At 43.2% G+C, this 115,343-nt stretch carries 96 protein-coding genes, 2 tRNA genes, 1 other RNA gene and 1 pseudogene (2 of these 100 running past the window's edge); 50 read left to right on the top strand and 50 right to left on the bottom strand.

From position 1 onward, the window contains the following. Positions 1-870 carry the 3' portion of an electron transfer flavoprotein subunit alpha/FixB family protein gene (locus H6550_04775; GenBank protein ID MCB9045437.1) on the top strand. Its footprint begins 108 nt before the window's first position, so only the last 870 of its 978 coding nucleotides appear in the window; its start codon lies off the left edge, out of view; its stop codon occupies positions 868-870. A gap of 88 nt (positions 871-958) precedes the next feature. Here H6550_04775 and H6550_04770 read toward each other — a convergent pair whose 3' ends face one another. The 5 genes from H6550_04770 to H6550_04750 form a co-directional block, all read right to left on the bottom strand. Then, complete coding sequence (locus tag H6550_04770) at positions 959-1,471, bottom strand: GtrA family protein (GenBank protein MCB9045436.1); 513 nt, start codon at positions 1,469-1,471, stop codon at positions 959-961. Between the two features lie 54 nt (positions 1,472-1,525). Beyond that, the gene (locus H6550_04765; protein MCB9045435.1) at positions 1,526-2,530 is read right to left on the bottom strand and encodes a BtrH N-terminal domain-containing protein; all 1,005 of its coding nucleotides are present in this window, start codon (positions 2,528-2,530) and stop codon (positions 1,526-1,528) included. Between the two features lie 20 nt (positions 2,531-2,550). Next, positions 2,551-2,955, bottom strand: a complete 405-nt coding sequence (locus H6550_04760) for a hypothetical protein (GenBank protein MCB9045434.1) — start codon at positions 2,953-2,955, stop codon at positions 2,551-2,553. An 83-nt stretch (positions 2,956-3,038) separates the two neighbouring features. Then, positions 3,039-4,424, bottom strand: coding sequence for a peptidylprolyl isomerase (locus H6550_04755; GenBank protein ID MCB9045433.1), 1,386 nt, complete (start codon positions 4,422-4,424; stop codon positions 3,039-3,041). Positions 4,425-4,517: 93 nt separating this feature from the next. Beyond that, positions 4,518-5,609 (bottom strand): tetratricopeptide repeat protein, encoded by a 1,092-nt coding sequence (locus H6550_04750; GenBank protein MCB9045432.1) that lies wholly within the window; start codon positions 5,607-5,609, stop codon positions 4,518-4,520. A 150-nt stretch (positions 5,610-5,759) separates the two neighbouring features. On the opposite strand from H6550_04750, the gene H6550_04745 reads away from it, so the two are divergent. Together H6550_04745 and H6550_04740 are read left to right on the top strand one after the other, a co-directional pair. Further along, positions 5,760-6,065, top strand: coding sequence for a hypothetical protein (locus H6550_04745; protein MCB9045431.1), 306 nt, complete (start codon positions 5,760-5,762; stop codon positions 6,063-6,065). A gap of 92 nt (positions 6,066-6,157) precedes the next feature. After that, positions 6,158-7,832, top strand: a pseudogene (locus tag H6550_04740) (SulP family inorganic anion transporter). Positions 7,833-7,877: 45 nt separating this feature from the next. On the opposite strand, the gene ubiE reads toward H6550_04740, so the two are convergent. Next, a complete protein-coding gene (gene ubiE, locus H6550_04735; protein MCB9045430.1) occupies positions 7,878-8,630 on the bottom strand; it encodes a bifunctional demethylmenaquinone methyltransferase/2-methoxy-6-polyprenyl-1,4-benzoquinol methylase UbiE in 753 nt (250 codons plus the stop codon). A gap of 27 nt (positions 8,631-8,657) precedes the next feature. On the opposite strand from ubiE, the gene H6550_04730 reads away from it, so the two are divergent. Next, the gene (locus H6550_04730; GenBank protein ID MCB9045429.1) at positions 8,658-9,275 is read left to right on the top strand and encodes a YihA family ribosome biogenesis GTP-binding protein; all 618 of its coding nucleotides are present in this window, start codon (positions 8,658-8,660) and stop codon (positions 9,273-9,275) included. A 3-nt stretch (positions 9,276-9,278) separates the two neighbouring features. On the opposite strand, the gene H6550_04725 is transcribed toward H6550_04730, so the two are convergent. The 4 genes from H6550_04725 to lptB form a co-directional block, all read right to left on the bottom strand. Continuing rightward, positions 9,279-9,653, bottom strand: a complete 375-nt coding sequence (locus H6550_04725) for a hypothetical protein (GenBank protein ID MCB9045428.1) — start codon at positions 9,651-9,653, stop codon at positions 9,279-9,281. Between the two features lie 83 nt (positions 9,654-9,736). Beyond that, positions 9,737-10,474 (bottom strand): sulfite exporter TauE/SafE family protein, encoded by a 738-nt coding sequence (locus H6550_04720; GenBank protein ID MCB9045427.1) that lies wholly within the window; start codon positions 10,472-10,474, stop codon positions 9,737-9,739. Positions 10,475-10,488: 14 nt separating this feature from the next. Continuing rightward, positions 10,489-12,003 carry a GH3 auxin-responsive promoter family protein gene (locus tag H6550_04715; protein ID MCB9045426.1) on the bottom strand — a complete coding sequence of 505 codons (1,515 nt, stop codon included), beginning with the start codon at positions 12,001-12,003 and terminating at the stop codon, positions 10,489-10,491. Positions 12,004-12,086: 83 nt separating this feature from the next. Continuing rightward, on the bottom strand, positions 12,087-12,839 hold the full coding sequence (gene lptB / locus H6550_04710; protein ID MCB9045425.1) for an LPS export ABC transporter ATP-binding protein: 753 nt from the start codon (positions 12,837-12,839) through the stop codon (positions 12,087-12,089). Between the two features lie 126 nt (positions 12,840-12,965). Between lptB and metF the strand changes: the two genes are divergently transcribed. After that, the gene (gene metF / locus H6550_04705) at positions 12,966-13,919 is read left to right on the top strand and encodes a methylenetetrahydrofolate reductase [NAD(P)H] (protein MCB9045424.1); all 954 of its coding nucleotides are present in this window, start codon (positions 12,966-12,968) and stop codon (positions 13,917-13,919) included. A 73-nt stretch (positions 13,920-13,992) separates the two neighbouring features. On the opposite strand, the gene H6550_04700 is transcribed toward metF, so the two are convergent. Further along, entirely contained in the window at positions 13,993-14,871 is an 879-nt protein-coding gene (locus H6550_04700) for a class D beta-lactamase (GenBank protein MCB9045423.1), read from the bottom strand. A 158-nt stretch (positions 14,872-15,029) separates the two neighbouring features. Here H6550_04700 and H6550_04695 point away from each other — a divergent pair, with 158 nt between their 5' ends. From H6550_04695 to H6550_04685, 3 genes are all read left to right on the top strand, one after another. Continuing rightward, entirely contained in the window at positions 15,030-16,742 is a 1,713-nt protein-coding gene (locus H6550_04695; protein MCB9045422.1) for an NAD(P)/FAD-dependent oxidoreductase, read from the top strand. A gap of 57 nt (positions 16,743-16,799) precedes the next feature. Next, the gene (locus H6550_04690) at positions 16,800-17,207 is read left to right on the top strand and encodes a helix-hairpin-helix domain-containing protein (GenBank protein ID MCB9045421.1); all 408 of its coding nucleotides are present in this window, start codon (positions 16,800-16,802) and stop codon (positions 17,205-17,207) included. A 132-nt stretch (positions 17,208-17,339) separates the two neighbouring features. Further along, positions 17,340-18,482 (top strand): acyl-CoA dehydrogenase family protein, encoded by a 1,143-nt coding sequence (locus H6550_04685; GenBank protein MCB9045420.1) that lies wholly within the window; start codon positions 17,340-17,342, stop codon positions 18,480-18,482. A 51-nt stretch (positions 18,483-18,533) separates the two neighbouring features. Here the strand turns inward: H6550_04685 and H6550_04680 are convergent, their stop codons facing one another. The 6 genes from H6550_04680 to atpB all read right to left on the bottom strand — a co-directional run bounded on the left by H6550_04680 (position 18,534) and on the right by atpB (position 26,274). After that, positions 18,534-21,941 carry a M4 family metallopeptidase gene (locus tag H6550_04680; GenBank protein ID MCB9045419.1) on the bottom strand — a complete coding sequence of 1,136 codons (3,408 nt, stop codon included), beginning with the start codon at positions 21,939-21,941 and terminating at the stop codon, positions 18,534-18,536. Between the two features lie 102 nt (positions 21,942-22,043). Further along, entirely contained in the window at positions 22,044-23,627 is a 1,584-nt protein-coding gene (locus H6550_04675; protein ID MCB9045418.1) for a F0F1 ATP synthase subunit alpha, read from the bottom strand. A 44-nt stretch (positions 23,628-23,671) separates the two neighbouring features. Next, positions 23,672-24,235, bottom strand: coding sequence for an ATP synthase F1 subunit delta (gene atpH / locus H6550_04670; GenBank protein MCB9045417.1), 564 nt, complete (start codon positions 24,233-24,235; stop codon positions 23,672-23,674). 4 nt (positions 24,236-24,239) lie between these two features. Then, positions 24,240-24,734 (bottom strand): F0F1 ATP synthase subunit B, encoded by a 495-nt coding sequence (gene atpF, locus H6550_04665; GenBank protein ID MCB9045416.1) that lies wholly within the window; start codon positions 24,732-24,734, stop codon positions 24,240-24,242. Between the two features lie 96 nt (positions 24,735-24,830). Next, positions 24,831-25,106 (bottom strand): ATP synthase F0 subunit C, encoded by a 276-nt coding sequence (gene atpE, locus H6550_04660; GenBank protein MCB9045415.1) that lies wholly within the window; start codon positions 25,104-25,106, stop codon positions 24,831-24,833. A 52-nt stretch (positions 25,107-25,158) separates the two neighbouring features. Continuing rightward, positions 25,159-26,274, bottom strand: a complete 1,116-nt coding sequence (gene atpB, locus H6550_04655) for a F0F1 ATP synthase subunit A (protein MCB9045414.1) — start codon at positions 26,272-26,274, stop codon at positions 25,159-25,161. Positions 26,275-26,645: 371 nt separating this feature from the next. On the opposite strand from atpB, the gene pckA reads away from it, so the two are divergent. Both pckA and H6550_04645 read left to right on the top strand, forming a co-directional pair. Next, positions 26,646-28,259, top strand: coding sequence for a phosphoenolpyruvate carboxykinase (ATP) (gene pckA, locus H6550_04650; protein ID MCB9045413.1), 1,614 nt, complete (start codon positions 26,646-26,648; stop codon positions 28,257-28,259). Positions 28,260-28,388: 129 nt separating this feature from the next. Continuing rightward, positions 28,389-29,279 carry a T9SS type A sorting domain-containing protein gene (locus H6550_04645; GenBank protein ID MCB9045412.1) on the top strand — a complete coding sequence of 297 codons (891 nt, stop codon included), beginning with the start codon at positions 28,389-28,391 and terminating at the stop codon, positions 29,277-29,279. Between the two features lie 423 nt (positions 29,280-29,702). Here H6550_04645 and H6550_04640 read toward each other — a convergent pair whose 3' ends face one another. Continuing rightward, the gene (locus H6550_04640; GenBank protein MCB9045411.1) at positions 29,703-31,943 is read right to left on the bottom strand and encodes a cation:proton antiporter; all 2,241 of its coding nucleotides are present in this window, start codon (positions 31,941-31,943) and stop codon (positions 29,703-29,705) included. A gap of 52 nt (positions 31,944-31,995) precedes the next feature. Continuing rightward, on the bottom strand, positions 31,996-33,681 hold the full coding sequence (locus H6550_04635; GenBank protein MCB9045410.1) for a hypothetical protein: 1,686 nt from the start codon (positions 33,679-33,681) through the stop codon (positions 31,996-31,998). A 73-nt stretch (positions 33,682-33,754) separates the two neighbouring features. Here H6550_04635 and H6550_04630 point away from each other — a divergent pair, with 73 nt between their 5' ends. The 8 genes from H6550_04630 to galE all read left to right on the top strand — a co-directional run bounded on the left by H6550_04630 (position 33,755) and on the right by galE (position 44,302). Beyond that, the gene (locus tag H6550_04630; GenBank protein MCB9045409.1) at positions 33,755-35,086 is read left to right on the top strand and encodes a dihydroorotase; all 1,332 of its coding nucleotides are present in this window, start codon (positions 33,755-33,757) and stop codon (positions 35,084-35,086) included. After that, a complete protein-coding gene (locus H6550_04625; protein MCB9045408.1) occupies positions 35,086-36,414 on the top strand; it encodes a hypothetical protein in 1,329 nt (442 codons plus the stop codon). Before H6550_04630 ends, H6550_04625 begins: the two co-directional genes overlap by 1 nt. 528 nt (positions 36,415-36,942) lie before the next feature. Then, entirely contained in the window at positions 36,943-37,833 is an 891-nt protein-coding gene (locus tag H6550_04620) for a rhomboid family intramembrane serine protease (protein ID MCB9045407.1), read from the top strand. 18 nt (positions 37,834-37,851) lie between these two features. Continuing rightward, the gene (locus H6550_04615) at positions 37,852-38,754 is read left to right on the top strand and encodes a rhomboid family intramembrane serine protease (protein ID MCB9045406.1); all 903 of its coding nucleotides are present in this window, start codon (positions 37,852-37,854) and stop codon (positions 38,752-38,754) included. A gap of 5 nt (positions 38,755-38,759) precedes the next feature. Beyond that, positions 38,760-39,908, top strand: coding sequence for an endonuclease/exonuclease/phosphatase family protein (locus H6550_04610; GenBank protein MCB9045405.1), 1,149 nt, complete (start codon positions 38,760-38,762; stop codon positions 39,906-39,908). A gap of 27 nt (positions 39,909-39,935) precedes the next feature. Then, positions 39,936-41,429, top strand: coding sequence for a cysteine--tRNA ligase (locus H6550_04605; GenBank protein MCB9045404.1), 1,494 nt, complete (start codon positions 39,936-39,938; stop codon positions 41,427-41,429). A gap of 4 nt (positions 41,430-41,433) precedes the next feature. Then, on the top strand, positions 41,434-43,230 hold the full coding sequence (locus H6550_04600) for an ABC transporter ATP-binding protein (protein MCB9045403.1): 1,797 nt from the start codon (positions 41,434-41,436) through the stop codon (positions 43,228-43,230). 31 nt (positions 43,231-43,261) lie between these two features. After that, on the top strand, positions 43,262-44,302 hold the full coding sequence (gene galE / locus H6550_04595) for a UDP-glucose 4-epimerase GalE (protein ID MCB9045402.1): 1,041 nt from the start codon (positions 43,262-43,264) through the stop codon (positions 44,300-44,302). 10 nt (positions 44,303-44,312) lie between these two features. On the opposite strand, the gene H6550_04590 is transcribed toward galE, so the two are convergent. The 11 genes from H6550_04590 to H6550_04540 form a co-directional block, all read right to left on the bottom strand. Continuing rightward, complete coding sequence (locus tag H6550_04590) at positions 44,313-45,314, bottom strand: NTP transferase domain-containing protein (GenBank protein ID MCB9045401.1); 1,002 nt, start codon at positions 45,312-45,314, stop codon at positions 44,313-44,315. A gap of 268 nt (positions 45,315-45,582) precedes the next feature. After that, positions 45,583-45,855 carry a hypothetical protein gene (locus tag H6550_04585; protein ID MCB9045400.1) on the bottom strand — a complete coding sequence of 91 codons (273 nt, stop codon included), beginning with the start codon at positions 45,853-45,855 and terminating at the stop codon, positions 45,583-45,585. A gap of 153 nt (positions 45,856-46,008) precedes the next feature. Next, entirely contained in the window at positions 46,009-46,947 is a 939-nt protein-coding gene (locus tag H6550_04580) for a GNAT family N-acetyltransferase (protein ID MCB9045399.1), read from the bottom strand. A gap of 17 nt (positions 46,948-46,964) precedes the next feature. Continuing rightward, the gene (locus H6550_04575; GenBank protein MCB9045398.1) at positions 46,965-48,191 is read right to left on the bottom strand and encodes an ABC transporter permease; all 1,227 of its coding nucleotides are present in this window, start codon (positions 48,189-48,191) and stop codon (positions 46,965-46,967) included. A 134-nt stretch (positions 48,192-48,325) separates the two neighbouring features. Beyond that, a complete protein-coding gene (locus tag H6550_04570) occupies positions 48,326-51,784 on the bottom strand; it encodes a T9SS type A sorting domain-containing protein (GenBank protein MCB9045397.1) in 3,459 nt (1,152 codons plus the stop codon). Positions 51,785-51,863: 79 nt separating this feature from the next. Beyond that, the gene (locus tag H6550_04565) at positions 51,864-53,387 is read right to left on the bottom strand and encodes an aryl-sulfate sulfotransferase (protein ID MCB9045396.1); all 1,524 of its coding nucleotides are present in this window, start codon (positions 53,385-53,387) and stop codon (positions 51,864-51,866) included. 159 nt (positions 53,388-53,546) lie between these two features. Beyond that, on the bottom strand, positions 53,547-53,798 hold the full coding sequence (gene atpC, locus H6550_04560; GenBank protein MCB9045395.1) for an ATP synthase F1 subunit epsilon: 252 nt from the start codon (positions 53,796-53,798) through the stop codon (positions 53,547-53,549). Between the two features lie 33 nt (positions 53,799-53,831). Continuing rightward, complete coding sequence (locus H6550_04555; GenBank protein MCB9045394.1) at positions 53,832-55,343, bottom strand: F0F1 ATP synthase subunit beta; 1,512 nt, start codon at positions 55,341-55,343, stop codon at positions 53,832-53,834. A gap of 480 nt (positions 55,344-55,823) precedes the next feature. Beyond that, complete coding sequence (locus tag H6550_04550; protein MCB9045393.1) at positions 55,824-57,488, bottom strand: gliding motility-associated C-terminal domain-containing protein; 1,665 nt, start codon at positions 57,486-57,488, stop codon at positions 55,824-55,826. A gap of 94 nt (positions 57,489-57,582) precedes the next feature. Beyond that, positions 57,583-58,260, bottom strand: a complete 678-nt coding sequence (locus tag H6550_04545) for a hypothetical protein (GenBank protein ID MCB9045392.1) — start codon at positions 58,258-58,260, stop codon at positions 57,583-57,585. Between the two features lie 134 nt (positions 58,261-58,394). Continuing rightward, the gene (locus H6550_04540; GenBank protein ID MCB9045391.1) at positions 58,395-59,387 is read right to left on the bottom strand and encodes an HmuY family protein; all 993 of its coding nucleotides are present in this window, start codon (positions 59,385-59,387) and stop codon (positions 58,395-58,397) included. A gap of 159 nt (positions 59,388-59,546) precedes the next feature. Here H6550_04540 and H6550_04535 point away from each other — a divergent pair, with 159 nt between their 5' ends. Further along, on the top strand, positions 59,547-60,677 hold the full coding sequence (locus H6550_04535) for an AhpC/TSA family protein (protein ID MCB9045390.1): 1,131 nt from the start codon (positions 59,547-59,549) through the stop codon (positions 60,675-60,677). Positions 60,678-60,744: 67 nt separating this feature from the next. Here the strand turns inward: H6550_04535 and H6550_04530 are convergent, their stop codons facing one another. Then, positions 60,745-61,515: a hypothetical protein gene (locus H6550_04530; GenBank protein MCB9045389.1), complete on the bottom strand. Its 771-nt coding sequence runs from the start codon at positions 61,513-61,515 to the stop codon at positions 60,745-60,747. A gap of 143 nt (positions 61,516-61,658) precedes the next feature. Here H6550_04530 and lon point away from each other — a divergent pair, with 143 nt between their 5' ends. From lon to H6550_04500, 6 genes are all read left to right on the top strand, one after another. Next, positions 61,659-64,073 carry an endopeptidase La gene (lon, locus tag H6550_04525; protein ID MCB9045388.1) on the top strand — a complete coding sequence of 805 codons (2,415 nt, stop codon included), beginning with the start codon at positions 61,659-61,661 and terminating at the stop codon, positions 64,071-64,073. A 100-nt stretch (positions 64,074-64,173) separates the two neighbouring features. Next, positions 64,174-64,554, top strand: coding sequence for a BlaI/MecI/CopY family transcriptional regulator (locus H6550_04520; GenBank protein MCB9045387.1), 381 nt, complete (start codon positions 64,174-64,176; stop codon positions 64,552-64,554). A 6-nt stretch (positions 64,555-64,560) separates the two neighbouring features. Next, positions 64,561-65,538: a hypothetical protein gene (locus H6550_04515; GenBank protein MCB9045386.1), complete on the top strand. Its 978-nt coding sequence runs from the start codon at positions 64,561-64,563 to the stop codon at positions 65,536-65,538. 2 nt (positions 65,539-65,540) lie between these two features. Continuing rightward, positions 65,541-67,001 (top strand): M56 family metallopeptidase, encoded by a 1,461-nt coding sequence (locus tag H6550_04510; protein ID MCB9045385.1) that lies wholly within the window; start codon positions 65,541-65,543, stop codon positions 66,999-67,001. A gap of 19 nt (positions 67,002-67,020) precedes the next feature. Next, on the top strand, positions 67,021-68,433 hold the full coding sequence (locus H6550_04505) for a M56 family metallopeptidase (protein ID MCB9045384.1): 1,413 nt from the start codon (positions 67,021-67,023) through the stop codon (positions 68,431-68,433). A 44-nt stretch (positions 68,434-68,477) separates the two neighbouring features. Then, on the top strand, positions 68,478-69,185 hold the full coding sequence (locus H6550_04500; GenBank protein ID MCB9045383.1) for a hypothetical protein: 708 nt from the start codon (positions 68,478-68,480) through the stop codon (positions 69,183-69,185). Positions 69,186-69,233: 48 nt separating this feature from the next. Here H6550_04500 and H6550_04495 read toward each other — a convergent pair whose 3' ends face one another. Then, on the bottom strand, positions 69,234-71,288 hold the full coding sequence (locus H6550_04495) for a dihydrofolate reductase (protein MCB9045382.1): 2,055 nt from the start codon (positions 71,286-71,288) through the stop codon (positions 69,234-69,236). Between the two features lie 123 nt (positions 71,289-71,411). On the opposite strand from H6550_04495, the gene H6550_04490 reads away from it, so the two are divergent. Continuing rightward, positions 71,412-71,876 carry a hypothetical protein gene (locus tag H6550_04490; GenBank protein ID MCB9045381.1) on the top strand — a complete coding sequence of 155 codons (465 nt, stop codon included), beginning with the start codon at positions 71,412-71,414 and terminating at the stop codon, positions 71,874-71,876. Between the two features lie 263 nt (positions 71,877-72,139). On the opposite strand, the gene H6550_04485 is transcribed toward H6550_04490, so the two are convergent. From H6550_04485 to H6550_04465, 5 genes are all read right to left on the bottom strand, one after another. Continuing rightward, positions 72,140-72,213: transfer RNA gene (locus tag H6550_04485), tRNA-Pro, on the bottom strand. Positions 72,214-72,354: 141 nt separating this feature from the next. Next, complete coding sequence (locus tag H6550_04480) at positions 72,355-72,597, bottom strand: GIY-YIG nuclease family protein (GenBank protein MCB9045380.1); 243 nt, start codon at positions 72,595-72,597, stop codon at positions 72,355-72,357. Positions 72,598-72,655: 58 nt separating this feature from the next. Next, positions 72,656-72,729: transfer RNA gene (locus H6550_04475), tRNA-Pro, on the bottom strand. A 54-nt stretch (positions 72,730-72,783) separates the two neighbouring features. Continuing rightward, positions 72,784-73,380, bottom strand: a complete 597-nt coding sequence (folE, locus tag H6550_04470; protein ID MCB9045379.1) for a GTP cyclohydrolase I FolE — start codon at positions 73,378-73,380, stop codon at positions 72,784-72,786. A gap of 10 nt (positions 73,381-73,390) precedes the next feature. Continuing rightward, a complete protein-coding gene (locus H6550_04465) occupies positions 73,391-73,801 on the bottom strand; it encodes a 6-carboxytetrahydropterin synthase (GenBank protein ID MCB9045378.1) in 411 nt (136 codons plus the stop codon). A gap of 71 nt (positions 73,802-73,872) precedes the next feature. Here H6550_04465 and mqnB point away from each other — a divergent pair, with 71 nt between their 5' ends. Beyond that, on the top strand, positions 73,873-74,550 hold the full coding sequence (gene mqnB, locus H6550_04460; GenBank protein MCB9045377.1) for a futalosine hydrolase: 678 nt from the start codon (positions 73,873-73,875) through the stop codon (positions 74,548-74,550). 218 nt (positions 74,551-74,768) lie between these two features. Beyond that, a complete protein-coding gene (locus tag H6550_04455; protein MCB9045376.1) occupies positions 74,769-75,263 on the top strand; it encodes a DUF3276 family protein in 495 nt (164 codons plus the stop codon). A gap of 79 nt (positions 75,264-75,342) precedes the next feature. Here H6550_04455 and H6550_04450 read toward each other — a convergent pair whose 3' ends face one another. Next, entirely contained in the window at positions 75,343-75,621 is a 279-nt protein-coding gene (locus tag H6550_04450) for a DUF3098 domain-containing protein (GenBank protein MCB9045375.1), read from the bottom strand. 25 nt (positions 75,622-75,646) lie between these two features. Next, the gene (locus H6550_04445) at positions 75,647-76,504 is read right to left on the bottom strand and encodes a hypothetical protein (GenBank protein ID MCB9045374.1); all 858 of its coding nucleotides are present in this window, start codon (positions 76,502-76,504) and stop codon (positions 75,647-75,649) included. Positions 76,505-76,653: 149 nt separating this feature from the next. On the opposite strand from H6550_04445, the gene H6550_04440 reads away from it, so the two are divergent. The 9 genes from H6550_04440 (at position 76,654) to rseP (ending at position 85,353) form a co-directional block, all read left to right on the top strand. Further along, positions 76,654-77,775, top strand: a complete 1,122-nt coding sequence (locus H6550_04440; protein MCB9045373.1) for an arginase family protein — start codon at positions 76,654-76,656, stop codon at positions 77,773-77,775. Between the two features lie 175 nt (positions 77,776-77,950). Beyond that, positions 77,951-78,799, top strand: a complete 849-nt coding sequence (locus H6550_04435; GenBank protein MCB9045372.1) for a helix-turn-helix transcriptional regulator — start codon at positions 77,951-77,953, stop codon at positions 78,797-78,799. 74 nt (positions 78,800-78,873) lie between these two features. Next, positions 78,874-79,596, top strand: a complete 723-nt coding sequence (locus H6550_04430; GenBank protein MCB9045371.1) for a hypothetical protein — start codon at positions 78,874-78,876, stop codon at positions 79,594-79,596. A 7-nt stretch (positions 79,597-79,603) separates the two neighbouring features. After that, a complete protein-coding gene (locus tag H6550_04425) occupies positions 79,604-79,999 on the top strand; it encodes a hypothetical protein (GenBank protein ID MCB9045370.1) in 396 nt (131 codons plus the stop codon). 2 nt (positions 80,000-80,001) lie between these two features. Beyond that, the gene (locus H6550_04420; GenBank protein MCB9045369.1) at positions 80,002-80,625 is read left to right on the top strand and encodes a hypothetical protein; all 624 of its coding nucleotides are present in this window, start codon (positions 80,002-80,004) and stop codon (positions 80,623-80,625) included. Between the two features lie 76 nt (positions 80,626-80,701). Next, positions 80,702-81,886, top strand: a complete 1,185-nt coding sequence (gene hflX, locus H6550_04415) for a GTPase HflX (GenBank protein MCB9045368.1) — start codon at positions 80,702-80,704, stop codon at positions 81,884-81,886. Positions 81,887-82,330: 444 nt separating this feature from the next. After that, positions 82,331-82,579: a hypothetical protein gene (locus H6550_04410; GenBank protein ID MCB9045367.1), complete on the top strand. Its 249-nt coding sequence runs from the start codon at positions 82,331-82,333 to the stop codon at positions 82,577-82,579. 209 nt (positions 82,580-82,788) lie between these two features. Continuing rightward, positions 82,789-83,955, top strand: a complete 1,167-nt coding sequence (locus tag H6550_04405) for a 1-deoxy-D-xylulose-5-phosphate reductoisomerase (protein ID MCB9045366.1) — start codon at positions 82,789-82,791, stop codon at positions 83,953-83,955. 39 nt (positions 83,956-83,994) lie between these two features. Further along, on the top strand, positions 83,995-85,353 hold the full coding sequence (rseP, locus tag H6550_04400) for an RIP metalloprotease RseP (protein MCB9045365.1): 1,359 nt from the start codon (positions 83,995-83,997) through the stop codon (positions 85,351-85,353). A 9-nt stretch (positions 85,354-85,362) separates the two neighbouring features. On the opposite strand, the gene H6550_04395 is transcribed toward rseP, so the two are convergent. Continuing rightward, complete coding sequence (locus tag H6550_04395) at positions 85,363-86,268, bottom strand: histone deacetylase (GenBank protein ID MCB9045364.1); 906 nt, start codon at positions 86,266-86,268, stop codon at positions 85,363-85,365. Positions 86,269-86,378: 110 nt separating this feature from the next. On the opposite strand from H6550_04395, the gene ssrA reads away from it, so the two are divergent. Beyond that, positions 86,379-86,749: a transfer-messenger RNA gene (gene ssrA, locus H6550_04390) on the top strand. A 109-nt stretch (positions 86,750-86,858) separates the two neighbouring features. Here ssrA and H6550_04385 read toward each other — a convergent pair. Both H6550_04385 and H6550_04380 read right to left on the bottom strand, forming a co-directional pair. Further along, a complete protein-coding gene (locus H6550_04385; protein ID MCB9045363.1) occupies positions 86,859-87,596 on the bottom strand; it encodes a response regulator transcription factor in 738 nt (245 codons plus the stop codon). A gap of 10 nt (positions 87,597-87,606) precedes the next feature. Next, positions 87,607-90,444, bottom strand: coding sequence for a histidine kinase (locus H6550_04380; GenBank protein MCB9045362.1), 2,838 nt, complete (start codon positions 90,442-90,444; stop codon positions 87,607-87,609). Between the two features lie 225 nt (positions 90,445-90,669). Here H6550_04380 and H6550_04375 point away from each other — a divergent pair, with 225 nt between their 5' ends. The 7 genes from H6550_04375 to ychF all read left to right on the top strand — a co-directional run bounded on the left by H6550_04375 (position 90,670) and on the right by ychF (position 97,643). After that, positions 90,670-92,460 (top strand): hypothetical protein, encoded by a 1,791-nt coding sequence (locus H6550_04375; GenBank protein ID MCB9045361.1) that lies wholly within the window; start codon positions 90,670-90,672, stop codon positions 92,458-92,460. A 123-nt stretch (positions 92,461-92,583) separates the two neighbouring features. Continuing rightward, complete coding sequence (locus H6550_04370; GenBank protein ID MCB9045360.1) at positions 92,584-93,498, top strand: prohibitin family protein; 915 nt, start codon at positions 92,584-92,586, stop codon at positions 93,496-93,498. A 17-nt stretch (positions 93,499-93,515) separates the two neighbouring features. Further along, the gene (locus tag H6550_04365) at positions 93,516-94,679 is read left to right on the top strand and encodes a DUF3298 and DUF4163 domain-containing protein (GenBank protein MCB9045359.1); all 1,164 of its coding nucleotides are present in this window, start codon (positions 93,516-93,518) and stop codon (positions 94,677-94,679) included. Between the two features lie 10 nt (positions 94,680-94,689). Then, positions 94,690-95,232 carry a putative metal-dependent hydrolase gene (locus tag H6550_04360; GenBank protein MCB9045358.1) on the top strand — a complete coding sequence of 181 codons (543 nt, stop codon included), beginning with the start codon at positions 94,690-94,692 and terminating at the stop codon, positions 95,230-95,232. 57 nt (positions 95,233-95,289) lie between these two features. Beyond that, positions 95,290-95,751 carry a hypothetical protein gene (locus tag H6550_04355; GenBank protein MCB9045357.1) on the top strand — a complete coding sequence of 154 codons (462 nt, stop codon included), beginning with the start codon at positions 95,290-95,292 and terminating at the stop codon, positions 95,749-95,751. A gap of 2 nt (positions 95,752-95,753) precedes the next feature. Beyond that, positions 95,754-96,491 carry a 1-acyl-sn-glycerol-3-phosphate acyltransferase gene (locus tag H6550_04350; GenBank protein MCB9045356.1) on the top strand — a complete coding sequence of 246 codons (738 nt, stop codon included), beginning with the start codon at positions 95,754-95,756 and terminating at the stop codon, positions 96,489-96,491. A 54-nt stretch (positions 96,492-96,545) separates the two neighbouring features. Then, the gene (gene ychF, locus H6550_04345; GenBank protein ID MCB9045355.1) at positions 96,546-97,643 is read left to right on the top strand and encodes a redox-regulated ATPase YchF; all 1,098 of its coding nucleotides are present in this window, start codon (positions 96,546-96,548) and stop codon (positions 97,641-97,643) included. 66 nt (positions 97,644-97,709) lie between these two features. Here the strand turns inward: ychF and clpP are convergent, their stop codons facing one another. Then, on the bottom strand, positions 97,710-98,429 hold the full coding sequence (gene clpP / locus H6550_04340) for an ATP-dependent Clp endopeptidase proteolytic subunit ClpP (GenBank protein ID MCB9045354.1): 720 nt from the start codon (positions 98,427-98,429) through the stop codon (positions 97,710-97,712). A 292-nt stretch (positions 98,430-98,721) separates the two neighbouring features. Between clpP and H6550_04335 the strand changes: the two genes are divergently transcribed. The 3 genes from H6550_04335 (at position 98,722) to H6550_04325 (ending at position 101,638) form a co-directional block, all read left to right on the top strand. Continuing rightward, entirely contained in the window at positions 98,722-99,456 is a 735-nt protein-coding gene (locus H6550_04335) for a T9SS type A sorting domain-containing protein (GenBank protein MCB9045353.1), read from the top strand. Between the two features lie 632 nt (positions 99,457-100,088). Next, a complete protein-coding gene (locus H6550_04330; GenBank protein ID MCB9045352.1) occupies positions 100,089-100,973 on the top strand; it encodes a MerR family transcriptional regulator in 885 nt (294 codons plus the stop codon). A gap of 167 nt (positions 100,974-101,140) precedes the next feature. Then, positions 101,141-101,638 (top strand): RNA polymerase sigma factor, encoded by a 498-nt coding sequence (locus H6550_04325; protein MCB9045351.1) that lies wholly within the window; start codon positions 101,141-101,143, stop codon positions 101,636-101,638. Positions 101,639-101,649: 11 nt separating this feature from the next. Here H6550_04325 and H6550_04320 read toward each other — a convergent pair whose 3' ends face one another. After that, the gene (locus tag H6550_04320; GenBank protein MCB9045350.1) at positions 101,650-103,107 is read right to left on the bottom strand and encodes a hypothetical protein; all 1,458 of its coding nucleotides are present in this window, start codon (positions 103,105-103,107) and stop codon (positions 101,650-101,652) included. A 128-nt stretch (positions 103,108-103,235) separates the two neighbouring features. On the opposite strand from H6550_04320, the gene H6550_04315 reads away from it, so the two are divergent. Both H6550_04315 and H6550_04310 read left to right on the top strand, forming a co-directional pair. Further along, complete coding sequence (locus H6550_04315; protein MCB9045349.1) at positions 103,236-104,030, top strand: SAM-dependent chlorinase/fluorinase; 795 nt, start codon at positions 103,236-103,238, stop codon at positions 104,028-104,030. Next, positions 104,027-104,323: an antibiotic biosynthesis monooxygenase gene (locus H6550_04310; GenBank protein ID MCB9045348.1), complete on the top strand. Its 297-nt coding sequence runs from the start codon at positions 104,027-104,029 to the stop codon at positions 104,321-104,323. The genes H6550_04315 and H6550_04310 overlap by 4 nt, the downstream gene beginning before the upstream one ends. Before the next feature lie 17 nt (positions 104,324-104,340). Here the strand turns inward: H6550_04310 and H6550_04305 are convergent, their stop codons facing one another. From H6550_04305 to H6550_04280, 6 genes are all read right to left on the bottom strand, one after another. Further along, a complete protein-coding gene (locus H6550_04305) occupies positions 104,341-104,733 on the bottom strand; it encodes an HIT family protein (GenBank protein ID MCB9045347.1) in 393 nt (130 codons plus the stop codon). A 1-nt stretch (position 104,734) separates the two neighbouring features. Continuing rightward, positions 104,735-105,208: a transcription elongation factor GreA gene (gene greA / locus H6550_04300; GenBank protein ID MCB9045346.1), complete on the bottom strand. Its 474-nt coding sequence runs from the start codon at positions 105,206-105,208 to the stop codon at positions 104,735-104,737. An 87-nt stretch (positions 105,209-105,295) separates the two neighbouring features. Beyond that, positions 105,296-106,396 carry a PorV/PorQ family protein gene (locus H6550_04295; protein MCB9045345.1) on the bottom strand — a complete coding sequence of 367 codons (1,101 nt, stop codon included), beginning with the start codon at positions 106,394-106,396 and terminating at the stop codon, positions 105,296-105,298. Between the two features lie 67 nt (positions 106,397-106,463). Continuing rightward, positions 106,464-110,441 (bottom strand): T9SS type A sorting domain-containing protein, encoded by a 3,978-nt coding sequence (locus tag H6550_04290; protein ID MCB9045344.1) that lies wholly within the window; start codon positions 110,439-110,441, stop codon positions 106,464-106,466. Positions 110,442-110,478: 37 nt separating this feature from the next. Further along, entirely contained in the window at positions 110,479-114,303 is a 3,825-nt protein-coding gene (locus H6550_04285; GenBank protein ID MCB9045343.1) for a carboxypeptidase-like regulatory domain-containing protein, read from the bottom strand. A 132-nt stretch (positions 114,304-114,435) separates the two neighbouring features. After that, positions 114,436-115,343, bottom strand: partial view of a hydroxyacid dehydrogenase gene (locus H6550_04280; GenBank protein MCB9045342.1) — the 3' portion only. It continues 28 nt past the right edge of the window; the window shows 908 of its 936 coding nt (coding positions 29-936); its start codon lies off the right edge, out of view — the gene reads right to left on this strand; its stop codon occupies positions 114,436-114,438.

The raw sequence follows: 115,343 nt of genomic DNA, 5'->3' as shown, positions 1-115,343 counted from the left end.
ACTGCTGTAGTATTGGGCGAAGCCCCAGCCGATGCACTGGCACAATTAGGAGTAAGTGGTGCAACCAAAGTGCTGCATGTGGCAGATGCCCGCCTGAATACTCTGAGTGCAAAAGCCTATACAAAAGCACTGGCCGCAGCAGCTGAAAAAGAAGGTGCAAAAGTAATTGTAGCCCTGCACGACGTAACAGGAAAAGCAGTTGCACCCCGCCTGGCAGCAAAACTGAAAGCCGGCCTGGTAGCAGGCGCTATCTCTAACCCTGATACAAGCAATGGTTTTACGATAAAAAAAGCGGTGTTCTCAGGTAAGGCTTTCTCATACATCAATATTACCAGCGATGTAAAAGTGATCACGCTGATGCCGAACACATTCCCTGTAAAGAAAGGCGACGGTAGCGCTGCTGTTGAAGCACTGGACGTAGCTTTTGATGACAAAGACTTTGGTGTTAAGGTAAAAGAAGTAAATAAAGTGACAGGTGAAGTGCCCCTGGCAGAAGCTGAGCTGGTAGTAAGCGGTGGACGCGGCATGAAAGGACCTGAGAACTGGGGACCACTGGAAGAACTGGCACACGAGCTGGGTGCCGGCCTTGCCTGCAGCCGCCCGGTAGCTGATTCTCACTGGAGACCACACCACGAGCACGTTGGACAGACAGGTGGTACGATCCGCCCTAACCTGTATATAGCTGTGGGCATCAGCGGTGCGATACAGCACCTTGCAGGTGTAAATGGTTCTAAAACCATCGTGGTCATCAACAAAGACCCGGAAGCGCCATTCTTTAAAGCTGCTGACTACGGCGTAGTTGGCGACGCAGCTGAAGTATTGCCAAGGCTGATAGACGCCGTGAAGAAATTCAAAGCCAGCCAGAACTAAGCAGTAAGTACAATAACTACATAAGCAAAAGGATAGCATACGCTATCCTTTTGCTGTTATATATCAATATGTTAACATAAAGTAAGGGCTACATTTTCACCACGTCCTTCTTGACCTTGAAAGTAAAGTTGCGCTGTGACACATAGCTGAATAGCGCCACCAGTATAGTTGTAAGTACCTTGGACGGTGTGGGGTACCAGCCAAACTGCTCAACAAACAACTTGAGAAACACATAATTGAGTATGATGCACATAGCTACCAACAATGCGTAACGGAATAACTGTATACGGCCCTTCAGGTTCGACTCCTGGAAAACTACGTACTTGGCTAATGCGAAACCAACCGGGAAACTGAATGTGAACGAAATCATGAACGCAGCAATGTGCGGCGCTATGGTAATACCCAATACATGAACAGGGTTTTTATCCAGGATGAAGTTATAGCTCACAAAGTATATCAGGATATCGAGCACTGTATTACTGCCCCCGCAAGCCAGATAGCGGAAGGTGGTCTGATTGATCCACTTGCTGAAAGGCTTATGGAAAAAATCAATGAACGCCAGTATATAGTCTCGTGTGTTTCTAAGCACTCGTTTCTGAATTGGGAAGCAAAAATAGGTTTAAATATCAGAAATGGCTAACCTTTCGATATTAAATCACCACTTGAGCTTACCCAGCCGGGTAAAAAAGTCCTTTTCTTTAACTGCACAGCTATATAACAAATTACTTAATTCGTCGTATGAAATGAGGTCTGATTTACGGTCTTTCATCAATCGGGCTGCGCTGTAGGCAAAATTCCTCCATTCATCACCGATGGCAGTCAGTTCCAGGGCAAAGGCTTTCAGATCATCACGGCCAAGTATCTCCGAGGCTTCCTGCAAAAAAGCAGCATACAGGAACCTGAATCCTGCCCCACCCGTTCCTATCTCCTCCTGCATGCGGATGATATTGCCCAGGTATAGTTGAGATTTGCGGGGCGTAAGTTTGGCCGGGTATTGTTTTATCTTTTTAGCCAGCAGGAAGATTGCGTTAATACCAAACCAAGGCAGTGGTGGCGACAACATCAGGTAGCAGTTTTTCTTGATACCCTTTTCAATAGCTGTTTTGAAATCGATAGACGAAGGGGTGCTTTTGACATAGTACATGAACCCGCGCGGCTCGGGTGTGCCTTTGGCAAACCTTGCTTTGGCCAGGTCGTCGTAGGCAATGGTAGACACTTCTTCAAGTACAGGATCGCTGATGTTATATATATCACCCGCACGACCATAGGCTATCAGGTTGTGGGCATTGAAGTGAAAACGAAAAGCCTCGGGCAGGTAAGGCAGATAATATACACTGCTGAGCATTCCTACAGGTTTGCCATTGTCCAGTACATCATTCAGTGCCTGCATGGCCTTTTCAGGTGAACGGAAACGCTCCGTATGCACATCTATACCCAAGGTTTTGGTAACACGCTTGAATATACTGCCGGGCAATGAGCGGAAGCTGGTGCCGGGTGCGCCGCTTACCTTAACAAAGGGCATATGCGCAAAGAACAGCCCTGCACCAATACCAAAAGACAGCGGTTCAGATATCTCTATACCCTCGTGCCTGAGCAGGTTGGTAGTAACTCCGCTTTCGCAATGGGCGTGCTGGTAATGCTTGAAATTGGTTGTTGACATCCTATAACTTTAGTATGGGGTTATTTACCGAAGGATAATAGTTCGTCAACGGTAATATTAAAGACAGAGGCGTATTTTTCTATCATCTTTTGGCTCAGCTTATTGAATACAGCAGGTTTCATGTGTCTTTTTACCTGCCATTGCCATTTGCCAACATAGCGTGCCAGTATAGCAGTATCCATCAGGCTCTTCTGCATATAATAAGCTATCGGGCTCAGTTCTCCCGCTTTTACCTGTGCTTCGGCCTCGGCAAGGTTGGCGTCCACGTCGTCCCATACCTGGCGGGTAGCTGTATTTTCAGCCTCCCAGCCGGCAGAGTTGACGCCGGTGTATTTACCGTCTTTATCTACCGCATAGACAAGTTTTTTCACCTTGTCCGCCCCTTTGAAATCTTTGGGGTCCTGCGGTACTTCATTCACTTTCATCTCAACCTTGTTTTTATCAACCGAAGAGCTAAATTATAAAAAAAGCGCCTGACGGCGCTTATATGATCCATTTTGAATGATCTTTATTTCTTCGCAGAGCTTTCTATATATGCCTGCAAGTTGGGGCATTGCTTATATTCAGGATCCAGCTTGATAAAGTAAGTAGGTGCTTTATCCCTTACCCACTCCTGCATACGCTGGCCTTTTTTCTTTTGCAATGCGGCAAACTGTATACGGCTGTAGTCGTCTTTCAGATTGGCCTTATGCGGATCTGAGAGGCTTTTCATATATACAATGCGACAAGAGCGTTCTCCACGCATATTGGTATATACCATTGGTTTAGAGTACATTCCGGGTTTCAGCGTATCCAGCATCAGCGCCAGTGTCGGGTCCAGGTCTTCCACCTCTAATATCGTACCACCCTGCTGGTCGGCTATCATACCTCCTGTACGGTTGGCCATCTCGTCTGTTGAATATTTACCTACTGCCTGCTCAAAAGTAATTTTACCCTCTACCAGTTCTGTACGCACACTATCCAGCTTAGCCAGCGCTTTATTAAAGTCGATACTGGTAAGTTCAGGTTTCACAAGAATATGGCGCACATCGGCCTCGTCACCTTTGCGGCTTACCATCTGTATGATATGGTAACCAAAGCGTGTGCGTATCACAGGAGATATCTCACCATTCTGTAATTTGAAAGCCGCAACCGCAAATTCAGTAACCAGTTGGCCGCCTTTACGGCTGATGCCTTTCATCAGTCCGCCTTCGTTACGGGAACCCGGGTCGTCGCTGTATATACCGGCCTGTGTTTCAAAATCAGCACCTTCTTCTACTATCTTGCGCCTGATGTCTTCTATCTTTTTCCTTGCATAAGTGTCCAACTCCGGACTTACTGGCGGGTCTATGACTATCTGCCCCATTTCAACGGTTGCAGGGAAAAATGGCAGACTATCTTTAGGGATAGTGGCATAGAACTTCTGCACCTCAACAGGAGTTACCTTTACAGCGTCCAGTATGGTACCCTGCATCCTTTCAGACAGCATCATCTCTTTGGTCACTTCGCGGTTCTCATCTTTCAGCTGGTATATCGTTTTGCCGGAAAGCTCTTCCACCTTCTCTTTAGAGCCGTACTGCATGATGAAATAACGTATCCTGTTCTCGAGCGAGGCCTCCACCTCTTCATCACTCACCATGACACTATCCCTTTCAGCCTGCTCTACCAGTATCTTCTGCAGCAACATCTGTTCCATTACATCACACTCCGGCTGATCGCTCAACTCGCCGCCTTGCGTGCGCATCGACTCTACCTGCATGTCAATGTCAGACTTGAGTACGATACGGGTTTTGCCAACTACAGCCACAATTTTATCTAAAGGTTGCGCCAATACCGTACCTGCTGTGCACAATGCCAGCAACAGCAATGATGCCTTTAAAAAGTCAATTCGTATTCCCGGGCTATATCTCGTCATGTGTATTATGAAACAAAAACTATATAATAAGTGGGCAAATGTAGTGTATTTGGGTTGCATGGCAGAACAGGCACCTGATTTTTAACTTTTATATCAGCCTTTTCTCTTCTGAAATATGCCATCTACCACTTTTTGGTTATAGAATTCGCCGCTTACGGGGCGGTATGGGTTGCGAGCGAGCCATGTTTCCAGCCTTTTTATAGCATCGGGGTGAAATTTTGTCCATGCGTCGTATTGGTTCTTATTTTCAACAATGCCCAGCAACCATTGGTTGTATACGTCAAAATAGCCATTTCGTATCATATCATCGTGGCGGGCAAAAAGGGAAAACGGGTATTGCGATGCATATTGCAGGGTCCAGTCCATAATAAAGCGTGTACGCAGCATCATGAGGTTCTCAGTAGTGTAGCCATCACTCATAAGCGGAGAAAGGTGTATGTATGTATTGTACACTGCCTCCTCGAAACTCACCGTTCCAGCATTGCCCGCTGAGCCATATTTGGGTACAGATCCTGTTGACAAAGTGGTGAACAAACGCTTGTAAGCCTCCAGTATCATATTGCGGGTGTCATAGGCACGCTTGGTCTGCTGTTCCATATTCACGAACATCTCACCATATAGTATTGCCCAAACTACCTTATCGGTATTCATATACATGCGGGCGGCATCGTAATAGTTGAGGTGATAACCCGGGTCTTTGTCTATCCCATCGAGCCAGGACTCGAGGGCATATACCAGCTCGTTGTCTTGCTCATATACCAACCCCATCTGGTTGTATAATGGACCGGAACCGGGCATTTGTGTAATTGCATCCCTGAGTAGTTTTTTGGCCTTTTTGGTCTCCTTGACAGCAACCAGGCACTGAGCCATTATCTTATAGGTTTCCGCATCTGCCTTTTGCTGTTTTATTATTGGTTCCAAAGTGGCCATAGCCTCGTCATAACCTTGTGCCAGGTAGTAGGCATAAGCCAGTTCTCTATGCAATAAAACAATTTCGGGTGCTATCTGTATAGCTTGCTGGTAACGTATGATGGCATCGCGCAGTTTGCCCTGCGAATGATATTGGCGGGCCTGATTATACAGCTGTTCCACCTCAGGCGACGGCCAGGATACCTGGGCCTGCGCATGAGCAGCGAAAATAAAAAAAAGTAAAGAAATAAAAATATGACCTATGCGTAATATCATACAGGGCGCAAAAATACCATTAATACGGGCATTAATAAAGCATTCAGCAGGCAGTTTCTGTAAAATGAAACATTTTATTTGTACATGTGTCTGGCATTTAAATCATTTGTTCCTGTAAGGAAACCATCCATATGATGTAAATTGCACCCGATGAAGTTATTTCTTGCATCTGTTTTCCTTTTTATTTTCTCCTTGCAGATATTACCTGTGAAGGAGATTGGGAAAATATTGTTCAAGGGAACCATGACTGAAGAAATACACGAGGCACATGGTGATATAGATGACGAGGATAGCGGACTGCAGAAGCAGAACGACCCCTATACTCCTTGCAGACCTTACACACAGACAGAAAAATTGGCTGTGCTGACCAGGAACGGCCTTAAGACCTCTGCACCACAAAGCGTGTCCAAACAGTTCATACCGGACATTGTCACCCCTCCCCCAAACAAAGGCTAACATCCGCCGGCTTTTGCAGACTGCCGGCGCCATATTATCTCCGTTATTGCACTATAGGCTCCTGCCCTTTATTTACAATTGTATACATAATTATGAAGAACACCGGTTTTTTCAGCAATATCAAAAACGACGCCATTGCGGGCGTTATTGTCTTTCTCATAGCATTACCCCTTTGCCTTGGTATAGCGCAAGCATCCGGGGCACCACTTTTTTCAGGTATTGTAGCAGGTATTGTAGGAGGTATAGTAGTAGGCAGCCTGAGTGGCTCACAGCTAAGCGTTTTCCGGCCCTGCTGCGGGACTCACGGCTATCGTACTCACTGCCATCAGTGAGCTAGGCGCATGGGAAATCTTTCTTTGTGCAGTGATGGTCGCAGGCCTGATTCAGGTTCTACTGGGTTTCCTAAAGGCGGGTGCCATAGCCAATTATTTCCCCAACAGCGTGATACAGGGTATGCTGGCAGGTATAGGTCTTACCATCATCTTCAAACAGATACCAGAAGCTTTGGGCTATGATGGTGCCGGGCATGAAAGAATGGTGGATGCTGATGATGGTTTCAAACTGGAATTCATCACCTCCGCTTTTAACCATATGGAGGTTGGTGCTATGATCATTTCGGCCATAGGTATCGGCCTGCTGTTGTTATGGACACTGAAACCCTTTCAGAAAATTAAATTTCTACCCGCGGGATTGATGGTAGTTATTGCCGGCATACTTGTGAACGAACTTTTTAAAAGTATATACCCTGAGGCTTTCCTGTCTGATATTCACCTGGTACACCTGCCGATCGCAAGCAGCTTTTCCGAGTTTTTCGGGCAGTTCAAAATGCCGGACTTTAGTGGATTCAGCAATCCTGACGTGTGGCAAACTGGTTTTGTCATAGCTATTGTTGCCTCTATTGAAACATTGTTGTGCATAGAAGCTACAGACAAACTTGACCCGCAAAAAAGATATACACCCACCAATCGTGAATTAAAAGCACAGGGGATAGGCAATATGGTGTCGGGACTGATAGGTGGCCTGCCGATAACTTCAGTCATTGTGCGTTCCTCAGCCAACGTGCATGCAGGTGCCAAATCAAAAGCGTCTGCTATTATTCATGGCGTTTTACTGCTTGTGTGCGTGGGCTCCATACCCGTGATACTGAACCTGATACCTAAGGCTTCATTAGCTGCCATACTGATATTTACCGGTTACAAATTATGTAACCCCAAAACATTTAAACATATATGGAAAGAAGGCGGAGCTACACAATTCATACCATTTGTGGCAACAGCCATTGCCGTAGTATCGCTTGACCTGCTGAAAGGTGTAGGACTGGGGCTGGCGATCAGTATTGTGTTCCTATTGTACCGCAACATGAATATTCCTTTCTTCTTTCGCAAGATAAGCCATAGCAAAGGCGACCTGGTAGAATTAAAACTGGCGCAGGAAGTATCATTCCTGAACAAAGCCGGTATTAAAATGGCATTGGATAAATTGCCTGAAAACAGCAAAGTGATCATTGACGCCAGTGATACTGAGTACATCGACTTTGACGTACTGGAACTGATACGTGAGTTTCACAGTACCCAAGCTCCAGATAAAGACATACAAATGTCGCTGGTAGGATTCAAGGACAGTTATAAAGTACCTACTACACAAACTATACATGATATGTATGCTGCATTGAACGATGGACAAGGTACCAATAATGCCAAACACAGCTCAGGCGATTATATGCAGCTCATAAAAGAGTTGAACGAAAAGGGCAATGAAAATAATTGAGTATTGACCCGTCAAATAAAATAAGCCCGCGATTGCGGGCTTATTTTATTTAGTAGCAGTATACAAAGTCGTAATGCCAAATGTCAACGGGCGGTCGTGCGGGTGCTTAAAACCACAAGACGATAATATGTCGCAAAATTTCTTTCCTTCCGGGAACGCCATGACCGATTCGGGCAGGTAGGTATATGCCCTGCTGTGTTTGGACACCAGCTTGCCCAATCCCGGCAAAATGTATTTAAAATAGAACTTATATGCCTGTTTGACCGGGAAACGTTTAGGATGAGAGAACTCGAGTATAGCCAGCCTGCCACCGGGGCGTAATACACGTTGCATCTCCTTCAGTCCTGCCTCCAGGTGCTCGAAGTTGCGCACACCATAGGCACAGGTTATGGCATCAAAACTATTGTCGCCGAAAGGCAGGGATTCGCTATCGCCAAGCTGTAGTGTTATCAGTTCATCCAGGGCCTGTTCTTTCAATTTGGTTCTGCCTACCTCCAGCATACCTGCAGCAATATCCACCCCAATAATTTTTTCCGGGTCCAGCTTTGCCGCTTCTATGGCCAGGTCGCCTGTACCTGTAGCTACATCCAGTATGTTCTTGGGGTCTACAATAGCTATCTGGGCAATAGCCTTGCGACGCCAGCCCTTGTCTATACCTAATGATAAAAAATGATTGAGGAAATCATATTTGCCGGCAATGTTATTAAACATATCGGCAACCTGCTCTTTCTTGCTTAAATTTGACCCCGTATCCGGCAATACTTTCGCCGCCGGGTTATTATCTATATCTGCTAACATCACTACAAAAGTAAGCTAAGACCGTCAATGGAGATAAAAACAGCCCAATATTTGATCAGCAGCCCCCGGGCAGAGCTATGTCCTGCGCCTGACAAACCTGAATATGCCTTTATCGGGCGCTCCAACGTGGGCAAATCATCGCTTATCAATATGCTCACCCGTCAGCCGAAACTGGCCAAAACATCTGCCAGTCCCGGAAAAACGCAGATGATCAACCATTTTGTAGTAAATAAGCAATGGTACCTGGTAGACCTTCCGGGATACGGTTTTGCTAAGGTGTCGCAGAAGCAAAGGGCCTCTTTCAGCAAGATGATAGCCAATTACCTGACCGAAAGGCCCAACCTCGTAACCGTGTTCGTGCTTATAGACAGCAGATTGAAACCCCAACGTATAGACCTGGATTTCCTGGCACAATTGGGCGAATGGGAAGTGCCCTTTAATATTGTCTTCACCAAAGCAGACAAAAGTTCGCAACGGGATGCTGCGAGAAATGTGCGTGCTTTTATTGACGCTATGAGGGAAGAATGGGAGTTCATTCCCCGAAGTTTCCTTACCAGTGCCGTAAAGGCACTGGGACGCAAGGAAATGCTCAGTTATATCGACGAACTGAATGAAATGTATTTAAACAGGGATAAAGAGGTGTAAATATTACATCCACTTTGCTGCATACCTGTAAAATTCGTGCCTCAGATCGTTTATTGTTTTTTCTTCGGCTATATACCTTTCACGCAATGCATCGTGATCATCTAAAACGCCTTGCTCCACATGACCTGCTGACTTCTCTGCCTGTGCAGCAGTGACACCCAGATGTTCGGAGATATCGTGACGCAACGTATCAATATTAGTAGTTTGAATTTTGAACTGGTTTTCAAAGTGTTCAGCACCTTTTGCAGCCTCGTCACCTGTGTTTTTTCCGGCCACTTCAGTAAGACGTTCTTTCAGTATCTGCAATTCGCCTTTATAAAAATCCAGGTTGCGTAGCCAATCACTGTGTTCAACATTAATTTGTGGTATACTTCTCATAGTTATGACATTTTATTTTACAAAGGTAAAGGGTTATGAGAAGCTTAAAACATGACATTGGTCACAAACAGCAATGATCTATATTATTGCGACTGCAAAAGTGCTCTTGTAAGCGAGAATATGCCGATACCGAGTAGTAATAGCAATACGATGGTCTTGAAACGTTCCTGCGATATGCGCTGAAGGGCAAGTTTACCCAGCCATGTACCCACAAAACCCACTACGATCAATGACATCATGTACTTCAGGTGCTCAGCATGCATATATCCATTGAAGAAATAAACAACTGTACGTGAAAAATCAACGGCGAAATCAATTGCGGCAGAGGTAGCCACAAATTGCTCCTTTTCGATATTGAATGCCACCATTGTAATGCCTCTTATGGCGCCACCTGTACCTAACACGCCAGCCAGGAAACCGGAAAGGCTACCACCTATTATGGCATTTTTTTTGTCTGCCAGCAGCACATACATATCAAACCACAGAAAGAACAGGCTGGTGACAATAATGAATATTGCAAATGATACCTGCAACACGGTCTCATCCATGTATTTGCTGAGTATACCACCGGTTATCACCATAATAACGGCGGGCACACCAATGTATACCAACAGAAACCTGTTCAGTCCTTTTTTAAACAACACCATTTTGGAGATATTGCTGGATAAATGAAAGATGGCTGTAATGCCCAGCACCGACTTGAAATCGAGAAACAGGTTGGCCAGCGGAACAAAATATACAGAAGAACCAAACCCTCCTATAGTGCCCAATATCTCTGCGAGTAAGGATAAAAGCAGGAAAAGTATCAGCGTGGCATCCATATTAATAAGAAGGCTTAACCTTTTGTGTAAGGCATTATCTCTTCGAGGTACTTACGTTCGTTACTAAGGCGCGGCACTTTATGCTGACCACCCAGTTTACCTTTGTCTTTCAGCCACCTGTTGAAGCCATGAACCGGCATACGGTGTACTATCGGCATACGCAATGCAATATCCTTATGACGCTTAGCCTCGTAATCAGAGTTGATCTGCTGCAGGGCATTGTCCAGCTTTTCGGTAAATACCTCCAGCGGGCAAGGAAGGTGTTCAAACTCAATGATCCACTCGTGAGCTCCGTTGCTCTCGCCTGTCATATACACAGGGGCGGCAGTATAGTCATTCACTACAGCGCCTGTTTGTGCACAGGCATCCGCAATAGCATTATCGGTATTATCCACAATTACCTCCTCGCCAAATGCATTAATGAAGTGTTTCAGCCTGCCCGTCACTTTAATGCGGAACGGATGTAGAGATGTGAACTGTATTGTATCGCCCACTATGTAGCGCCATAAGCCGCCATTGGTACTAATGACCAGTGCATAATTTTTATTCAGCTGTACCTCTTTCAGCGAGAGTGTTTGCGGATTTTCTTTGCCGTATTCATCCATTGGCATAAACTCGTAATATATGCCGTGATTGAGGAAAAGTAACATATCATCACGAGTAACATCATCCTGGGCAGCAAAAAAACCTTCTGACGCATTGTAGGTCTCAACATAATGCATCAGGTCAGATGGTATATATTCTTCAAACTGTTTGCGGTAGGGCGTAAAGCTCACACCACCATGTACGTATACTTCAAGATTAGGCCATACTTCAGTAATATTCTTTGCACCTGATATCTCAAGTATTCGCTTGATAAGTACGATGGTCCATGTTGGCACACCGGCTATATATGTAACATTCTCATTGATGGTGGTATGTGCGATCTTTTCTATCTTCTCTTCCCACTCCGCCATCAGTGCTATCGACAGGTCGGGTGTTCGCACCATTTGCCCGTATAATGGCAGATTTTGCAGCATTACTGCCGACAGATCGCCATAGAATGAATCTACATTCAGTTGGTTGATCTGGTGGCTACCACCAATAACCAGGCATTTGCCAGACATGAAACCCGACTGCGGGAACTGCCTGAAATACAGGGCAAACACATCTTTACCACCCTTAAAATGGTTGTCACTGAGTGACTCTTTACTGATGGGTATGAATTTGCTTTTATCGCTGGTGGTACCGCTGGATTTTGCGAACCAGTTGATAGGAGAAGGCCAGAGTATATTCTGTTCCCCCTGCAATATGCGTTCAATATATGGTTTCAGGGTATCATAATCGTTTATGGGTACTATCTGCTTAAATTCTGCTATGCTGTTTATATGCTCAAAACCATACTTCTTGCCATACTCCGTAAACTGCGCCGAGCCAACAATATGATTGAATACCTGCTTTTGTGTATCTACAGGATTCAGCATAAAGTTGTCTATCGCGCTGTTGCGCAACTTCATATAACCTTTCAATGCCGGACTTATCAGGCTCATTCCTTTGCTGTGTCTGATGTTAAATTAAACCAAATCTAAATATAAGCATTTCTGCTCACTGCTAAAATAGTATTTACCCGCAATTATGTGGTAGGATATTCCTTGCGTTTCAATTCGAAGTTACGTCCAAGATACACTTTTCTCACCTGTTCGTCTGCTGCCAATTCCTCTGCAGTGCCTGCTTTCAGAATTTTCCCTTCAAACAGCAGGTACGCGCGGTCTGTGATAGATAAAGTTTCCTGTACGTTGTGATCGGTGATAAATATGCCGATATTTTTATATTTCAGGCTGGCAACGATAGCCTGTATATCCTCTACCGCTATTGGGTCGATACCTGCGAAGGGTTCATCCAGTAGTATAAATTTTGGGTCTACTGCCAGTGCACGAGCTATTTCAGTACGTCTGCGTTCGCCACCACTCAATACATCTCCGGGGCTTTTACGCACATGTGTCAGCCTGAACTCTTCCAACAAAGACTCCAGTTTATCTGTCTGCTCCTGCTTACTCAATTTAGTCATCTCTAATACTGACAGGATGTTATCTTCAACAGAAAGTTTACGGAAAATGGATGCTTCCTGTGGAAGATAGCCGATACCCATCTGGGCGCGCTTATACATAGGGAGTTTAGTGATATTCACCTCATCAAGGAAAACTTCACCATCATCCGGCTTCACCAGCCCCACCACCATATAGAATGAGGTAGTTTTACCTGCGCCATTCGGTCCCAGTATACCTACTATCTCTCCCTGGTTCACCTCGAAAGACACATTATTCACCACTGTACGTTTGCCGTAACGTTTCACCAGTCCCTTTGCTATTATTTTCCTTTGTTCGATGCTCAATACCCAGTATTTGCGACAAAAATAACAAACGATGTATAAGTACCCGCAAATTACATTGCCAAATTGGTGCTAATTCTTGTAATAAAAATCAGCCCTAACTTATTTACATTTGCTTTCGATATGAAAGTAACTGATTATTTAGCTAATAACAAAGGGCCTATCATCTCCCTTGAAGTGCTGCCACCCCCTAAAGGCAAAAGCATCGAGTCTATATACAAAACACTGGACCCATTGATGGAGTTCAAGCCTGCATTTATCAATGTTACCTATCACCGTGCTGAACAGGTATATAAGAAACGTCCTGATGGTAGTTTCCAGAGTGTTGAGATACGCAAGCGCCCCGGTACGGTTGGTATATGTGCGGCTATCATGAATAAATACAAGGTGGAGGCTATCCCTCACCTTATATGTGGTGGTTTCAGTAAAGAAGAAACCGAGAATGCGTTGATAGACCTGAACTTCCTGGGTGTGCAGAATGTACTGGCGTTACGTGGCGATGCAGCAGCACATGAAAAGTTTTTTACACCGCACCCCAATGGCCACCGCTATGCAGAAGAGCTTGTTGGCCAGATAATAAAACTGAATAAAGGTGAATACCTTGAGGATGATATTCTTGGCGGGGTCAATACAGATTTTTGCATCGGCGTTGCAGGTTACCCCGAAAAACATTTTGAATCGGCGAATACGGATATTGACCTGTATTACCTAAAGCGCAAAATAGACCTGGGTGCTGATTATGTGACCACACAGATGTTCTTCAACAACAAACATTATTACAACTTTGTAGAAAATTGCAAACACGCAGGTATTAATGTTCCAATCGTACCCGGGCTAAAACCACTATATAACCAACGTCAACTGACCGTGGTACCCAGTATCTTCAATACCGAGATACCAACTGACCTGTATAAGGCTATAAACGAGGCCAAGACGCCGGAAGCCTGCGAGCAGGTGGGCGAAGAATGGCTGTATGAACAATGTAAAGACCTGCTGAAGAACGGCACACAGATATTGCACTTCTATACACTTGGCAAACCTCATGTGGTGCATAATGTGCTCAAAAAGCTATTTTAGATAAACCGATAATTGACATAAAAAAAGCTGCATGATGTATCATGCAGCTTTTTTATGTTTCAGAATATTTATTCTATCCCTCTGTATTTTCCGATGGCATAGCGCCAAAGTCTTTCAGGATGTTTTTCAGGATGCTGATGCGGACCTCAGCCCAGTTCTTGCCATCGTCATTGCGTGGCACTTCGAAATTCAGCGCAAAGAAATAGGGATACATGCGGATGTCACTCTTATTCATTGCGTTCTCATGTTCTTTCACGTGTTCTATCCGTTCTATATAACCAACCACCCACAACATATTCTTTTCATTGGTCTGGAACCAGCCTGTTTTGTATGACAGCTTATAAGCATCGTTCTGCTCCTGAATCATCATACTGCGCACGATGCGTTGTGTACGCTCAGAGAATGGCAATTCGTTAAAATAGAGTCGTTTTACAAACCCTACCTGCTCGTCAGCAGATATTTTCAGGCTATCGTTCAGCCAAAAAACGTCTATGCCGCCACCAATACTTTTATTACCGTAATTCACCGTATCTAAGTAGTGCTGCATATAATCAGGCCCTATGCGACGAGCTAACTCCTGATAATACCCGACATTGCTAAGTTTGAAAGCATCTCGCATGTCCATATCCCTGTTCCACTCAGGATTCCAACGTTCAATGCTATCCCAGGCAATGACAAATTGCTCGTCTGGTACTTTTGGTATCTCTAAAGCTACTAACGAGTTGAATATCTTGAAAGTAGAAGCGGGACTGAAACGCTCCAGGCACCGTTCTTTATTATAGTAATCAATAGCCTCGTGGTTGTTATCGCGCAGAATAAAGCAGGCTTTGGTCTCATCTATACCCTCTTCCCGGAAATATTTACCCCATTCAGCCTTTTCGTGAATACGTGCTTCCCTACAGCTGCCTGCCAACAAAGCCATAAATATTAAAACAACTATACTGTAACGCATGATCTTCAGTTTCGGGTGCAAAGATAGTGCAATGGGCTGGCAATGGGATAATTATCTGCAGTACACTTAGTTTATTCATTCCTAATGTGTCATTTTATAATTCAATTCCTCTTGCTGTTTTCAGCATCACCCAAATTATCCTATCTTGCCACACCCTTATGCAGAAACTTGATATACAGCCATATTACGATATAGTAGTGATAGGTGCGGGTGTAGGCGGGCTTACCGCTGCTGCTTTACTAAGCAAAGCCGGTTTTTCCGTTTGTGTACTGGAAAAAGAGCCACATGCGGGTGGGTACCTGGCAGGTTTCCGACGCAAAGATTTTCGTTTTGACACCGCTATACACTGGCTGAACCAATATGGGCCTAAGGGGTTGGTCACCAAGGTTTTCGACATACTGGGTAATGATTATCCTCATGCCGTGGTGCAACGCAAGATCAAACGTTTCAAGGGTGATAGCTTTGATTATATGCTGACCAACAACCCTGATGAGCTCCGAGACCAACTTATCAGAGAATACCCCAACAGCAAAGAAGGCATCATCCGTTTTTTTAAGGCGGCAAAAAAAATTGGCTACTCATTCAAGAACTTTGGTAACATATTCCGCTCTGAAGAGACCATGGGGCCGCTGGAGCGGATGACCAACAAACTGCGCCTGCTCAGGTTTGCTATGCCTTTTATTCCATTCATCACTTACAGCGGAGATGACGGTATCAGGAAAGGGCTAAACAAATATTTTAAAGACAAAAAGATACATGACATCTTCTCGTCAGAAGGTGAGCTGCTGGGCTGCCTGGTGCCAATAGGATGGGCATATTACAAGGATTTCCAAAGCCCCCCACAAGGTGGCGGGCAGGTAATTCCTGAGTGGCTGCAACATGTGATAGAGCATTATCACAACGACCTGTATTTTAAATGCAACGTACAGGAGATATTGCTGGAAGGTGATACTGCCAATGGTGTACGTTTTGAACATAGAGGTAATGAGTACACTGTAAACAGTAAATACGTACTGGCTGCTTGTGATGTTGAGACACTCTACGAAAAGATGCTGCCTGAACATATCGTTCCGCGAAAGTTGAAACAGAAACTGGGAGATGCGGAATTATATGCATCATCAGTAACCATATCAATCGCGTTGGATTGTCCTACAGAGGAATTAGGCTTTGGTGAAGAAATGGTACACATCGGCAGCGAGAACATACCGCGTGCGGAACACAGCAGCGGCGACCCACACAAGAGTGAACTTATCATACTTGCCCCCTCTTGCCGCGACAAAACGTTGGCCCCTGAAGGCAATGGAACACTGACACTCTTTATGCCAGCGCTTATGCACCAGTATAACGAATGGCATACTGAGAAAGACGAAAAGGGTAACTATGTACGTGGCGAAGCATATAAGAATAATAAAACCGCTATAGCAGAAATAATAATTGACCGGGTAGAAAAAGAACTTGCTCCGGGATTGCGCAGCCATATCCTGTTCTACGATGTGGCCACTCCCGTTACACACTGGCGATACACCGGCAACAAAGGCGGTACTATGATGGGCGCACGCCCCGGCAAAAAGAATATGCAAAGTAAGGTTGCCCATTACCAGACCCCGGTAAAGAACCTGTTGCTAGCAGGGCATTGGGCAGAGCTGGGTGGTGGCGTGCCGATTGCTACCAAAGCTGGGGCTAATGCTGCATTGCTGGTATTCAAAAAAGAGAACAAATCAGCTTTTCAATCGCTGGCGGACTATATGGACGGTAAAATTGAAGTAGATGAGCTACTGAAGAACCCCGTCTTCAAACCATATGATAACTCATGGACACCAGCGCCTACCCCTGCACAGAAAAAAGCAATGCGGGAAAGTGCAAAAGAATAGTGACTGCCCCTTTCCAGCGACCTCATATAACAGGTAATTTGTAGCTTTACCCTACGCATGAAAAACCACTTCCGGTCATACACCAGCTTTACCCGAACAGAACGCATGGGTATTATAGCACTGCTGCTACTGATACTGGTTTTGATAATCGTGAAAGCCACCATGCACTTGTGGGTGCATCCTGATAAAGTGGAACTACAACAAGTAGCCATACCGGATAAAAAAAAGGTAGTAAACCTGAATACACAATACTACCAACAGCCTGTAACATCAAAACTGAATCTGAACACAGCAGACTCTCTTGAACTTATTGCCCTGCCAGGTATAGGTAAGGGTCTCTCGCATCGAATATTAGCGCAAAGACGCAAACTGGGTAAATTTACCAATATGGAACAAGTGTTTGAAGTGTACAGATTCAAACAGGATACCAAAGAGATGTTGTTGCAAAGAACGGTTCTTGAGTAGCACTACGCATAGAAATAACACACATATATAATAACAGAACTGCCTTAGATGACACAACATATTGCACGTAAATATGGACTGTTGGCAAAAAGTTCGTAAAATTGCGGACAGATTTTGGACATATAATATTTTATGGATTTTCAATACACAGATACCCAATTGCAGATCGCTGATATGATCCGCGACTTTGCGAATAAACACATCCGTCCGGACATGATGAAGTGGGACGAAGAACAGATATTTCCTGTTGAGTTGTTCCACAAAATGGGGGAACTGGGCCTGATGGGTGTACTGGTTCCTACAGAATATGGAGGTTCCGGACTTAGCTACTTTGAGTATGTTACTGTTGTGAGCGAGATAGCTAAAGTATGTGGCTCTATCGGTCTTTCGGTAGCTGCACACAACTCATTATGCACAGGACACATCCTGTACTTCGGCAATGAAGAGCAGAAGAAAAAATATCTTCCCAAACTGGCATCGGGCGAATGGATAGGTGCATGGGGACTTACTGAAGCCAATACAGGCAGCGATGCGGGCAATATGCGCTGCACTGCTGTGAAAGATGGTGATGAGTGGGTTTTGAATGGTACTAAAAACTGGATCACCCACGGTAAGAGTGGTAACGTGGCAGTAGTTCTTGCACGTACAGGCGAACCACGTGCCAAAAGCAATGTAACTGCTTTTATCGTAGAGCGTGGTACTCCGGGCTTCTCTGCCGGCAAAAAAGAGAACAAGCTGGGCATGCGTGCTTCAGAGACAACAGAATTAGTATTTGACAACTGCCGCATATCAGACGCACAGCGCATGGGCGAAGTAGGTGACGGTTTCCGACAGGCTATGAAAGTCCTGGATGGCGGACGTATCTCTATCGCATCGCTGGCACTGGGTATAGCACAGGGTGCTTATGAAGCTTCTCTTAAATATTCAAAAGAACGTGAGCAATTTGACCAGCCGATAGCCAATTTCCAGGCGATCGCTTTCAAACTTGCTGACATGTATGCAAAAATATCTGCTGCTGAGGCATTGATATACCAGGCTGCTGACATGAAGAACCGCGGCGTGAGCATGACCAAGGAGTCTGCCATGGCCAAGTATTATGCATCTGAGATAAGTGTTGAGATAGCTACCGACGCGGTGCAGATATTTGGAGGATATGGTTATACCAAAGACTTCCCGGTTGAAAAATACTATCGTGACAGCAAGCTGTGTACCATAGGCGAGGGTACATCAGAAATTCAAAAGCTGGTCATCTCCAGGAACATTCTGAACTCATAATAAATAAAGAAGCCCCTCATGAGGGGCTTCTTTATTTATGGTCTCTTTGTATTATTGTTTCACCATTTTCTGTGTCAGCACTTCGCTGCCTGTTATCACCTGCAATATATAATTACCGGGTACCAGTTGTGTATCTCCTACATTTACCACGAACCTGCTGCTACCGGCTGCCAATTGTTCTTCTTTATCCAGCAGGGTTTTACCTGTAATATCATACAGTTTTACCCGAGCAACAGTATTAGCAGATAATGTATAACTAATGTATATCTTATCTGTAAAAGGATTATTTACCACGCGAATGTTGCCGGTGTTTTTAGATATTCCTTCAACAGATTCCCATGGTAATAAATTGAAAGTATTCTCTGTAATAAAATACCTACCCCAGATACCTTTCCACATACCATTGTTGTTACCTTTAAAACTTCCCTTGAAGGATATATAATTTGGCCCGTTAGTAATAACAGGAACTACAATCTCCGTATTAGCACCGTTCATCATTGCATCTGTAGTAGCATCGGTGCTTACAATGCGCATATTGGCCAGGTTGACACCCGAAAGCTCCGAAGTATCAAAATACAAGGTCATTTCGTAGTTAGGCATTGCAGAGGTCGTGTTGTTCTGTGTTGAAACAGAGAATTCTTTTACAGAACGCTTTACGCCTTTGTAATTATTTCCAACTACAGTATCTAGTCCGTTTCCTTGCGCGGTAATGCCTACTGTAGTACAACCCAGTAAAAGTTGGGGTTTGCTTATGTTCACAATAAGTTTGCCTGATGTGTCGTTGGTAAAATAAACACTTTGGTTAGGGCTCACTTCCCACGGACGGCCCGCTACTTTTATCGTTTCCACCTGTGTAGCAAAAGTAGGCTGCACCAGGCGGATAACCGGCTTGGCGATACTGTAATAATAATTTCCTGAAGAAAATGCAAGTGTACACCCGTCTGTACCTGAGTTGGAATGTGCAATTGAGGTTGCCGGATAGTCCGTCACAATGCCCTCTATAAAGTCATTTTCGGTTCCTGCTGTAAGGTTAGAGAAACATGTTTCTATCGCCAGGTTATCAGTGCCATTCCAAATAAAGGGAGTGCTGAATTGTAGTGTATTCCAACCCGCTTGTGTAGTGAGATTACCATTATAGTAAACCGTAGTAACAGTAGGGTTGCCCGCACTGACATCACTAACAGTAGTGGTCGCCAGTTTCAGATTGAAATTATTAAATGCCTGTGTTGAGTTCTTTTCCGTAACATTAAACTCCAAAGCTGTAATCTGTTCGTTAGGTCGAACGCCTGCCGCCAGCATCTCATCGGCTGTTATAATAAACTGCGAACGGGCCAGCTTGTTCCTGCTGAAGAAAGGCGTAATAGCCTTGCTTTTTACGTTCGCAGTATTCACCCTATGATGAACATTACCATTTGTATCAGGTTCATCTCTTTCACCGGTAATAGTAATAACACAGGTATCATAAGTATATGAAGTTGAAGCGTTGCTACCATTCTTTGTAATTGTAAAGTATAGCTTTAATACTTTGTCTTTGGTGACATCACCGTTATCAATGATACTTACCTGTATATTTTGAGATGCCGAACTGCCGGAATTAAATGTCAGCGGGCTGTTCACAATTTTGAAATCCACACCGTCAATGGCAGTACCGGTTCCTGCTACAGTAACAGATGCATTACCTCCTGTTGGTGCGTTACCTGTGATCCTCAATGGTATTGATATTGTTTTTGATGATGGGCAAATAATACCCGGAACAACTTTGTTTACGGTTGTATCTGCAATAGCAAAACCTATTTGCGGAGCACAAGGGCTGAATGCTGATCCTACACCTACAGCATACCATGCGCGGGTTACAGCTTCTACCTCACGACTGCAACTGCCAAAAAGTGTTGATGCAGCACCAATGGACGTAGAGCGACAGTCAGCATAAGTAGCGGTAGCGCTAAGCGCCTGCTCAGTAAGAAAAACCAGGGACGCTGCACTCTTAACGCCAATACCAGCCACTTCAAAATTATTCGACAGGTCGTTTGTGCCTTTACCGCCTTCAACCAATAGGTAGAACCAATGATTCAGCACACCACTATTGTTATGCACACCGCACTGGTCATTACCATTATTAGGAGAACAACCCACAACATTTGTCCAATATGTACCTGTATAGCAGTCAGGATTTTTAAACAGTTTCGGGCTGCTCATGCTGCGTAAAGCACCTACTCGTATTTCCTCGCCAATGGTCCACATTTGTTTTTCAGGCGCTCCATAATGTTCCACAACCGCTCCCCATATATCACTAAAACCCTCGTTCATGGCACCTGACTCTTTGCTATATACTAATCCTGATGTAGACTGGCAGACGCCATGACCTATTTCATGCGCGCAAACATCAAGACATACTAACGGTTCAAACCCACTGTTGAACATACCGGTGCCATTACCATACAGCATGGCATAACCATTCCAAAATGCGTTATTATAAGCAACATCATAGTTTATAACACTATACAACTCAGAACCTGATCCATCATAGCTATTCCAGCTATGTTCATTCATCCAGTAGTCCCAAACATTAGTAGCGCCCCAGTGTGCATCTACAGCTATACTCTTGCTGAATGTTGTTGAGTTATTGCTGATAAGACTTGCAAAACCAAGGTCTGTACCGCCACCCAGGTCATATGTAGACAGTACACGGTTGGAATCGTACATCTCGTAAACATTCGGACTTGTGTTAGATACAGTAAAATTTACAGAGCCGCTGTAAACAGATGTCCCTGTAGCATTCACATGCTTTATTATCGCATCTTTCAGCAATATATTACCTGTAATCGCATCTACATAAATAAGGTCGCGGCTTACAGGTTGCTTAGCATATATGTCAAACTTATAAGCCAGGTGCAATTGCCTGTCCAACTCATCTGTAGTAAAATCTTCTACCCATACAAGGGTTGCAACAGGCTGTTGAAAAGATGGGTTATTAGCTGTTAATTTCGATTGAGTAGTATGTTCCCACATATACTCCTTCGCATTTATATGCTGCAAAGCCCTGGTCAACGCTTCGCTTTCTGATAGTACCGGAGCAACAGTGTGTATACCCGAAGGCTGAAATATGTTTGCGTTGATAAAAGTGATAGCATTGTCTTTCATCATTACAGATACAGAGCCATGTTCCACTTGTACATTGTTATACCATTGGGAGTACCTTATTATCTCAGTTCCATTCTTCTCCTTATGCGAGAATTTCAGCTTAAGGTCTGCTGGCATATGTAGTCCAGTATATTCAGCTATTACTGAAGCCAACATATCTTTTGAAGGTTGCTGACCATTCTCGAACAGAACAGTTTTTACAGTATTGTCTTTCGGGTTGCGTTCTGTTTTTACAGACTGTGCAAATAATGTTGTCGAATAAAAACAGCATGCTGCAATCACGCTCAAACTCTTCACATTGAGTACAGGTATTTTCATATTTCAATTATTAATTTGATGAAATTACGGAGGTTCAGGAACATAATAAAAAAAAAGCCGGCTTAATAATTTAAGCCGGCTTTGTATAATAAATGTCAAATACTAGTTCTTGAACTGAGGTATCAGGTCTTTGGCCAGTTTTACCATTTTCTCGATACTTGCTTCGTTCAGCTGACCTTTTTTGAATTCTGCCAGAACATCAGGAAGTTTTGAATCCATTTCGCGAAGGAAAGTTTCTTCAAACTCTTTTACGTTCTTAACAGGTACTTGCTGGATCAGGTTGTTGGTACCCAGGTATATGATAGCCACCTGCTTTTCAACTGTGAACGGAGAGTACTGAGCTTGTTTCAGTATTTCCACGTTACGCGCACCTTTGTCCAGTACTGTTTTTGTAGCAGCATCCAGGTCGCCACCGAATTTTGAGAATGCTTCCATCTCGCGATACAGCGCCTGGTCAAGTTTCAGTGTACCGGCAACTTTTTTCATTGATTTGATCTGAGCGCTACCACCCACACGGCTTACAGAGATACCTACGTTAATGGCAGGACGAATACCAGACAGGAACAGGTTAGACTCAAGGAATATCTGTCCGTCAGTGATCGAGATCACGTTTGTAGGGATATACGCAGATACGTCACCAGCCTGTGTTTCGATGATTGGTAATGCAGTCAAAGAACCACCACCTTTCACTTTATCTTTCAGGCTTTCAGGCAGGTCGTTCATGTTCTTAGCTATCTCATCACTGTTGATCACTTTCGCAGCACGCTCCAGCAAACGACTATGCAGGTAGAATACGTCACCCGGATATGCCTCACGGCCCGGCGGACGACGCAGCAGCAGGGAAACCTCACGGTAAGCCACCGCTTGTTTAGAAAGATCATCATATACTACAAGTGCAGGACGTCCTGTATCACGGAAGTACTCACCTATGGCAGCACCCGCAAACGGAGCGTAGAACTGTAGTGGTGCAGGATCAGAAGCCGAAGCCGCAACGATAGTAGTATAAGCCATCGCTCCGTTCTCTTCCAACGTTTTCATAACACCTGCTACGGTAGATGCTTTCTGACCGATTGCTACATATATACAATAAACAGGCTCGCCTGCTTCGTAGAATTCTTTCTGGTTGATGATGGTATCGATACAGATAGCTGTTTTACCGGTCTGACGGTCACCGATCACCAGCTCACGCTGTCCACGTCCGATAGGGATCATCGCATCTATCGCTTTGATACCTGTCTGCAGTGGTTCTTTTACCGGCTCACGGAAGATAACACCCGGTGCTTTACGCTCCAGTGGCATCTCGTACAGGTCGCCTGTAATAGGACCTTTACCGTCTATCGGCTCACCCAATGTGTTTACCACACGGCCAACCATACCCTCACCTACCTTGATAGATGCGATCTGTCCGGTACGACGCACTTGTGCACCTTCTTTAATAGATCCGCTGTCACCCATCAGTACGACACCAACGTTATCTTCTTCCAGGTTCAATGCGATGGCTTTAACACCGTTTTCAACAAATTCAACCAACTCACCCTGGCGAACACCATTCAGGCCATATACACGAGCGATACCATCACCTACCTGTAGTACGGTACCTACTTCTTCCAGGTCGGCAGAAGCGTTGAAGTTTGTAAGCTGTTGGCGAAGAATCGCCGAAATCTCATCCGGTTTAATTTCAACCATGATATTCTATTTTATAATCGTTTATAAAAATTTCAATTTATTAATTATCTCAACTCAGCAACGTAAATATTCTTCCTGAATTGCGCTTTCACATCATTCAGGTCGCGGCGTATACTGGCATCGAACAACTTATCTTCCATTTGCAATACGAAACCTCCTATCAATGACTCGTCTATATGTTCTGACAACTCGATAGTGGCACCGGGCACAGCAGCATTTACCTTGGTCATAATAGCTTGTTTCAGGCTATCGTTAATAGGTGTAGCAGTGATCAATTTTACAGACCTTATATTCTTCATCTCTTTGTACTGCTGAATGAATGCATGTGCAATTTCAGGCAGGTTCTCTTCGCGACCTTTGGACACGAGCAGTTTTACAAAAGACTGGGCCAGAGGCTTCAGGCTATCACCTACTACCGCTGTTATAATATCCAGTTTTTTACCGGCATGTATCACCGGGCTGCGCAGCATATTAGTAAACTCAATTGAGTTGCGGCATATGCTGTCCAGGTATTTTATGTCTGCCAGTGTATCTTCCACGCTGTTCTTTTCTACAGCAAGGTCAATAAGCGATTTGGCATAACGTGATGCAAGACGAGGATTCGGCATTTTCTTAGTTCAGTTTTATTTCTTCTACCAGTGTTTGAGCGTATGTACTCTGGCTGTCAGCACTTGCCAGTTCTTTACGCAAAACTTTTTCAGCTACTTCTACTGCCAGGTTACCTATCTGGTTCTTCACCTCAGTAAGGGCAGCCATCTTTTGCTGGTCTATCTGCTGACGGGCATCTACAAGCATCTTGTCAGCAATAGTTTTGGTATCTTCTTTTGCTTTGTTGATGATACGCTCGCTTTCTATACGTGCCTCTTTCAGCATCTGTGAGCGCTCTTCACGAGCCTGGGCCATAAGGGCTTCATTCTCGTTTTGCATTTGCGCCATTTCCTGCTTCAGACGGTCGGCTGTAGCAATAGACTCCGCAATACCTGATTCTCGTTCGCTCAGGGCTTTCAATATTGGTCCCCATGCAAATTTTTTAAGGATAAAGAACACTGCCAGGAATGCGATCAGCGTCCAGAAAAACAACCCTAATTCAGGAGTTAACAAATCCATAGTTTCTTATTTATATATTCTATTCTTGTTAGTAAAGGTTAATAACTGCACCCCTTGCCCTATGCTCAGGGTGCAGTTAAGTTTTGTACGTTGCGTTTACAGTACCATAGCAAGGAAACCTACGATGATCGCGAACAGAGCAGCACCCTCAACGAAGGCTGCAGTAAGGATCATGTTACTACGGATCTCACCAGCTGCTTCCGGTTGGCGAGCGATAGCTTCTACCGCGCCTTTACCGATTTGGCCGATACCAACACCAGCACCCAGTGCTGCGATACCTGCACCAATAGCACCACCTGCTTTAGCAGTACCTGCTGCGGCTGCAGCTGCAGTAGCTACATCACCTGCTTGCAACATAATTGTGTTTAACACTGACATGTTATTTGGTTTTATTGATTAATAAAAATCTTTATAAATATATTAATTACATTTCGATCTGCCTGTCTCCGCCATGATCATGATGCGGCTCCTCTATTGCCTGGCCAATAAACACTGCTGTCAGGTTGGCAAAGATGAAAGCCTGTATTGCTGCCACCAGTAACTCGAGCGAGAACATGAAAACAGAAAACGCAAGAGAGAACGGCACGAAAACGATACCGGCTACCTGGTTTAGTGCAGCAAATATAAATATCATAGATATAACACTCAAAATTACTATGTGTCCAGCCATCATGTTAGCAAAAAGACGTATACACAACGCCATCGGCTTGATGAACATAGACATTATCTCAATAGGTACCAGGAGCAATTTGATGCCAAAAGGAACACCCGGAGGATTAAGTAAGTGGCTCCAATAATGCTTGTTGCTCTTGGCCATCATTACAGTAAAGGATACAACTGCCAGGCAAGCTGTTACAGCTATATTACCGGTAAAGTTGGCACCGCCCGGCAACAGCCCCAAAAGGTTGTTGATCCATATGAAGAAGAATACGGTCAGTATCAGCGGCATATAGGTCATATACCTGTTGCCGAGGTTAGGTTTCGCTACTTCGTCGCGGATAAAAGTAATAACAGGTTCCAATGCATTCTGAAAACCTGTTGGTGCGGTCATCACTCCGTTCTTTTTATATTTCTTAGCTACGTTCAACATCAGTGTCAGTAGAATTACTACAGACAGGAACATAGACAATACGTTCTTGGTTATAGAGAAATCTTTGATAGCAGCACCATCTTCAGATGCTATCTTTTCCTTCATTTTCACATTATGGTCTATATAATAACCATTATAAGACTCGTGACCGTGGTGGAATTTTGAAGCTGAGAATATTTCCAGTCCTTTTTCGGGGTGGTATATAATAACAGGCAGTGGCAGGCTTACCGGCGTTTCATTAATATCAAACAGGTGCCAGTAGTGAGAATCCCTGATGTGACCGAAGATTACTTCAGATGCATTGAAACCTTTTTCTTCTTTTGCATCGCCGTGGCCATGTTCTGATGCCTCATGATGAGCTTCGCCACCGTGTTGAGCATATACGAAATCAGGGGTTCCGAAAAGGGCCAAAATCAATACCAGTAAGGAAAAAAGACGTTTTACAACCATTACTCTGCCTAAAATTTGCGCAAAGATACTCGTTTTTCGTTCAAAAACTAAGACTGAATGCAATTTTATATACCCTATTTTTCTTTTGCCAGCCAGTGTCATATTTAAGGGCTGGAAATGCTTGTTACAAGCATATGGAATACAGGAGCTTATATAGTTTATCAACAGTCTGCAAACAATTATCAGGAAGCCTGTTTTTAACAAGAATGACCAGCATATTACACAACTACTGCCTGATATATATTCAGGTTAACAAAATACATGACAAATGTCAGCGTTAACGACTGGTAAACGGGGGAAAAATTAATGCCCTCTATTCTTTTTATGTGCTATTTTTGCCGTTCAAAAAATTTTTTACCAAAAAGGATTTTATGCAGGAAAATGGCAAAAAGAACCCAACGGCAAACCTTTCCGACCTGGGTCTTAATGTTGCAGTTGCACATTGGAATCTCTCTCCGACAGAATTGATCAACAAAACAGTTGAACTTGGCCAGGGCCAGATGAACGACACAGGCGCACTTTGCGTAAATACCGGAAAATTCACCGGCCGTTCACCAAAAGACAAATTCACCGTAAAAGACGCATACACAGAAAACAGTGTTGATTGGGGTAATGTGAACATCCCTATGACTCCTGAGGTATTTGATAACCTCTATAATAAGGTATGTGCTTACCTGGATGGTAAAGAGGTGTGGGTACGTGATGCATATGCATGTGCTGACCCTAAATACAGGCTGAACATCCGTGTAATAAATGAAACTCCATGGGCTAACTTGTTCTGTAACGACCTGTTCCTGCGTCCTACGGAAGATGAAATAGCCAACCAGAATCCTGACTGGCTGATACTTCAGGCTCCGGGCTTTGAGGCCAACCCAGCTACTGATGGTACACGCCAGGGCAACTTTACTGCCGTAAACTTTACAAGAAAGATCATACTGATAGGCGGCTCTGCTTATACAGGCGAAATGAAGAAAGGTATCTTCGGTGTACTGAACTTCCTGCTGCCACACGAACATAACGTATTGAGCATGCACTGTTCTGCCAACGAGGGTAAGGGCGGTGATGTTGCTTTGTTCTTCGGTCTGTCAGGTACCGGTAAAACTACTTTAAGTGCTGATGTCAACCGCGCATTGATAGGTGATGATGAGCACGGATGGGCTGATGGTTCAGTTTTCAACTTTGAAGGTGGTTGCTACGCTAAAGTTATCGACCTGAGTGCTGAAAAAGAGCCACAGATATTCAATGCAATCAAGCATGAGGCTATGCTGGAGAACATCGTTTTCAAAGCAGGCACTAACGAAGCTGATTATACAGATGGTAGCATTACTGAAAACACACGTGCTGCATACCCGATACACAATATTCCTAATGCAAAAGAACCTTCATACGGTGGCGATCCGAAGAACATCTTCTTCCTGACCTGCGATGCGTTTGGTATCCTGCCTCCTATCAGCAAGCTGACCACAGCACAGGCTATGTACCACTTCATCAGCGGTTATACCGCTAAAGTGGCTGGTACAGAAGTAGGTGTTACAGAACCACAAACAACTTTCTCTGCATGTTTCGGACGTGTATTCCTGCCACTGCATCCTGCTAAATATGCGGAACTGCTAGGTAAAAAACTGGAACAACATCCTGATGCAAAAGTATGGTTGGTGAATACCGGCTGGAGCGGTGGCGCTTATGGCATTGGCAGCCGTATGAGCCTGAAGTACACACGTGCTATGATCACTGCTGCAATGAATGGTGAACTGGACAATGTAGAGTACAAACCTCACAACGTATTCGGTGTATTGGTTCCGCAAACTTGTCCTAACTCTCCTGATGAGATACTGAATCCTCGCGATACATGGAGCGACAAGGAAGCATACGATAAAAAAGCAAATGAACTGGCTCAACTGTTCATCAAAAACTTTGAACAATTTGCAGATCAGGCTAATGACGAGATACGCAGCGCAGCACCTACCGTGATGCAAAACGTTTAATCGTTAATTAATATAATTATCTTTTGCACCCCCGGAACGAAAAGCCGGGGGTGTTTTTTTGGTATCATAAGAAAAAAATATGATGGCCTAACTTATTATTGATTAGCTTCATAACATAAATACAGCCTTATGAAACCCATGCTCAGTTTTTTTGTAAGGATGATAATTATTATTGTTATTATCCTTTTCACACACACGCACTATTCTATCGCGTGCTTCAAGCCGGAAAACATAAGCGTCAGCAACATAACGCAACATGGTGCAACCGTCAACTGGTCGAATATATCGGCAGCCTACAGCTACGAATTTGTCGTAAGTACTTCCAGCAACCTGCCTACCATAAAAGGCAGCTTTACCACAAATAATAACTATCAGTTACAAAGCCTGTCCGCCAACTCAACCTACTGCTGTTTTGTAAGGGCAATATGCGCACGGGGAGATACGTCTGACTGGAACTACATATGCTTCAATACTCCATGTTCAGGCTTACAGATGTACAATATCATCGTCACAGATATAACAGCAACCACAGCCCGTGTCAGCTGGGCTCCATTCCAGAATGCGGGCAGCTACGAGTTTGTCGTTGACACATCCCCCAACCCTCCTGCTGGAAGTGGCACACCTGTTTCAGGTACCGTTACCATGTTGCAAGGGTTGATACCTGACACACAACAGTGTGTACATGTAAGAGCATATTGTACAGCATCTAACTCTTTCAGCGACTGGAGCATCACATGTTTCGGTACATTACCTGCTCCGCAAAACGTCACTGACATGACAGGTTCTCAAAACATTTCGATTTCGCCCAATCCTGCAACCAACCAGTTGAATATTAAGAACCTTCACGGCAAAAACAATATTTCCATTTCAGATATAACAGGTAGAAACATATACAGTAGTACAACTATGGCTACCAGTGAGTCAATTGACATATCGCACCTGCAAGCCGGTATTTACCTTGTCAATATCATAGCAGAAAATATTCATTTCGTGCAACGTATTGTAAAAACGTCGTGGTAGCGCGACGCACAAACTGGCATTTGAACTATATTGCAATACATGATTACAAGGATCTCATTCTTATTATCGGCATATTTGTTATTGTTAAGTTGTCAGAAACCCAAAAACAATACAACACCTATAATTGAAAACCCCGAACCCGTTTTCAATGGTACATACTTTGTTAATGACAGTATAGTTACGGAATCTCATTTCAATGGTACAGGGAAGACGAATAATACTGTTAATTACAGTTTCAATAAAACGATAAGTATCAGCATAGATTCCTCTAATCACGAGCTGACATATAACGGCATGGTCTTCACAGGTAAGGACACCGGAACACAGTATACTCTGTTATTATCCAATTACAGAACAGTTACCGCAACAAATGACAGTGTAATATATACTCATTTCGAATCGTTACCCAACCACAGCAGCCGGTCAATCATTCTCAGAGGTTACCGACAATAACTCTTCTATCAATACAGAATCACCTACGATCCAAACCTTATCATCTTTTTCAAAAATAGTAGTCGATTCCGGGTTCAGCATACGCCTTCCGCCTCTTTCTATTCCCACTACCAGGCCGTTTGTTTTTTCACGTATGCCGCTTTCGCGAATTGTTTTATTCAACATATAAGACTGACCCGTAACCACGATCTTCTTTAATACTACCTCATGTTGCTCTTCCAGCTCTTTGTGTGTGCTGTCCGGTTGAATAAATTCTTTGAATGCATCTAATTGTTCGTCAGTGCCAATCACAAACATTCTGTCACCCGGATATATGCGTTCATTTCTGCCCGGTGCTATCAAGGTGTGTATATCACCTCTTTTGATCATAGCGATATTTACACCTGTTTGCTCACGAATAGCCAATTCGGCCAACGACCGGCCCATACAGGGCGAACCAACCGGCAAAACATACTGTGCAATGTGTGCATCCCAAGGTGCAAGTTCTTTCCGGTTAGCCTTTGCGTGTACTATCTCACGATGATTGAAGTTAAAAAAGAACCGATCCTCAACTCTCAGGTAGAAGGTATGTATCTTAGGTGCAAAGAACAGTACCAGGCCTACTAATACCACCGTTGCTGCCAATGCCAGCTTAATTGGCAGGAAGGCGATGAACATCACTGCAATAATGCCAATAGCTATACCTGTACGTAATAACCTTAAAACAATAAGCGGGCCATGATAGCGTTTATTGGCCCACAAATTAGCAAATGCAGCAGGCTGCAACTTACGCATCATCAGCACCCATAGGAAAGGAGATATAGTAATAAGACAGAAGAATACAGTAATGGTCTCTGCCCAAATAGTGCGAGCTACTTTACCTAACACAAAATCATAAACAACCTCCTGGTAAAGGATAATGATACCAACAGATATCAGCAGACTGAAAAATGAGATTATAAAAAACGACCTTAGAACCAACGACCAGTCACCTATCGTATTGATGTTCTGTGCACCTGTACTATACCTTACTAAAGTCTTTTTCCATTTTTCAGGCAGTATATGTTCTACTCTGTCATATAGAGCCGGCGCAGATTTTATCATATAGGGCGTAAGGAAAGTAGTAAGAGCAGATACAGCTACTGCTATAGGGTACAAGTAGCTACTGGTTACATTAAGTGTTACGCCGAGTGTCGCAATAATGAACGAGAACTCCCCTATCTGCCCCATGCTCATACCTGCAAGTATTGCTGTTCGTAATGGCTGACCGGATATTACAGCTCCAAGTGTAACATGCAATACTTTGAAAAAGATAAACACAAGTGTTATCAACAAAATAGGACCGGCATATTCAACCAGTATTCTCGGGTCTATCAACATACCCACCGACACGAAGAACACCGCCCCAAACAAATTCTTCACGGGTGTAATAATATGTTCTATCCGTTCTGCCTGTATAGTTTCTGCAAGAATAGAACCCATAATAAAAGCACCCAATGCGGGTGAAAACCCTGCCTTTGATGCGAATATCACCATGAACAGGCATAGGCCGATAGCCAATACCAGTAAGGTCTCATCATTGAGGTGTTTTTGCACCCTGCTCAGGAATGATGGTATAAAAAAGATCCCGGCTATGAACCATAGTACCAGAAAGAAAACCAGCTTAAGAATAGACAGCAGCATATCTATTCCTGCAAACTCTCGACTGACAGATATGGTTGACAGCAACACCATGAGTACCACAGCCACCAGGTCTTCTATGATAAGCACGCCAAATACAAGGTCGGCGAATTTCTTGCCCTTTATGCCAAGCTCATCAAATGCCCGGATAATAATAGTGGTAGACGCTATTGATAGTATTCCTCCGAGGAATATGCTGTCCATCAGTGGCCAGCCCATAATGCGGCCGAGGATAAAACCAACGCCCAGCATAGCGGATATTTCTATCAGCCCTGTTACGGAAGCAGGACCACCAATATTGATGAGCTTTTTGAAACTGAACTCCAGTCCCAGCGTAAACAAAAGGAATATCACGCCTATATCCGCCCATATCCTGATGTTCTCAATTTCTGAAACAGTCGGAAACAAAGTAAGCTGAGGCCCTACTATCAGTCCAGCCAATATATAACCCAACACAACAGGCTGTTTCAGCCACTTGAAAAGCAATGTGGTAAGCCCGGCAACAACCAGTACCAACCCCAGGTCTTGTATAAGATGCGGTAAATGATTCATGCGACAGGTCTAAATTACTACAACTCAGGCAGTAACAGTGTATCTATCGTTCTTAATAGTAGTCATATGTCCGTGGAACTATATTCAGCCGGAGCCCCCCTGTAAAGTATGTGGTAGTCTCTGTTGGGTACACACCTCCATCATAAGCCTTTTTACGATAGGTCACTCCGGCATCTATATACAGGTTTTCAAACAGCTCGTATGTAGCCGTGAAATTAGCGAGTGCACATTGCGACTTGACACCATTTATCAAGGTAACACCATACTGTCCCGGGCGGGTGTCATAGTCTTTGAAGATATTTCCTCCGTAATTGACACCCCCAGTATCTGTACTTTGCTGATAATACATGGCTTTGGCATTAAGGTACAGGTCTTTCATAGGCTGGTACCGGATATTACCCAGGAACTCAAGAAAGCCTGCACCCAATGGGTGAGCCAATGGTTGGTTATAATGCGTATAATTGGCAGTACTGTCGTAGTGCGAATATGTGTAAGGCCTTACCAGGTTGATCTCGCCCTGTAGATCGAGATTCTTAACAGTAAACGCGTCAAAGTATTTACCACCCAACTGCACTGCAAATTTGTTGGCCCAATAGCCATTACCTGCAGTCAGCTCTTTGAAAGTAAATTCATCCAACAAGAACTGGCCATACAACTGGATATGTTTTAATGCCAGCGCTTTGAAGTTCATACCTAATAACACATTGTCAGGGCTACCCATCATACGCTCTGTTTGCCTGTATAAAATAATCGGGTTCAGGTAGCCGAATTCAAATCTGTCTTTCCTGTCGAAGACAACTGCCTCAAATATCCCTATATTCAGCCACTTAAAGGCATTCACACTCAAATGGTGCATGGTAGCATATTTACGCGTGAGCCTGGTATCCGGGCCACGTTGATATTGAGGCTTCAACTCCAGGTAAAGGTTCTGATAGTTGATCTTCCAGATGCGGGTAGTGAGGCGCAAAAAGGTAGCGCCTGCTGAAAAATCGCTCAGGAACAGGCTACGCATACCGTCACCAATAAAATGCTTATCGTAACCAAATGTTACATTGATATGATCCTTCACTGCTGCAAAATCAATATAACTACGTGCTAAGAGGTAATCGTATTTATTGGTACCCGTAACTTTATAATAATCTGCACCCGGTACTGCGTTAAAACTATCCTGCCATTTGCCTACATGCGTTGGTACTGTCTCCTGGTTGTCTGTAAAGTAAGTATAGAAACCTATCTTGTTAACGATGCGCCCTCTCATTTCAATGCCCCTGCTACTGGTAAACAGCATTTTATCAGGGTTGCCCTGCTCTGAAATACCCACAGCACTGATAACAGGATTCACAGACAAGAAGAAGTCGTGGTTATTTACATAGAACAGATCTGGTTGTGTTTTATAGAATGTATTAAGTATGGGGTGTTTTGAGGTAAAAGCGCCTGCAGATTCCTCAGCCCACTCACCACTTACAGATATCATATGCGCGATATTGTACCTGTCAATAGCACTGAGGCCTATATACCTTGCATCCTGCCTGGTGTCCATCAGGAATTTGACAGCTGATTTTCTTGACACCGGCTTTGTTGTGAGGAACAAGTCATCAGATAATTTCCCTGAACGGGTCTCCAATCTGTCAAGTAACTCATAATCAACATGTCCCAATTGCAAATAAGTTGTTTGCGCAGTGGCAACATCAGCAAATACAAAGTAGGAACAGGCTAGTAGCAGTGCTTTTTTGAACATAAAGTGTGATTTCCGGCACGTATGCGTTAATATTGTTACAAAAATAGCGTTATAAATTAGTTTATTCTACTGTATGGAAACGGTTTTAATCAAGAATGCTACGATAGTAAACGAGGGGAAACAACTACAAGGTGATCTGCTGATAAAGGATGGACGAATTGAAAAAATAGGTGGCATCATCAATACCCCACCAAGGGCAAGGGAGATAAATGCTGAGGGGCTGCACCTTTTGCCCGGTGTTATTGACGACCAGGTGCACTTCCGCGATCCGGGATTGAAACATAAGGCTACTATCGAAACCGAATCTATGGCAGCAGTAGCCGGTGGTGTAACATCATTTATGGAGATGCCAAATACACGTCCACCCGCACTTACGCAGGATATTCTCGAAGACAAATACCGTGTTGCCAACTTCACTTCAGCCGCTAATTACTCCTTCTTCATGGGTGTTTCTAACGACAATATCGAGGAAGTACTGAAGACCAACAACAAGAAAAGAGACGTTTGCGGCATCAAAATATTTATGGGTTCCAGTACAGGTAATATGCTGGTGGACAACCTTATGACACTGAATAAGATATTCTCCGAATCGGAACTGCTGATAGCTACCCACTGCGAGGATGAGCGTATCATTGAGGCGAATAAGTTGAAATACAGTGGTGCCGACAATGTATCCTATCACCCGATGATAAGGGACGTGGATGCTTGTTATCAAAGCTCGCTGATGGCAGTACAACTGGCCAATAAACACCGCACACGCCTGCACATACTGCATATCAGTACTGCCAGGGAACTGCAACTATTCACCAACATGTTCCCCCTTTCAGAAAAGAGGATAACGGCTGAGGTTTGTGTACATCACCTGAATTATACATCGGATGATTATGCAAGACTAGGCACACAGATACAATGTAATCCGGCTATCAAATCGCCGGAGAACAGGGATGCCCTTTGGGAAGCACTGCTGGACGACAGGCTGGATATTATTGCTACCGACCACGCTCCCCATACCTGGGAAGAGAAGCAACAACCCTATCCTAAATCTCCATCGGGCGTACCATTGGTACAGCACAGCCTGCTGCTGATGCTGAAATATGTAAAAGAGGGCAAGATATCGTTGGAGAAAGTGGTAGAAAAAATGTCGCATGCACCTGCTACCTGCTTCAATATAGAAGAACGGGGCTTTATCCGCGAAGGCTATTTCGCCGACCTGGTACTGGTAGACCTGGCAGGCAAAACGACCGTGACCAAAGAGAATATCCTGTACAAATGCGGCTGGTCGCCGCTGGAAGGAGAAACCTTACCTGCCGATATACGTTATACATTCGTAAACGGTAAAGCAGCCCTGGACAACGGTAAAATTAACAAAGCCGTTAGAGGGAAAAGGCTTTCTTTTGCCAGGTAATGCTGAATGATGTCATCACATTTAAGGACCTGTCCGTTTTTCCTGCCAATGGTAGTGACGGTATTGCTGGACTGATAGACCGCACACGCACCGCCGCTGGAAAAGAGTACCTGTACAAGCACATCAAACGTCCGCCTGAAAGTTATGAGGCGCTGGTGCAACTACAGGGCAGCATCAGGTATCTTGCTGACAACCCGGACTGCTGGCCTGTGATCATCACCAACGGCACATTAGTGATGCTGGAGAAGTTCTACGAATCTGCAGACCACATATCTACACCGCCTTCAGGTATATCACTCATATTTAACGAGACATTTCAGAAGCTGTTCAATAAAAGTGAATACTTCTTTACCCAGTTCTCCTTATCTCACCTGGCTGATTTCCTGAATGGGTGCAAAAAGCTGGCAGCACTGTCAGGTACAGAAGGGCTACCTGAATTGTTAGAAGCCGAAACCTCGGCAATGAATAAAGAGCTGGACAATGAGCTTTCAACCATACTGATGGGTGTGACCAAAGACACTCCTTATAAAGAGCAGGCCCAACTCAGCTTCAGGGCAAGGCGGGAAATAAAGAACAAAGTGTACCGCCTGATGAGTCACTATGCAAAACTGGATGCATGGCAGTCTATGGCTAAGGCTACCAAAGAACATGGCTGGGTGTTCCCTGATTTACAAGTAGCTACCCCATTATGCTTTGAAGCAAACGGATTAAAGCACCCCTTATTGCAATATGCCCAACCTTATGATATAGCATTCAACGAGCATCAGAACTTCCTGTTACTTACCGGTGCCAACATGTCGGGCAAGACCACCTTTATGCGCTCTATAGGCGTTGCCGCACTGCTGGCACATTTGGGCTGCGGCGTACCCGCCACCCACCTTCGCATCAGTTTCTTCAGTGGCATCATCACCAATATGCATGTGGAAGATGACCTGCTGAAAGGCGAGAGTTACTTTTTTGCAGAGGTGAAACGCATGAAGCTGACGGCCGAAAAACTGCTGGAACAGAAACCGCACCTGGTACTGATGGACGAGCTTTTTAAAGGCACCAATGTACACGATGCCTATGAGTGTACACGGGCAGTGGTAGCAGGACTGCTGAACCGGCCCAATCATCTCAAGATATTATCTACCCATCTATATGAAGTGGCCAAACATTTTGAGGAAAGGCCTGATATTTTATTCTCTTATTTCGTTACAAGGATGACGGATGACGAAAATTACCATTTTGAGTACGAACTAAAAGAAGGCATATCTCATGACCGTATCGGGTACCGCATATTACAGAAAGAAGGAGTTCTGGATATGTTGCGGAAACACGAGAAGTAATTTGTTGTAAAATGTCGTGTTTTATTTCAAATACTTCGCAAATCAACCACCCTGATTGACTAACACCCCTTTGAGATGTTCGCCAATCATGTTTTGTTGCATTTTTCGAGACAATATCTTTCAGTTTCTCAACTTATTGATTATCAATAAGACTATTCACAGGAATGTTGCGTTTTTGTTTCTTTTTGTTTCCTGCAATCCGGAAAATAAAAATGTATTTGAACCTATTCAGTGGCTACATTGTTTTATTGAGATATGTCAAAGAGCTTCATGGTGTATTTTATAATAGCAAATATACATAAATTATTTATAAAAATAAAATACTTCATTCATTATCGCCCAACCATATTTACGAATTAACAGATATGAAATCTGTAAAAAGGGCATTACATTAAAATAAAATAACAATAAAACAAGCCATACAATATTAACATTTGTAATTTGAGGTTGATGCGGCTATTAAATCTTAATTTTGCCCATCATACCCGCAGGATCGCAAAAGACAGAAATAAGACGCAAAAATAAAACATGACAGAATTCAGGCCAGGACGTTTCCAGATATTACCGACTATAGTAAAGAACCTGATCATCATTAATGCTATTATGGTATTTGCCCAATTTGTTTTAGGCAAGTTTGGGATAGACCTTGCTGATTACCTGGGTCTGCACTACTGGCAGTCCGAGTATTTCCATTTCTGGCAGTTCTTTACCCATATGTTCATGCATGGTAGTGTGGGCGACCTTAACGGAACGCTGATGCATATCTTCTCCAATATGTTTGCCTTATGGATGTTTGGCAGCATACTGGAAAATGTATGGGGCCCGAAGCGATTCTTAATATTTTACCTGGTGTGCGGGCTAGGTGCAGCTATATTGCACATGGGCGTAGTGGCCTGGCAGTTTCACAATATGGAACATGCTTTTAATATATTTCAAAGTGACCCTACTATACACAATTTCCGTGCATTTATAGACGATCATATGACCTTGTCAGGGCGCAACCCATTGGCCATACAAGTAATCAACACCTTCAACGAGTGGGTAACCCACCCATCAGCCAATATGTCGCAGGAAGCCATCAGCAGTCTGCAACACTATATACATGGATATAATTATGCAGAACAAAATGTGTACCTGCCCGGTGTATTTGACGAGGCGACTGTAGGTGCGTCAGGTGCCGTATTTGGTATATTGTTCGCCTTCGGGTATTTATTCCCTAATACATTGTTGTACATCTACTTCCTGGTGCCGATAAAAGCAAAATATGTGGTAGGTGCATATGCGCTTTTTGAATTATTTGCCGGGTTCAGGAATTCTGCAGGAGACAACGTAGCGCACTTTGCACATATTGGTGGTATGGTGGTAGCATTCATACTGTTGAAGATATGGAACAAACATAACCGCAGTCATTTTTATTAATCGTGAGCATATATAGTAATGATAAGGACATCCAGAGGCATACCGGCATTTAATGAGAACTCAGTGCTGAAACTGATCATTGCGGCAGGTTCATGCTACGTTATATACAAATTAGCATGGGCTATTTTGCTGGTAGCTGATGCTAATCCTAATATATTCCCCGAATATTTCACAGGCAACATAGCCATGCCTGCGATAGAACGATTCCCGCTGAAAATATGGACGGTGCTGACCTATGGCTGGGTACATGAAGGATTCTGGATGTTGTTCAGTAATATGGTGTGGCTATACACTTTTGGTTCACTGGTGCAGATGCTGGTGGGGCATAAACAGTTGTTCCCGATATTCATATACAGCCTGGTAGTTGGCGGGCTATTCTACCAGCTGGCACAACTATTACCGGGTGCTTACTTTGCCGGCAGGGATATCATGACCGGGGCACAGGCAGGTGTAGTAGGACTGGCGGTGGCGGCTCTTACATTAGCACCGGACTATAAGTTCTCACTATCAGAAAACTTCAGGATACCACTGGTAGTGGTAGCCATCGTATTCTTTGTACTGCAACTGATGAACGCGAACATACAGTACGAAGCGGCACCATTGTTCATGATATCCGGCGGAGCATTAATGGGTTTTGTATATGTACGCCTGCTACGCAGCGGCTACAGACCGGGCGAATGGGTGTATGACATTTTTGATAAAGTGAATAACCGTTTTGAACCTGATGAAAGAGCTTTTGTAAATAAAAGCACTACCCGCCGCAACAAGACCATCAGCATGTATAACCCCAAACCAAAGCAAGGCATTACGCAAAGCAAGATAGACGCTATACTGGATAAGATCAACCACAGCGGATATGACTCACTGAGTAAGGAAGACAGAGAAACACTGATGAAAGCCGCCGGTAATGATAAAAAATAACGCTATTGAAAAAGCTATTAGAATTCATAAGGCGGTTCCTGGGGCGGATAGTACTGTTGCTGAACCTGTGTGCCATAGCATGGCTGGCCATATGTGCCCTTGCTTCGGTAACACACCCTGCTGATATAAAATATATAGCTCTTTTCAGCCTGACCACACCGGTGGCCATTTTCGCCAATATCTCGTTTGCGTTAGCATGGCTGATATTCTCGCGCCGCAAAGCAAGATCATTACTCTCTATTATTGCCCTGGTAGCATGCTATAAGCTGATAGGTGTAGTATTTGGCATGAACTACTTTAAAAGCAGCGACCTGGCCACGCGCAACAATACACTGAAAGTAATGCACTGGAACGTGCATGGTATGGGCTTGTTTGACGAACCCAATGAAAAGGAACACGAGCGTAAGATCATAGAGTTTGTGCAACAGGAACACCCTGACGTGTTGTGCCTGCCGGAGTTCAATACACCTAAAACAAAAATAATGACCCCTGCCGCAGAAAAGATCATCAGGGATAATGATTACAGAGACTATCGTTTCCAGGCGGATAATACGCTGGGGAAAAAGATATTCCTGGGTACCGCCATTTTTTCACGCTACCCTCTTTTCAACTTCAAAGCCAATAAACTGTCTGACTATATCTATATGCTGCAGGCAGATATGCAACTGAAGAACGGAGATACCATCAGGATGCTGTTTGGCCACCTGAATACCTTCGGGCTAAGCGATAACGATAAAGACTATATTGAAGAACTGACACAAACCGCGCAGGGTATTAATACGGATATCAAACATAGCAAACCATATCTATGGAAGTTCAACTACGCATTTTTGCGCAGAGCCAGGGAAACAAAGGTTACCCGCAGTATAATGGCTGCCAGCCCTTACCCTGTTATTTTTTGCGGCGACCTGAATGACCTGCCCGGCTCATATACCTATACCCGTTTCAGCGAAGTATTGAACGACGCCTTTCTTGACTATGGACACGGACTGGGCAGAACCTACAACCGGCTGTCACCAACGTTACGCATAGACTATATCTTTTATGACCCCGAAATACTACGATGTATCGGCTACAAGTCGCCCTATACTTCTCTGTCTGACCACAGCCCTGTTATTGCCAATTTTGAAATAAAACCCGCACTGCAAGGCTAAGCCATTTTTTTACATTTATTTTGCTATATGTCATCATTACATCTATATAATTCTTATACAAGAGAAAAAGAAAAATTTGAACCCATAGTTCCCGGCTACGCCGGATTATATGTGTGCGGCCCTACCGTATCGGGGGAGTCGCACCTGGGCCACGCCCGTCCCTACATCACTTTCGATGTAGTGAATCGCTACCTGACACACTTAGGCTATAAAGTGCGTTATGTACGCAACATAACCGATGCGGGTCACTTTGAAGAAGAAGGCCGGGAAGCAACAGATAAGGTAGCAGAGAAAGCCCACCTGGAAAGAATGGAACCCATGGAGCTTGTGCAGAAATATACCAACCTGTACCATTGGGGCATGCGCCTGTTCAACAACATAGACCCTAACATTGAGCCTACTGCAACCGGGCATGTGATAGAGCAAATAGATATGATACAGGATATCATAACGAAGGGATATGCTTATGAAGTGAATGGCTCTGTATATTTTGATGTAAAGAAATATGCCGATGAATATCCTTACGGAAAATTATCGGGCCGTAAAATAGACGAGTTGCTGGAGACTACACGCGAACTGGACGGACAGGATGAGAAAAGGAACAAGGTTGACTTCGCACTGTGGAAGAAAGCACCACCAGAGCACATCATGCGCTGGAACAGCCCATGGGGAGAAGGGTTCCCCGGCTGGCATATTGAATGCTCGGCCATGAGCAGTAAATACCTGGGTGAGACCTTTGATATACACGGTGGTGGTATGGACCTTCAGTTTCCGCACCACGAAAGCGAGATAGCACAATCTACCATAGCACATGGCTGCGCACCTGTACGCTACTGGATGCACAATAACATGATCACCATAAATGGCAAAAAAATGGGTAAAAGCTATAATAATGTCATTAAATTGACAGAATTATTCAGCGGCGACCATCCATTGCTGGAACAGCCTTATCATCCTATGGTGGTGCGCTTCTATATACTGCAAACACACTACAGGAGTACGCTGGATTTTTCGAACGAGGCACTGCAGGCATCAGAAAAAGCACTGAGGCGCTTGTGGGAGGCTTACGAAGTATTGCAGAAACTAACACCATCGACCAGTGACGCAGCAAAAGATAAAGAGCTGGATGAAAAAGTAACACGCTTCTGCAATGAGTGTGCTGACTTTATGAATGATGACTTCAACACGGCTAAAGTGATAGCTAACCTGTTTGAGCTCACCCCGGTTATCAACAGCATCAAGAGCGGACAGGTAAATAAAGATGCATTAACTGCGGCTACTTATCAACTGCTGTCGGATACATTCAAAACCTACCTGGTGGATGTACTGGGCCTGCAAGGCATGGCTGCACAACAGGATGGTAAAATAGATAAAGTATTGTCGCTGCTGGTAGAGATACGCAACGATGCAAAGAAGAGAAAGGATTACGCCACATCGGACCTGATACGCAATAAACTGGCGGAAACGGGTGTTATGCTGAAAGACGAAAAAGACGGAAGTGTATCCTGGACGATAGAATAAAATTATGAAAAAGATAGCCCCGCTACTGAAGCACCTTAAAGGTTATAAGAACAGGATAGCCCTGTATTTTTTAACCAGCCTGCTCGCAGTAGTATTTTCACTGTTCTCGTTCTCAATGCTGGCACCTGTATTGCAGGTGTTGTTTGATGATAGCAAAGAACCGTCGAGCAACAAGGTGATAGAATTTGCCACCAACCTGGTGCGCACACTGGAAAAAGAAGAAGGACCGTTGACAGCGCTAACCTACTCTATACTGGCAGTGATACTGTTCACTATACTGAAGAACTTTTTCGTATACAGCTCATTGAACATCCTTAACCCGATACGTAATGCCGTAATACGCAAGCTGCGCAACGAGATGTTCCTGAAAGCGTTGTCGCTGCCAATAGGCTTCTTTAACGAAGAACGTAAAGGCGACCTCATATCGAAAATGACCAATGATATCAACGAAGTGGAGATATCCATTATGAACGTACTGGAAACCTTCATCCGTGAGCCACTGACGATCATTATTACATTGTCTGCTATGCTGATCATCAGCCCGCAGCTTACGTTGTTCCTGTTTATTCTGTTACCTGTTTCAGGCCTTATAATAGGGCGTATAGGTAAGTCACTAAAAAAACCATCAGGCGAAGCACAGGAACAGTTAGGTAATGTATTGGGTGTGATAGATGAGACACTGGTAGGTATGCGTGTAGTAAAAGCATTCAACGCAGAGAAACACCAACTGAGTCGTTTTACAAAGATCAACAACCTGATATTCAGGCTGAAGAATAAGATAGCTATGAAACGCGACCTGAGTTCTCCGCTGTCGGAGACCATGGGTATCATCGTTGTGTGTATCATCTTGTGGTATGGTGGCAAGCTTATATTCTCAGGTCAATCATCACTCACAGGCCCATTCTTTATCATGTTCATTGGCTTGTTCTACCAGATCATCAACCCCATAAAGAACCTCTCTACCGCGTTCTATAACGTGCAGAAAGGTTCGGCAGCCGTGGCCAGGATGGAACAGTTCCTGAATACAGAGAACACCATTAAAGAACTTCCTGAAGCGAAAACAATAAGTGGCTTCGATCATTCTATTGAACTCAGGAATGTACACTTTTCTTATGGTAGTAAGAAGATACTGAACGGCATCAACCTGACCATAGAAAAAGGAACTATGGTGGCACTGGTGGGTTCGTCAGGAGCAGGTAAATCTACTCTTGCCGACCTGATACCCCGCTTTCATGATGTAACAGAGGGTGAAGTACTGATAGACGGCATCAATATAAAAGACTACAAACTGTTTGACCTGCGCAAACTGATGGGTATTGTTAACCAGGATCCTATATTGTTCAACGATACCATATTCAACAATATAGCACTGGGTACGGGCAGCGCAACGGCAGAACAGGTAGAAGAAGCAGCTAAGGTAGCCAATGCGCATACGTTCATCATGCAGAAGGCTGATAAGTATGAAACTGGCGTGGGAGACCGCGGCGCAAGGCTGAGTGGCGGCGAGCGTCAACGCGTGACTATTGCCCGCGCGGTGTTGAAAAATCCACCTATCCTGATACTGGATGAAGCTACATCATCGCTAGATACAGAGAGCGAGCGTATAGTGCAGGATGCCATAAATACCCTGATGCAAAACAGGACCAGTATTGTAATAGCACACAGGCTTTCAACCGTTCAGCATGCCGATAAGATCATAGTGCTGGATAAGGGGAACATTGTAGAGCAGGGCACGCATACAGAGCTGATGGCAAAGGGTGGATTGTATAAAAACCTTGTTGATATGCAACAGGTAAAATAGATAAGTTATATTTGTAACGTAAATACTACTGATGAAGAAAATACTGGTTACCGGCGGTTGCGGATATATAGGGGGTCATACTATTGTAGACCTGGTAGAAAATGGATTTGATGTAATATCTATTGATGATCTTTCGCGTGGCAGCATGCGCATGCTGGAAGGTGTACAAAAGATAACCGGCAAACCGATCAAGAACTATAAAGTAGACCTCTGCAACCTGGAAGATACGGAGGCAGTATTTACGGAGAACCCTGATATTGTGGGTATTATTCACTTTGCTGCATACAAATCTGTGCCGGAATCAGTAAATGAGCCACTTAAATATTTCAGGAACAACAACAACTCATTGGTGAACCTGCTGCAATGCGCACAGGAGAATAAAATAAACAACTTCGTTTTTTCATCTTCATGCTCAGTATATGGCAATCCTGACAGGCTGCCTGTTGATGAGAAGTTTGAATTAGCTGAACCGGAATCTCCATACGCCCGTACCAAGCAGATGGGCGAGGCTATATGCCGCGATTTCTGCAGGCCTAACCCAGATTTTAATGTAACCTTGTTGCGTTATTTCAACCCTGTAGGTGCGCACCCTTCTGTATTGATAGGTGAACTGCAGGAAAAACCTGAGAATCTGGTACCTGTTATTACACAGACGGCTATAGGCAAACGCCCCGAGATGCAGGTGTTCGGGACAGATTATGATACCCGCGACGGCTCATGTGTAAGAGATTACATACATGTAAGTGATATTGCTCACGCTCACACCAAGGCACTGCAGTACATGATAGAGGAAAGGAATACAAAACAATGTGATGTCTTCAACCTGGGAACAGGTAATGGTGTAACCGTACTGGAACTGATAAAAGCTTTCGAGAAAGTATCCGGCGAAAAGCTGAACTACAAACTGGGGCCACGTCGCGCCGGTGACGTAGTAGCCGTATATGCTGACAACTATAAAGCACAAGCCCTGCTGGACTGGGACACCAAGTTTGACCTGGACCAGATGATGGACACTGCATGGCGCTGGGAGCAGGCACTGAAAAAAGTTTCAGCTACTGCACAGGCAAAATAACTACACACAATTATTTAAGGTCGATCTCCGTATTGTCACCTATGTTCAGGCTCTGACTGAGGCCGCGTACGTATGCGTCGCTACCAATAATAGAAGAGTGCAGCACCACTTCGTCTAACTCGGCAAAAGAACCAATGATGGTATCTTTTATGATAGACGCTTTGATGTTGGTATGCTCACCAATAGTTACATTTGGTCCAATGATAGAATGACTTATGGTGCATCCTTCGGCAATACTCACCGGCGGAATGATAACGCTGGTATCATACCTGTATGATGTTGTGGTCTCTTTATTTTTTTCGCTTTGTTCTTTCAGCAGTACAGAGTTGGTGTACAGCAGGCTTTCTTTCTTACCACAATCAAACCAGTTATTTACACGAAATGCATTGAAGGTAATCCCCTGCTCTATCATGTATTGCAATGCATTGGTCAGGTGATATTCGCCTTCTTCATCCGCCCTGTCAGTCAGGTTTTGATTCAGAGCTTTGTACATAGCCTCGGTCTCTTTGATGTAATACACACCCACCATAGCCATATTAGATTTGGGTATCAGCGGCTTTTCCACCACCTTCAGCACCTTGTCAGTATCATTCAACTCGGCAACACCAAAACCGCGCGGGTCATCTACTTTTTTTACTCCGATCTGCGATACCTTGCTGGTAATTACTTTCTTAACATCGTAGTCGCAAATAGTATCCCCCAGCACGATCATCACTTCATCGTTCTCCACAGCGTTGCGAGTCAGCCATATAGCGTGACCTGTACCTTTCCTGTCTGTCTGGTTTACGAGGGTATACTTAAGCGAAGGATAGTTTTTCAGCAGGTAGCGTTCAATTTTTTCACCCAGGTAGCCTATCACGAATATGAATTCAGTAACACCAGCCTCCTGCAGTTGGTCAATAATGACGCTCAGGATGGTTTTACCCGCAATGGGTATCAATGCCTTGGGTTGCGTATATGTCAACGGGCGGAGCTTGGTACCCGCGCCAGCAACGGGGATAATTGCTTTCACAATTGTTTGTTTTTCCGGTTAATACTTTTATTCCTCGCTATATGCTTCTATAAACAAACGTGAAATTACTATAAAATGCTGTATTCACTATAGAATACGAGCTATAACAGCATGTATTTACAGCTTTGTCACAACAATGTCACAAAACAAACGAAAAATGAATATGCATTAATATTACAGATTAGAAAAATAAGGCGAAAAGATACCTGCACATGAGCAGTGCTCACATGCCTACTTTAACGGAAAAATGACAGGGTGCAAGCGATGGTTAGATACCCCCCATCCCACCGGTTTTCTCCAGTGTAACATCCACAGTGCCGTTCTTATTAACGGTTGCACCTATCAGGATGAAGCCTCTTCCTACAGAATTACAATAATCAAACACAGGTTTTTCAACCAGGCTTTTTTGTTTGTCATTAGCAGAGGCCGTGCTTGTCTTCACTAAAGCATCGCTCTCTTCTTTAGTATCAGGTGTTAACTGCAATGTAACTAGTACCCTGTTAAGACCTACGAGTGTTTGACTAACGGTATTGGTTTGCATATATAATAATTGAATTTGGTTCCTGAGTTATTCATTATTCATTTGCACCATATCTTCCTTTATTAAATATAGCAATACAATTTTAATATGTCAATATTATTTAAAGCTTTTTTCTAACGTGTTGATAAAAGACGGTTGCCTGTGGAGAGAAGGTCAGGCCAGCTTTTCTTTCAATTTCCAGAGCATGGAGTCGTTCTTGCGGAGTACCAAATAAAGCTGGCGCTTACCGCCAAAATTGCGGAAGAATTTTTCTACTCCCTGGTCCATACTACCCTCAAAATCAAAGCCGGTTTTACCCAGCTCCTTTGCATGCTCAATGGCATGCCAGATAAGAGCAGTCATGGCACGGCTATCATTACCCAAAGGGTTTTTACTACCTACCAGGTAGTATGCCTGTACTTCATCCCATACCTGCCATAGTATCGCTTCTATTTCACCACCTTTCCTGGCTACCCATAAGGCGGTAGTATCATGCTGTTTACAGGCATCGAAAATAGCCTCCAACTGCTGCATGGTAAAATGCATGCGTACTTCTTTTTTCTCTAGTGTAGCCTTCTGGAAATCCCAAAGCTGTGACAAAGCAGATGGTTCATCCGTTACGGTAATTTCTTTCTCAGCTTTGCGCACATTCCGGCGGTAGTCTTCGTGCAGCCTGTTGAAAATGTCATCTACATCACCATGTAGTGGCATAATAAAGGTTTGCCTTACCTGCACGTCAAAACCTTGTGCATTGAACAATCCCACCTGTTTCAACCCCGGGAAAGCGGACAAATGCCAGACCTTCGCTTCGGGCATATCTCCCAACAAAGTACTGATCGTTTCGTGCTGAAAATTATCTCGCTTAGTATGTTTCAGATCAGCAGGATAAAATACGAACGGCCCCATATAAGGTGTCAGCACCTGGTCGCGAATGATAGAAACATTCATTTTATGCTCCGGGCAATACGGCCATACACCACTAATAGCATCACCATTTTTAGCAATAGCAACATCCCAGTTGTCGCAAACAGCATCCAGCCACCAATCTTTCAGGAAAAGCGGAACTGTTTTTTCAACAGCACAAAACCGGCGATATGATTCCTTATTACTCATGAATAAAAATGCAGGCCTTATTTGAATTGCAGCACCTTGGCAGGTTGCACACGACGAATATACAACGTAGGCACCCACATACAAAGTATGCACAACAGCATTGTGCATATACTAACTGCAAAAGGATGCCACCATATGATATGTACAGGAACGAATTGCATAGAGTAGCCTGCTTCTGACAGCTTCAGAAAGCCTGTCTCTTGCTGGATAATACAAAGGCCAATGGCCAGTATATTTCCGGCAATAATGCCCACAAAACCTATGAGAGAAGCATGATACAGGAATATTTTGCGCATATCCCCTTCAGCCATGCCCAGCGCCTTAAGCATGCCCACCATACGCGCCTGGTTGACTATCAATATAAGTAGCGCTGCTATAAGGTTAATGATAGCAACGATACCCATAATCACCAATATTACAACGGCATTGGTATCCAGTAATGACAGCCAGTCGAATATACCGGGAAAAAGCTCAAACATAGTATTTGAGGTAAGACGACTGTCAGCAGGCAGAATATCCTTAAATATCTTGTCTGAAACTGGAGTTGCCTCTTCGGGCTCAGCAAGCATGACCTGGTAGCCATTTACCTCATCAGCACTCCACTTGTTGATGTTCTGCAACAACCTGATATCACATAAAGCATAAAATTTGTCGATATCTTCCATACCAACATGATAGGTACCTGCAACAGTAACTTTGCGTATGCGCGGGTAGGTTGAATTAGCATCAAAGAAATACAACAATAATTCATCGCCCATGTTCAGCTTCATCCGGTCTAAGGTACTTTCAGACAACACAACCTCTTTGGCATAGCTTGTATCAGCAAAATTGATTGGAGTAGCGTTAATGGTTCTAAAATCGTATGAACTATCTACGCCCTTCAACTGAATACTTTCCATCAACTGGTTGGCATTCAGGATAGCAGGACTTATTGCATATGGTGTAATAGCCTTAACACCGGGTAGTGCCTTTATCTGTTGTTCAATGGTAGCATCTCTAACCAATGGCTCGGGCGAAATAAGCGAAGAATAAGACGCGCTATATATATTAACATGTATATGTCCCCAGTAGTTGTAAATATTCTGACTGATCTGTTTTTTGAAACCTACTATTAAAGCAAGAGCGATGATCATGGCGGCAACACTCAACGAGGTAGCTACAATAGCCAGCCTGATAATAAATGCAGAGAAACGCCCTTTTTGACGGAGCATATACCTGCGCGCTATGAAGAATGGTAAGTTCACCTTGGAAGATCAAAAGTAAAAAGGAAAAAAGCAAAAAGACACAGTCTGGTGTTAAAAACTGAATTTAGCTCGAAATAAAAAATGCAGGTATAACTATCACAGCTATACCTGCATCACAAATCTTATTGCCAATATCAATTGGCTACCCGGAAGCGGATATTAGCCTGTTCAGTTCCGGAAGTAATTCTCAGCATGTAGATACCATCGGCCATATTGCCTGGTCTGATATCCTGCTGCAGGTTACCGTCTGCCGAAGAAAATTCATTTTTATAGATCACTTGACCCAGTGCATTCAATACTTCCAGCTGTACCTTCCCTTTATTTACATTTCCTTTCAAAGTAAAGCTACCATTGTTGGGGTTAGGGAAAAGAGACAAGTTTGTATTTCCTGCTGTGTTGGGCACTGAAGTGAGTACCGGAACGGTTACCTGGTTACTCATAGAAGATGATGGTTGTGCACACTCATAATCGCTTATGATCTCACATTCGATGACATCCTTATCATTCAATGATGTAGTACTCCACACATCACTTGTAGCACCATTTATATCCTTACCGTTACGCTTCCACTGGTAATGCGGATTTTTACCTGCATCTGCCGGTGTTGCAGTGAAGGTCACTAATAACCCCTCCCATACAGGAGTAGCAGGGTCCATGACAACATTTACGACCGGAGCTAATACTGGTTTGGCAACGATGTGCATTTCCTGCGTTAATATATCTGCCGGACAAGATATACCTGATCCGGGAGACATTCTCAGCTTAATTATATCGCCATTCATCAACCCTGTACCCGTATACTGCAACGCGTTTTCTCCCGGTATATCCTGTCCGTTTTTCACCCACTGATATGTCGGACCTGTGCCTGTATTAGAAGCAAAAGCGTAGAACCAGATCGTATCACCATCACATATTTTGTTACCCGGAGTTGGATACGCACCTATTGATGGACTTGGTACGATCGTTACATTAACGCTGTCCGGGTTGGAAACACAACCATTCAGCGTTGTTTCCAACTTATAGTATCCGCCCATTTGCAGGTTTACTTTGCTACGAACCGGGTTTTGGGTTGTGCTTGTAAAACCAAGTGGGCCAGTCCAGCTATATGTGGTTCCTGCATTACTTGCAGATGTCAGGTTGATATCATAACCCGAGCAAACCGGAGCATTACTTGAGATTGAAGATATAACAGGCGTGGTTTTTATTACTACCGGTACACTGGCTGTTGCCGTACAACCCGTTGCAGTAATAGTAGCCGTTACCATATAATTACCGGAATTAGCCGTTGTAGGTCCTGATAGTGTGGGGTTCTGTAATGTTGAATTATAGGCTCCGGGGCCGGTCCATCCGTAAGTAACACCCGATGTAGTACTTATAGAAGATAACATCAGGTCGTTGCCTTCGCAGACAGGACTGTTTGATGAACCTGAGATGGTAGGAAGAGGGTTTACTGTAAGGGTCGGTTCATCCGTAGTATCAGGAGGAGTACAGGCACCTGTGATCAGGCAACGATACTGCTGTCCATCCATTGACGGGGTAATGCCCGTAAGCGTCAGTGTCGCTGAAGTTGCACCAGAATACATGCCACCATTAGTGATATTATTCCACGACGTAACAAACTCCTGCCACTGGTAATTTATACCACCACCTGTGGCCGCGCAGGTAAATGTAACCGTTGAGGCAGGACACCCATCAGCATTTACAGGCTGAGTAGTAATAGTCGGGGGTGTATTTACTGTCAGGGTAGCTGCATTAGAGGTAGCAGGTGGCGAACAAGTGCCAGATACGATACAGCGGTATTGATAATTGTCTAATACTGCTGTGACATTTGATACGGTAAGCGTTGACGTTGTAGCTCCACTATAGAAACCTCCGTTATTTATGATACTCCAATTCACACCACTATTAAAGCTAGCCTCCCACTGATAAGTAAGGGTACCAACCCCAGTACCACTACTGCTGAACGAGGTGGATGAACCGCTACATATTGTACTATTTGAAGGATGGGATGAAATTTGTGGCGGGGTATTAACTGTAAGTAATACAGCAGTTCGGTTTGTATTCGTACACGGCGGGGTAACAGATTTTGTATAATAAATAGTACCGGCAAAAGTTCTTGTAGTATACAAACTACTGGAAAATAAGCCGGGAGAACCATAGCCTTCGAATATTTGCATATCACTGTTAGACGCGAACAAAGTAGTACCAGGTGTACCTGAACCATTTGTATAACCCAGCGTACCACCGGTAACATATACATAGAATGCATAAGTCTGGTTTGCAGTAAGGTTCAGGGATAATGTCAGTGGTATTGCAGTAACTACATTTGCCGTTGCATTAAAGCTACTTGAAGTACCTAATAATGTCCATCCGCTGGAAGAGCTTGTATTACCTACCATTGAGCCTGTTCTGTAATAAATACTGGCAGTATAAGATGTAGTAGTTCTTGGAGTGAAGTCGAAACCGGTAACTGTCATGTTCGTTAAAGGCTTGCAATCGAATGTTGCTGCCACCTGACCATTATTGGCCGTGCTTGTAGATATACTACCTGATTGCTGAACACTCGATACATATGGCTCAGCATAATAATTTGTGGTGCTTGTTGCAGAACTGACCGTATATGTATTACCTGTTCCCAACATGGTGCCTCCGGTTGCCTGGTTCCACCAACGCACCGTAACACCTGTAGAACCTGTTGCACCAACCTGTCCGCTTCCATTCAGGCATGCTGAACCTGGTGTAGTACTGGCTATATAAGGCGTTTGATTAACGGTTAATGTTCCTTGTGTACTGCTTGTAGTGCAGGAACTTCCTGAATTGGTGCAATTGCAACGATATTTATATGTATTCATAGATATCGTAGGGCTGGTAATCAGCAAAGTGTTGGTTGTTGTACCACTATATACACTGCCATTTGAAATATTTGACCAGGAAGAACCTCCATTTGTACTTACCTGCCATTGATAAGAATTGGTATTGGTAGCAACAATAGAGAATGTTCCATTCTGACTTGTACATACAGAAGTATCATGAGGTTGGGTGGTTATTGTTACGGGACAAGGAACAGTAATATTAAGATTATAATCCTCAATTTCACCATAATAGATAGGGCCACAACTATTAGGAGAATAATAATACTCTGCCATGAGCCTCATACGCGTCGTACCCAATGCGGCCGTTGTTGGTATGGTAAAACTACTGGTTGCTGTGCTGGACGCCCCTATAGATCCTGTATATACCTGCTCTCCCGCATCAATAAAATCACCATCAGAGTTAAAATCGACATATAGCGCATATGACAATCCATATGACGGGTTATTGCCTATCGTGAAACCAACATTAGTTCCCCTGGCACCAGTATGTGTCATAGTATTGAAAAAAGTATAACTGGTACTTGTATTATTACAACCACTACCCGTATTGCTGATGTTAGTAGACCCACCTGTTGTAACAAATGAGTTGATATATGTGTTATAATAATAACAAGGTGTATAGGAAGATACTGTGCAATATTGCGCTCCACTGTCCTGTGCATAACAAACAATAAAGAGCAAAAATAAAACCGAACGTAGGAAATTATCTTTTTGTTTCATACAAGTATATTAAGACCATGAACGTATTATCCTTATCAAGATAGATAATTTTTCAAATATATCCTTACACCTGTATAAATTATTTATAAATAAATTTATTCAAGTCTTTTTTGGTGATATAACTGGTGCGATATTGACCAAGTAAATGCCAGTTGTTTCCAGGGTCTGATACTTGAGGAATACCGTTCCATAGTACTTTTTTGTCGGGAGTAACGATAAACACTCTGCTGGCGGCACCCATACTAGCCAAAATATCACCATTGTCAAGCATAGTAACACTACCCCCCGCTCCGCCGGCCCACATTGCAAATGTGTCAATGTTGCATGGGAACTCCCATATTTTTTCAATTCCACTGCGTTTTTCAGGATTCTCTTTCAACATCGTTATATATGAAATGCTGGTATTTTCACCATGGTCTTCATCCCTGTTCATATTAAGCACCCTGGAATTGTTGTTGAAAAGATATAACCTGCCGTCTTTAGTTTTCCTGATACAATGTTGTCCATAAAACAAAGTGTCAGGATTATCTTGCTTTTTATCCGAATTTATGCCGTAGCTCTCTATTATCTTACCTGAGGGGTATTCGATCTTCACTATTTGATTGGTATTCTTAAAACTTATATATATGACCTTTTCTTTCTCGTCAAACTCAAATGCATTCATATGCATATCTGTATTGATCTTAGTCATTTTGTTAGCGCCTTGTCTGAAAAAATCTTTGTCCGAGCAATGTTCAGACGACTTCCAATACCATACCACTCTGCCATTTGAATCATATTCGATCAATGTTTCTGCTTTTAAATTAACATAGTAGCATTCTTCATCATCGTGCCACTCCACCCTAGCAGTATTCAACATGGCCGTATCAACGAAACCGGGTACTTTCTTAAGCAGTGGTTCCTGGCCACAAACCATAAAATGACCGTTTGATAGCTTAGTGAACTCATGATGATAGCTTTCATTCTGTGCTCCGCTAACAGTCCCGTCGTTTGCTGCAGTCCATAATATCTTGCCATTGTAATCAAACTCATGTGCACCCTGTCCTGAAACAGCTGTAAAAGTTCCATCGGCAGTTGGTTTCAGGTCTCTCATTTGTATATTTTTATCTGCTACTACAGGAATATTTGGCAGATACCACAGCGGGTTACCGTCCAGGTCATATATCACTGAAATAAAATCCAACACTAGATAGATATCCGGGTCTTTTACTTTGTTTTCCAAAACCTTCAGCCTGTATTTGCTGGTATCAACTGTTTCTGAATAGCCTGTTGAGAAATAATGAAACCCGGATGAACCGATTACCTGGCTATTCTTCAGGTATTTTACCTGCCATTTATAACTTTTGCCAAACTGTGGTACCGTTTCTATTATTCTGTTGCGCTCATATGTTTTCTTCAGTACTAACTTCTCTACATTTCCATCATCCTGCGCCAGGAATTCGTAAACTTCGAGCTGGTAAGCAGTTGCATTTTTGTTTTCGGGCACCTGGAAACCCACCAGGCGATAGTTGAGTGTATCATTATCTTTGGGAAGGACCTGAGAGACGGCATTATTGCCCGATAGAAATATTATACCCGACAATATTATTAAGCGTAGCAGCATATACAATTTTTGAATCTTATGACCATGCCTTTAACAGGCAATATATTATAAAGATAACATTTACATACTGTTATATCCAGCCTCGTAAACATAGAAAAGCCGCTCCGTATATGGAGCGGCTTTTCGTTTTATCTTTACCTGCAGAGAGGCTCAGTGTTCTTACAGTGCCTTAGCACCCTCCAGCAGTACGCTGGTCTTGTTGTTGATCACTTCAACAAAGCCACCTGTGATCTCGAACAACTCGTTGGTGTTTTTGTCTTTGATGATCTTCATCTTGCCCTTGGCCAGTGTAGCGATTATCGGGGCGTGGTTTTCCAGTATCTCGAAAGAACCTTCAAGACCGGGAAGCTGAACGCCGTATACGTTACCACTGTATATATTCTGCTCGGGTGTTAAAATATCTAGTTGCATATGCAAATTCAAAAGTCAAAAATCAAAACCTGATTAGTTAGCAGCTTGTGCCATCAGTTTTTTACCTTTCTCGATAGCGTCATCGATAGTACCTACCAGGTTAAATGCTGCTTCAGGATATTGATCCACTTCTCCATTGAGGATCATGTTAAATCCACGAATGGTTTCGTCAATAGGAACCAAAACACCCGGCATCCCTGTAAATTGCTCCGCAACGTGGAACGGCTGGGAGAGGAAACGCTGGACCCTACGAGCTCTGGATACTACCTTTTTGTCTTCTTCTGACAATTCATCCATACCGAGGATGGCGATGATATCCTGTAATTCGTTGTAACGCTGAAGAATCATCTTTACATCCTCTGCGCAACGGTAGTGTTCTTCGCCAATGATTGCTGCATCAAGGATACGTGAAGTAGAATCCAATGGATCCACAGCAGGGTAAATCCCCAGGGAAGCGATCTTACGACTCAATACCGTTGTGGCATCAAGGTGGGCAAATGTTGTTGCCGGAGCAGGGTCAGTCAAGTCATCCGCAGGTACATAAACCGCCTGTACAGAAGTAATTGACCCCCGCTTGGTTGAAGTAATACGTTCCTGCATGATACCCATTTCCGTGGCGAGGGTAGGCTGGTAACCTACCGCTGAAGGCATACGACCCAACAAAGCTGATACCTCAGAGCCTGCCTGGGTAAAACGGAAAATGTTATCGATGAAGAAGAGGATATCACGGCCGCCATTTGGATCGCTTTGATCACCGTCGCGGTAGTATTCAGCCATTGTCAAACCTGAAAGGGCCACACGGGCACGTGCTCCGGGAGGCTCATTCATCTGTCCGAATACGAAGGTAGCCTGTGATTTTTTCAGTTCTTCCATGTCAACTGCGCTGGTATCCCAACCGCCTTCTTCCATGCTGTGTTTGAACTTATCACCATATTTTACGATACCTGCCTCGATCATCTCACGCATCAGGTCGTTACCCTCACGAGTACGCTCACCTACACCCGCAAATACCGATACACCACTATACGCTTTCGCAATGTTGTTGATCAGCTCCTGGATCAATACGGTTTTACCCACACCGGCACCACCGAACAAACCGATCTTACCACCTTTTGCATATGGCTCGATCAGGTCGATAACTTTGATACCAGTGAACAGGATCTCAGATGCTGTACTCAGATCTTCAAACTTTGGTGGTTTTGCGTGTATCGGGCGACCGTTAGCCTTGCTTGGCTGAGGCAGACCGTCAATAGCATCACCGGTTACATTAAACAAACGGCCATATATCTCTTCACCTACAGGCATTGCTATCGCTTTTCCTGTATCTACTGCTTCCATACCACGAACCAGGCCTTCAGAGCTGTCCATCGCTACGCAACGAACGCTGTCCTCACCCAGGTGCTGCTGCACCTCAAGTACCAGTATATCTCCGTTTTCGCGCTTGATCTCCAATGCGTTATAAATCTCCGGGAGGGCTGCTTCACTACTGAAGTATACGTCTACTACCGGACCAATGATTTGTTTAATCTTACCAACGTTTGGCATATCTGTTAATTAATATTAAAAGAGTGTATTACCGAAATTTTGCGCAAAGGTAAGGCTATGGAATTTAAATTCAAAAGTAAAAATTAAAAAGTGAAAAATACTTATATGGCTGTTATGGCTGCCCATTGGGCAAGGCGCCGGGGCGCGGATTTGACAAACTACACATGCCGGACGGAGCAACTGCTGTTCCGGTATACTGTCCTTTAACAGGCAGTAATTGCCAGAATGCAATAATTGATTGATATTCAAATATTTATCAGAAAAAATGTTAAGTATTGTTAAGTAAAACCATAAAATCTTCGTACTTAACAAATAACAAAAAAGCTCCGCTTTTGGCGGAGCTTTGTATAAATAATATAGTATAGAGTGATTAGGACCTCTCTTCATGGTTAAAGATGTTTAATTACATCAAATATACTCAATATTTACCATTTCAGCAACTAAAATAATCAGATGAACAGGGGTGTGCAGGCAATCACCTTACCTCAACAAAGTAATATCCCCTTTAATGACCTGTGGGTGGCCATCGTCGAGTGTAAAGGAAGCGACATAATAATAAGTGCCCATCTGTACCTCCTTGTTCTTATATTTTCCGTCCCATTTTTGTTGTAGCGAATGAGATGCGAACACTTCCTCGCCCCAGCGGTCGAATATGCGGATGGTGAACAGTCGCAACTGGCAGCGTACACGAATGGTGAACAGGTCGTTGATACCGTCGCTATTCGGGGAAAAGGCTGTAGGAATAAAGATGCAGTTGTTACAAACTTTCTTTTCAAACTCAAGGGTATCTGTCGTACTGTAACAGTCATTTTTGACCGTTAGGATAAACGCTCCTGATGTATCTGCTTTAATGCAGCATACCGTGTCGCCGGTGTTCCAGCTATAAGTTACTTTGCTGCCGTAGGATGTACCAATGGTCAATTCATCGCAAGAGGTAGTATCTGCGCCCAGCGAGAAAGGGTGCAGCGGTATAGCCTTTTCTGAAACATGGAAGGTATCCGTATGCTGAATACAATCTTTTACAGACCTGCACCAATATACTCCTGCAGCTTTTACCGTTTCGGATGCCGACGTGCTACCTGTACTCCATATATAGGAGGCCGCACCGGCTACTGTTGGGTGCAGAGGGATACCGTCTTCATAGATACAAGCTGTTGTGTCGGTTATGGATGCGGTATTGTCCAGGTAGCGGGACAGGTGTATGGTATCTACATGCAGGTCGCAATCAGCCATTGTCTGTCGCCAGTAAACACCTTCCCCCGCGGCCACTTTAATAGTGGCCGTGGCAGCGCCTGTGTTCCATAAATAGTTGGCACCTACTGTTGCAGGTGTTAGCTCTACCTCCGCATTGTTGCAAACAGTAGTATCTGATGAGGTAAATACTGAGTCGCAGTACCGGACAACAGATACATCGTCCAGGAAATAATAAGACTCCCATATGGTGTTAGGATTTGTGGGTTTGATCATAGTATCCTTAAAAGGCCCGTTGGACGGTGCGGTCAGGTTGCCGATAATTATATACTCCTCTCCCCCATGCGCCGTATAGACACCCGTTATCTCTGTCCAGTTAAGCGTATCGTATATGAGGTTGCCGGGTGAATTGCGGATAGAAAAAGGCAGTTTGGGGTTCAGGCCCTGCATCTTGTAGATGAACGTATCAGAGAAATAGGCACCGACGGCATCAACCGCTATTTTATTGGCCGGCGTATAATGCAACGTATAATTCACCCAAAACGACACAGTATATTTTTTCCCTGTCTTCATCGGCGTCAGCAGCCTTGCAATGAGCGCCTCGCTGTAAAAACTATCATCGGGCGGCACCCGTTTTCCCAGCCCATAGGCATAAAAACCCGCATATGCTACTCCGCCATGTGGTTCCTGATAGTCATACATATTCTGCGGCACATTCATACGGTATGGCCAATAGGGCCAGGCTTTGCCGCAGGCATTAAAATAATCAGGGCTTGTGTATTGCATTACGCTGAACCAGTCGGGGATGTAATACTCCAGGTTAGAGTCAGGCATGCTGTACATGTGCGGACACCGTGTATATGATTCGAAGCCCGGGTTAGGCACAAGGTTTTGAGCCCGCAAAGGGCCGTTGATCATCAGTATCGTTATACATAATAAGGTGGCGTATCGCATTACCGGTATTATACCTGCAACACAATATTAGCATTTTCTGACATTTTATTCCATGGGGAATTATTTTGCCACAAATGATAATCGGAGAGAACTATCAGCAACCACTTTCTATAATGAGACGTATGTGTTTTACTTCTGCCAGCTTGCCGTTGTGATAGCGTTCTATTTTCATCATGGCCCAGGGTAAGTCAAAATGAGCCGGCCTTTCTTTATATACCACCGATGCATAATTACCCCCTTCGCTTGGCACAATAACGGAGGTATCCCTGAGCGATAATAGTTGCCTTACGCTTTCCTGTTGCTCTGTAATATCCCTGTGTGGCAGGCGGTAATAATACCCTATGGAGTCCTGTAAATCCAGGGGCCGGGAATAGCCTTCCCAGCTTACCATTGTTTTCTTCCATATGTCGAATGTCGGGTGGCGTCTAAAATCATATTGCTCGCTTACTACCCTGAGTACACTGTAAAATATTTTGAAACTGTCACCTTTGTATTTCGGTACCATTTGCACAAGTATCCGGTCATCGACGGGCATACCGTATTCGTTAATGGTTATGGTATCGCGGGTAATGATCGTTTCGGCAAGACCATTATCATCGTAAGGGTCATCACTGCCATACATACTATTGTGCGTTGGGTAGTCATAAAACACCACATCGAAATGTTTGTACATCACGCGGGTATCACGGTCAGGTTCACTTTTCAGCCTCTGAGCATTCAAAGCCCCATTGCAGGCCAACAGCAGTATCCATAAACATGTCCTGTAACGCATGTTTCTAAAGTTAAGGTAATTACCCTACCCCTTACACATATCAGCTGTTAAATGTGTTTTATTGAGCAATATGTAAACAAAAAAGAGCCGGTGAACCGGCTCCTGTCAACAACTATTATATGAAATCAGCGCTCTTAATATGCGCGTTGAAACTCGAATGACGGACAACCTTTTACACCCTGTTTGTTGTAAAAATCAAGGAAGTGAATTTTCCAGTAATTACCATTGCGGTTCTTAATGACATAGTTCTTTTCAGGGTGCATATCGTAGCTCTTGGTATCGAAATTATATTCTTTCCAGTCGAACCCGATGATATCCCTGTGATCGGAATAGGTCAGTTCTGTTACCTTACTGCCGGTAATATCAGCAAACTTATCCGTACTATCTGCAGCGGAAGTTGTGTTATACGGATTGGTCAGTACGCCACTTACTATGTATTTGAAATTATCCAGGTCGTAGTATATAAAACGATACCTGGTAAATACGATATCCCATGTATCTTTCGGGGGGTCTGGCTGTACTACCTGTCCGCCTTTATCAAAAGAGAAGTAGACATAATTATATTTATCGTCTTTGGGTATAGTGATGGTATGTGTTATGTTCTCATCCAGGTCGGCATATTCGAGCACATATTTTGAACCATCTACCAGTACAATTCTAACTTTTTTCAGGTTGTTGGTTATGTAAGTGCTGTTCAGTTTTACAATGAATATCTCGCTGCCAGTTGCTGTTTTACCTCTCCAGTCGCCAATACCTGTTGAATCACCTAAACCGCATGGACGGTCGAACAACCACTCTTCGCTGAGTACCCCAGGCGCGGTAGTTACTTTGGTAAAATCCGTTTCGTGCGTGTTATATACCAGCACATCGGCACCACCGTTCATGTACACATGAAAACCTCCCACACCTGCATCAAAGGCCAGGTCCCAACTGTTTACCTGGCTGACGTGTACCACACTGTTCGTTTCAAAGTTGAAGAAGAGCTGATCCGTATAATCTTCCCCCATTTCAACCAATGAATACTCTACCTCTCCCTTTTGTGGCAGGGTTACAGGAAGATCATCCTTTTGACAGGATGCAAACAATAAGGATGCAAATAGCAGGTATTTGCCTAATAATCCTTTCATTTTCATTTCGATACAAATATCCAGCAGAAAAGCACATGCAGTGTCAGGGAATTGTCATAAGCCTGCTATTATGAGCAAAATCACCCTTTTGGCTGAATAACTGACAATGGCGTGTAAAAAGCGAATTATTAGTTAGGTTTGTGCGCTAAAAGACAAAACATGTTATTAAGATATTTATCAATACTACTGATCGTAGCAGGTCTATCTTCATGCGGCGGCGGACAGAATAAATTCACCGTAATCGGGGATATAAAAGGTTTGCCTGAAAGTGATGTACTTCTTGAAGATGTAGGGATGAATGGCATAGTAATTATAGACTCTACCCGCCCTGATGCTGCAGGTAAGTTTGAATTGACAGGCACTACTATGGAGCCGCACCTCTTTCGTCTTCGTTTCCAGGGCAACCGGTTCATATTATTATCTGTTGACAAAGGCAACCTGAAGATAAGTGCTGATTGGAACACGCTAGAGAACTATAATGTATCTGGTTCTGCCCCGTCTGAAAGCCTGAAAAAACTGATCATTGTAGTACGTGAACATATGAGCGACCTGAACCAGATGCAGATAGTACTGGACACTTTGCGCGCCAGGGGCGACACCGCAAGACTGGCATCTGCCATGGCTTCAGCCAAAGAGATGAACATGTCGCTGACCCGGCATATTGAATCCTATGCCGACACGACAAAATATGTATCCAACGCCGTATTTGCGGCGCAAATACTGAATCCGCAGGCCGAGGGTGCGTATATGGAAGCATTTATACAAAGCCTGGGGAGCCGTTTCCCGAATTCAAAAACAGCGAAAGAGTTTACTGATAAATACAATGAAATGACTGCTGCCTTCAACAGGCAAGCCGAAGCGAACGAGGCGGGTATGGCAGGCATGGCACCTGAAATATCGCTACCTGCACCGGATGGAGAGATAGTGAATTTATCATCCCTGAGGGGGAAATATGTACTGATAGACTTCTGGGCATCGTGGTGTGGCCCATGCAGGCAGGAAAACCCTAATGTAGTAATGGCTTATAATAAGTTCAAGAACAAGAACTTTACCATACTGGGCGTATCGCTGGATGAGGATAAAGATAAATGGCTGCAAGCCATCAAAAAGGATAATCTGACATGGACACATGTAAGCGACCTGAAAGGATGGCAGTCGATAGCGGCCCGGGACTATAACGTGAATGGCATACCTGCCAACTTCCTGGTAGACCCAGAAGGAAATATCATAGCCAACAACCTGCGCGGACCGGACCTGGAAGCGAAACTTGCCGAGGTGCTGGGACACTAAAATATTCTGAAACACATTAAAAAAGGCTTACCGCAGTGGTAAGCCCTTTTTAAATATTTTTACACTATTACATCATTGTTTCGTGATGTTCTTTGTGTTTGATCTTCATCTTATTGCTGTACCTGATGTCCAGCCCTATGCTGAACATAAGCATAGACACATCGTACCTGCTATAAGGCTTAGCGCCTATTCCGGCACCTAATGTAGCATCCGTCTCTACAAAATCGGGGTTCATAAAGTTGTTGGGGTAGTACTGTACCTTAAAATACACGCCCGGGGCAAAGCTGACACCAACAAAGCCGTAAGGCATATAGGCAGCCGTCCTGTCGCTGAACCACTCGTTCAATTTGTCTTTAGCACCTCTTCTTATGTAACCCTTCTCTTTATAGTTAAGCGGCACGTCTACACCACCACCAATAAAACCGTAGGTCTTCCTTTTGAGGTTGCCCACTTTAATACCAACAGGGAGGCCAGCCGCAAATACACGTCTTTTCACCGTGCTATCCAGCGGTTTTATCTTTTCGATAAAGCCCATATTCTTGATACCCAGGCCTGTAAATATGCCTACCGTACTACTGAAATCATAATTGAGATTGAAACCTGTATTCAGGAACCACGTGATACGGGGAGTACCGATCGTGGTTGGTATACCGCCGTTTAACGGGAGTACACCATTATCAAATGCCGTTGTTATAAGTGTACCGTCAAAACTATTGCTGAGATACAGTTTTTTGGGATAAAAGACGATCTCATCGTCGCCCGGCTGATGGGCGAAAGCCGACGCAGGAAATATTGCAGTTTGCATTAATGCAAGAACCAGTAAGTGGCGCAATTTCATGTTCTTTATATTTAGTTTATGATAATCAAGGCGCAAAATACTGCAAATATTACAGTTTCTGCGTGTTTGGCATAGGTATTGTCACATAAACACTTTTCATTCCCTATATTTATAAAGGGGTTATTTTGTCAAAATGTCTGTAAATGAAGCCGAAGATCGATATGTTTTTAGGGAATACTGAAGATGAAATGGAGTTTATGCCCATTGTGCCACTGGGTGAAGATGAAATGGATGAGCAGGAAAAAGGAGACCTGCCCACAGAGATACCTGTAATAGCACTGCGTAACACTGTATTATTCCCGAATGTTGTATTGCCCATTACCGTGGCCAGGGAAAAATCTGTACTGGCCATCAACAAAGCACAGGAAGAAGGTAAATGGATAGGTGTACTGGCACAGAAGGATGGAGAGAATGAAGACCCGACAACGAATGATGTGTACCATACAGGTACCGTTGCCAAAATAGTGAAACAGATAAAGATGCCTGATGGCAATACGACCATATTCATCATGGGACGTATGCGTTTCGAGGTAGCTGAGTTCACTCAAACTGAACCTTATTTTAAGGCTAATGTTAACTACATAGAGGACACTTTCCCTAAAGAGGATCCTGCTTTTGATGCCTTGATAGCATCGCTGAAGGATATGTCGGAGCAGATAGCACAACTATCGCCCAACCTGCCCAATGAGACCAGTATCGTACTGCGTAATATCGAGCACCAGTCTTTCCTGATACACTTTATATCGTCGAACATATCTGCCAAGCTGGAAGAAAAGCAGAAGCTGCTGGAAGAAAATGACATCAAGCTAAGAGCTGAAAAACTGATGCAACTGTTGCAGGCAGAACTGCAACTGCTGGAACTGAAGAATGAGATTACCAATAAGACACGTGCTGATATAGACAAACAGCAGCGTGAATATTTCCTGCAGCAACAACTGAAATCTATTCGCGAAGAATTAGGTGGCGAGCCTAACGACCGCGAAATAAAAGACCTGCAGAAAAGAGCTGAGGGAGTGAAGTTCTCAGAAGAAGCTAAAGAGTTGTTCAGGAAGAATATAGAGAAGCTGGAGCGTATGCACCCCAGCACGCCCGACTACTCTGTAATTTATAACCACCTGGACCTGATGCTGGACCTGCCATGGGGCACCTTTACGCAAGACAGCTACGACCTGAAGAAGGCACAGAAGATACTGGACCATGACCACTATGGCATGGAAAAAATAAAAGAACGCATTTTAGAATACCTGGCCGTATTGAAACTGAAGGGTGATATGAAATCGCCGATACTTTGTTTTGTTGGCCCCCCTGGTATCGGTAAAACATCGTTAGGTAAGAGTATTGCTAACTCAATTAACAGGAAATATGTACGCCTGAGCCTTGGCGGTCTGCACGACGAAAGTGAACTGCGCGGGCATCGTAAGACCTATATCGGTGCTATGCCGGGGCGTATCATACAATCGCTGCGCAAAACAAAATCGGCCAACCCGGTATTTATACTCGATGAGATAGATAAGGTGGGCAAAGATTTTCGTGGCGACCCTAGCTCTGCACTGCTGGAAGTGTTAGACCCGGAACAAAACAACTCGTTCTACGACAACTACCTGGAGCTGGAATTCGACCTTTCGAAAGTACTGTTCATAGCTACTGCAAATAGCCTGGGTGATATACAACCTGCCCTGCGTGACAGGCTGGAGATCATACACCTGTCGGGCTACTCGCTGGAAGAAAAGATAGAGATAGCCAAACGTCACTTAGTGCCGAAAGAAAAAGAGATGCACGGGCTAGCCGACCAGAAGCTGAAATTCAGTGATAAAGTACTGGGTAAAATTATACAACAGTACACAAGAGAATCGGGTGTGCGGGAACTTGACAGGACCATGGCATCGATGATGCGTGCTATTGCCAAACGTGTGGCTATGGAAGAGAAAGTGCCGCTGAACATAACTGACGAATATGTAGAGGAGGTACTGGGCAAGCCTAAGTTCATCAACGACCTGTATGTAAAGGGGAATCCTCCGGGCGTTGCAGTAGGTTTAGCATGGACATCTGTAGGCGGTGATATATTGTTCATTGAAACAGCCTTATCTAAAGGTAAAGGAGGCCTGACCATGACAGGAAACCTGGGCAATGTAATGAAAGAAAGTGCGACAACCGCATTGTCTTATCTGAAAGCACATGCCGAGGAGTACAGCATCAAGCCTGATGATTTTGAAAAATACAATGTACACTTTCACGTACCTGAAGGTGCTGTACCTAAAGACGGACCAAGTGCAGGTATCACAATCCTGAGCGCATTGGCATCGCTGTTTACAGGACGTAAGTTAAGGTCGTACCTGGCCATGACCGGTGAGATCACATTACGCGGACAAGTATTGCCTGTTGGCGGTATTAAGGAAAAGATACTGGCAGCAAAACGCGCGGGTATTAAAGAGATCATCCTCTGTGAGCAGAACAGGAAAGACGTTGAAGAGATCAACAAAGCGTATATCAAAGGGCTTAAATTCCATTTCGTTTCTGAAATGAGCGAGGTTACAGACCTTGCACTGATGAAACGATAAATATTTTCTCCATAATATATTCAGTCGGCTGTTCAATATTGAACAGCCGTTTTTTTTGCATAAAATTTGTATTTTGCGTTTCATAACGTATATTTACGTTATGAAACGCAATAAAACGGTATCGCAATTAACGAAAGCAGAAGAAGAGATCATGCACATCATATGGCAGATACAGCCTTGTCTTGTGCGTGATATAATAGACAAACTGGGCGACCCTGATATTCCACACAGTACAGTATCATCGGTAGTGCGGATATTAGAACGCAAAGGTTTCCTGGACCATAAGGCTTATGGTAAGACCTACGAGTACTTCCCAATCATAAGCAAAGAAGAGTATGCGCAACAAGGCGTACAAAGCCTGGTAGAAAAATACTTCAGCGGATCGCCTAAAAAGCTGGTGAGTTTCCTGGTAAAGAGTGAAGACCTGAACCTTAAAGAGCTGAATGAACTATTGAAAAATATTGACAACCCTGAAAAGTAACCCGGGATGAAGAACGTTTTCTACATACTGCTGCTGATCGCGTTGCTGCAACACTATAATTCAAGAGCACAGGCAGATTCTATATACAATGCACACATATCAAATGCTGATAAATACTACAATACCAAAGAGTATAAAAAATCAGCACATGAGTATACGCTGGCTTTTGCTGCATTAGGCAATAAAGGATATCCAAATGACAGGTATAATGCCGCATGCGTATGGTCGTTGGCAGGCAACGCAGACTCAGCCTTTCATAACCTGTTCATTATAGCAGAGAAGTCAGGTTATAGCAATTACAGTCACTTTTCTACCGATCCTGACCTTGACCCGATACATAATGATAAAAGATGGAAAGAGGTATCAGACTTAGTGCTTGCCAATAAGGAAAAAGAAGAAGCCAACCTGGATAAACTATTGGTGCGCATACTGGACACAGTGCTTACTACAGACCAGCAATATCGCATGCAATTAGACAAAGTGGAAGAACAGTATGGCAGGGAGTCAAAAGAGATAAAAGAGCTCTGGCAGACGATCAATTATTACGACTCGGTAAACGTAATAAAAGTAACAGCCGTATTAGACAAGCGTGGTTGGCTGGGCCCAGACGTAATAGGCAATAATGGTAGCCAGGCACTCTTTCTTGTTATACAACATGCTGACATTGAAGTGCAACAGAAATACCTGCCTATGATGCGCGATGCAGTTAAAAATGGCAAAGCCAGGGGTTCGTCATTGGCATTGCTTGAAGACAGGGTAGCATTGCGTGCGGGAGGCAAACAGATATACGGCAGCCAGATAGGCAGGGATAAAGATGGCAACTTCTATGTATCGGAACTGGAAGACCCTGAAAACGTAGACAAGAGAAGAGCCGAAGTTGGCCTGCCACCACTTGGTGAATATACACGCAACTGGAATTTTGAATGGAATATAGAAGCACACAAGAAAAAAATGGAAGAACTGGCTAACCTTAAAAACAAATAGTTATGCTGCAATACATCATCAATACTACTGCAATATGGCTTACAGGCCTTATTGTTTTCGACCTGTTCCTGCGCAGGGAGGCCAACCATGGATATAACAGGTTCTACCTGCTGGTAATATTATTTGCTGGAGCATTAATACCATTATGGTCGTGGGGTGGAGATTCAGTTATCTATAATGCTAATATCAGCAAGCCTATTGCAGAACAATCAGCCGCAATAAGACAGACTATTGTTGAAGCATCTGAAGGAGGCATCATAGGCTGGGAACAATGGCTATTTATCATATACATAACAGGTGCTGCTATAGTAAGTGTGTTCCTGCTGAAGGACCTGGTGAACATAATGCAACTATACAGACAAGGCATACTATCTAAAGATGGCACATGGACCATAATAGAAACAGGCAAAGCGCAAAGCCCGTTCTCTGCATTCAGGTATGTATATATCAGCAGCAAAGACAATTATACAGAAGAAGAGTTGCGAATGATACTGACACACGAAGAGCAGCACGGTCACTTACTGCACTTTGTTGATGTACTGCTGGTACGCTTAGCCAATATCTTCTTTTGGTTCAACCCACTCATTTACATTCTTGAAAAGAGACTGTTGATGGTACATGAATACCAGGCAGACGCTGCAGTATCTACTACCCCATCAGCTTATGGTCAGTTCCTGGTAGAACAGTCTATATTAGGTTCAGCCCCTGTACTCGCTCATTCATTTACACGTTCACCCTTAAAAAAACGTATCCTTATGTTAACAAGAAAAACAACAGCCCTTGCAAAAAGCAAGCAACTGTTATTACTGCCCGTATTGGCTATTGCCATGCTAAGTTTTACAGAGAACTCATTCCTTGAAGGCATCCCGAGCCCGGTACGCGAGGGTAATAAAGTAACCTATCGGGGTAATACATTTGAGTTTCCAAGCAGTGAGAATGATACTGTTATGGTAACAGACCCAACAACCGGTGATATGCAATTGGTGATCACCAGTAAAGAACCATCTAATCCCAATAAGATGAATGATGAGCGCGTGTATATGCCTGGGGAGCTGCAGACCAGCAGCGGATCAAAAGACAGGTATACAGGCCCCTCGAGCCTAAACGACCAGGCGTTGAAAGAATACCTGCTGACCAATATGAAAAAGGAAATAAAAAAACTTGCTGACGGTGAATACAGGCTTTTGATAGGAGCAGTAGTGATAGACAAAAAAGGAAACATAGTTTACTTTGAATTTGACAGCGTGGAAAAACTTGCAGGCACAAAGAACGGCAGGCCACAATACAAGTTCATCAGTGAGAAGATAAATGAAACATTTGCCAAAAGAACCGCCGTGCTGCTGAATAATGCACCCAATCATACTCCTGCATCCAATAATGGAGTAGAAGTGAATAGTGCAATAAATAACACCGCATTCTGGAATTCGTTCAAAGTAAAAAACGGAGAACTTGTATCCCTGTAACTCATAAAAGGTTATAAGTATGCTGCAATACATCATCAATACATCCGCGATATGGCTACTTGGGCTGATAGTTTTCGACCTGTTCATGCGCAGGGAGGCCAACCATGGATATAACAGGTTCTACCTGCTGGTAATATTATTTGCGGGCATATTAATACCATTATGGTCCTGGGATAATGACTCTGTGATATATGCTACAGATGTAAGCAGACCTATTGCTGAACAGTCTGCTATTGCACGTGAAACAATAGTGGCAGTATCTGAAAACAGCATACTGGGTTGGGAGCAATGGTTGATGATAATATATATTACCGGAGTAGCCGTAGTTAGCATATATCTGCTCAGGGACCTGCTGAACATTGTGAGGCTGTACAGAAATGGTGTACACTCCAAAGACGGAACATGGACCATTATTGAAACAGGTAAACCACAAAGCCCGTTCTCTGCGTTCAGGTATGTTTTTATCAGCAGCAAACACAGCTATACTGAAGAAGAATTACAAATGATACTGGCACATGAAGAACAGCACGGGCACCTGCTACACTTTGTTGACGTGCTGTTGATCCGCTTAATAAATATCCTGTTCTGGTTCAACCCGCTCATTTACATTCTTGAAAGAAGACTGCTGATGGTGCATGAATACCAGGCAGATGCAGCAGTATCCACTACCCCATCAGCCTATGGACAGTTCCTGGTAGAGCAGTCCATATTAGGTTCAGCTCCTGTACTTGCCCATTCATTTACACGCTCACCCTTAAAAAAACGTATCCTTATGTTGACAAGAAAAACAACAACCCTCGCAAAAAGCAAACAATTGTTATTGCTGCCGGTGCTAGCTATAGCTATCCTGAGCTTTACAAAAAATGCATTTACCTGGGAAGAGCCTCAAAGAGATGGTAATAAAGTCACTTATAAAGGGAATACAATTGTATTTTCTGAAGCATCTGCACCTGATACCGTAATGGTACAAGATCCCAGAACCGATGAGATCAGAATGGTGATATCGAGGATAGATCCCAAACCACTTACACTGAACGGGGAAGATATCTTTATAGACGACCAACATGACCTGACTGAAACTGAAGATGTAAAGAGCAAACTAAATGATAAGATCAATAACATCCTAAGCGACGTTTCGCAAAATGGTGAAATTCCAACTGGTAGTTATAACTATTATATCAATCATCTGATCGTTGATAAAAACGGGAACATTGTCTATATGGAGCCTTTTAAAAAAGTCCTCATACCTATAAACGTGTATGACATTAACGGGAAGGATATTACTCCACAACCATTGACGGATGAATTGAACACAAGAATTACGAATGCGATTATCAAAGAATTTGAAACATCTAAAGTGGCAACGTTAACCATAAACAATGTAACACGCGTCTATTGTTTCGACCTGAAGGGAGATTTTACAGCGCAATAAAAATATAGCTCATTTGTGTAACTTTATTTCACAAAAGTTACTTCATGCCAACAAACAGATATTTTGATAAAGGGAAAGCGCTTGCAGTGCTTTCCCTTTTTTGTTGTGTACAATTGTGGAATCCAGTGAGCCTGGCGGCACAGGAAAAGAAAACAACCATAACATACAAAGGCAACGTATTTGAAATGCTGAACCTGGCAGATACAGTAACCATGCTTGATCCGGTTACTACTGAGATATCAACCGTCATCAACAACCCTAACCCCATACCCCTGAAGCTGAACAACATGAATATATATGCAGAAGGAGATGTAGATAAAGAACCTTCAGTAACCTGTGATATGCTGAGGCGTTATATTGTACAATCACTCAACAGGCAGATAGCTGTGCTTGGCAATGGAGAGTACCGTCTGCACATGAGTAATGTTATTGTAAGTGAGGCAGGGAAGATCGTCTACTATAACTTTGACGGGCTGGAAAAAAGTTATGCAAAAAAGGTGATCACTTCCGGCAGCGATAATATATACGCTACACAAAATGGCGCAACCAATATGCAAGGAGCCGTGCTAAACTGGAAAAGTATAGACGCTGCAACCAATAGTATGTTATCTGCACAGGTAGATAAACTGATGAACAAAGCACCAGCTTACCAACCGGCCAGCGTACAGAATACACCTGTACCTTACCGCCTGCCGGATGCGGGGTTTGAAAAAACATTTACTGTAAAGAACGGAGCTATTTATTATAATTAAGAAAGCCGCACAATGTGCGGCTTTCTTTTTATGTCTTTCTGTCGGTTATCAGTTATTTACCGGCAGGTAACCATAGTTTTTACCATACTCCATCATCTGGCCAAAGAAGCTTTCAGGATATTCTACCGTTACGTCAACGATCTTGTCTCCGTTTTTCTTAGCCACGAGCCTTGGCTGTATGAAACCACTGTATGGTTTTGCATCCAGTTTCGCGTAGCGCTCCAGTACTTCTGCATGCAGCTCAGGGTTCACCTTCACACCATAAGTCTCTACCAGGTTCTTACCTGCCTGGTAATCACCTTCTGATTTAATGCGTTGTATCTCGCGCAGTAATTGTCCGAACAGTTCACGCAGTTTATCATAATCATTTACGTGTACGTAGGTCTTACCATCTTTCTTCACCATTTCTACTACGTTATCAGCCTTACCTTTTTCGTATACCCAGTATGCATTCAATGCGCGGTTACGCATGTGCGCTTCTTCTATCTGGTCGCCTAACTTCAGGCGTGTCAGCTGTGTCATCAGGCCGTTCATCATATAGCTGTAGTATTCAGCCATACCTACTTCTTTGTTCGGCATAACACCAATTTCTACCAGTTTATCGTCCATTGCATAATACAAGCCTACCAGGTCGGCACGTGCTTCTTCCAGGCATGACGCGTAATTTTTCAGGGTCTTATCCGTAGTCTCTACACCCGGATTGATCTGTCCTGATGCGTGGCCGATACACTCGTGCATATCAGTGTGCAGGTCAGACGCCAGGTTACCATATTCTTTAATGCGTGCTTTTACTGTTTCATCATCTACAAACTCATCCATGAAACCACCTTTTGATTTGGCTACATTGTAAGCGTGTATGATGTTGCTCAGTGATACCGATTTAGAACCGTGGTTCTTACGTATCCAGTCAGCATTAGGCAGGTTAACACCAATCGGTGTAGTAGGTGCCGCATCGCCACTTTCCACTATCGCAGTGATAGCTTTTGCTGTGATACCTTTTACTTCTTTTTTCTTGTGCTCTTCCATCAGCGGAGAGTGGTCTTCGAACCACTGCGCCTGCTGTGCGATAGCATTGATGCGCTTGGTAGCTTCCAGGTCTTTCAGAGAAACTACGCTTTCAAAGCTACCCTTCTTGCCTATCGCATCCAGGTACACCTCTATAAAACCATTCACTACGTCTATGCGTGATGCTGTATCGTTAGCCCATGCAATGCTATATGCGTCAAAAACTCTCAAATCACCTGTCTTGTAAAATGCTATAAGTAGTTCCAGCGCTGTTTTTTGTTGTTCATTTTCTGCAACAGGAACCGCTTTCTCTAACCAGTATACGATCTTCTCGATAGCCGGAGAATACATACCATCTACTTTCCATACTTTTTCAACTACCTTTCCATTTTCTTTCACAACCTTACTGTTCAAACCCCAGCTCGGAGCATCACATTTCGTGTCAAATTGATCATAGTAATCTTCAACCTCTTTCTGCGTAACACCCTCGTAGAAGTTGTTTGAAGACATAACGACATTATCTACATCAGGACGCAGGTCAACCACTTTCGGCTCGATGCTCATATCGTAAACGATAGGCGTTACACGCTCTACAAAAGCCTCAACCGTTTCACCTTCGTTCAGTGGCAGTTGCGATGCATCGCTGTTCTTAATTACTTCAGCAAAATATGCAGCGTCACATGCAGGTACGAATTTCTCATTACCATAATGGTGGTGGTTACCATTACTGAACCAGAAACGTCCGCAATACTCTTCGAACTTCTTCCAGTCTTCACTGTTCTTATCTCCTTTATAAGAACCGTAAGCTGCTTCCAGTGTTTTGCGCAGCATGATGCCATACTTACTTTTCTGGTCGTATATTATATCACGTCCGCACAGTGCCGCTTCGTACAGGTAGTACGCAAGCTCTTTCTGTTGCGCGCTCAGCTCTTCCCAACCGGGCACCTGGTAGCGTAACACTTTAAGATCGGCAAATTGTTCTGCCTCCACCTGGAATTCTTTTGCCTCTGCAGGTTTTTCACTGCCACCATTATTACATGCTGTCATAAACATTTGCGCACCCATTATAGCGATAACGGGCAGAGTCCATTTTTTCATATCTGAATAAAAAATTATGTTGCGGGCTAAAAGTAGGGCATTCGCGGCAGTATTAAAAACAGTGCAACTAAAATCACCCCTTTGGGTAAGGAATAATTAGCCTAAACCCTACTTTTGCACGGCATGAAATACAGTTTACTATTCACAAGCCTTATACTGCTTGCTGCATGCGGTGGTAGGACACCCACCGATAACACTACGACGAATCATTTTTACGCACCCATAGCGGGAACAATTGTAGCCGCTGACAGCACACCTATAGAAGAGGATGGGCTGAATGACTTTTATTATTCTGTCATTATATCATCAACTGATTCGAGCAACGAAGGATACTATGCCCTGGATGCCGCCTATGGGCCCAATGAGGCACATACCCTCCTGGCCTACCCCAAACTGGACAGGGAGATAACACCAGCCATAAAGCTTGATGACATACCTTATTCTTACATTGCCGGATTTTACTTTGCCGGTAGTGATACTTTCAAAGACTACGCCCGTGTATCTGCAAAAAGAGTGGGACCTATGAATACACAGATAGAAGTGCGCTATATAAAAACATACTTCATGGACAGCACTATAAAAAAATAGCTATCCCTGAACAAGGAGAGCTATTGTTACCTAAATCGTAGAATGTATGAACTCATGGTGAAGTCGTGTGTCCTGCTTCAGTGTAAAAGTATTATCCCTGTATTACCATCATTTTGCCTGATTGTTAACCATTTATTACCCTATTGTTGCTATTAAGTTATATCAACAGGTTATCAATATGTTTTGTACAGGTTGTTCACAAATAAGGGTTGAGATACTGATAAAACACAAAAGCCCAACGCATAGTTGAGCTTTTTTTGAGGTCGGGATGACTGGATTCGAACCAGCGGCCTCTTCGTCCCGAACGAAGCGCGCTACCGGGCTGCGCTACATCCCGTTTTGATATAGCAAATTAAAGAATTGCAGGAAATAAAAAAGGGTATCTCAAATGAGACACCCTTTTCCCGTTCAGTCGGGACGACTGGATTCGAACCAGCGACCCTCCCGCCATGGCGGGATGCGCTACCGGAATACACTACTATTCTATATTATCTTCCAGGTATCTTTTAATGCCCCTTTTCTTTATTTTCTTTTCAAGCAACATAGCCTCGCTCCTTGACAAGCATTTAATTGTTGTGATCAAATCCCATGGGATTCCTTTTGAAGTAAACTTTCCCTTGCCAGCATTATGTTCCCTGAGTCTTTTCTGCACATCATCGCTGATACCTGCATAATACTTTTGTAGAGACCGGCTGAATAATATGTATACGTATATTATCACATAACAATAATATGCATAAAAATGGGTATCTCTTAAGAGATACCCATTTCCTGTTCTGTCGGGACGACTGGATTCGAACCAGCGACCCCTTGCACCCCATGCAAGTGCGCTACCGGGCTGCGCTACGTCCCGAACTACCTTTTTTTAAAGGTGGGCAAAGATAAGCAGAAAATTGTTTTTTCCTGCTTAATAAAGATCAGATGAAATAAGTTTCATGAACTCAGCCCTTGTCTCAGCTTTTTCAAATTGTCCGCTGAAAGCAGATGTTGTTGTAGTGCTGTTTTGTTTCTGCACACCACGCATCATCATACATAAGTGTTTGGCTTCTATAACCACTGCTACACCTTGCGGATTCAGGGTTTCCTGTATTACGTCCAGTATCTGGTGGGTCATACGCTCCTGCACCTGCAGCCTGCGGGCAAAGCAGTCTACCACACGGGCTATCTTGCTCAGGCCTGTTATTACGCCGTTAGGTATATAAGCAATATGTGCTTTACCAAAGAATGGCAACATATGATGCTCGCACATGGAATACAACTCTACATCCTTTACAATAACCATCTCGCTATACGCCTCATGAAACTTAGCAGAGTTCAGTATCGCTTTGGCATCCATATTATAGCCCTGAGTCATGTACTGCATGGCTTTTGCAATACGTTCAGGGGTTTTGAGCAATCCCTCGCGTTCAGGGTCTTCGCCCACCTGCTCTACTACGGAGCGATAGTTCTCTATAAGTACAGCCGTAGCTTCCGGGCTAAACTCTTCTGTTTTTTTATAAGACATGTGCTAAATGTTATCCGTAATACTCAACGTAGATACGGGGTGTTTCCTGTAATTTAATATAGTGCAATTGCGCACCCGCTTCCTCGATGTGAGGTTTCAGCTCATTCCAGATACTGATAGCGAAGTTCTCTGCACTGGCAAATTTGCCTTTCATAAAGTCTACGTCCAGGTTCAGATTGCGGTGGTCAACCTTATCTACTATGACCCTATTTATCAGTACGCCCAGTTCTTTAGCATTGAATACAAAACCGGTCTCAGGGTGCGGCTCACCCTTAATGGTTACAAACAGGTCATAGTTGTGGCCATGCCAGTTTGGGTTAGCACATTTACCGAAGACTTCCATGTTCTTCTCATCACTCCAACTCTCGTTGTACAATTTGTGGGCTGCATTAAAATGCTCCACTCGCGTCAGGTAAACCATTGTCTTTTTTAAATTATGGTGTAAAATTAGGTTTACTGGAGCTTTTACGCAAAATTGTTGTTATTTGTAACATGAAAATATTGGTGATAGCAGCCACAGGGGCTGAAATAGCCCTATCAATAAAACAAATAGCCACTATTGCAACAGAGGAAAAACCGGGCATTTTTAGTCTTGGAGGCACACAAATACAGTTTGCAGTGACCGGTATCGGAATGGTAGCAACCACCTATTACCTCACAAAATTGCTGGCCGCAAACAATTACGACCTGGTAATACAGGCCGGGATAGGTGGTTGTTTCGACAGTAATATTCCGCTTGGCAAGGTACTTTTCATAGATTCTGACCGTATGGCCGACCTCGGGGCTGAAGATGGCGACCTGTTCATAGACGTTTTTGACCTGGGCCTGGCAAAGCCTGACGAATCCCCGTTCTCAGGAAAAATATTATCCAATCCTATTGACACCGCGAAATGGAACATTGACCTGCCGGCAGTAAGCGCCCTGACGATCAATACCGTTACAGGAAGCGAAACAAGCACCAAGGAACTCATTGAACGATACAACTGCACAATGGAAAGTATGGAAGGGGCAGCATTCCACTATGTATGCCTGCAGGAAGGTGTGCCATTTGCACAGATAAGGGCTGTATCTAACTATGTAGAGAAACGCAACAGGGCAACATGGAGGATAGGGGATGCTATTAAGAACCTGAATGCCTGGTTGATTGCACGCTTAATGCAACATTTATAAAAAGCAGAGCGAAAACATTACAACTGTCATCATATTTGTTGATTAAAAAAGAATAAATCCCCCTTTTTAAAACCTGCAACCATTTAGTAATTATGGATAAAAAATATATCTTGTGGGGAAATACAGGTAAAATTTCAGTAATAGCAAAGATTTGGATACTGGGCTATCTTAATTATTTTTGTTACTACTCTAAACATTAAACTTAAACAAAAAGAACTGTGGCGTACGAAAACAAAAACTTTGGCGACAACCGTAACAACGAGAGTATTTACAGCAAACGCATCAGGGCAGGAAAAAGAAGAACTTACTTCTTTGATGTGCGTGCAACCCGTGGCAATGACTATTTCATCACCATCACTGAAAGCAAGAAAAGGTTTGATGACAACGGATATGAGCGTCATAAAATGTTCCTGTACAAGGAAGACTTCAATAAATTCATAGCTGCACTGACAGAAACCGTTGATTATGTAAAAACTGACCTGATGCCTGATTTCGACTTCGATGCGTTCAACCACGACGATGACGAAAATGCTGATGGTAATTACACGCCTCGTGCCAACACTAACGAGCAATCAAACAGCAACCATAGCGTTGTTGCAGAAAGCAATGATGATGATAGTGATGACGCCGCGGGCAATGAGCCTGTTGCCTCTGAAACATCAGTAGTATCATCTACCAACGACGACGACAGTGTTGACGACTGGAAAATATAAATAACGAGCAAACAACATATAAAAAGCCGCCTGGTGTATACCGGGCGGCTTTTTTGTTCATTATCTTATGGTAATCTTATTACTCAGCTTTTGTAGCCGGTTTTTTCATTATAGCATATATCTCAATAGCAAAGCCTATCAGTATCATCAACGGTGCTATTGTGATGCGTGTAGTACTATAGATCTCTGAATAGTTGAATTGGGTTGGATCTTCGCTTTTCCCACCGGACATCAACATGAAACCGATAACCACCAGCACTACCCCTGCCAGCATCATGATGTAGTTGCTTTTATCAAAAAGGAAGTTCTGGCCGTTGCTACCGGCCTGTGGAGTATTTGTATTCTTGTTTGCAGACATAATAATAAAGTATTACTGAACAAATTTAATAAAGATCGTCAACATGCATCTTCAGGTACTTGAGTACGGAGCGATGCGTGCTGACAAATGAAATAAGTATACCTAAAATGATCATACTTGCCATAAGTAATATAATGGAAGACGTATCATGTAAGATCATTAATGGCGGTAACATCTTTTCGGCAAAAGCTATGACCACCCAAAGCCCGATCATGGCTACCACACCACTGATAAGCCCGTTAAGTATAGCCCTGCGGTCGAATGGGCGGGTAATGAACCAGCGGGTAGCTCCTACCATCTGCATGGTCTTGATCAGGAAACGGTTGCTGAACATAGCCAAACGTACAGTATTATCTATCAGTATCACTACCACAATAAATAATAACAAAGCTATTACTGCCAATATGAGACCTATCTTCTGAAAATTGCTGTTCATATTGTCTACAATCACATTAGGATAAGACACATCGCGCACAATATTACTCTGCATAACAAACTGGCGAATCTCGTCCAGGCTTTGCGGGTTGACATAGGCAGCATTCAGGTTAAGTACAATAGAAGAATACAGCGGATTGAAGTCCAGTAATTCTGTAAAATCCTCACCTCCATCTGAAAAGAACTTTTCGGCGGCTTCTTCCTTAGTAATAACCGTCGTCTTCTTAACAAAAGGTTGTTCTTCCAGAACCGCGGCCAGTTTCAGCATCATCTCATCGCGGGTATTGTCGTGTAGTATTACCTCCACCTGTACGTCTTCTTTAAACACACGTGTCAGCGTACGACCGTTGAGCACCAGCCAGCCCAGTGTACCCAGCAGGAACAATACCAGGGAAATGCCTATAATAGCATAGATATATGAGGGTTTCGCTTTCTTTCCGCTTGCCATAGAAGTGCCAAAAGTATAAAATTAAAACAGAAATAAATTATACAATGCCCTTACCGGATTAATTTAACAGATCGGACAGGAACGGGGAAATAGTTAAACTATCCGGGCAACCAACAATTAATTATCTTAGCCGCAATTCAATACAACATATGCAGGACCTGAGACAGTTTTTTACAGAGCAACATTTTATTGAAACCGTGCCAGAAGGCAGCTACGAGCCCGCCCAGTTAGGAGCCAACATCAGCTATGCCATAGGCGACGATTTTGACTGGGAAGATGCCGACATAATAATAGTAGGCTGCGGGGGCTATGATAACTCAGCAGACAATAGCGGCCCTGACACCATACGCGAAGAGTTGTACCGTATGTATGGCTGGCATGGGTCAGTAAAGGTAGCTGATGCCGGTAATATACTACAAGGAGCCAGGCAAAGAGACACACTTGCGGCCCTGAGAACCGTACTGACCGAACTTCGCCAGGCCGGGAAAATAGTACTGGTACTGGGCGGTCCGCACGACCTGACCATGCAGCAATACGAGGCGTTCAAAAAAACAGAGCAGGTAATACACGCCACTGTGACTGATATGCTGATAGATATGGACGATGCTGAAGAGGTGAATGCCCGCAGTTTCCTGATGGACATGCTGACCGGGCAGCCCAACTTTATCCGCCATTATAACCACATTGGTTTCCAGAGCTATTATGTACACCCCAAAATACTGGAAACGCTGGATAAATTACGTTTCGACTTCTACCGCGTAGGTGTTGTGCGCGAGCATATGGAGGATATGGAACCCGTACTCAGGTCAAGCCACCTGTACAGCTTCGACATCTCAGCCATTATGCACAGCTTTGCGCCTGCCAATATCAATGGCTCGCCCAATGGCTTTACGGGTGATGAGGCCTGCCTGCTGGCACGCTTTGCCGGTATGGCCAGTAAGCTTACTTCTATGGGCATATACGGCTACGATCATGACCATGATATGCACAATATGACCGCTAAGCAGATAGCCCAGATGGTGTGGTATTTTATTGATGGGTGCCGGGTGCGTAAAAGTGAAGCTGCACTTACCGAGACCGATGAATACTTTAGCTTTAACCTGGCATTTTCGGGCAATGACAGCATTTTTCTGAAGAGCAAACGCACCAACAGGTGGTGGATGATGATGCCTGATGGCTCATATATACCCTGCTCTTACAAAGACTACCAGACGGCTGCGATGGGCGATATTCCAGAGCGCTGGCTACGCGAGCAGGAACGTTTGGTGTAGTCATACATTACGCAAATTCAGATGCATTAACGGAACAGGATAGTAATGTATGAAACCGACGATCATAAAATTCATGCCTCCAAAAACTAAAAATTGAATAGAAACAATCGCCTAAAACACATGACACATTATCACATGCAAACTTGTCGATAAATATGTATGTTTACTTATCACAATGCAGAAGCTAAAGTTCGACAGAATAAAGTACGGCAAAGAACTGCTTATAGACACTGCTGACATGTCTGATTTTGACAGGGATGTAAACATTGCAGTGCCTAACTTCTACATAATGGGATGTATCAGGAAAGGTAAAGGACAAATTAAGATAGGGCACAGCACACTATCCGTTGCTGACAATATGTTCATTTTTATCTCTCCAGGAACATATACCGACATAGGAAATAGTAAATTTGAAGAGGCTATATGGGTGTTTTTCGAAGGTGATTTTTTAGAATACTTTTTCAACGAGAAATTCTTCATTTACAAATTTGAGTTCTTTCATGGCTTGAACAAACCGGCTACACTATCACTATCGGCAAACGAGTTCAGCGAACTTGAATTTCTGGCCCGCGAAATTCACCATGAAATAAAGAATATAGATAACGATAGTGAGCATATCCTGCGCTCCTCGTTATACCTGCTGCTTTGCAAATTAAACAGGTACTACGGGGGAGTATACAACACATTCAAACAAGCCATTTCAAATAGCAAAGCACTAAAGTTTAAATACCTGCTTGAAAACAATATACTTACGCTGAAAACAGTGGATGAGTTTGCCACGAAAATTGGAGTTAGTAAGACGTACTTAAACAACCTTTCCCAAAAGTATTTTGGAAAGTCTGCTTCTGAGCTGATAAAAGAACGGTTGATCTTAGAAGCAAAGAAAGAATTGATATTCTCGCAAAAAGATATATCCGAAATTGCCTTGTCGCTCAACTTTTCAAGCCAGTCGAACTTTAACAGGTTTTTCAAACGGTCCACAACCCTTACTCCGTTGGATTTTCGCAGGGAGTTTTCAAAATGAATATTATACAGTCAAAGTGATAATAATCAGTCAATTTACTGATTGAAATTTGCGATAACAAAAAGCATATTTCAATGAAAAAGTTATTGACTATTACTACAGCAATCATTCTTGCCCTGTTAAGCATCTACGGCAAAAAGGATGCAGATACTGCAAAGTCTCCTGTTTACGAGATCGCCATACGTTCGGTAAATAATAATAATGTAAAAACTTTCGAAAACAAGAGGGACAAGTTCATCAATGTATTGACAGCACAAAAAGGAGTTACCAACGACCGTGAGTTTAAATCCTTCTATGCCATGCCACAGCCTGATACAAATGAAGTATTTATTGGTATGACTCAGTATGAATCTATGAACACTGTTGGCGCAATCCAGGCTATGCCGGAGATACAGAACCTGTTTAGTGAATTTGCCGGGGTTATGAGCCTTAAAGCTTATGTTTTCGTACAGCAAACGGAAGGAAAACAATTCGACCTTTCTAAGTTTGGCAAAAAAGAAGGGCAGATAGTAGAAGTAGCGGTAAGGCGCGTACACAAGGGCAAAGAAGATGAGTTCAACAAATACCGAAAAGAATTTGTGAAACTACTTTCTGCTCAACCGGGTGTTCTGGAAAGTTATGAGTTTAAAGTCGTACGAGGCAAAGACACCGAAGGTCTTACGGTAGGCATGACTGTTTATCAAAACAAAGAATCTTTTATGAAAATAGCCGGTACCGTGACTAAAGAGACAGTTACTCAAAATTACTTTCAAACATTTAACATAGTAGCAAGCCAATTTGCGTACAACCTAAAATAAAATAGTTATGAACAACATAGTAATCATACCAAGATGGATAACATACTACACAATATTTTTAGCGCTATTAGGGTTTGGTGCAGCAGCTATCGGCTATTTTGCGCCGGGTATTATGTTCTCGAATATTAAAATTGACTTCTCCGAAGTATCTACCATTACCGGTATGTTTGGCGCAAGAAATCTAGCTTTCGGTGTCTTAGCAGCAATGTGCCTTGTAAAAAAAGACATTTCGTTCTATCTCTTCCTGTTTACAGGCAGAATAATTATTGAAATACAAGATATACTCGTAATCATATCAACCCACGCCTTACCATTACCATGGGTAGCAATAGCAGCATCATGGTTAATATTTTTTATAGTACCCGAATTTTTAGCCATTAAATCATTAAATAAACTCAAATAGTAATGATACAGGAAATAGCCATAAGAAAAGTAAAAAACGGCATGCTGGAAAAATTCATTGAATCACGCAAAAAATTCATTGATCTCCTGAAAAAAAATGATGGGATTATTCTTGATTGTGAGTTTGAATCATTCTTTACAATGCCAGGCGCTGATGATACGGAAGTACTCGTTGGTACGACCATTTATGAATCTGCTGAAGTAGTCACAAACATTTCAGAAAAACTGCTACAAACAGCGGAGGCAAATGCCTTCTTTTCAACTTTCGACATGAAAGCCTTCGCTTTGACAAAACCAGTTGAAGTTGCTGAAGAAGAAATAATCAACAACCTGCAAAAGTCCTCAGTAGTAGAAGTAGCCATAAGAAGGCCCAAAGATGGCCACAAGGCCGATTTTAATGATCGAAGAGACGACTTTTTCCGTTTAGTAGCTGCCTGTCCGGGTCACGTATTCGATTGCGAATATATTGACGTAAATACAGGTAATAATGTCGTGTTAATAGGATGGAAAGACAAAGTTTCATTTCAAAATGCGCTGAGCCATCTACAGACTAAAAATGAAATGATGGCTTTCTTTTCCATACTTGATGTAAAGGCATACCAGGCAACCGAAAAAACCAGCATTTAGGAGTAATACCAATAAATACACTAATTTTGCATAAGCCATTCCGCCACGGCGGGATGGCTTTGTTATCTGTAACTGAATGATCGAAAAAAAGAACATAGTCAACGAGGAGCCTGCCGTACTGGTGGGTGTATCGCACAAACACCAGACCGAGGACCAAACACAGGAATACCTGGCTGAACTGGCTTTTCTTGCCGAAACGGCCGGGGCAAGGGCCGTAAAGACATTCACCCAAAAGCTGATACACCCCGACAACAAGACCTTTGTAGGTAAGGGCAAGCTGGAGGAGATACGTGACTATGTGCATTCTAAAGGCATCAAGCTGGCTATTTTTGACGATGAGCTGAGTGGTGCGCAGATAGGCAATATTGAGAAAGTACTCAACATAAAAACCATTGACCGCAGTGACCTGATACTGGACATCTTTGCAGCAAGAGCACAAACGGCACAGGCCAAAACACAGGTAGAGCTGGCGCAATATCAATACATATTGCCCCGCCTGCGTGGCATGTGGAAACACCTGGAACGCCAGGGAGGAGGTATAGGCTCAAGAGGGCCGGGAGAAACAGAGATAGAAACAGACCGCCGACTGGTAAAGGATAAGATAAACGTGCTGCGCAAAAAACTGGCAGCTATAGATAAACAAAGTGAGACGCAGCGTAAAGAGCGTGGGACTTATGTTCGAGTAGCACTGGTAGGATACACCAACGTGGGCAAAAGCACCATCATGACGCTGCTCAGCAAATCGGAAGTATTTGCGGAGAACAAGCTATTTGCTACACTGGATACCACCACCCGCAAGATCGTATATGAGCAAACACCCTTCCTGCTTAGCGATACGGTGGGCTTCATTCGCAAACTACCCCACCACCTGGTAGAAAGCTTCAAAAGCACACTAGACGAGGTGCGCGAAGCAGATATGCTTCTACACGTAGTCGACATCTCGCACCCGAACTATGAAGACCAGATGGCTGTGGTGAACAAAACCCTTCAGGAACTGAAAGCTTTTGACAAACCTATCATTACTGTGTTTAACAAAATGGACCTGTATGAAGAAAAAGTGTTTGATCCATGGCTGGATGAGGAAGTAAAAAAAGATCTGCTGAAACAACTAACCGACCGCTGGGAAACCATCACTGAAGGTAACTGTATATTCATTTCTGCAATTGAGAGACGCAACATAGAAACCTTCAGAAATACCATCATGAACAAAGTAAAATCACTGTACAAAGAGCGTTACCCGTATATGACACAATTCTATTAATATAAACGAATTGCACTTTTTCGGTTTCCTTTCATCCTTTTTTAGTTTGCCTGCTAAATATTTCTGACTTTTTTTTGATCTCATAAGTTATATATCCAGAATACTGCCTGTACCATACCTCCCTCCAGTTATATATATCAAAAAAGCGCAAAGGGAATACTGATTCAAATAATCACAAAAAACATACAATTGACAATCAACCTAAAAGCGTGTTTTCATGATACTGGATTACTCCTTTTTGGGCCATATAAATAAGGCTTTTGATGCAAATTAGACGAGCCTAACATTTTCTTAATATATAACTAAAAATGACTCGTAACTTATTTGCATGTCAATGGGCGGATCTTATATTCACAGTATCCCACATATGATTTTTTTGCTATTCCTTTCAGCAAAAAAAATCATTATATTCATACTAAGTATTATTAACTAAAAAGATGCCACATGAAGCAAACTACACGCGAATTGCTGGTAACTACAAAAGTAGCCGAGAGCTGGCAACAAAACTTTGACGGTAACGTTGATGGGTTAATGTTGCTGGTGAGCAAGGTGGATAATCAGCAACATGTTGAAAATGTTACTGAACTTTTGAATGTTTACCGCAACCAGGTTGAAGATTTGTCAACACCCCAGGCACATAAGAAACAGGAGAGTAGTTGGCGCCCCTTTGAATTTACTGTATTCAGAAACTGACAAAAAAATAGCTATCGACAAAATCTACATGATCTTCTTTTAAAGGCCTTAATTTTTCAACCGGTGCATCAGTATCCGGCGAGTCTGCTTATACCTGCCGGATATAGTTAAGGTTTTGAGAAAAACCGAGGTATATTTTATGAAATAACCCTTAACAGGCTTAGTTTTGGAAACGATACTGAGCATAATACATCACAAGATAAGGTAGCATGAAGCGATTGGCCATTTTAGGCAGCACCGGTTCCATAGGTACGCAGGCGCTGGAAGTAATAGCAGCACATCCTGAACTTTTTCAGGCTGAGGTATTAAGCGCACACAGCAACGCCGAACTGGTGATCGACCAGTCCAAAAAATTCAGGCCAAACGTAGTAGTCATTACAGACGAGTCGAAATACGAACATGTAAAATCTGCCTTGAGCCTGTATCCTATAAAAGTATATTCGGGCAGGAAAGCACTTAACGATGTAGTGCAATGGGATAGTGTAGATATGGTATTGACAGCTATTGTAGGGTTTGCAGGATTATCCTCTACCATGGCATCTATAGAAGCAGGCAAAACAATAGCCCTGGCCAATAAAGAAACGCTTGTAGTTGCCGGTGAACTGGTGATGCAACTGGCAAGAGAGAAAAGGGCCGGTATTATACCTGTGGATAGTGAACATTCAGCCATTTTCCAGTGCCTGGTTGGCGAAGATCTGGACAGTGTAGAAAAAATAATACTCACCGCTTCTGGCGGTCCTTTTATAGGCCGCAAACCCAATTACCTGGTCAATGTAAAGGCCAGCCATGCCCTCCAGCATCCTAACTGGACCATGGGTGCTAAAATAACCATAGACAGTGCAACGTTAATGAACAAAGGGTTGGAGATGATCGAGGCCAAGTGGCTGTTCGGGCTGCAGAATGACCAAATTGATGTCATCATACACCCGCAATCAATTATCCACTCACTGGTACAGTTCAGGGACGGTTCGCTGAAGGCCCAACTGGGGTTACCGGACATGAAGTTGCCCATACAGTATGCGATAGGATTTCCACACAGGTTAAAGAACGATTTCAAGCGATTTGACTTTAAAGATTATAGTTCGCTCACATTTGAGCAGCCTGATTATAAAACTTTCCGTAATCTTGCACTCGCAAAGGATGCGATGTATAAGGGAGGTAACCTGCCCTGTATTATGAATGCAGCCAATGAAATAGCTGTTGACGCCTTTCTTCATAACAAGGTGAGTTTTATTGAAATGAGTGATATAATAGAACAGACTATGGCTCAAATAGCATTTATAGAACATCCTACCCTTGAAGAATATGAGCATAGCGATGAAGAGGCCCGGGCATTTGCCGCAGGCCTGGTAAAGAAAAGCCAGTTGGCTTCTTAAATATTAATTTTGAACATGCAATTGAATACCATACTATTAATGTCAGGCGGAGCGATACAGGCACTTCAGCTTTTCGCAGCCCTCTCTATACTTATACTATTACATGAATTCGGGCACTTCTTTTTTGCCAGGGTTTTCAAGACCAGGGTCGAAAAGTTCTACCTTTTCTTCGATTTCCTGTTCCCTTTCCCTAATATTCTCAACTTCTCACTGTTCAAAAAGAAAAAAGGAGATACAGAGTACGGACTGGGATGGTTCCCGCTGGGAGGTTATGTGAAAATAGCCGGCATGGTGGATGAAAGCATGGATAAGGAAGCCATGAAAGAGGAGCCAAAGCCGTGGGAGTACCGTTCGAAAAAAGCCTACCAACGCCTGTTTATCATGCTGGGTGGTATTATCATGAACCTGATAACAGCCATGGCCATTTATGCATTCATATTTGGCGCTTGGGGAGAAGAGTACCTTCCGACAGAAAATGCAAAATATGGTATTGCTGTAGACAGCGTGGCAGAAAGTATCGGCTTGAGGGATGGTGATATGATAACCGGTGTAGGAGGTAAACCTGTTGATCGATTCAACAAGATAGTTGGCGAAATGATATTTGATGAGGCTAAGTCTATACAGGTGACGCGCGATGGTGTGCCTATGGAAATAGCTATACCTGAAGGCACTATTCACTCTATTATCAAAAGAGAAAGGAACACTTTCATTTCTCAACGTATTCCACTGATTGTAGACAACGTGAGCGCCAAATCTGAAGCTGAAAAGATGGGATTGAAAGCAGGAGACAGTGTAATTGCCGTGAACGGCACTCCTATTCACTTCTTTGATGAATTTGAAGACTTCAAAAAGGAGAATGTGGGTAAACCGATTGCGATAACAGTTGTACGTGATAATGCTATTACCACACTGTCTGGAAACGTACCTAAATCTAAGATACTGGGCTTTCAACCAGTGGGTGACCTGTCCCGCTTCTTTGAGACTAAAACCATCAAATACGGCTTCTTCGAGGCTATAGGCAAAGGTTTTTCTTATACTTTCGCCCAGGTAGGCAACTACGGCAGGCAGCTGAAGTTATTGTTCACATCCAAAGAGATAAAAGCCTCAGAAAGTCTGGGTGGGTTAGTGAGCTTTGGTAAGCTGTTCTCCCCTGTATTTGACTGGCAGGACTTCCTGATGTTGACCGCACTGGTATCTATCATACTGGCTGTGATGAACCTGTTGCCTATACCGGGGTTGGATGGTGGTTACGTGATATTCCTGTTGTTCGAAATGCTGTCGGGCAGGCAGGTGAGCGACAAGGTAATGGAACGTGCCACAACCGTAGGGTTAGTATTGCTGCTTGGCCTGATGCTGTACGCTAATGGTTTAGACATCTTCAGACTTTTCCAGAAATAGCATACCTGTTTACATTTCCCAAATAGATTTCGCAAGGCGGAATGTATTGCAATGGGCCGTAACTATATGCCTGATATCGGGAGAATAACCTCCACCCATAGCTACGGCAACGGGTATATTATTCGTCCTGCAATTGCGGAATACCACCTCATCGCGGGCCGCACAGTCTTCTATGCTAAGTTTCAGCTTGCCGAACTTATCCGTCTCCAACACGTCTACTCCTGACAGGTAGCACACAATATCAGGCTTTATTTTATTGAGCAAAGCCGGCAATGTATCATTCAACAGATCAAGATATTCTTCACCGGTCATACCTTCAGGTAGTCCTATATCCAGATCGCTTGCCTCCTTATGAAATGGATAGTTGCGTTCACCATGCATACTAAAAGTAAACACCTCGGGCCTATCCCTGAACAATGCTGCCGTGCCATTGCCCTGGTGTACATCCAGATCTACTACCAGCACTTGTTTTACCAGCTTATGGTGCAGCAGGTAGTTGGCAGCCACAGCAAAATCATTCAGCAGGCAAAAGCCCTCTCCCCTATCTGCAAAGGCATGATGCGTGCCTCCTGCCACGTTCAACGCTACTCCATGCTTTAATGCGTGCAGAGCGCAGTCAATTGTTCCCTGCATGATGCGGGCTTCCCTTTCTACCAGTTGTGCTGAGAGCGGGAAACCGATGGCCCTCATTTCCTTTGTTGTAAGCTGCAGGTTCTTCATCCTGCGCCAATAGTCACCACTGTGGGTAAGCAATATATCATGCTCTGAGGCCATAGCCGGGGCGTACAGTTCTGTTTCATCTATTACTCCCTCGTAAATCAACTGCTGCGGTATCAGCTCGTATTTGAGCATCGGAAAACGATGCCCTTCAGGCAGAGGGTGTGCGTATATGGGATCGCAGGCTATGTACAACATCAGTAGCTTAACAATATACAGGTTTCAAATGTTCGTGCCGAAATTAACAGTTTATATCCGTTGATGTTTCGTATTTTTGCAGTTAGCTCTTTGAAAAATACACTTATACCGGGGCCGACTGGTTTTGACAGCATAGGGCAGGTTAAGTAAGCATGTCGTGCGTTGTGTAATTAGCACGTAAATCTGAATACCCGACTTTTTAAATGGCGAATCTAATTACGCCATGGCTGCCTAATCAGAGATTAGTGTAACCATTTTGGCCGCAGACGGGCTTTTGCCTGTTGACGCTCCTGCCGCCTAACTCATCCTTCAACAGGATAGTCACCCGTAGCTGCGTACGGGCGATGAAAATTAAGCAGATAGGATAACACCAGGTTCGTCCGGTTCCGACGGTTATCCGAGATCAAATTCCGGAATAAACATGTAGAAGGCTTATCGGGCATATGTTTGGACGCGGGTTCGAATCCCGCCGGCTCCACTTTTTTGAGACTAGTTATTTAAAGCTCCTGCAATCATGCAGGGGCTTTTTCATTGACATTATATTCTAAAAAAACAAGAACTAATTATAAAGCAGCAATAGAATATACCGCCTATTTATCTGCTATCAATCTTATCACCTGTTCCCATTTGCGTTGTGATATAGGTATCTGTGTACCGTCCTGCATGTATAGGGTTCCACCGTCAGCTTTGTCTACTTTTTTCACCAGGTGCAGGTTTACAAGGTGAGAATGATGTGTCCTGAAAAAACCGTAATCTTCCAGCATGGTCTCAAACTCCTTTAGTGATTTGCTGATAGTTATTTTGGGTTCAGTAAGGGTAAAAACATCGGTATAAGCTCCATGTGCTTCGCAACGAACTATCTCTGCTACTTTAATGATATACATCGACCGGCTATCTTTCAGCACTATCTTCTTATCACCCATGCGTATAATATCCAGCTGACGTTTCAGCACATCCAACTGTACGCCTTGTGGTGCCGCTGCTTCAGCACGTTTCACGGCCTCAACCAACTCTTCTGCATCAATAGGCTTCAGCAGGTAATCCAGTGCATTGAACTTGATAGCTTTGATAGCATACTGGCTGAATGCAGTGGTAAAAATTACCTTGACCTGGTGTCCTTTTACCGCATCAAGTATATCAAAACCCGTACCATCCAGCAATTGAATATCAAGAAATATCAATTCGGGAGCCAGTGCTAGTATCTGTTTTACAGCCTCTTTTACACTTCGGGCTTCACCCACAATATCCAGATCTTTGCAATGGTATATTATCTCTGCTTTTAGTGCAGAGATAGCTTGTTGTTCATCATCAATTAATAGTGTTCTCATATTATACTGTTTAAACTGGTATTGCAATTACCACTTTTGTCCCCACCGGTTGCCCATCCTGCTCCAGGTCGTATATGTCTAATGTGCTGCGCGAGCTGAATAGTCGTAAACGGTCTTTTACTATCGACAATGCTTTGGACTGATGCAATGCCCTGCCTTTTTGCCTGGCAGCTTCAGCACGACCGATGCCGTCATCCTGCACAGTACAAATCATTTTATGCGCCGACCTGTTGAAAGACACCAGAAGATGTCCATGTTCCTCTTTATTGGCCAAACCGTGTATCAGGGCATTTTCAACAAGAGGCTGTAATAAAAGGTTTGGTATCATTATATCTGATTGTATCAACTCTTTATCCACCTGGATCTCATAGCTGAACTTATCCTGGTATCGAATCTTGTTCAGGTCGAGATATAATTTCAGCATGGCCACTTCATTTTCCAATGTTGTATTTTGTCCCTCATTTTCAAGTATCATACGTAATAGCCGGGAAAACTTAGAAATATAACTGCTTGCCTTTACATCGTTCCCTTCCGTATAATATCCTTTAATAGTATTCAATGCATTGAAAATAAAATGCGGGTTCATTTGCATGCGCAATGATCGCTGTTCCAGTTCGAGCATCTGCGTTTCCAACCTGGCTTTGTCCCGCTCTGCCTGTATACTTACCATTTCCGCTGCATTGCGTGCTTCCTGTCGTTTGAACCTATATCTGACTACACCAAATATGAGACCAACCAGCACGAGCCCCAATAGTAAGCGAAACCATATCTCCACCCAGAAAGGGGGCAATATCTCGAATGCAACACTCTGTACCGGGCTCCTGTTGCCCAATCCATTCACACAATATAGTTCAAAAGTATAGCTGCCAGGAGGCAGGTCTTTATAGTTGACCTGGGTTTCTTTGGTTGTGTACCATTTTGACTCATAATCAGTAAACCGGTAATAATACAGCAGGTTGCCCCGATCGATATATGATATTCCATTGAAAGAAATACTGATATCGTTTTCTTTATAATTCATTTTTTCACCTTTCCAGCTACTTTTGTCTATTCTTACATCGAGGATGCTGCATATTGGCTGTACAGACAGCGGTTTTAGATCTTGCATCGAGAAATACAACACCCCGTCATCTGTAGCCAGGTATACAATACCATCTATTGCTTCTATATCCCTTATCCGCTTGTTTCTAATGCCTATCCTTGTGTTGTAATTGTATACCTTGGGCTTAGCTGTATCCAAAACAATTTTGTTCAATCCATCGTTGGTACCTGCCAGGTAAATATGTTCTCTTATTTTCTTTATGGTATTTACAGAGTTATTATTCAATCCTTCAGCAGTTCTTATTTTCCTGATTATTTTTCCGTTCTGCAATAACAGCAGTCCCTTTGAAGCAGTTGCCACCAACAGCACATTTTGCTCCGCATCATAATAAATATCCTCTATTGAAACAGACAAATCATCGTACATATCTCCCATATTGATGAGTTCGGGCGTAGCAGTATGAATATGGTACTGGTATAACCCGAAGTTGGTACCGATCCAGATATTACTGTTGTTGTCTTTGCATAATACATTTGTTCGCTTCCACAATATTGCTCGCTTGTTAATATAGTATCGTAACCCGGGTGTCAATTCTTTGCGGTCGATCCTGGCAGTAAATGTAGTAGCGACGAATATGCGGTCATCATCCTCCAGAATATCATTGATATTAAACTGAAATGTTTGCGTATTGTTATTGCTGATAGCAACAAGCCCCGATCGTGCTACTACATATATCCTGTCATCGTAAAAACGGAAATTACTTATCTTGTTCATATTCCAGTCAGCCGGCAAGTGTCTTTCCGATAGCTGATCTCCCGTTTTTATGTAGTAGTCATTTTCAGAACCACCTATCCACAAAGTGCCACCATGAGCGCCGAGTCTGCTTATTTTTTTACCTGGCAACAACTGCAATACCTGCATAGATGGAACATACAACACACCCCTGTTAAGCGTAGTAACCCAGTAGCTGCCCTCCCTGTCCTTTATAATACCCGACACGGCGTCTCCTGCAAAAAAATGCGCTGTGCATTTTTTGCCCAAGTACCTATAGATACCATTCTTTGAACATACCCATGTATATCTCCCGTCAAAATAGATATCTGTGACTTGTATTGCATCCTCAATATCCAGGTAATTGAAAACACTATCATGATCTACTACATACACCTGGTTCACACTACTGAAAAAATGCCTGTTGTTTACGTGGTATACTTTCGATGGTTGAGAAACTGGCTGCATAACTATGTATGTTTCAGCACCTACTCCAACAACAGACTCTGAATTTAAGGTATAAAAAAATGCTTCCTGTCCTTCATCATTACCAACTTCACTTGTAATTTCTACTTTTGATACATTATCCGTGCTATCTATGATAAATATATCACCATTTCTGAAGCAGAGGAATACCTTACCGTTCTGCTCATGTACATCTATAATATATCCCGTCCCTCTTACCTGGGCTGCAATAGTCGAATTGTCTGCATTGAATACGGAGTCATTACGTAGGTAAGAAAGCTTGCCATTCAGGGTATGCATCCACATCCTGCCTTTACTGTCCTTTGTTATCCTGAACACTTCATTGTCACTCAGTCCGTCGTCGGTATTAAATAATTCAAAGCTTTTGCTATTGAACTTTACCACACCTACATCAGTAGTAAACCATAGCAAGCCATTATCATCTTCAAACACGGAATATACATTATCGGAAGGCAGCCCATCGCCGATGGCATAGTTGATGTAATAAGGATCTTGTGCCCATGCAGGCATAGATATTAAACAAAACAGGAGCAATAAAATACGTGTCAAATACCGGAACTATTTAGATGAAAATACATAATAATAACCGGTAGTAAAAGTATCCAGGCCGTGTAGCAATTGAGCAAATACGAATATTAATCGACCGGTAACAGCTGTTAAAAAAATGCCTGCAGATGTAAAACATCTTATTCTATAAATATTACTTATACTGTGTGCAATATGCCTATTTTTGCAACCCACCGGGTTGACCCTGATGGATCAATTTAACAGATCATGGGCATTGCACCGCAACAATACTATACCGAACAACTCAACCTTGCAGAGCAAAGGTTGGCTTCAGCCAATAAACAAGCGGGCAATATTGCCTGGCTGAGGTTGCTTGCGATCCTTGGGTTGGCAGTGGCCTTGTATTATACGTTCACAACCGGACGAACCCACTTTGCTTTTATTGATGCGGCCTTATTTGCAGCAGTACTTTTTGTCATCAAACAGCAAGACAAGATAAAACGCAATATTCTCCAACATGAAAAACATATACAGATCATACGTGGAGAAGAAGATACTTTGCAAGGCAATATCCAGGCCTTCCCCGACGGACGAGGTTATATCAGCGCCAAACATCCATATTCTTTCGACCTGGATATGTTCGGCCCACGCTCAATATACCAAATGCTGAACCGTACTGTTACCGAACAGGGAGCAGATGCCCTCGCCGATTCTTTACTGCAGCCTTTTGCGACAGCCGAAGAGATAAAAACCCGCCAGGAATTGACAATAGAGCTTTCTACCATGCCTGCCTACCTGCACAGCTTCAGGATAGCAGGGTTACTGGCACGCGAAGAGAAAGGTTCTGCTGATAAAATTGTACAATGGCTGAACTCTGAAGAGATATTGTTGGGCAACAAAATCATGGCTGTCGCCACGATACTAGTACCCATCCTGTCGGCATTGTTCTTATTCCTCAGTTTCACCACAGGTGCCATACATCCGGGGCTTATTGTCATGTTTGCTATTAATGGCATTGCCTATCGCGTGTACATGAAAAAGATAAAAGTGGCCTACTACCTTGTGAGCAACAGCATTAAGCTGGTACATAAAACAGAAGCTATCTCTGTGCAAATAGCGTTACAGGAGTTCAAACATCCTGAGCTGGTAAAGATGAAGGAAGAAGCAACAGGAACTCTTGCGGCTGTAACCGGGCTTAGAAAGCTGGTGAACCTGTTTGACAACAGGCAGAATGGGATGGTGGGGCCATTGCTCAACTCCCTGTTTCTGTTTGATATAAGATGCACCCTGAAGCTGGAAAAATGGCGCAGGGAACATAAAGACAAACTGATACTGGCACTCAGCCACATAGGGCAGGCAGACAAAAATAACAGTTATGCCAACTATGCTTTTAACCACCCCGGGCATATATACCCGGTAATAAACTCCGAAAGCAATATAATAGAAGCTACAGACCTTAGGCACCCGCTAATGAAGCACGATATTGCCGTTGGTAATGACTGCTCATTAGGCAGGGACGAAAAAATATACCTGCTTACCGGCGCCAACATGACCGGGAAAAGTACTTTTATCAGAACAATAGGGGTGAACATAGTATTGGCACAAGCCGGGGCACCCATACCAGCCAAAGCACTAAGTATTCCCTTGGTCAAAATATTCACGTCTATCCGCATATCTGATTCAATACAAGATGATGTTTCTTATTTCAAAGCAGAGCTTAAACGCCTACAACATTTAATGAAGGCCGTACAACATACAGATGTACCTTATCTTGTGCTGATAGATGAGCCATTAAGAGGCACTAATACTGCTGACAAACAATCAGGTACGACCTCCATCCTCAAAAAACTTATTGGGTGCAATGTAACAGGTATTGTGGCCACACACGATACCGGACTTTGTATCATGGCAGAACAGTACCCGGGTAAAATATCCAATTACCATTTTGAAAGCGAGGTAAAAGACGGACAACTAACATTTGATTATAAGCTGAAAATCGGAGGATCAACATCCAGCAATGCCACCTTGCTTATTAAAATGATGGGAATTATTGATTGAGGTTGCCGCTATGCTGTTCCCGGCAGCATTCACTGCATACTATGTTACTAACTATTTATACTTTTCATTCATTTGTTCAAACTGATGCGTACTTTTGATATATAATTAAATATTGGATCAAATATGGGACTGGTAGTATTAGGAGTTATTGTTTTTTTAGTTTCGTTCATGATAGGAAAGGCTGGCCCTGAAGCCAGAAAACTATTGCCATTTGCCAATGTAGCGCGCGTGCTTGCCGCTATATTGGTGCTTATTGGTGCGCTGTCGACCAGTGTAGTGCAAATAGACGCAGGACATGTAGGTGTACAGAAGCTGTTTGGTAAAGTTCAGAAAAGTACACTGCCCAGTGGATTACATATTATCAACCCCTTGATGGAAGTGATAGAAGTAGATATTCGCACTATGAACTATACCATGAGCAGCACGCTTGACGAAGGGCACAGAAGCGGTGATGATGCTATACGTACCCTCTCAGCAGACGGACTGGAGGTAATCATAGACCTGACAGTGCTTTACAAAGTGATTCCCGGCGAAGCGCCTGAACTGATAGACAAAATTGGGCTTGATTACGAAGATAAAATAGTACGGCCGATCGCTCGTACTGAGATACGCGATAACGCCGTAAACTACAATGCAGTCGCCCTCTACTCCACCAAGAGGCAGGAGTTCCAGGACCTGATACAAGAAAGCATCGAGAAAAAATTCAGCAAGAGAGGACTGCTGGTGGAAAACCTGCTGATCAGGAACATTACATTGCCACAGTCGGTGAAGCAAGCCATCGAGCAGAAGATCAATGCAGAGCAGGAAGCGCAGAAAATGGAATTTGTACTGCAAAAAGAAAAACAAGAAGCAGAACGTAAGCGTGTAGAAGCACAAGGCATTGCTGACTATCAACGTATCATAGCCACCAACCTGACAGACAAACAATTGCAATACGAACAGATAAAAGCACTTAAAGAATTTGCAGCATCTGACAATGCCAAGATCGTTTTGATGGGTAGCGGCAAAGGTGGCAATGTTATATTGGATGCAAAATGACAAATCGAATTTCTCTGATGAAACAGCCTGTTATTTTACTTGTACTGGCGTCGCTGATATTCAGCTGCGGACAAGACAAACCAGCCATTAGTGTGCATAAGCAGATGATTGCTGATGCAGGATTTACCGAAGCTGACGAAATAAGTGAGGGAGAATACAAAAGGTATGCCGGCACGATTGCAGGGCAACCTGTTGTGCTAAACATCGTTCAATACGAAAACAAAATTCAGGCCGACTATTATTACGAAAAAATAGGCATCCCGATATCACTATTCACATCCGACGATGCACCGGCTGCCGGTATATTGGAATTTACAGAAAGTGCCCCCGGTGCAGCTGAAGATGATAAGCCTGCTAGGTGGCAGATAAAGATATCCCGTGATAGTATTGTGGGTACATGGTCGCGGGCAGATAAGTCCTACCCGATATTACTGAAAGAGAGCTACCGTGATGATATGCAGCGATTCAGTATCATTTCGGTGCGTGATTCAATACAGTTCGTCGACAGTTTATCTGCTCCCAGGGCTGATTTCACGTACCAGGTACTGCTACCCATAGGCAATGACGAGCAAACAGAATTTGTGCGCACAACGATACTGAAAAGTATGGGCTGCGATACTGGTAATGTAAACGGCTGCATCAAAAAGATCAAAGACAACTATACCGAACAATACCGTTCCACCGCCGAAGGCATGGAACCACACTTGCTTGGAGAGGCCTTCAACAACTGGGACCTGGAGATAAGTTATGCTGTTGTTTACAATGAGAATGACATAATAGTCCTGGATAACAGTCATTATGAATATACAGGTGGGGCGCATGGCTCATTCGGAAGTTTCTATCTTAATATTGACAGGAGAAATAAAAAGCAGCTTGTATTGAATGATATTATGACTGTTGATTCCCTGCAACTGATAGCACTACTTACCAAAGAGGCAAAAACACATTTTGACCTGGAGGCCGGCCAACCTCTCAGTGCAAGGATGTTCTCAGACGAGTTATTCGTACCTAACAATTTTTACATCAGCAACAAAGGAATAACATTCTCCTATGGCTTATACGAGATAGCCTCGTATGCTGATGGCCTGGTTGAATTATTTATTCCTTATAATAAAATAACAGAGCTGCTTACACCTGAATTCAAACAACGTATGCGCCTGGAATCTGTTGCTATGCAATAAACTTGAGCCAATGGAATTTGATCTTGAACAAGCTACATACCCGATAGGGAAATATAATGCTCCCGAGCAGTATATGCCCGAAATGCAACACGAATGGATCAGTGCAATAGAGGCGCTGCCCACCTGGCTTGACCCGGTTATTGAGAACCTGGACCAGGTACAATTGGAGACACCTTACCGTCCCGGTGGATGGAATGCACGACAGGTGATCCACCACCTTGCAGACAGTCATATAAATGCATATATCAGGCTCAAGCTGGCACTTACAGAAGACAACCCTGTAATTACACCATACGACGAAAACCGCTGGGCCTTACTACCCGATGTGGAAATAGAGCCTGTAAATATTTCCATTACGCTACTGCATGCGCTACACCGCAGGTGGGGAACGCTTTTACGTAACCTCCGCGACGAAGACTGGGAACGTACCTATTTCCATCCTGAACACGAACGTAATGTGCCCATTTGGGAAATGACCGACCTGTATGCATGGCACGGCAGACACCATATGGAACAGATAAGAGGACTGCGCAATAGAATGAACTGGTGGTAATCGCCTGTTTTTTAAGATTTAGATAGTAATTTAGCTGAGTAATAAAATACACATAGCATGTTAACGGGCATACAGCACTTACATAATTTTCTGCGTTGGTTCATCATCATCTTCGCTTTGTGGACGATCATAAAAAGCATGAGCGGCATAGTTGGTAATAAGCAGTTCACATCTGCAGACAAACGCCCTGCATTATTCCTGATGATAACCGCTGACATCCAGTTGCTGTTGGGACTTATCCTGTATGCAGGCAATGGCTGGTTCAAGGTGCTCACAAGCGGAGGGTTTATGAAGCTGCCCGCACAGCGTTTCTGGGCCATGGAGCACATGTTTGGCATGCTGGTAGGCATTATATTAATACATATCGGCTATAGCGCCATTAAGAAACCCATTGAGGATACTGCTAAATTCAAAAAAGTTTTCTGGTTCACCCTCGTAGCCTTCATTATCATAATGGCTACTATACCATGGCCTTTCCGCGAAGCCATAGGCAGGGGACTGTTCCCTGGAATGCATTAATAATGATCGATAGAATATTACAACCTTTCTATTCAGCCTGGATAGTAATTACATATGTCGTATGCCTGTTGGGAGCGTTTCCTGTCATCTTCACCATAGGCCTCTGGGATAAACCGGCTGCCCGTAAAACTATATGGTATATAGTACACTATTGGGCCAAGGGCTGGCTGTTTTGCGTAGGTATGCCTGTTACCTATATCGGTAAACGGCCCGATGATAAGAAGTATGTATATGTGGCTAATCACATATCCTACCTAGACACAATACTTATATATGCCGCCATACCTTTCTTCTTCCGTACTCTGGCCAAGAAGGAGATGGCACGCATCCCGATATTTGGCTACGTATACAAACAGATAGCCGTGCTGGTAGACAGGAACAGCAGTGAAGGCCGCTCCAAAAGCATGAGGCTGATGTGGCGGGTACTGAAGCACGAATGTAATATCGCTGTTTTTCCGGAAGGTACTTTTAATGAGACCGGTCAACCACTCAAGAATTTCTACGATGGTGCCTTCAGGCTCGCTATAAATACCGGCACTCCTATATTACCCATGATATTCCCCGACACGGTAAAAAGGTGGCACTACAGCACCACATTCGGGCTGAAACCCGGCAGAAACAGGGCTGTTTACCTTGAGGCTGTATCCTGCGAGGGCATGACCATGGATGACCTGCCCCAACTTAGGGAAACCGTCTACAAACAGATGGAAGAGGCCATGATCAGGTACACTGCAGAGTAGTTTTACCACAAGTCGTAGGAAGAACTTACCTTTGCGCAAATTTTCAGATAAGACATGGCATTACAAGCAGGTATCGTAGGGTTGCCGAACGTAGGTAAATCCACTCTGTTCAACGCAGTAAGTAACAGTGCAAAGGCACAGGCAAGCAATTACAGGTTCTGTACCATTGAACCGAATGTAGGACAAGTGGACGTACCCGATGAGCGCCTGGACAAGCTGGCAGAGCTAGTACAGCCTCAACGTATCGTGCCAACTACTATTGAATTTGTCGACATAGCCGGCCTGGTAAAAGGAGCCAGCAAGGGTGAAGGCCTGGGTAATAAATTCCTTGCCAATATACGAGAGGTAGATGCAATAGTGCACGTGATTCGCTGTTTCGAGGACGAAAATGTACTGAGGGAAGAAGGTGAGATCAACCCTGTGGGTGATAAAGAGATCATTGATACCGAGCTGCAACTGAAAGACGTAGACAGTGTGGAGAAGAAAATGCAGCGTTTTGAAAAAATAGCAAAGAACGACCCTAAAGCAAAACGTGTTTACGACGTGCTGAAACAATGCTATGACCACCTGATGCAGGGTAAAAACGTTCGAGGGCTGCAACTGGAGGGCGAAGATCATGAAGCAATCGCCGACCTATTCCTGCTTACCGAGAAGCCTGTACTGTACGTTGCCAATGTAGACGAAGCTTCTATGCTTACAGGCAATAAGTATTCAGAGGCACTGAAAGCCGCAGTAGCAGACGAAGGGGCAGAGGTGATAGTAATGAATAACAGTATCGAGGCACAGATATCTGAAATGGAAGACCCTGAGGATAAAGCCATGTTCCTTGAGGAATATAAACTAACAGAACCCGGGCTTAACAGGCTGATACGCGCTGCTTACAAACTGCTGAACCTGATCACCTACTTTACAGCCGGCGTGCAGGAAGTACGTGCCTGGACAATAGAAAGGGGTTGGAAAGCACCACAAGCCGCCAGTGTAATTCATACTGATTTTGAGAAAGGTTTTATTAAGGCTGAAACTATTGCCTATGAAGACTTTGTATCATTTGGAGGAGAGACTGCCTGCAAAGAGAATGGTAAGCTACGTATTGAAGGCAAAGAGTATATAGTAAAAGACGGAGATGTGATGCACTTCCGTTTTAATGTATAGTAACTAATAACAAATAAAACGGCGCTGTAATCCCAGCGCCGTTTTATTTTGCAGATTATCTAATGCTTATTTTTTTGCATCTGAGTCATCAGATTTCTCAGATTTCCTTGGGTTCCTGTCCAACACCTCATCCACCATACCATACTCTTTAGCTTCAGCAGCCGTCATCCAGTAGTCACGATCACTATCCTTTTCTACTTTGTTCAGTTTCTGTCCGCTATGATCGGCAATTATCTCGTACAACTCTTTCTTCAGCTTCAGGATCTCACGGGCAGTGATCTCAATATCACTGGCCTGACCTTCAGCACCACCCAATGGCTGGTGTATCATCACACGACTGTGTTTCAGGGCTGTACGTTTGCCTTTGGTTCCTGCGCACATCAACACTGCTGCCATAGAGGCCGCAATGCCTGTGCATATGGTAGATACATCTGGGTTGATGATCTGCATGGTATCATAAATACCCAGACCGGCGTATACACTACCGCCCGGACTGTTGATGTACATCTGTACGTCACGGTTGCGGTCAGTACTTTCCAGGAACAATAGTTGGGCTGTCACAATATTAGCTACATAGTCATTTATCGGCTCACCCAAAAATATGATCCTGTCCATCATCAAACGTGAGAATACGTCCATTGAAGCAACATTCAGCGGGCGTTCTTCGATAATATATGGTGTCAGTGCGTTTGGATACTTATTAAGTGAGGAGGTATAGCTATCTACTGTTAAACTACTTATGCCGTGGTGCTTAATGGCATATTTCCGGAATTCATTTCTATCCATAATATCTTGTTTTATCTGAATTATTTTAAAGGTGTATCACAATTTTCAGTCCACGGTAAATATAATGCCATTAAGGCATTTTCACCTGACAAACATACAAATATCCTGGTACCGGCACATATAATAATTCCCAAAACTATCTATATATCAACATTTTACAACAAGTATTTAGGTCTATTTTGTCACGAAAAAATAAAATAAACGTTAAAACAACAATAGTACACAATAATAGATATCCCTGTTTTTGATATAATGACGATTAGTTGGTATATTGCGGTAGAAAATGTGATCTATGAAAAGAACTGTACATTCACTTATTATACTTTTAGCGACAACTTTTACTTTTGGCCAGGTTCAGGCACAGACTTTTGTTACTGAAGCAGATACTGTTGAAATGACTTTATATAAGAACCTTGAGGTGCTATATAACAACATTACTGTAACCAAATCCGATAGTATCAAGATAGACTGGAAAGTAAAGAGCCATAACTTTCCAACATCGTGGGGAGCTTTAGGTCACCTTGGTATCTGTGATAATAACAGTTGCCGCGACAATTCAAATAACCAGTTATTGGATGGTACAACACATACATCAGACAAGTATGCACCAAATGTGAAAGGTGATTTTCACTTCCAGATGGTAGCATACAACGATGCCAGTATCATACCCGGCACTTACTATGCAACATTGACGCTTAAGGAAAACGGTGGTACTTACGAAAAAGACATTACATTCATTTTCAACAAATGGGGTACAAACGTTGGCACTTACGGCAAAAACACAGATAATAATATTACTATGTATCCCAACCCTGCACGTAACGAGCTGAACGTTACTTACAGCAAGGATATGAATGTTAAAGGAATATCAGTATATAACCTGGTAGGAAAACAGGTAAGTAATTATAGGGTGAACGGCACCAGTGCCAAACTGGATATCGACAATATACCTTCAGGTATCTATTTTATTCGCCTGACGGATAACGCCGGTCAGGTTGTTGCAACCCGCAGGTTTACACACCAATAATAAATAGCTCCGGGTTATAAAAACCCCGACCAATATATTATAGGAGTACAGAAATGTACTCCTTTTTTTGTCTTGTTATTCAACTATTTTCTCAGGTTTATTGTTTAGCTACGCATGGCTATATATAGTATAAACCGTACACAGTATATTAAAGCAGAGCTGCCTGAAGTCTGGGCTTTTTTCAGTAACCCGGGCAATCTTGCAAACATTACTCCGGACTATATGAACTTCAAGGTAACATCGGAACCATTTAGTGGAGAAATATATCCCGGACAGATCATAACTTATAAGGTATCGCCACTACTAGGTATTCCATTATCATGGATGACTGAAATAACAAGCGTTGAACGTTTATACCGGTTCGTAGATGAACAACGCATGGGTCCATATAAAATATGGCATCACCAGCATTTGTTCGAAAAAACTGAACTTGGGGTTAAAATGACTGATATCGTTCATTATCAGCTCCCATATTTATGGGTAGGTGACATAGCACACTCAATGTTTATTAAAAAAAAGATAAATAGTATTTTTGATCACAGGTGTTCTGTCATATCAAAACTATTTATTTAACATAACCTTAAACATTTACCTTACACCGTTGTTAATACACCAATGGTATACAAAATACAATGAACAGGTTTAGTATCAGGGATATTGAAAATCTTACAGGCATAAAAGCACACACGCTTCGTATCTGGGAACAGAGACATGGTATCATTGTGCCTAAAAGGACAGACACTAATATCAGGTACTACGATGGAGATGATCTGAAACAAGCACTAAGGATAGCCCTGCTCAACCAACATGGATATAAGATATCCCGTATACAGAAGATGAATGAAGAGGAAATAAATACCCTTCTTCGCGAAACGGCAGATACGGGCTTCCAGTTTGAATACCTACTTAACAACATGATTGAAGCTACCATAGACATGGATACCCGAAAATTCGAGTCTTTAGTAGACAAGTATATACGTAAATTCGGACTAGAACAGGCCGTTGAACAACTATTCTTTGCTTTCCTCGAAAAGATAGGTGTTATGTGGATGACTAATCGCCTATTTCCGGCCCAGGAGCACCTGGTCAGCAACATTATCATACGTAAGATCCTGCTTGCTATTGAGAAACAAGCTGCAAAACCTGATTTTACCCAATCAACATTTCTGCTTTTTTTACCGGAAGGTGAAATACACGAAATAGGATTGTTATATATACAATACCAGTTACAAAAGCATGACAAGCATACCATATACTTGGGGGCAAATACACCCGTAGACCAAGTAGCACTGGTTTGTAAGGCTGTAGAACCTGATTATTTATATACTCATGTCACATCAGCATCCAGTGATTTTGACATAAATTCCTTCCTGTCCAGATTGTCGGAGGTGCATAATCATAAGACAATTTTTGTTTCAGGGTCAATGTTACAAAAGACACAAATTACAACATCATTCCCCAATGTAATTTTCTTAAGCTCTTTGGAAGAAGCGAAGATAGCAATCTACAACTTATAGATTTTCAAAAATTTACATATATAAAAATATATATCTTTAATAGGTAACCCATTGATGTTCCTGTTTTAACATTTTTTTGTTTAATTATTAGCATATCAAAGATAAACAAAATCTATTTCTTATTCCGATTCGTATGTTTAACTTTACAACATCAAAAGCTAAACATTATGACTACTTCAGATTTCAATAATGCGATTGCCAGACAGAGCGATTTTTTGAAACCTTATGCACATTCACTCACACAGAACATGGAAGATGCTAAGGACCTTTTCCAGGAAACTATGGTGAGGGCATTGCTCAATAAGGATAAGTACAGGATAGGAACCAACCTTAAGGCATGGTTGTATACCATAATGCGTAATATTTTCATCAATAATTATCGCAAAAACAAGCGTTTTACCAAAGTAACCAGTGATGTGCCTGAAGACATCATTATGTACCAGGCTACCAGAGCTGCCGGTAACTCAGGTTGGAGTAACGTACGTATGCAAGAAATAAAAAAGGAAATAGCTACACTTCCAGACGCATTCCGCCAATCTTTTGAATTGTACCAACAGGGATATAAATACCAGGATATTGCAGATATACTGCACGAACCGTTAGGAACGATCAAAAGCCGCATACACTTTGCCCGTAAGATACTTGTATCAAAAATTGAAAGGTAACAGGATCATTTTCAATACTCATAGCAACCTATATCGGGATGTTGAGGGTCTCTGCTCTTTCCTTCAAGGTCGGTACTAATACCATTTATTGGTTTGCCGGCACCAATGAGCGGAGAGCCCTCGGAAGGGCGAAAATTCAGTGTACTATAATCCTTAAATTTAGGATCCTCGTTGACCTTCGTATCAACTGCAATTACCCCTGAAGGTATTCCGTCTTTGTTTTTCACAAGACAATTATTCAACCTGACTGAGAATTTTGACTCTGCCAGTGTTGTATCTCCTTTGTAATCAGTTTCAAATTCAGTTTCCAGTGAACCCCAAACAACACAATTATTCAACTCGCAAACCAAAGGACCTACATAATATTCTGTATTACTCACCTGAAAGTAATTCAACAGGGTCATTACAGGAACATCAATATGGCTTACTTTAGCAGTGCCGTATGTGGCAAACGTACAGTTGTCAAGATTATATTGCCCGCCTTGAGCGCCGGCAAAACACTGAGCTCCACATGTATTAATGAGGCAGTTGCTTGCATATAGTGTGCTCCCAAGGGCCAATATGCCATAGCCAATTGAGTTTTCTATCACCGTGTTTTTCATTACCAGTTGATATGTATTATCATCAATTGTATCGGGCGATAATTGTATTGCTGCCGGAGATAAGGTAGATGTACCTAAACGTGTACTGTTGCCTACATTCTTCAGAATGGCGTACTCTATCTCATTGTTTGTACTTGTGACGTTAAAATATATACCACCCCACTCTCCTGGATAGCCCTCATTACCAAAATATTTACGGTCAAGCCTGTCTCCTTGAAAAACAACACTATCCTCTTTAGTGCCTTTCACCTTTAATGTCCCCAATACATACAATCGCGAATCTGCATGAACATATATTCTGCAACCGGCTGGAATTGTTAGTATTGAGTTAGTGTCCACAGCTGCATTGTGTATTATTACATATGGTTTATCAGTTTTCCATGTATGGTTTCCTGCAATTGTACTATCTACAATGTAATAAGCATTTTGACCGTATGCAAGAAATGGTATGGAGTAGCTTTTGCCATTTAGTGTAGCAACCAGGTTATCTTCTACCACAAAGGGATTATTTTCACTGGTGGGATCGATATTTACCGTTGCAAATACGTAAATGCTGTCTTTGGCAGCTATCTCAATATTCTCTGCATCACCGGCATGACCATTTACGTTAATGATAAATGGTGAGTTCCCAAATTTATCTTCCAGATGTATATTACTCACATTTACCTTCTGGCTTTGTGGGTTGTATATTTTTACTGATGCCGTAAAGCTACCCAATGAAGTAAATACAGTATCGAACATCAGTGTATCTACCGAAAACTTCAACTCCCCACCTGTATCCAGGAATTTCTCTTTTCTGCAACCGGTTGCCATCATAAAAGCAACTGCAGCTAAGAACAATATGTATATACCAAACCTTCTATTCATAGAGGTTACAAGATTACTAAATAATTACGTCCCTGTAAAGCAATAACGAATTATGCTTAAAATTATTTCATTTGGTATTTATCCGTATCTTTTGAGTAATTAAAGGCAGCACTTACATTTGTCTTATCATGCAGTTTATTACGTTATTATCAGACCTGGGCGATTATAGTGCAGGGGTAGCAAAAACCAAGAGCATCCTGATGCAACAGCTACCAGGTAAAACAGTAATAGACGTAACACATAATATATACCCTTTCTACTTGCAAGAAGCATCATACTTGCTTGCTTCATCTATACATGATTTTGCTCCGGGTACTTTTCACATAATATTATTCGACCTGTATTACACCGATATACCCAGACTCGTATTGGCCAGTGTAAATGATCAGTTCGTATTTGCGCCGGATAATGGAGTGCTTCCGCTTGCATTTGGTAATAAGCTAACAGGAACATGGAGTTGTCATAATATGTCAGGTAATACAGGGTTATCAGGCTGGATGCACGCCGTTACAGATACAATAAATGAGATCGGTGTAAGAAAACCAAATGAAGCAGGGCTTGAGGAGTATGAGCTGCAGAACGCTCCGTTTGAGAGTAAGCCCATAGTATATACTGATCGAATAGAATGCTCTGTTATACATATTGACAGGTTTGAAAATATAATACTGAATATTACAAAAGACGATTTTGAAACAGCAGCAAAAGGCAGGGCATTTTCAATAGATGTGATACGTGGCGATTCAATTAATACGATAAGTAACAATTATAACTCCGTTCCGACAGGGGAAAAGCTCTGCCGCTTTAACAGCGCCGGGTATATGGAAATTGCCATTAATAAGGGCAATGCAGCCAAGCTCTTTGGAATAAAAGTGATACGTGAACGGAACAAACCACATAACACCATTAAAATCAGTTTCGAATGATAGTACGCATCGTAAAGATGAGTTTCAGAGAAGAAGAGGTTAATAATTTCCTCACGCTTTTCAATGAACGAAAGGAGCTGATAAGGCATTTCGATGGCTGTCATCACCTGGAGTTATGGCAGCAGGCTGGCAATGAAACTGTGTATTTTACGTACAGTATCTGGGATAGCGAACAGCACCTTGACCATTACAGGTTCTCAGAACTATTTAAAGATACCTGGAAAAAGACCAAAGCGTTATTTGCGGATAAACCGCAAGCCTGGAGTGTGGAACAACGAATAGTAGTATCCTGATGACAAAACTACTAACGTTATATGTTTTCTAATATCATCTGTTGTATTCCTTCCAATTCTTCAGAAGTAATCTTGAGCTTAGGTCTTGTAAAATTGAGGTCGTCAGCTGTGTTAATAGGCAATAAATGCATATGTGCGTGAGGCACTTCTAGCCCTACAACACTGATACCGCATCTGTTACAATCAAATGTCTTCTCTATAGCCTTTGCTATAGGCTTGGCAAAAATCAGCCATTCAGATAACAAACTATCATCAACGTCAAATATTTTGTCTGTTTCATTCTTGGGTACTACCAATACATGCCCTTTTACTAACGGAAAGACATCGAGAAAAGCATAGAAATGATCATTCTCAGCAATTTTATAAGAGGGTATTTCACCTGCTATTATTTTCGAGAAAATGCTTGCCATTTTATATAGAAATATCTTCGACTTGTAGTTTAAGAATACCGCCCGGCGTAGCTACCTCGGCTACTTCTCCCACCTGCTTGCCCAACAAACCCTTACCAATGGGTGAAGTTACTGATATCTTCTTTGCCTTAAGGTCAGCTTCCTGTTCAGAAACTATCTGGTATTGCATAGACTTTTTTGTCTGCATATTCAGCACTGTTACCTTGCTGAGTATAGAAACTTTACTAAGGTCTATGTTTTTGGCATCTATAACTCGCGCAGTTGCAACAGCAGCCTCAAGCCTGGCTATTTTTGCTTCGTGATATCCCTGTGCTTCTTTGGCAGCATCATATTCAGCATTTTCTTTCAGGTCACCTTTTTCACGAGCCTCAGCGATTTGCCTGGCAATTTCTGCCCTGCCGGGTCCCCGAAGTTGGTTCAGCTCTTCGTTCATCTGGTTCAGCGTCTCCTGTGTCACATAGTTCAATCCTGACATACTACGAATATTTAAGGACTTAAAAAACTGCAACGCCTCTGTAGTAACAGAAGCGTTGCAGAATATAAAAATACGATTTTATTTCAATTAGCGCATTACACGCAGCGTAATGGTGTGCACACCATTGGCAGGTCGTTTTGTTGGCCTGAATGAATAATCCAGCCCCATTTTAGGACCGGTTTCCCCGATCCTGAAGTTGATGGTAGCACCTGCTGCAATACCAGTATAAAATGTTGTGCTTAAAGAAGCATCACCAATGTTTTTCTCGTGCCTGTAACCAGCACGTAACATAAATGTTTCCTTGAAGGCATATTCAACACCACCACCCAGATAGTCATTGTTAAATGAGTTAGAAGTGAAGTTGGCCATAACCGTGGCGCGATGTTTAGGTTTCACCTCTTCGCTACTCTGCTGATCTTCCGGGTTAACAGTGTTCTGATCCAAGTAGAAATCATATGACAAACCCAGGTTAAGATAAGTAGGCATTTCAAACTGCTCAGAAGGTATTTGCCTGTTCAGGGTGTAGCTACCATCTTCCGGAGCTTCGCTGTTGATCGCAAAACCACTACCGCTGTACTTCATACCCGTACCGATATTACGTAACGTAATACCGAAGTGGAAGTTATCGTCTTTACCTGTAACATATTGGATACCTGCTTCAAAAACTGCTCCGCTAGCTTTGGCATCAGGAATTTGTTCAGAAATGAATGTGACGCCTGCACCGACAGATATATTTTTAGAGAACTCTTTCGAATATCCAACCAAGGCATTGAAGAACTGTGGACTGTACGTACCGATTCCCCCCTCAGGGTTATCGTAGTCTGTGATAGGAATTTCTCCGAAACTCATAGACATGATATTAGCACCTATAACGCCAAGGTTACCAAGATTCTGTATGAAGCCCAGATTGTTCACTGAAACACCACTACCACTCAGGTACATAGAATGAGAAACACCTAACTCTGTTTTACCTGAATGCGCCATACCGGCAATGTTGTTCTTCATCGCATCCAAACCACTCACGTAAGATGTATTCATACCAAATACACCTGTACTTTGCCCCCAGGGATTGATGAGCAATTGGGTAGCACCAGCCTGACCAGAACGGTCCTTGTTACCCGCAAAAGCAGTCACTGACATACAAGTAACACAAACCAAGAAGGCGGCCTTTGTATAAAACTTTCTCATAATCTAAAGTATAATATTTTCAATCAGATCGGGGAGAAGTACTCCTCCCCGATCAAAATCATATAAATTAATAGTTTGTTACATCGATAGGGCGCATAGCACCAAACCAACGAATAACTTTTTCACCTATGCCTTCCGCTTTCACATGCATCAAGTACATACCGCTTGCTATTGGCAAACTCTTAGCATTACGGATATCCCAGTCTACATAAGATACATTGGCATTGTCTTTCTCTATCCTACGCACTAAAGTACCGTCCAGAGAGTAGATGCTGACAGTTGCTTTGGCAGGCAGATTGATGATCTTAACCTTAGTATCATACCTGTTAAGTTCATAGCCTGTATAACCGTAGTACGGGTTTGGAACTGCATGAATCCTATCCAGTAATGCGTCCTTGTCGGCATTCGCATTATCTCCCAGTTTGATTGGTGCTAAATTGCCTGTTGAGAAATAATACAATGGGAAACCATTGTTTTTCATTGTGGCTCCGTTAATATCTGTCATATACTGATTGTACGGACGGGATATCCTGAATTTCACCCTTACTTCACTAGGAATAAGGCCTTCAGGCAGAGATTTGAACTGCGACTTGGTCAATGGATTCAATAACGGGATACTAGCATAAGCAAAGTTGTTGAACCTTGTTTGCCTAACAATCGTACTCGGACTATTCAGTGTCTGAATAAATGCTCTTCCTGAGTCGTACCTGCTATTTTGGATATATATATAGTGTTTACCACCAAATATAGGTATCAGGTTTGCCCCTGCATAACCCCATTGAATTGCGGTAGGATTCCAGATCATGTCATTACCGTTATGATCTTTCAACCATGAATCTTCACCAAAGAAGATGTTCAGACGCTCGCCTGTTTCCTGGTTAATAGCATATCCCGGGAACCATGAGAAACCGGTATCATTCGGCACAGTTGAGTAAACCGGCCTTCCATTTTCATCCCATTCCATATTCCAACTGGCATGTGAGCGGAAATCGAATTTATCTGCATGCCCTTCTGCGAGGTTGAAATCATCATCCATTTCAAATACCAGGCACCTTGTCCATTTAGAATGATCAGATGTGAACACTATATCAACACTTGGCAAAGCACTTAACTTGGGATTACCCTGACCAAACTTAACGCCGAATCCGCAAGCCGTTGAATCTTCTGAAGCAGTCAAAGCATATGGTGCCCATGTACCTACGGTAGTGGAATATCTTGAAAGCATTTTTTCGTAGAACTGTCCTACACTATCACCTTTGATGTCATTCCAATCGCAGATCTTACTTGTATCGGTTGTATTACCGGAACGTATCCAGTTTGCAAACGACCTTGCTTCCTGGTCTGCAACACCACTTAACCATGGATTAGACAGGTCAGAGAATATGATATCTGATGATATCAAGCCGTTCTGATTCAGATCCTGGTGGTCAGTCGGCCTTGAAGCCTGTTGGATATCAACAGAGATACCGTACTCTTCCAATATCTGCTCGTTGCGATACAACAATGTACGCTCACTTAAGATAGTATCGTTATTGGTAAGATTTATCAGCATCCAGTTCGAGCTTGTATCAACCAGTCCAAGGTCCTTATCAACAGTTGATATCGGACCATTGATGTATAATTCAAAGTCGTATGGTTTTAATTTTATCGGATCGATAACTTTTACGTTAACCGGACCGTGTCCAGACTTGTAGGTTGGCGTTACAGCCTGGTGTAAAGTGCCTCCACCATTCGCAGAAACACCAAACAATGCTTCATTTTCAGATTCATCTGATAATTCCAGTGCATTTCTGCCGTTACCCTTACCTTCCAGGCGTTTAACTATAACACCATCACCAAAATCAGCGTTCAAAACAGTACCCATGTCACCGTTGGCAGGGTTAGGAGAACCGACAACAACTTTAATTGCTGATCCTCCGCCACCTTTAGAGCTCTCAATGTACGCAAGTTCCTGAGTTGAATCAGCGTGTTTGGGATCAAAAGGAGCGAAGTTGTTGTAAGCATAAGCTACTGCAGTAAAGTAGTAGTTCTTATAGTTAACCAGCCTCTTATCCTGTGTTTTGGCGAAGGCATCGCTGTTGATCTCAAAACTATGTTTGATACCGCTGTCAGCACCGATTATTTTTACAATAGGTACATAAGTAGTATCACTTATATCTGTCTTCTTCTCGTAGTTAATGATCTTAGTAACACCATTTTGCTTATCTACCTGGAATACCTCTTGTGCCAGTTCCTCGTTAACTGAACCATCGTCATTAAAGATGTTTGCCGGCGTAACAAAACGGTCTCTCAGTTGGAATACCCTGTAGCCTTCGAAGACATACAATGAATCCGGGCTCTTAACATAGTTGGCTGCTTTGTTAGAAGCAACGCGGTATTTTTGTTCAGACAGATCTGTACCATACCTCTCCTGGTAGTTATTACTTATCTGGTCGTTAGTCAGGTAGAATACCAGTTTCCTGTCCAATGCACGTACTTCCATCCTCGGAGCTTCCGGTCCTTCGATAGTCTTAAAGTTATTATCAAAAAGTGATTGTGCGAGGTCGTCAGCTACCCTTATCTTCCTGAAAGAAGTACTGGGGCAACCACCTGCGTCTGATACCCAAACAGCACCTATGGTAATATCATTTACAACACCCGGATCTAACCTGAATGCGCCTGACGTATGCACAAAACGCCTGTCACCTACTGGGTTACCGCAAGTACACTCAGACCATTCAGACCTGTTGGCCGGGTCGCCAAAGAACACATAAGGTGTTGTTGCACCTTCACCATACGCTTTAGATATGGTATTAGGTCCTTTGAAGTCATAACTAAAACGCTGACCATTCCTGATAGAACCTGTCATGTAGTTATATATCTCGATACCATTCCTTGGGTTACCAATTACTGAGTTATCATTGTTATAGTAGGTAAAAGAGGTCATACCCAGCTTTTGTGTATCAACCTGCCCATTTACAACAGTCCTCTTGATAGGCCCTTTAAAGAAGTCTACCCCGACCATCGGTATCTTAGATCCATAACTATTCACCTGGCCCGTACCGTCTACGCTGGTACCATTATATAATATACCCAAACCACGTGTCGTATCGCAACCAATGTAGTCATCGTTATAATAACCAAGGTCAGCATCTGTCCATGTAGCAATGTGAGTACTATCCAGGCTCAGCCCCCCCCTGTTAACTAAACGATAGTTGTAGAAAGTAGCATCGTTGATGAAATCTTTGGTAGAATAGGCAAAAGCACTGGCCTGTACCTCTATACCAATACCATCTGTATTAGACTGCTGTTTGGTATTACCTTTGTCGTTGAACACCCACCAGATGAATTGGTCACCACGGATCGTTCCCAACTCTTCTTCACCGGGATAGTCTCCGGCATCTGTATTATATACACCGTCATTATCTACGTCAACGAATGGCGCGTAATCCTGGTTCGCATATAAAGTCAGCGGATTCTGATTACGACCTACAGCATTGACGTTACCTTTTGCCGGCCATTGATATATCGATTCAAATGTAGGGTCACCTATTATAGCTGTTTTATCCCCTAACTCTCTGAATTTGTTGATGGTTTCTTTATCAACTTTCCAGAAACGGTCCCACTCAGAACAGTCTGCTTCAGTGATGTCACCTGTATTCGGATCCAATGGACCGGGCCAGTAGTCATTACCTGTCTGGCGATACGTCTGAGCAGCTACCTTAAGTTGCTTTTGCTCATCTAAACCACCGATCCATACAGAACCTGCAAACAGGGAGTTTTTACGGGACCCTTTAGGTATCTCGTACCTGGCCTCTGAGGTACCATTATCCCACCACATATCGCCGCCGGTCATCAACCGCGCCCTTACGTTGTTGATATCAAGGTCTATAGATGCCTCCGCTGGTCGGCAGGATGCAGTAGTTTTTAGTTGACCCAGCTTTTCAGAGCCTGTCCTTTTTGTCGCATTCACATCGGGGCGGGCGTTAGCCTGGGTGTTCAGCATAAAGGCTCCGGCCAGAGTCATCAGCACAGTTCCAATCTTATTATATTTCATCGATATCATAACTTACTTAAGTTATTGTTCTGAAAAAAGTTTTCAATTAAAAATTCAAATTCAAGCCCAGGTTGATCCTTCTTGGCAGGTTCAGCCTTGTAGACGCAGCTCCTAACAGGTTAGACGAATACAGGTCAACATAAGACTGTTGGTTATACTGCAGGTTGGTTGTCTGGATACCTTGTGGATGTGTCAGGTAACCATCATCGTCTGTCCTGCCGGTATAACCGTCAACAGAAATGATATCACGCCTGTTCAGGATATTGGTAATCAACACATAGGCATTGACGTAAACACCCCTGCTTGCTTTTGTAACCTCCTGGTTCTTTTTGCCAAACTGCAGTTTAAAATCTTTATCCAACCTCATATCCAGCATATAGTGCCATGGTAGACGGGAACCATTTACCTGGCCATCTACAGTATTAGCTACATTTCGAGGCTGTGTATACTTGGTATAAGGCTCACCACTCCTTGTCCTGAAAATGAAGTTCACACCGGCATTTTGCAGGAAGTGAGTATTAGCAATAACAGGGCCCTGATCTTTGCCATACCTGTAGTCTATGTTTGTAACAATATTATGCCTTACGTCAATGTTAAGCGGGAACACCGTGCGGATGTTTGGTAAACCTGCACTAATGAAACCTGACAACAAACCCGGCGCACTGGGGTTACCTGTACTGGCTACTGAAGATGTTGTACCTGACCCTGTACCATTTGCGAACTGCAGGGTATATGCAACATCCATGCGCAGATTTTTAGTACGGCGCAGGTCATATTTCAGCATCATACCTTTGGTTGTTGAGAAGTCGCGGTTACCATAAGTATAGTATGTCGTAGGCCATGCATACAGGTACGGGCGTATCTGTATCATGTCTTTACGCTCTTTGTAAAAACCGGAAATGGTAATAGCGCTTGATTTTGTCAGTGTCTGTTTGAAACCCACCTCGTAGTCAAACAGTTTCTCTGGTTTCAGGTTCGGGTTGTTGATAGTACCACCCTGGTTAGCAGTCAGGTTATAGTAATCAGCCGCCGTAGTGAATACGTTAGATTTAGGCCTTTGAACCACAACATCGTAGTGCGCATAGAACATCGCTTCATCAGATATCGGGAAGTTAAATGATATACGTGGCATAACGTTTATCTGTGGCTTATAGTCTGTGAAAGACGAGTTAGGATCAAATGTACTGTCAGTGATACGTACGTTGTTGTTCACCAGGTATGGCTGAGGATCACGACCACCACTGTATTGTTTCAGTGCAGTAGGATCGTCGATCAGACGACCATATGGATCGTACCAGTCATCGCCATTCCTGTAACCGATAACTGACGGAGTTGGCGACTCGTTGTTATTTACGTATACAACATAGTTATCTCCGATATTAGAAGGAGTAGCACCACCCTCAGTATAATTATTTTTCACGCGTATGTTGCCATTCGCGTCTTTTATATTCTTCGCATCAGCCAGGGTATTTACTTCGTACAAAGAATATGGATCTTTCAACACTTTTGTATTCGCATCGAAACGTTCAACACGAAGACCTACGTTAAAGAAGATGTCCTTGAATTGGAATTTATCCAAAACATAACCGGCAATATAGTTTGGCCTGTAAGAACCAATATCACGTGTATAGTTGCCGTTGGCATCTTTCTTAGTAAAGAAGTCATTGAAGTTTACCTGCCCACGCTGGCGGTTACCTTTATAATCATATCCTGAATAGAAAGCATAAGCATTACCGCTGTTCTGTATCTCATCAGCTGAGAACATGTCTATTGAGAAAGTAGAAGGATCTAATTGATCGATAGCGATGTAATCGGTAGCACTCAAACCGAGTTTTTGCCTCAGGTTATAATCAAACACAGATTGTGCACCTACAGTTGTCCTGTTGTAATATATAGTATCTGTAGGAGAAGGAACAGGACCGTCTATACCACCGATCTGTTCCTTAGTATAATGTTTGCCATCTATAACAAAAATTGGATTCTCCCTGTCCAGGCCAATGTGTGTATTGGTCAACTGGCGCATGTACTGCCATATACCTCCATTGGTGTTAGCTGCGTTGAACTGGTAGTAGCTCTCTGAACGCTGTTGGTAGTATAAACCAAATTCGATAGAGTGGCGCGTTTTGCCTGGTTGCAGATCAAACGACGCATCCACAGATACACCATACTGCTGCACACCACCATTATAATAATATTGGTTTGACTGACCGGTTGTAGTAAACGCGCTATATATAGAAAACGGCATCTGCCCATTGATCAACGCGTTCCTGGTGCGTATCAACTGCTCATCCAGAGGTGAAGGTCCATCCAGATCTCTGAAATACTGGCTGGTATAATTCGCCAATAGCGGGTTCAATTCAGAACGCTCAAATGTGGTTTGAATTGCTTGCCTGTCTACGAGTAACCTTGTTCCGTATATTTTTGTAACACTATCTACACCCGGAGAATAAATAGGGGTATATTCCGTATTGAATTTGCCTACATAACCGTAGTTGAACACATTCTTTTTATGGTTAGGGTCTTCTATTTTCCTGTAATCAGTCTGGTAGTCAACCTGCAAAGTATAGAACGCATTGGATATCAATGACTTTTCCTGCTTCTCTTCGCCATTGGCATTGGTCAGGTTATTTTTCTTCTTGAAACTCTGCTGCAACCTGATGAAACCCCTACCTGTGTAGTTATATTCGTCTGGTATCTCGTCAATAGAAAAATAAGACCATGACCTGTTATATATTTTCGACTTCGAATAGTTGAAAGTACCGCCCGCACTCAGGTTCAACTCATCGGACAGTTGGAAATCTAGTCTACCTGTAAGGCGACCCTCAAACACCTGGGCATTTTGCTTTGCCTTAGTCAGATACAGGTCTTTGCCGGTTACAGTTTCAGCCCTGTTCCTGAATACAGGAACGCCAGACTGGTTGGGAACACCGATCAATGGATTGTCCCTTAAATTCTGCAACACTTCATCCTTAACAGCATAGTTACCATGATATTCAGGACTCCTGTCTTTGTCATACCAGGCATCACCGGCAAGGAAGAAACCAACAATCGGCTTTTTGTTCGTGTGTGTACTATCGGTGTATTTTCTTAATAATGGACCAGAAAGGGTGAAGTTACCCAGGTTGTGACCGTAACCATCTACTGATTTTTCCAGAAGAACACTTCCTCTTAATTTTTCGGAAACACCTTTGGTTGTGATCGTTACCACACCACCTATCGCATCACCATATTTAGCAGGTATACCGGATGTTATTACCTGGATCTGGTCTATAGAACCCTGAGATACGTTAATACCACGGCTACCATATACCTGCACACCATCTATTATATACAGGGTACCGTCAGCACGGCCACCACCTATGCTTACTGCACCACCATCTGTTTGAGAGTATGCACCTGCGGATGTAGATACCATGGTAGTGGTATTACGCGTGGCCATTTGTTCCAATTGGTCAGAGGTCTTGGTAGTCGTACTACCACCCTCATACTTGTTGATCAAAGGAACCTTATAATCAATGATCACTACCTCATCCAGAGTTGTACTGGGCTGTAGCTTTGTTTTCACTTCAGTGTTCTGGTCAACGCTGACAATTACACCTACTGTCTTACTCTCTTTGTAACCTATATACTTAACGGTCAGGTCATACCTGCCCGGAGCCAGTGGTTTAATAACGAAGTTTCCATCAAAATCAGTCGCAGCACCTCCTTTTAAGATACCTCCCTGGTAGGCCTGAACCACTGCACTAATAACAGGTTCGTTCTTATCATCTACGACCGAACCGACTATTGCACCACTGGTACCTTGAGCCAAAACCTGTCCGGAAACTGCCGTAAAAACCAACACTAATAAAAAGCGTAGTAAATTTGTCATATCCTGCATTAAATAAATATTAACCAAATGAACGGTAAAGATAAAAATCTTTGTTAAAAGTAATACGCCGCTCCATAAATTTTGTCAGTATAATGTTTGTTTTCCTTATATTAAACCTTAACCCGATACATCTTACCCCAACATGACAATTCTGTCTAATAGAACCTTGCTCATTTTGTACAGGGCTTCATGGCTGTAACCTGCTATATGCGGAGTAATTATTACCTGGTCTAATTGACTGATCTTGTGCAGGTAATCTTTCATCCGTGGCGTCATTGCCGTAATCGGCTCTTCCTCCCATACATCAAGGCATGCGCCCGATATTTTACCCGCAGAAAGACCGTCTGAAAGTGCTTCTGTATCTACCACTTTCCCACGGGACGTATTGATAAGAATGAATGGTTTTCTCATTCGCTCGACAAAGGTTTTGTCCATGTAATGAACCGTCTTGTTAGTCAACGGAACATGAAAACTTATTATATCACATGTTTCAAATATTTTTTCAAGACTCGGGCATCTTTCTACATATTCAGGTAGCAAAATTTCCTCTGAAGAGTCATATGCATATATTTTCACATCAAATGCTGCAAGCTTCTTTGCAAAACAGCTTCCGGTATGGCCAAAACCAATAATACCCGCATTTTTGCCCTCCAACTCTTCACCCCTGTTCTCATCTCGCAGCCATTTGCCGTCAATAACTTCATTACTGCTCTTCCTGATCTTTTTGGTTAGGCTCAGCAGCATTCCCATAGCGTGTTCTGCCACGGCATTACGGTTGCCTTCAGGGCTACTGAAACAAGTTATACCTTTTGATTTTGCATATTCCAGGTCTATTATCTCCATACCACTGCCCATGCGCCCTACCCATTTCAGGTCTGGCGCACTATCCAGCAATTCCCTATCAATAATCAGGCGGGTAGATGTTACAATTCCTGTACAGCCTTTAAGCAGATTTTTAGCCTCGTTCTGGGTTATTTTCTCCCGCACTATCAATTCATAGTCTCTATCTATCAACCCATCGGTTAGTATATCGTGCACAG

The organism is Chitinophagales bacterium, from assembly GCA_020636495.1.
Classification (GTDB): Bacteria; Bacteroidota; Bacteroidia; order Chitinophagales; family Chitinophagaceae; genus UBA5543.
Note: the sequence above shows the minus strand (reverse complement) of the source record. Positions and strands in the feature narration are given on the sequence as shown.

Coding starts and splice junctions, on each gene's coding strand:
- H6550_04765 (MCB9045435.1), bottom strand. CDS start 2,530: ATGTCAACAACCAATTTCAAGCATTACCAGCACGCCCATTGCGAAAGC.
- H6550_04760 (MCB9045434.1), bottom strand. CDS start 2,955: ATGAAAGTGAATGAAGTACCGCAGGACCCCAAAGATTTCAAAGGGGCG.
- H6550_04755 (MCB9045433.1), bottom strand. CDS start 4,424: ATGACGAGATATAGCCCGGGAATACGAATTGACTTTTTAAAGGCATCA.
- H6550_04750 (MCB9045432.1), bottom strand. CDS start 5,609: ATGATATTACGCATAGGTCATATTTTTATTTCTTTACTTTTTTTTATT.
- H6550_04745 (MCB9045431.1), top strand. CDS start 5,760: ATGAAGTTATTTCTTGCATCTGTTTTCCTTTTTATTTTCTCCTTGCAG.
- ubiE (MCB9045430.1), bottom strand. CDS start 8,630: ATGTTAGCAGATATAGATAATAACCCGGCGGCGAAAGTATTGCCGGAT.
- H6550_04730 (MCB9045429.1), top strand. CDS start 8,658: ATGGAGATAAAAACAGCCCAATATTTGATCAGCAGCCCCCGGGCAGAG.
- H6550_04725 (MCB9045428.1), bottom strand. CDS start 9,653: ATGAGAAGTATACCACAAATTAATGTTGAACACAGTGATTGGCTACGC.
- H6550_04720 (MCB9045427.1), bottom strand. CDS start 10,474: ATGGATGCCACGCTGATACTTTTCCTGCTTTTATCCTTACTCGCAGAG.
- H6550_04715 (MCB9045426.1), bottom strand. CDS start 12,003: ATGAGCCTGATAAGTCCGGCATTGAAAGGTTATATGAAGTTGCGCAAC.
- metF (MCB9045424.1), top strand. CDS start 12,966: ATGAAAGTAACTGATTATTTAGCTAATAACAAAGGGCCTATCATCTCC.
- H6550_04700 (MCB9045423.1), bottom strand. CDS start 14,871: ATGCGTTACAGTATAGTTGTTTTAATATTTATGGCTTTGTTGGCAGGC.
- H6550_04695 (MCB9045422.1), top strand. CDS start 15,030: ATGCAGAAACTTGATATACAGCCATATTACGATATAGTAGTGATAGGT.
- H6550_04690 (MCB9045421.1), top strand. CDS start 16,800: ATGAAAAACCACTTCCGGTCATACACCAGCTTTACCCGAACAGAACGC.
- H6550_04685 (MCB9045420.1), top strand. CDS start 17,340: ATGGATTTTCAATACACAGATACCCAATTGCAGATCGCTGATATGATC.
- H6550_04680 (MCB9045419.1), bottom strand. CDS start 21,941: ATGAAAATACCTGTACTCAATGTGAAGAGTTTGAGCGTGATTGCAGCA.
- H6550_04675 (MCB9045418.1), bottom strand. CDS start 23,627: ATGGTTGAAATTAAACCGGATGAGATTTCGGCGATTCTTCGCCAACAG.
- atpH (MCB9045417.1), bottom strand. CDS start 24,235: ATGCCGAATCCTCGTCTTGCATCACGTTATGCCAAATCGCTTATTGAC.
- atpF (MCB9045416.1), bottom strand. CDS start 24,734: ATGGATTTGTTAACTCCTGAATTAGGGTTGTTTTTCTGGACGCTGATC.
- atpB (MCB9045414.1), bottom strand. CDS start 26,274: ATGGTTGTAAAACGTCTTTTTTCCTTACTGGTATTGATTTTGGCCCTT.
- pckA (MCB9045413.1), top strand. CDS start 26,646: ATGCAGGAAAATGGCAAAAAGAACCCAACGGCAAACCTTTCCGACCTG.
- H6550_04645 (MCB9045412.1), top strand. CDS start 28,389: ATGAAACCCATGCTCAGTTTTTTTGTAAGGATGATAATTATTATTGTT.
- H6550_04640 (MCB9045411.1), bottom strand. CDS start 31,943: ATGAATCATTTACCGCATCTTATACAAGACCTGGGGTTGGTACTGGTT.
- H6550_04635 (MCB9045410.1), bottom strand. CDS start 33,681: ATGTTCAAAAAAGCACTGCTACTAGCCTGTTCCTACTTTGTATTTGCT.
- H6550_04630 (MCB9045409.1), top strand. CDS start 33,755: ATGGAAACGGTTTTAATCAAGAATGCTACGATAGTAAACGAGGGGAAA.
- H6550_04625 (MCB9045408.1), top strand. CDS start 35,086: ATGCTGAATGATGTCATCACATTTAAGGACCTGTCCGTTTTTCCTGCC.
- H6550_04620 (MCB9045407.1), top strand. CDS start 36,943: ATGACAGAATTCAGGCCAGGACGTTTCCAGATATTACCGACTATAGTA.
- H6550_04615 (MCB9045406.1), top strand. CDS start 37,852: ATGATAAGGACATCCAGAGGCATACCGGCATTTAATGAGAACTCAGTG.
- H6550_04605 (MCB9045404.1), top strand. CDS start 39,936: ATGTCATCATTACATCTATATAATTCTTATACAAGAGAAAAAGAAAAA.
- H6550_04600 (MCB9045403.1), top strand. CDS start 41,434: ATGAAAAAGATAGCCCCGCTACTGAAGCACCTTAAAGGTTATAAGAAC.
- galE (MCB9045402.1), top strand. CDS start 43,262: ATGAAGAAAATACTGGTTACCGGCGGTTGCGGATATATAGGGGGTCAT.
- H6550_04585 (MCB9045400.1), bottom strand. CDS start 45,855: ATGCAAACCAATACCGTTAGTCAAACACTCGTAGGTCTTAACAGGGTA.
- H6550_04580 (MCB9045399.1), bottom strand. CDS start 46,947: ATGAGTAATAAGGAATCATATCGCCGGTTTTGTGCTGTTGAAAAAACA.
- H6550_04570 (MCB9045397.1), bottom strand. CDS start 51,784: ATGAAACAAAAAGATAATTTCCTACGTTCGGTTTTATTTTTGCTCTTT.
- H6550_04565 (MCB9045396.1), bottom strand. CDS start 53,387: ATGCTGCTACGCTTAATAATATTGTCGGGTATAATATTTCTATCGGGC.
- atpC (MCB9045395.1), bottom strand. CDS start 53,798: ATGCAACTAGATATTTTAACACCCGAGCAGAATATATACAGTGGTAAC.
- H6550_04555 (MCB9045394.1), bottom strand. CDS start 55,343: ATGCCAAACGTTGGTAAGATTAAACAAATCATTGGTCCGGTAGTAGAC.
- H6550_04550 (MCB9045393.1), bottom strand. CDS start 57,488: ATGCGATACGCCACCTTATTATGTATAACGATACTGATGATCAACGGC.
- H6550_04545 (MCB9045392.1), bottom strand. CDS start 58,260: ATGCGTTACAGGACATGTTTATGGATACTGCTGTTGGCCTGCAATGGG.
- H6550_04540 (MCB9045391.1), bottom strand. CDS start 59,387: ATGAAAGGATTATTAGGCAAATACCTGCTATTTGCATCCTTATTGTTT.
- H6550_04535 (MCB9045390.1), top strand. CDS start 59,547: ATGTTATTAAGATATTTATCAATACTACTGATCGTAGCAGGTCTATCT.
- H6550_04530 (MCB9045389.1), bottom strand. CDS start 61,515: ATGAAATTGCGCCACTTACTGGTTCTTGCATTAATGCAAACTGCAATA.
- lon (MCB9045388.1), top strand. CDS start 61,659: ATGAAGCCGAAGATCGATATGTTTTTAGGGAATACTGAAGATGAAATG.
- H6550_04520 (MCB9045387.1), top strand. CDS start 64,174: ATGAAACGCAATAAAACGGTATCGCAATTAACGAAAGCAGAAGAAGAG.
- H6550_04515 (MCB9045386.1), top strand. CDS start 64,561: ATGAAGAACGTTTTCTACATACTGCTGCTGATCGCGTTGCTGCAACAC.
- H6550_04510 (MCB9045385.1), top strand. CDS start 65,541: ATGCTGCAATACATCATCAATACTACTGCAATATGGCTTACAGGCCTT.
- H6550_04505 (MCB9045384.1), top strand. CDS start 67,021: ATGCTGCAATACATCATCAATACATCCGCGATATGGCTACTTGGGCTG.
- H6550_04500 (MCB9045383.1), top strand. CDS start 68,478: ATGCCAACAAACAGATATTTTGATAAAGGGAAAGCGCTTGCAGTGCTT.
- H6550_04495 (MCB9045382.1), bottom strand. CDS start 71,288: ATGAAAAAATGGACTCTGCCCGTTATCGCTATAATGGGTGCGCAAATG.
- H6550_04490 (MCB9045381.1), top strand. CDS start 71,412: ATGAAATACAGTTTACTATTCACAAGCCTTATACTGCTTGCTGCATGC.
- folE (MCB9045379.1), bottom strand. CDS start 73,380: ATGTCTTATAAAAAAACAGAAGAGTTTAGCCCGGAAGCTACGGCTGTA.
- H6550_04465 (MCB9045378.1), bottom strand. CDS start 73,801: ATGGTTTACCTGACGCGAGTGGAGCATTTTAATGCAGCCCACAAATTG.
- mqnB (MCB9045377.1), top strand. CDS start 73,873: ATGAAAATATTGGTGATAGCAGCCACAGGGGCTGAAATAGCCCTATCA.
- H6550_04450 (MCB9045375.1), bottom strand. CDS start 75,621: ATGTCTGCAAACAAGAATACAAATACTCCACAGGCCGGTAGCAACGGC.
- H6550_04445 (MCB9045374.1), bottom strand. CDS start 76,504: ATGGCAAGCGGAAAGAAAGCGAAACCCTCATATATCTATGCTATTATA.
- H6550_04440 (MCB9045373.1), top strand. CDS start 76,654: ATGCAGGACCTGAGACAGTTTTTTACAGAGCAACATTTTATTGAAACC.
- H6550_04435 (MCB9045372.1), top strand. CDS start 77,951: ATGCAGAAGCTAAAGTTCGACAGAATAAAGTACGGCAAAGAACTGCTT.
- H6550_04430 (MCB9045371.1), top strand. CDS start 78,874: ATGAAAAAGTTATTGACTATTACTACAGCAATCATTCTTGCCCTGTTA.
- H6550_04425 (MCB9045370.1), top strand. CDS start 79,604: ATGAACAACATAGTAATCATACCAAGATGGATAACATACTACACAATA.
- H6550_04420 (MCB9045369.1), top strand. CDS start 80,002: ATGATACAGGAAATAGCCATAAGAAAAGTAAAAAACGGCATGCTGGAA.
- hflX (MCB9045368.1), top strand. CDS start 80,702: ATGATCGAAAAAAAGAACATAGTCAACGAGGAGCCTGCCGTACTGGTG.
- H6550_04410 (MCB9045367.1), top strand. CDS start 82,331: ATGAAGCAAACTACACGCGAATTGCTGGTAACTACAAAAGTAGCCGAG.
- H6550_04405 (MCB9045366.1), top strand. CDS start 82,789: ATGAAGCGATTGGCCATTTTAGGCAGCACCGGTTCCATAGGTACGCAG.
- rseP (MCB9045365.1), top strand. CDS start 83,995: ATGTCAGGCGGAGCGATACAGGCACTTCAGCTTTTCGCAGCCCTCTCT.
- H6550_04395 (MCB9045364.1), bottom strand. CDS start 86,268: ATGTTGTACATAGCCTGCGATCCCATATACGCACACCCTCTGCCTGAA.
- H6550_04385 (MCB9045363.1), bottom strand. CDS start 87,596: ATGAGAACACTATTAATTGATGATGAACAACAAGCTATCTCTGCACTA.
- H6550_04375 (MCB9045361.1), top strand. CDS start 90,670: ATGGGCATTGCACCGCAACAATACTATACCGAACAACTCAACCTTGCA.
- H6550_04370 (MCB9045360.1), top strand. CDS start 92,584: ATGGGACTGGTAGTATTAGGAGTTATTGTTTTTTTAGTTTCGTTCATG.
- H6550_04365 (MCB9045359.1), top strand. CDS start 93,516: ATGAAACAGCCTGTTATTTTACTTGTACTGGCGTCGCTGATATTCAGC.
- H6550_04360 (MCB9045358.1), top strand. CDS start 94,690: ATGGAATTTGATCTTGAACAAGCTACATACCCGATAGGGAAATATAAT.
- H6550_04355 (MCB9045357.1), top strand. CDS start 95,290: ATGTTAACGGGCATACAGCACTTACATAATTTTCTGCGTTGGTTCATC.
- H6550_04350 (MCB9045356.1), top strand. CDS start 95,754: ATGATCGATAGAATATTACAACCTTTCTATTCAGCCTGGATAGTAATT.
- ychF (MCB9045355.1), top strand. CDS start 96,546: ATGGCATTACAAGCAGGTATCGTAGGGTTGCCGAACGTAGGTAAATCC.
- clpP (MCB9045354.1), bottom strand. CDS start 98,429: ATGGATAGAAATGAATTCCGGAAATATGCCATTAAGCACCACGGCATA.
- H6550_04335 (MCB9045353.1), top strand. CDS start 98,722: ATGAAAAGAACTGTACATTCACTTATTATACTTTTAGCGACAACTTTT.
- H6550_04330 (MCB9045352.1), top strand. CDS start 100,089: ATGAACAGGTTTAGTATCAGGGATATTGAAAATCTTACAGGCATAAAA.
- H6550_04325 (MCB9045351.1), top strand. CDS start 101,141: ATGACTACTTCAGATTTCAATAATGCGATTGCCAGACAGAGCGATTTT.
- H6550_04320 (MCB9045350.1), bottom strand. CDS start 103,107: ATGAATAGAAGGTTTGGTATATACATATTGTTCTTAGCTGCAGTTGCT.
- H6550_04315 (MCB9045349.1), top strand. CDS start 103,236: ATGCAGTTTATTACGTTATTATCAGACCTGGGCGATTATAGTGCAGGG.
- H6550_04310 (MCB9045348.1), top strand. CDS start 104,027: ATGATAGTACGCATCGTAAAGATGAGTTTCAGAGAAGAAGAGGTTAAT.
- H6550_04305 (MCB9045347.1), bottom strand. CDS start 104,733: ATGGCAAGCATTTTCTCGAAAATAATAGCAGGTGAAATACCCTCTTAT.
- greA (MCB9045346.1), bottom strand. CDS start 105,208: ATGTCAGGATTGAACTATGTGACACAGGAGACGCTGAACCAGATGAAC.
- H6550_04295 (MCB9045345.1), bottom strand. CDS start 106,396: ATGAGAAAGTTTTATACAAAGGCCGCCTTCTTGGTTTGTGTTACTTGT.
- H6550_04290 (MCB9045344.1), bottom strand. CDS start 110,441: ATGATATCGATGAAATATAATAAGATTGGAACTGTGCTGATGACTCTG.
- H6550_04285 (MCB9045343.1), bottom strand. CDS start 114,303: ATGACAAATTTACTACGCTTTTTATTAGTGTTGGTTTTTACGGCAGTT.